This window comes from Ruegeria sp. O6, assembly GCF_056535045.1.
In genome coordinates this window covers 218840-332058 of the sequence record NZ_JBQERM010000002.1, presented here as the reverse complement: position 1 = coordinate 332058, position 113219 = coordinate 218840, and the positions used below count along the sequence as shown (strand labels likewise).

117 protein-coding genes and 1 riboswitch (2 of these 118 running past the window's edge) are annotated in these 113219 nt (G+C 58.1%); of the genes, 54 read left to right on the top strand and 63 right to left on the bottom strand.

Features of this window, described 5'->3' with window-relative positions; translation table 11 throughout:
• From trpA to ACR0DY_RS04970, 6 genes are all read left to right on the top strand, one after another.
• Window positions 1–77, top strand: the 3' end of a protein-coding gene (gene trpA, locus ACR0DY_RS04995) for a tryptophan synthase subunit alpha (RefSeq protein ID WP_480518752.1). It extends 715 nt beyond the left edge of the window; 77 of the gene's 792 nt are visible here — the last part of the coding sequence; its start codon lies beyond the left edge, outside the window; its stop codon occupies window positions 75–77.
• 145 nt (window positions 78–222) lie between these two features.
• Window positions 223–1389, top strand: coding sequence for an alpha-hydroxy acid oxidase (locus ACR0DY_RS04990; RefSeq protein ID WP_480546307.1), 1167 nt, complete (start codon window positions 223–225; stop codon window positions 1387–1389).
• Window positions 1390–1637: 248 nt separating this feature from the next.
• Window positions 1638–2285: a 50S ribosomal protein L25/general stress protein Ctc gene (locus ACR0DY_RS04985; RefSeq protein ID WP_267366092.1), complete on the top strand. Its 648-nt coding sequence runs from the start codon at window positions 1638–1640 to the stop codon at window positions 2283–2285.
• Window positions 2286–2427: 142 nt separating this feature from the next.
• Window positions 2428–3108 (top strand): aminoacyl-tRNA hydrolase, encoded by a 681-nt coding sequence (gene pth / locus ACR0DY_RS04980; RefSeq protein ID WP_480546339.1) that lies wholly within the window; start codon window positions 2428–2430, stop codon window positions 3106–3108.
• Between the two features lie 83 nt (window positions 3109–3191).
• Window positions 3192–4355: a serine hydrolase domain-containing protein gene (locus tag ACR0DY_RS04975; RefSeq protein ID WP_480507079.1), complete on the top strand. Its 1164-nt coding sequence runs from the start codon at window positions 3192–3194 to the stop codon at window positions 4353–4355.
• Between the two features lie 9 nt (window positions 4356–4364).
• The gene (locus tag ACR0DY_RS04970) at window positions 4365–4739 is read left to right on the top strand and encodes a DUF2237 family protein (RefSeq protein WP_480488252.1); all 375 of its coding nucleotides are present in this window, start codon (window positions 4365–4367) and stop codon (window positions 4737–4739) included.
• Between the two features lie 27 nt (window positions 4740–4766).
• Here ACR0DY_RS04970 and ACR0DY_RS04965 read toward each other — a convergent pair whose 3' ends face one another.
• From ACR0DY_RS04965 to rpsA, 6 genes are all read right to left on the bottom strand, one after another.
• Window positions 4767–6422 (bottom strand): Ig-like domain-containing protein, encoded by a 1656-nt coding sequence (locus ACR0DY_RS04965; protein WP_480546305.1) that lies wholly within the window; start codon window positions 6420–6422, stop codon window positions 4767–4769.
• A 689-nt stretch (window positions 6423–7111) separates the two neighbouring features.
• Entirely contained in the window at window positions 7112–8359 is a 1248-nt protein-coding gene (gene trpB / locus ACR0DY_RS04960) for a tryptophan synthase subunit beta (RefSeq protein ID WP_267365446.1), read from the bottom strand.
• Window positions 8360–8457: 98 nt separating this feature from the next.
• Window positions 8458–9102, bottom strand: a complete 645-nt coding sequence (locus ACR0DY_RS04955; protein WP_480484014.1) for a phosphoribosylanthranilate isomerase — start codon at window positions 9100–9102, stop codon at window positions 8458–8460.
• A gap of 5 nt (window positions 9103–9107) precedes the next feature.
• Window positions 9108–9458, bottom strand: a complete 351-nt coding sequence (locus tag ACR0DY_RS04950) for a LapA family protein (protein ID WP_267365457.1) — start codon at window positions 9456–9458, stop codon at window positions 9108–9110.
• Window positions 9459–9465: 7 nt separating this feature from the next.
• A complete protein-coding gene (gene ihfB / locus ACR0DY_RS04945; RefSeq protein ID WP_480897886.1) occupies window positions 9466–9750 on the bottom strand; it encodes an integration host factor subunit beta in 285 nt (94 codons plus the stop codon).
• A gap of 270 nt (window positions 9751–10020) precedes the next feature.
• The gene (gene rpsA, locus ACR0DY_RS04940) at window positions 10021–11697 is read right to left on the bottom strand and encodes a 30S ribosomal protein S1 (protein WP_480484015.1); all 1677 of its coding nucleotides are present in this window, start codon (window positions 11695–11697) and stop codon (window positions 10021–10023) included.
• A gap of 631 nt (window positions 11698–12328) precedes the next feature.
• Between rpsA and ACR0DY_RS04935 the strand changes: the two genes are divergently transcribed.
• The gene (locus ACR0DY_RS04935) at window positions 12329–12805 is read left to right on the top strand and encodes a YHS domain-containing (seleno)protein (protein WP_480484016.1); all 477 of its coding nucleotides are present in this window, start codon (window positions 12329–12331) and stop codon (window positions 12803–12805) included.
• Window positions 12806–12829: 24 nt separating this feature from the next.
• On the opposite strand, the gene cmk is transcribed toward ACR0DY_RS04935, so the two are convergent.
• The 10 genes from cmk to miaB all read right to left on the bottom strand — a co-directional run bounded on the left by cmk (window position 12830) and on the right by miaB (window position 23312).
• Complete coding sequence (cmk, locus tag ACR0DY_RS04930; protein WP_480546303.1) at window positions 12830–13447, bottom strand: (d)CMP kinase; 618 nt, start codon at window positions 13445–13447, stop codon at window positions 12830–12832.
• The gene (gene aroA, locus ACR0DY_RS04925; protein WP_267365452.1) at window positions 13444–14790 is read right to left on the bottom strand and encodes a 3-phosphoshikimate 1-carboxyvinyltransferase; all 1347 of its coding nucleotides are present in this window, start codon (window positions 14788–14790) and stop codon (window positions 13444–13446) included. Before aroA ends, cmk begins: the two co-directional genes overlap by 4 nt.
• Window positions 14791–14858: 68 nt before the next feature.
• On the bottom strand, window positions 14859–15569 hold the full coding sequence (trmB, locus tag ACR0DY_RS04920) for a tRNA (guanosine(46)-N7)-methyltransferase TrmB (protein WP_480484019.1): 711 nt from the start codon (window positions 15567–15569) through the stop codon (window positions 14859–14861).
• Window positions 15570–15665: 96 nt separating this feature from the next.
• Window positions 15666–16847, bottom strand: coding sequence for a methionine adenosyltransferase (gene metK, locus ACR0DY_RS04915; protein WP_480484020.1), 1182 nt, complete (start codon window positions 16845–16847; stop codon window positions 15666–15668).
• A 5-nt stretch (window positions 16848–16852) separates the two neighbouring features.
• Window positions 16853–16901, bottom strand: a riboswitch (SAM-SAH riboswitch).
• A 30-nt stretch (window positions 16902–16931) separates the two neighbouring features.
• Window positions 16932–18446 carry an apolipoprotein N-acyltransferase gene (gene lnt / locus ACR0DY_RS04910; protein WP_480546301.1) on the bottom strand — a complete coding sequence of 505 codons (1515 nt, stop codon included), beginning with the start codon at window positions 18444–18446 and terminating at the stop codon, window positions 16932–16934.
• Window positions 18443–19330, bottom strand: a complete 888-nt coding sequence (locus ACR0DY_RS04905; RefSeq protein WP_267366995.1) for a hemolysin family protein — start codon at window positions 19328–19330, stop codon at window positions 18443–18445. Before ACR0DY_RS04905 ends, lnt begins: the two co-directional genes overlap by 4 nt.
• A 35-nt stretch (window positions 19331–19365) precedes the next feature.
• Complete coding sequence (gene ybeY / locus ACR0DY_RS04900; protein WP_480488262.1) at window positions 19366–19860, bottom strand: rRNA maturation RNase YbeY; 495 nt, start codon at window positions 19858–19860, stop codon at window positions 19366–19368.
• Window positions 19861–19896: 36 nt separating this feature from the next.
• On the bottom strand, window positions 19897–20919 hold the full coding sequence (locus ACR0DY_RS04895) for a PhoH family protein (RefSeq protein WP_480507088.1): 1023 nt from the start codon (window positions 20917–20919) through the stop codon (window positions 19897–19899).
• A 136-nt stretch (window positions 20920–21055) separates the two neighbouring features.
• Entirely contained in the window at window positions 21056–21820 is a 765-nt protein-coding gene (locus ACR0DY_RS04890; protein ID WP_480484024.1) for an outer membrane protein, read from the bottom strand.
• A 172-nt stretch (window positions 21821–21992) separates the two neighbouring features.
• Entirely contained in the window at window positions 21993–23312 is a 1320-nt protein-coding gene (gene miaB / locus ACR0DY_RS04885) for a tRNA (N6-isopentenyl adenosine(37)-C2)-methylthiotransferase MiaB (protein WP_480484025.1), read from the bottom strand.
• A 122-nt stretch (window positions 23313–23434) separates the two neighbouring features.
• Between miaB and ACR0DY_RS04880 the strand changes: the two genes are divergently transcribed.
• The gene (locus tag ACR0DY_RS04880; protein WP_480538624.1) at window positions 23435–24298 is read left to right on the top strand and encodes a hypothetical protein; all 864 of its coding nucleotides are present in this window, start codon (window positions 23435–23437) and stop codon (window positions 24296–24298) included.
• Between the two features lie 6 nt (window positions 24299–24304).
• On the opposite strand, the gene ACR0DY_RS04875 is transcribed toward ACR0DY_RS04880, so the two are convergent.
• Window positions 24305–25102, bottom strand: coding sequence for a phytanoyl-CoA dioxygenase family protein (locus ACR0DY_RS04875; protein ID WP_480488270.1), 798 nt, complete (start codon window positions 25100–25102; stop codon window positions 24305–24307).
• Between the two features lie 83 nt (window positions 25103–25185).
• Between ACR0DY_RS04875 and ACR0DY_RS04870 the strand changes: the two genes are divergently transcribed.
• A complete protein-coding gene (locus ACR0DY_RS04870; protein ID WP_480897883.1) occupies window positions 25186–26109 on the top strand; it encodes a LysR family transcriptional regulator in 924 nt (307 codons plus the stop codon).
• On the opposite strand, the gene irrA is transcribed toward ACR0DY_RS04870, so the two are convergent.
• Window positions 26087–26503: an iron response transcriptional regulator IrrA gene (irrA, locus tag ACR0DY_RS04865; protein WP_480484074.1), complete on the bottom strand. Its 417-nt coding sequence runs from the start codon at window positions 26501–26503 to the stop codon at window positions 26087–26089. The two genes, ACR0DY_RS04870 and irrA, sit on opposite strands and share 23 nt — an antisense overlap.
• Before the next feature lie 188 nt (window positions 26504–26691).
• Between irrA and fabA the strand changes: the two genes are divergently transcribed.
• The 4 genes from fabA to ACR0DY_RS04845 are packed head-to-tail and all read left to right on the top strand — an operon-like array spanning window position 26692 to window position 29497.
• Complete coding sequence (gene fabA, locus ACR0DY_RS04860) at window positions 26692–27201, top strand: bifunctional 3-hydroxydecanoyl-ACP dehydratase/trans-2-decenoyl-ACP isomerase (RefSeq protein WP_209505371.1); 510 nt, start codon at window positions 26692–26694, stop codon at window positions 27199–27201.
• 31 nt (window positions 27202–27232) lie between these two features.
• Window positions 27233–28462, top strand: coding sequence for a beta-ketoacyl-ACP synthase I (gene fabB, locus ACR0DY_RS04855; protein ID WP_480546299.1), 1230 nt, complete (start codon window positions 27233–27235; stop codon window positions 28460–28462).
• A gap of 5 nt (window positions 28463–28467) precedes the next feature.
• Window positions 28468–29259: an enoyl-ACP reductase FabI gene (locus ACR0DY_RS04850; RefSeq protein ID WP_267366101.1), complete on the top strand. Its 792-nt coding sequence runs from the start codon at window positions 28468–28470 to the stop codon at window positions 29257–29259.
• A gap of 58 nt (window positions 29260–29317) precedes the next feature.
• On the top strand, window positions 29318–29497 hold the full coding sequence (locus ACR0DY_RS04845) for a hypothetical protein (RefSeq protein ID WP_267366102.1): 180 nt from the start codon (window positions 29318–29320) through the stop codon (window positions 29495–29497).
• A 33-nt stretch (window positions 29498–29530) separates the two neighbouring features.
• Here ACR0DY_RS04845 and ACR0DY_RS04840 read toward each other — a convergent pair whose 3' ends face one another.
• Window positions 29531–29959 (bottom strand): FKBP-type peptidyl-prolyl cis-trans isomerase, encoded by a 429-nt coding sequence (locus ACR0DY_RS04840; protein ID WP_480546297.1) that lies wholly within the window; start codon window positions 29957–29959, stop codon window positions 29531–29533.
• Between the two features lie 126 nt (window positions 29960–30085).
• Here ACR0DY_RS04840 and ACR0DY_RS04835 point away from each other — a divergent pair, with 126 nt between their 5' ends.
• The 9 genes from ACR0DY_RS04835 to ACR0DY_RS04795 all read left to right on the top strand — a co-directional run bounded on the left by ACR0DY_RS04835 (window position 30086) and on the right by ACR0DY_RS04795 (window position 38269).
• A complete protein-coding gene (locus ACR0DY_RS04835) occupies window positions 30086–30772 on the top strand; it encodes a haloacid dehalogenase type II (protein WP_480546295.1) in 687 nt (228 codons plus the stop codon).
• Window positions 30772–31602 (top strand): alpha/beta fold hydrolase, encoded by an 831-nt coding sequence (locus tag ACR0DY_RS04830; RefSeq protein ID WP_480546293.1) that lies wholly within the window; start codon window positions 30772–30774, stop codon window positions 31600–31602. The genes ACR0DY_RS04835 and ACR0DY_RS04830 overlap by 1 nt, the downstream gene beginning before the upstream one ends.
• Window positions 31599–32573, top strand: coding sequence for a threonine ammonia-lyase (locus tag ACR0DY_RS04825; protein ID WP_480484033.1), 975 nt, complete (start codon window positions 31599–31601; stop codon window positions 32571–32573). The genes ACR0DY_RS04830 and ACR0DY_RS04825 overlap by 4 nt, the downstream gene beginning before the upstream one ends.
• A gap of 60 nt (window positions 32574–32633) precedes the next feature.
• On the top strand, window positions 32634–33422 hold the full coding sequence (gene pcaD / locus ACR0DY_RS04820) for a 3-oxoadipate enol-lactonase (protein WP_480484034.1): 789 nt from the start codon (window positions 32634–32636) through the stop codon (window positions 33420–33422).
• Window positions 33423–33434: 12 nt separating this feature from the next.
• Window positions 33435–34151 (top strand): alpha/beta fold hydrolase, encoded by a 717-nt coding sequence (locus ACR0DY_RS04815; RefSeq protein ID WP_480546291.1) that lies wholly within the window; start codon window positions 33435–33437, stop codon window positions 34149–34151.
• 86 nt (window positions 34152–34237) lie between these two features.
• A complete protein-coding gene (locus tag ACR0DY_RS04810) occupies window positions 34238–35437 on the top strand; it encodes a TCR/Tet family MFS transporter (RefSeq protein ID WP_480546289.1) in 1200 nt (399 codons plus the stop codon).
• An 82-nt stretch (window positions 35438–35519) separates the two neighbouring features.
• Entirely contained in the window at window positions 35520–36614 is a 1095-nt protein-coding gene (locus tag ACR0DY_RS04805) for a Zn-dependent alcohol dehydrogenase (RefSeq protein WP_480546287.1), read from the top strand.
• A gap of 23 nt (window positions 36615–36637) precedes the next feature.
• Window positions 36638–37870 (top strand): mandelate racemase/muconate lactonizing enzyme family protein, encoded by a 1233-nt coding sequence (locus ACR0DY_RS04800; RefSeq protein WP_480546285.1) that lies wholly within the window; start codon window positions 36638–36640, stop codon window positions 37868–37870.
• 111 nt (window positions 37871–37981) lie between these two features.
• The gene (locus ACR0DY_RS04795; RefSeq protein ID WP_480546283.1) at window positions 37982–38269 is read left to right on the top strand and encodes an ArsR/SmtB family transcription factor; all 288 of its coding nucleotides are present in this window, start codon (window positions 37982–37984) and stop codon (window positions 38267–38269) included.
• A 6-nt stretch (window positions 38270–38275) separates the two neighbouring features.
• On the opposite strand, the gene ACR0DY_RS04790 is transcribed toward ACR0DY_RS04795, so the two are convergent.
• Window positions 38276–41329, bottom strand: coding sequence for a cyclic nucleotide-binding domain-containing protein (locus ACR0DY_RS04790; RefSeq protein WP_480546281.1), 3054 nt, complete (start codon window positions 41327–41329; stop codon window positions 38276–38278).
• Between the two features lie 187 nt (window positions 41330–41516).
• Here ACR0DY_RS04790 and ACR0DY_RS04785 point away from each other — a divergent pair, with 187 nt between their 5' ends.
• Window positions 41517–41879 carry a DUF3307 domain-containing protein gene (locus tag ACR0DY_RS04785; RefSeq protein WP_480484076.1) on the top strand — a complete coding sequence of 121 codons (363 nt, stop codon included), beginning with the start codon at window positions 41517–41519 and terminating at the stop codon, window positions 41877–41879.
• A 121-nt stretch (window positions 41880–42000) separates the two neighbouring features.
• Here the strand turns inward: ACR0DY_RS04785 and ACR0DY_RS04780 are convergent, their stop codons facing one another.
• The 6 genes from ACR0DY_RS04780 to ACR0DY_RS04755 form a co-directional block, all read right to left on the bottom strand.
• On the bottom strand, window positions 42001–43305 hold the full coding sequence (locus ACR0DY_RS04780; RefSeq protein ID WP_480897880.1) for an NAD(P)/FAD-dependent oxidoreductase: 1305 nt from the start codon (window positions 43303–43305) through the stop codon (window positions 42001–42003).
• Window positions 43302–43976: a TetR/AcrR family transcriptional regulator gene (locus ACR0DY_RS04775; protein ID WP_480484041.1), complete on the bottom strand. Its 675-nt coding sequence runs from the start codon at window positions 43974–43976 to the stop codon at window positions 43302–43304. The genes ACR0DY_RS04780 and ACR0DY_RS04775 overlap by 4 nt, the downstream gene beginning before the upstream one ends.
• Window positions 43977–45515, bottom strand: a complete 1539-nt coding sequence (locus ACR0DY_RS04770; protein WP_480484042.1) for a trimethylamine methyltransferase family protein — start codon at window positions 45513–45515, stop codon at window positions 43977–43979.
• A gap of 2 nt (window positions 45516–45517) precedes the next feature.
• Window positions 45518–47920 (bottom strand): GcvT family protein, encoded by a 2403-nt coding sequence (locus ACR0DY_RS04765; RefSeq protein ID WP_480897878.1) that lies wholly within the window; start codon window positions 47918–47920, stop codon window positions 45518–45520.
• 110 nt (window positions 47921–48030) lie between these two features.
• Complete coding sequence (locus ACR0DY_RS04760; RefSeq protein ID WP_480897876.1) at window positions 48031–48660, bottom strand: glutathione S-transferase family protein; 630 nt, start codon at window positions 48658–48660, stop codon at window positions 48031–48033.
• Between the two features lie 19 nt (window positions 48661–48679).
• Window positions 48680–49177, bottom strand: a complete 498-nt coding sequence (locus ACR0DY_RS04755) for a class I SAM-dependent methyltransferase (protein WP_480897874.1) — start codon at window positions 49175–49177, stop codon at window positions 48680–48682.
• 233 nt (window positions 49178–49410) lie between these two features.
• Between ACR0DY_RS04755 and ACR0DY_RS04750 the strand changes: the two genes are divergently transcribed.
• Genes ACR0DY_RS04750 through ACR0DY_RS04730 form a run of 5 tightly spaced genes read left to right on the top strand, consistent with a single transcriptional unit; the run spans window position 49411 to window position 56635 of the window.
• Complete coding sequence (locus ACR0DY_RS04750) at window positions 49411–51183, top strand: ABC transporter ATP-binding protein (protein ID WP_480897872.1); 1773 nt, start codon at window positions 49411–49413, stop codon at window positions 51181–51183.
• A complete protein-coding gene (locus tag ACR0DY_RS04745; RefSeq protein WP_480484047.1) occupies window positions 51176–53089 on the top strand; it encodes an ABC transporter substrate-binding protein in 1914 nt (637 codons plus the stop codon). The genes ACR0DY_RS04750 and ACR0DY_RS04745 overlap by 8 nt, the downstream gene beginning before the upstream one ends.
• Window positions 53090–53103: 14 nt before the next feature.
• Entirely contained in the window at window positions 53104–54132 is a 1029-nt protein-coding gene (locus ACR0DY_RS04740) for an ABC transporter permease (protein ID WP_480484048.1), read from the top strand.
• The gene (locus ACR0DY_RS04735; protein WP_480484049.1) at window positions 54129–55283 is read left to right on the top strand and encodes an ABC transporter permease; all 1155 of its coding nucleotides are present in this window, start codon (window positions 54129–54131) and stop codon (window positions 55281–55283) included. The genes ACR0DY_RS04740 and ACR0DY_RS04735 overlap by 4 nt, the downstream gene beginning before the upstream one ends.
• Window positions 55280–56635, top strand: coding sequence for a CoA transferase (locus ACR0DY_RS04730; protein ID WP_480484050.1), 1356 nt, complete (start codon window positions 55280–55282; stop codon window positions 56633–56635). The genes ACR0DY_RS04735 and ACR0DY_RS04730 overlap by 4 nt, the downstream gene beginning before the upstream one ends.
• A 58-nt stretch (window positions 56636–56693) precedes the next feature.
• Here the strand turns inward: ACR0DY_RS04730 and ACR0DY_RS04725 are convergent, their stop codons facing one another.
• Window positions 56694–59087 carry a mechanosensitive ion channel domain-containing protein gene (locus tag ACR0DY_RS04725; protein ID WP_480826781.1) on the bottom strand — a complete coding sequence of 798 codons (2394 nt, stop codon included), beginning with the start codon at window positions 59085–59087 and terminating at the stop codon, window positions 56694–56696.
• 378 nt (window positions 59088–59465) lie between these two features.
• Here ACR0DY_RS04725 and ACR0DY_RS04720 point away from each other — a divergent pair, with 378 nt between their 5' ends.
• From ACR0DY_RS04720 to ACR0DY_RS04690, 7 genes are read left to right on the top strand one after another with little or no spacing between them, the layout of a single operon-like run.
• A complete protein-coding gene (locus ACR0DY_RS04720) occupies window positions 59466–60680 on the top strand; it encodes a glycosyltransferase family protein (protein WP_480507114.1) in 1215 nt (404 codons plus the stop codon).
• Window positions 60677–61924, top strand: a complete 1248-nt coding sequence (locus ACR0DY_RS04715; protein WP_480546276.1) for a glycosyltransferase family 4 protein — start codon at window positions 60677–60679, stop codon at window positions 61922–61924. Before ACR0DY_RS04720 ends, ACR0DY_RS04715 begins: the two co-directional genes overlap by 4 nt.
• On the top strand, window positions 61924–63000 hold the full coding sequence (locus ACR0DY_RS04710) for a glycosyltransferase family 4 protein (RefSeq protein WP_480484053.1): 1077 nt from the start codon (window positions 61924–61926) through the stop codon (window positions 62998–63000). The genes ACR0DY_RS04715 and ACR0DY_RS04710 overlap by 1 nt, the downstream gene beginning before the upstream one ends.
• Window positions 62997–63581: a histidine phosphatase family protein gene (locus ACR0DY_RS04705; RefSeq protein WP_480546274.1), complete on the top strand. Its 585-nt coding sequence runs from the start codon at window positions 62997–62999 to the stop codon at window positions 63579–63581. Before ACR0DY_RS04710 ends, ACR0DY_RS04705 begins: the two co-directional genes overlap by 4 nt.
• On the top strand, window positions 63578–64720 hold the full coding sequence (locus ACR0DY_RS04700; protein WP_480488314.1) for a glycosyltransferase family protein: 1143 nt from the start codon (window positions 63578–63580) through the stop codon (window positions 64718–64720). The genes ACR0DY_RS04705 and ACR0DY_RS04700 overlap by 4 nt, the downstream gene beginning before the upstream one ends.
• A complete protein-coding gene (locus tag ACR0DY_RS04695; RefSeq protein ID WP_480546272.1) occupies window positions 64717–65472 on the top strand; it encodes a polysaccharide deacetylase family protein in 756 nt (251 codons plus the stop codon). Before ACR0DY_RS04700 ends, ACR0DY_RS04695 begins: the two co-directional genes overlap by 4 nt.
• Window positions 65473–65482: 10 nt before the next feature.
• Window positions 65483–65959, top strand: coding sequence for a class I SAM-dependent methyltransferase (locus ACR0DY_RS04690; RefSeq protein ID WP_267365789.1), 477 nt, complete (start codon window positions 65483–65485; stop codon window positions 65957–65959).
• On the opposite strand, the gene ACR0DY_RS04685 is transcribed toward ACR0DY_RS04690, so the two are convergent.
• Window positions 65960–67102, bottom strand: a complete 1143-nt coding sequence (locus ACR0DY_RS04685; RefSeq protein WP_480897869.1) for an alpha-D-ribose 1-methylphosphonate 5-triphosphate diphosphatase — start codon at window positions 67100–67102, stop codon at window positions 65960–65962. It abuts the gene before it with no gap.
• 52 nt (window positions 67103–67154) lie between these two features.
• Between ACR0DY_RS04685 and ACR0DY_RS04680 the strand changes: the two genes are divergently transcribed.
• Window positions 67155–67838: a DUF1045 domain-containing protein gene (locus tag ACR0DY_RS04680; RefSeq protein WP_209598252.1), complete on the top strand. Its 684-nt coding sequence runs from the start codon at window positions 67155–67157 to the stop codon at window positions 67836–67838.
• Here the strand turns inward: ACR0DY_RS04680 and phnN are convergent.
• The 8 genes from phnN to phnG are packed head-to-tail and all read right to left on the bottom strand — an operon-like array spanning window position 67820 to window position 73416.
• Window positions 67820–68368, bottom strand: a complete 549-nt coding sequence (gene phnN, locus ACR0DY_RS04675) for a phosphonate metabolism protein/1,5-bisphosphokinase (PRPP-forming) PhnN (RefSeq protein WP_480484059.1) — start codon at window positions 68366–68368, stop codon at window positions 67820–67822. The genes ACR0DY_RS04680 and phnN overlap by 19 nt on opposite strands.
• Window positions 68365–69048, bottom strand: coding sequence for a phosphonate C-P lyase system protein PhnL (phnL, locus tag ACR0DY_RS04670; protein WP_480484060.1), 684 nt, complete (start codon window positions 69046–69048; stop codon window positions 68365–68367). Before phnL ends, phnN begins: the two co-directional genes overlap by 4 nt.
• 22 nt (window positions 69049–69070) lie before the next feature.
• On the bottom strand, window positions 69071–69841 hold the full coding sequence (gene phnK, locus ACR0DY_RS04665; RefSeq protein ID WP_267365779.1) for a phosphonate C-P lyase system protein PhnK: 771 nt from the start codon (window positions 69839–69841) through the stop codon (window positions 69071–69073).
• Complete coding sequence (locus ACR0DY_RS04660) at window positions 69838–70698, bottom strand: alpha-D-ribose 1-methylphosphonate 5-phosphate C-P-lyase PhnJ (protein WP_480546268.1); 861 nt, start codon at window positions 70696–70698, stop codon at window positions 69838–69840. The genes phnK and ACR0DY_RS04660 overlap by 4 nt, the downstream gene beginning before the upstream one ends.
• Complete coding sequence (locus ACR0DY_RS04655) at window positions 70695–71291, bottom strand: HAD family hydrolase (RefSeq protein WP_480484063.1); 597 nt, start codon at window positions 71289–71291, stop codon at window positions 70695–70697. Before ACR0DY_RS04655 ends, ACR0DY_RS04660 begins: the two co-directional genes overlap by 4 nt.
• On the bottom strand, window positions 71288–72379 hold the full coding sequence (locus ACR0DY_RS04650) for a carbon-phosphorus lyase complex subunit (protein WP_480538658.1): 1092 nt from the start codon (window positions 72377–72379) through the stop codon (window positions 71288–71290). The genes ACR0DY_RS04655 and ACR0DY_RS04650 overlap by 4 nt, the downstream gene beginning before the upstream one ends.
• A gap of 3 nt (window positions 72380–72382) precedes the next feature.
• Entirely contained in the window at window positions 72383–72958 is a 576-nt protein-coding gene (gene phnH / locus ACR0DY_RS04645) for a phosphonate C-P lyase system protein PhnH (RefSeq protein WP_480488331.1), read from the bottom strand.
• Entirely contained in the window at window positions 72958–73416 is a 459-nt protein-coding gene (gene phnG, locus ACR0DY_RS04640; protein ID WP_480507124.1) for a phosphonate C-P lyase system protein PhnG, read from the bottom strand. Before phnG ends, phnH begins: the two co-directional genes overlap by 1 nt.
• 103 nt (window positions 73417–73519) lie before the next feature.
• On the opposite strand from phnG, the gene phnF reads away from it, so the two are divergent.
• The gene (phnF, locus tag ACR0DY_RS04635) at window positions 73520–74230 is read left to right on the top strand and encodes a phosphonate metabolism transcriptional regulator PhnF (RefSeq protein WP_480546266.1); all 711 of its coding nucleotides are present in this window, start codon (window positions 73520–73522) and stop codon (window positions 74228–74230) included.
• Window positions 74231–74429: 199 nt separating this feature from the next.
• On the opposite strand, the gene phnE (ACR0DY_RS04630) is transcribed toward phnF, so the two are convergent.
• The 4 genes from phnE (ACR0DY_RS04630) to phnC form a co-directional block, all read right to left on the bottom strand.
• Window positions 74430–75797 carry a phosphonate ABC transporter, permease protein PhnE gene (phnE, locus tag ACR0DY_RS04630; protein WP_480897866.1) on the bottom strand — a complete coding sequence of 456 codons (1368 nt, stop codon included), beginning with the start codon at window positions 75795–75797 and terminating at the stop codon, window positions 74430–74432.
• Window positions 75794–76675 carry a phosphonate ABC transporter, permease protein PhnE gene (phnE, locus tag ACR0DY_RS04625; RefSeq protein WP_480484069.1) on the bottom strand — a complete coding sequence of 294 codons (882 nt, stop codon included), beginning with the start codon at window positions 76673–76675 and terminating at the stop codon, window positions 75794–75796. Before phnE (ACR0DY_RS04625) ends, phnE (ACR0DY_RS04630) begins: the two co-directional genes overlap by 4 nt.
• Window positions 76676–76741: 66 nt before the next feature.
• Window positions 76742–77644, bottom strand: a complete 903-nt coding sequence (gene phnD, locus ACR0DY_RS04620; RefSeq protein ID WP_480484070.1) for a phosphonate ABC transporter substrate-binding protein — start codon at window positions 77642–77644, stop codon at window positions 76742–76744.
• A gap of 67 nt (window positions 77645–77711) precedes the next feature.
• Window positions 77712–78533: a phosphonate ABC transporter ATP-binding protein gene (phnC, locus tag ACR0DY_RS04615; RefSeq protein WP_267365713.1), complete on the bottom strand. Its 822-nt coding sequence runs from the start codon at window positions 78531–78533 to the stop codon at window positions 77712–77714.
• Between the two features lie 163 nt (window positions 78534–78696).
• Between phnC and rpe the strand changes: the two genes are divergently transcribed.
• Complete coding sequence (rpe, locus tag ACR0DY_RS04610) at window positions 78697–79386, top strand: ribulose-phosphate 3-epimerase (protein ID WP_209598264.1); 690 nt, start codon at window positions 78697–78699, stop codon at window positions 79384–79386.
• A 250-nt stretch (window positions 79387–79636) separates the two neighbouring features.
• Here the strand turns inward: rpe and tuf are convergent, their stop codons facing one another.
• The 3 genes from tuf to ACR0DY_RS04595 form a co-directional block, all read right to left on the bottom strand.
• Entirely contained in the window at window positions 79637–80812 is a 1176-nt protein-coding gene (tuf, locus tag ACR0DY_RS04605; RefSeq protein WP_480897864.1) for an elongation factor Tu, read from the bottom strand.
• Between the two features lie 132 nt (window positions 80813–80944).
• Window positions 80945–81514, bottom strand: a complete 570-nt coding sequence (locus tag ACR0DY_RS04600; protein ID WP_480483738.1) for a hypothetical protein — start codon at window positions 81512–81514, stop codon at window positions 80945–80947.
• 96 nt (window positions 81515–81610) lie between these two features.
• The gene (locus ACR0DY_RS04595; RefSeq protein ID WP_480483739.1) at window positions 81611–83959 is read right to left on the bottom strand and encodes a DNA topoisomerase IV subunit A; all 2349 of its coding nucleotides are present in this window, start codon (window positions 83957–83959) and stop codon (window positions 81611–81613) included.
• 201 nt (window positions 83960–84160) lie between these two features.
• Between ACR0DY_RS04595 and ACR0DY_RS04590 the strand changes: the two genes are divergently transcribed.
• The 6 genes from ACR0DY_RS04590 (at window position 84161) to ACR0DY_RS04565 (ending at window position 88426) form a co-directional block, all read left to right on the top strand.
• Window positions 84161–84790, top strand: a complete 630-nt coding sequence (locus ACR0DY_RS04590) for an SH3 domain-containing protein (RefSeq protein WP_480546210.1) — start codon at window positions 84161–84163, stop codon at window positions 84788–84790.
• 69 nt (window positions 84791–84859) lie between these two features.
• The gene (locus ACR0DY_RS04585) at window positions 84860–85687 is read left to right on the top strand and encodes an SDR family NAD(P)-dependent oxidoreductase (protein WP_480546209.1); all 828 of its coding nucleotides are present in this window, start codon (window positions 84860–84862) and stop codon (window positions 85685–85687) included.
• 76 nt (window positions 85688–85763) lie between these two features.
• On the top strand, window positions 85764–85967 hold the full coding sequence (locus ACR0DY_RS04580) for a twin transmembrane helix small protein (protein WP_209506337.1): 204 nt from the start codon (window positions 85764–85766) through the stop codon (window positions 85965–85967).
• Window positions 85967–86539, top strand: coding sequence for a cob(I)yrinic acid a,c-diamide adenosyltransferase (locus ACR0DY_RS04575; protein WP_480483742.1), 573 nt, complete (start codon window positions 85967–85969; stop codon window positions 86537–86539). The genes ACR0DY_RS04580 and ACR0DY_RS04575 overlap by 1 nt, the downstream gene beginning before the upstream one ends.
• 199 nt (window positions 86540–86738) lie before the next feature.
• Window positions 86739–87497 (top strand): electron transfer flavoprotein subunit beta/FixA family protein, encoded by a 759-nt coding sequence (locus ACR0DY_RS04570; protein ID WP_209506332.1) that lies wholly within the window; start codon window positions 86739–86741, stop codon window positions 87495–87497.
• Entirely contained in the window at window positions 87497–88426 is a 930-nt protein-coding gene (locus ACR0DY_RS04565; RefSeq protein WP_480483743.1) for an electron transfer flavoprotein subunit alpha/FixB family protein, read from the top strand. The genes ACR0DY_RS04570 and ACR0DY_RS04565 overlap by 1 nt, the downstream gene beginning before the upstream one ends.
• A 59-nt stretch (window positions 88427–88485) precedes the next feature.
• On the opposite strand, the gene ACR0DY_RS04560 is transcribed toward ACR0DY_RS04565, so the two are convergent.
• Window positions 88486–89289 (bottom strand): DUF6473 family protein, encoded by an 804-nt coding sequence (locus ACR0DY_RS04560; protein ID WP_480897861.1) that lies wholly within the window; start codon window positions 89287–89289, stop codon window positions 88486–88488.
• A gap of 165 nt (window positions 89290–89454) precedes the next feature.
• On the opposite strand from ACR0DY_RS04560, the gene ACR0DY_RS04555 reads away from it, so the two are divergent.
• On the top strand, window positions 89455–90330 hold the full coding sequence (locus tag ACR0DY_RS04555; RefSeq protein WP_209506328.1) for a 3-hydroxybutyryl-CoA dehydrogenase: 876 nt from the start codon (window positions 89455–89457) through the stop codon (window positions 90328–90330).
• A gap of 47 nt (window positions 90331–90377) precedes the next feature.
• Here the strand turns inward: ACR0DY_RS04555 and ACR0DY_RS04550 are convergent, their stop codons facing one another.
• The 7 genes from ACR0DY_RS04550 to ACR0DY_RS04520 are packed head-to-tail and all read right to left on the bottom strand — an operon-like array spanning window position 90378 to window position 95799.
• The gene (locus tag ACR0DY_RS04550) at window positions 90378–91277 is read right to left on the bottom strand and encodes a lysophospholipid acyltransferase family protein (RefSeq protein WP_480870915.1); all 900 of its coding nucleotides are present in this window, start codon (window positions 91275–91277) and stop codon (window positions 90378–90380) included.
• A 40-nt stretch (window positions 91278–91317) separates the two neighbouring features.
• The gene (locus ACR0DY_RS04545; protein WP_209506323.1) at window positions 91318–91587 is read right to left on the bottom strand and encodes an HPr family phosphocarrier protein; all 270 of its coding nucleotides are present in this window, start codon (window positions 91585–91587) and stop codon (window positions 91318–91320) included.
• A 16-nt stretch (window positions 91588–91603) separates the two neighbouring features.
• Complete coding sequence (locus ACR0DY_RS04540; protein WP_267364203.1) at window positions 91604–91996, bottom strand: PTS sugar transporter subunit IIA; 393 nt, start codon at window positions 91994–91996, stop codon at window positions 91604–91606.
• Window positions 91993–92874: an RNase adapter RapZ gene (gene rapZ, locus ACR0DY_RS04535; protein WP_480897860.1), complete on the bottom strand. Its 882-nt coding sequence runs from the start codon at window positions 92872–92874 to the stop codon at window positions 91993–91995. The genes ACR0DY_RS04540 and rapZ overlap by 4 nt, the downstream gene beginning before the upstream one ends.
• Complete coding sequence (locus tag ACR0DY_RS04530) at window positions 92871–93341, bottom strand: HPr kinase/phosphorylase (RefSeq protein WP_480483747.1); 471 nt, start codon at window positions 93339–93341, stop codon at window positions 92871–92873. The genes rapZ and ACR0DY_RS04530 overlap by 4 nt, the downstream gene beginning before the upstream one ends.
• A 3-nt stretch (window positions 93342–93344) precedes the next feature.
• Complete coding sequence (locus ACR0DY_RS04525; RefSeq protein ID WP_480483748.1) at window positions 93345–95063, bottom strand: ATP-binding protein; 1719 nt, start codon at window positions 95061–95063, stop codon at window positions 93345–93347.
• A 31-nt stretch (window positions 95064–95094) separates the two neighbouring features.
• Complete coding sequence (locus tag ACR0DY_RS04520) at window positions 95095–95799, bottom strand: response regulator transcription factor (RefSeq protein ID WP_267364197.1); 705 nt, start codon at window positions 95797–95799, stop codon at window positions 95095–95097.
• A 345-nt stretch (window positions 95800–96144) separates the two neighbouring features.
• On the opposite strand from ACR0DY_RS04520, the gene ACR0DY_RS04515 reads away from it, so the two are divergent.
• The 3 genes from ACR0DY_RS04515 to ACR0DY_RS04505 all read left to right on the top strand — a co-directional run bounded on the left by ACR0DY_RS04515 (window position 96145) and on the right by ACR0DY_RS04505 (window position 98989).
• Window positions 96145–97743 (top strand): phosphoenolpyruvate carboxykinase, encoded by a 1599-nt coding sequence (locus ACR0DY_RS04515; RefSeq protein WP_480897858.1) that lies wholly within the window; start codon window positions 96145–96147, stop codon window positions 97741–97743.
• A gap of 280 nt (window positions 97744–98023) precedes the next feature.
• Window positions 98024–98410, top strand: a complete 387-nt coding sequence (locus ACR0DY_RS04510) for a hypothetical protein (RefSeq protein ID WP_480483750.1) — start codon at window positions 98024–98026, stop codon at window positions 98408–98410.
• A gap of 33 nt (window positions 98411–98443) precedes the next feature.
• Window positions 98444–98989 (top strand): hypothetical protein, encoded by a 546-nt coding sequence (locus ACR0DY_RS04505; RefSeq protein ID WP_267364195.1) that lies wholly within the window; start codon window positions 98444–98446, stop codon window positions 98987–98989.
• Window positions 98990–98993: 4 nt separating this feature from the next.
• Here ACR0DY_RS04505 and ACR0DY_RS04500 read toward each other — a convergent pair whose 3' ends face one another.
• A complete protein-coding gene (locus ACR0DY_RS04500) occupies window positions 98994–99758 on the bottom strand; it encodes a sulfite exporter TauE/SafE family protein (RefSeq protein ID WP_480483751.1) in 765 nt (254 codons plus the stop codon).
• Window positions 99759–99902: 144 nt separating this feature from the next.
• Between ACR0DY_RS04500 and ACR0DY_RS04495 the strand changes: the two genes are divergently transcribed.
• The 3 genes from ACR0DY_RS04495 (at window position 99903) to ACR0DY_RS04485 (ending at window position 102834) form a co-directional block, all read left to right on the top strand.
• On the top strand, window positions 99903–101594 hold the full coding sequence (locus ACR0DY_RS04495; RefSeq protein WP_480483752.1) for an acyl-CoA dehydrogenase family protein: 1692 nt from the start codon (window positions 99903–99905) through the stop codon (window positions 101592–101594).
• Between the two features lie 252 nt (window positions 101595–101846).
• Window positions 101847–102401, top strand: a complete 555-nt coding sequence (locus ACR0DY_RS04490) for a hypothetical protein (RefSeq protein WP_480546207.1) — start codon at window positions 101847–101849, stop codon at window positions 102399–102401.
• Between the two features lie 40 nt (window positions 102402–102441).
• Window positions 102442–102834, top strand: coding sequence for an META domain-containing protein (locus ACR0DY_RS04485; RefSeq protein WP_480507408.1), 393 nt, complete (start codon window positions 102442–102444; stop codon window positions 102832–102834).
• Here the strand turns inward: ACR0DY_RS04485 and recO are convergent.
• Window positions 102818–103543, bottom strand: coding sequence for a DNA repair protein RecO (gene recO, locus ACR0DY_RS04480; protein WP_267366372.1), 726 nt, complete (start codon window positions 103541–103543; stop codon window positions 102818–102820). The genes ACR0DY_RS04485 and recO overlap by 17 nt on opposite strands.
• A gap of 289 nt (window positions 103544–103832) precedes the next feature.
• Here recO and ACR0DY_RS04475 point away from each other — a divergent pair, with 289 nt between their 5' ends.
• Window positions 103833–104345, top strand: coding sequence for a hypothetical protein (locus tag ACR0DY_RS04475; protein ID WP_480546206.1), 513 nt, complete (start codon window positions 103833–103835; stop codon window positions 104343–104345).
• A gap of 119 nt (window positions 104346–104464) precedes the next feature.
• On the opposite strand, the gene ACR0DY_RS04470 is transcribed toward ACR0DY_RS04475, so the two are convergent.
• Together ACR0DY_RS04470 and era are read right to left on the bottom strand one after the other, a co-directional pair.
• Complete coding sequence (locus tag ACR0DY_RS04470; RefSeq protein ID WP_480546205.1) at window positions 104465–104794, bottom strand: DUF1491 family protein; 330 nt, start codon at window positions 104792–104794, stop codon at window positions 104465–104467.
• Window positions 104791–105699: a GTPase Era gene (gene era / locus ACR0DY_RS04465; protein WP_480473866.1), complete on the bottom strand. Its 909-nt coding sequence runs from the start codon at window positions 105697–105699 to the stop codon at window positions 104791–104793. The genes ACR0DY_RS04470 and era overlap by 4 nt, the downstream gene beginning before the upstream one ends.
• 160 nt (window positions 105700–105859) lie before the next feature.
• Here era and ACR0DY_RS04460 point away from each other — a divergent pair, with 160 nt between their 5' ends.
• Window positions 105860–107242 (top strand): multicopper oxidase family protein, encoded by a 1383-nt coding sequence (locus ACR0DY_RS04460; RefSeq protein ID WP_480483756.1) that lies wholly within the window; start codon window positions 105860–105862, stop codon window positions 107240–107242.
• Between the two features lie 51 nt (window positions 107243–107293).
• Here the strand turns inward: ACR0DY_RS04460 and ACR0DY_RS04455 are convergent, their stop codons facing one another.
• From ACR0DY_RS04455 to acpS, 4 genes are all read right to left on the bottom strand, one after another.
• On the bottom strand, window positions 107294–107770 hold the full coding sequence (locus ACR0DY_RS04455) for a hypothetical protein (RefSeq protein WP_480483757.1): 477 nt from the start codon (window positions 107768–107770) through the stop codon (window positions 107294–107296).
• A 154-nt stretch (window positions 107771–107924) separates the two neighbouring features.
• Window positions 107925–108602 carry a ribonuclease III gene (gene rnc / locus ACR0DY_RS04450; RefSeq protein WP_267366113.1) on the bottom strand — a complete coding sequence of 226 codons (678 nt, stop codon included), beginning with the start codon at window positions 108600–108602 and terminating at the stop codon, window positions 107925–107927.
• The gene (gene lepB / locus ACR0DY_RS04445) at window positions 108599–109438 is read right to left on the bottom strand and encodes a signal peptidase I (RefSeq protein ID WP_267366112.1); all 840 of its coding nucleotides are present in this window, start codon (window positions 109436–109438) and stop codon (window positions 108599–108601) included. Before lepB ends, rnc begins: the two co-directional genes overlap by 4 nt.
• A 62-nt stretch (window positions 109439–109500) precedes the next feature.
• On the bottom strand, window positions 109501–109920 hold the full coding sequence (gene acpS / locus ACR0DY_RS04440; RefSeq protein WP_209506227.1) for a holo-ACP synthase: 420 nt from the start codon (window positions 109918–109920) through the stop codon (window positions 109501–109503).
• Between the two features lie 127 nt (window positions 109921–110047).
• Here acpS and ACR0DY_RS04435 point away from each other — a divergent pair, with 127 nt between their 5' ends.
• The gene (locus ACR0DY_RS04435; protein ID WP_480546202.1) at window positions 110048–110896 is read left to right on the top strand and encodes a CE1 family esterase; all 849 of its coding nucleotides are present in this window, start codon (window positions 110048–110050) and stop codon (window positions 110894–110896) included.
• A gap of 75 nt (window positions 110897–110971) precedes the next feature.
• Here ACR0DY_RS04435 and ACR0DY_RS04430 read toward each other — a convergent pair whose 3' ends face one another.
• The 4 genes in view from ACR0DY_RS04430 to ACR0DY_RS04415 are tightly spaced (each overlapping or abutting the next) and all read right to left on the bottom strand, a layout consistent with a single transcriptional unit that may run on beyond the window.
• Window positions 110972–111445, bottom strand: a complete 474-nt coding sequence (locus ACR0DY_RS04430) for a hypothetical protein (RefSeq protein ID WP_480546201.1) — start codon at window positions 111443–111445, stop codon at window positions 110972–110974.
• The gene (locus tag ACR0DY_RS04425) at window positions 111442–112068 is read right to left on the bottom strand and encodes a LysE family translocator (RefSeq protein WP_480546200.1); all 627 of its coding nucleotides are present in this window, start codon (window positions 112066–112068) and stop codon (window positions 111442–111444) included. The genes ACR0DY_RS04430 and ACR0DY_RS04425 overlap by 4 nt, the downstream gene beginning before the upstream one ends.
• A complete protein-coding gene (locus ACR0DY_RS04420) occupies window positions 112065–112811 on the bottom strand; it encodes a pyridoxine 5'-phosphate synthase (protein ID WP_480473876.1) in 747 nt (248 codons plus the stop codon). Before ACR0DY_RS04420 ends, ACR0DY_RS04425 begins: the two co-directional genes overlap by 4 nt.
• Window positions 112811–113219 carry the 3' portion of a DUF2062 domain-containing protein gene (locus ACR0DY_RS04415; RefSeq protein ID WP_480897855.1) on the bottom strand. Its footprint extends 284 nt past the window's final position, so 409 of the gene's 693 nt are visible here — the last part of the coding sequence; its start codon lies off the right edge, out of view — the gene reads right to left on this strand; the stop codon is at window positions 112811–112813. Before ACR0DY_RS04415 ends, ACR0DY_RS04420 begins: the two co-directional genes overlap by 1 nt.

The window sequence follows — 113219 nt, the reverse complement described above, 5'->3', positions numbered from 1 at the left end:
AGATCGGCGCAGGTAAACCTGTGGCCGACGTGCTGACCTTTGTGAAATCTCTTTCGGATGGCGCGCACAGCGCCTGATTTCGCAGCCAACATGCGAGAATGATGACCCGTCGCGGATACCGCGGCGGGTTTTTTGTGACCCTTCACTGTGACGTCAAGACATTGCAGCCTTGGGAATGAATTGGTAAGGAAAACTAACCAAAGTGAGCGGAGCCCTGTTTTCATGCCTGTGATCACCAATATCGAAGACCTCAAACGCATATATGAACGCCGCGTGCCTCGTATGTTCTATGACTACGCCGAAAGCGGCAGCTGGACAGAACAGACCTTTCGCGACAACAGCACCGACTTCGAAAAAATTCGCCTGCGCCAAAGGGTTGCGGTCGACATGTCCGGTCGGTCGACAACTTCGCAAATGATTGGCGAAGACGTTTCAATGCCCGTGGCGCTTGCCCCGGTCGGGTTGACGGGGATGCAACATGCAGACGGAGAGATGAAGGCCGCCAAAGCCGCCGAGGAATTTGGTGTACCCTTTACGCTGTCCACCATGTCCATCAACTCGATCGAAGATGTGGCCGGGTATACCGACAAGCCATTCTGGTTCCAGCTTTATACAATGAAAGACACGGACTACATCAACCGCCTGATCCAGCGGGCAAAAGATGCCAGATGTTCCGCACTGGTAATCACGCTCGACCTGCAAATTCTGGGCCAACGGCACAAGGACCTGAAAAACGGTCTGTCGGCCCCGCCCAAACTGACGGCAAAAACCATCGCCAACCTGATGACCAAATGGGTATGGGGCATTGAAATGCTGCGGGCCCAGCGGCGCGAGTTCGGCAACATCGTGGGGCATGTGCATGGTATTTCGGACGCATCGTCATTGGGGGCCTGGACCGCAGAACAGTTCGACCCCAGCCTTGACTGGTCCAAGGTTGAAAAACTGATGGAGCAATGGGGCGGGAAAGTGATCCTCAAGGGCATCCTTGATGCGGAGGACGCAAGGATGGCCGCCAAGCTGGGTGCCGATGCAATTGTCGTGTCAAACCATGGTGGGCGTCAGCTTGACGGCGCGCTAAGCTCAATTCGTGTCCTGCCCGAGATCATGGATGCGGTCGGTGGCGATATCGAGGTGCATCTGGACAGCGGCATCCGGTCCGGGCAAGACGTGCTCAAAGCCTTGGCGCTTGGGGCCAAAGGGACCTATGTTGGCCGCGCGTTTGTGTATGGTCTGGGTGCCATGGGTCAGAAAGGTGTCACCACGGCGCTTGAGCTGATCCAGAGGGAGCTTGATACGACAATGGCGCTTTGTGGTGAGAAAAATGTGGCTGCGTTGGGGCGTCACAATCTGCTGATACCTGAAAACTTCGGGGGCCGCTGGCAAGCGTAACCGGTCAATCAGGGGGCTCTGCCCCCGACGCCCGTTCCGGGCGCCTCCCCCGGGATATTTTTGGCCAGATGAAGCTGGGGATCCTTCAATCGTCCACCCGATAAATACTCCAGGACAGGCGATAGAACCCAGCCGAACGGCATGGCAAGAAATACCTCTTTCCAAATCGGGTGAATCAAGCTAAGGACGCGGCTTCACGCGGGTATACAGCCTTGGAGGATGCCCGCCCTAACATTGGAGAATATATCATGGCTGGTGAGATTCCTGATCTCGTAGCTCTGGAACGGACGGGGACAGGCAAGGGCGCCGCTCGTCAAGCACGCCGCGACGGCATGGTTCCGGGCATCGTATTTGGTGGCGACAAAGAACCGTTGCCAATCCAGATCCCGTTCAACGTCTTGTTCAAGCGCCTGAAAGCGGGCCGGTTCAAGTCGACCTTGTGGAACCTGAAAGTTGAAGGCCACGATGACGTCCGCGTCATCTGCCGCGACGTTCAGCGTGATGTCGTCAAAGACCTGCCGACCCATCTGGACCTGATGCGCCTGCGCCGGACCACCAAGATCGCGTTGTTCATCCCCGTTGAGTTCATCAATGAAGGTGCGGCCCCTGGCATCAAAAAGGGTGGCGTTCTGACCGTTGTCCGCCCGGAAGTCGAACTGATGTGCACCGCCGGTGACATTCCTGAAAAGATCACCGTTGATCTGACCGGTCTGAACATCAATGACGTCGTGACCATTTCGTCGGTTGAACTGCCTGAGGGCACCAAACCAACCATCGACCGTGACTTTGTGATTGCCAACATCTCGGCGCCGACTGGTCTGTCCACCAGCGACGACGATGAAGATGGTGAAGTCGCAGCCGATGAAGTCGAAGTTGTCGGAAAAGAAGAAGAATAAGTCTGGAACAATGTTTCCGACTTTGAAGCGGGGCTCGGGTGAGCCCCGTTTTTTTTGCGGGTCCAATAATCAGGCCTGACTGGATTTCCTGACGATTTCCGGGCATGAAATGGCTTTGGAGCTACAGAGGCAAAACGGAAACATGAAGCTGTTTGTTGGATTGGGAAACCCGGGCCAGAAATATGCCCGGAACCGGCACAATATCGGGTTCATGGCCCTGGACCGGATCGCAGAAGATCACGGTTTTGGTCCCTGGAAATCGAAGTTTCAGGCCGAGATTTCGGAAGGTCGGCTTGGCACCGAGAAAGTCCTGCTGTTGAAACCGCAAACCTACATGAACCGATCGGGTCAATCCGTGGGTGAGGCGATGCGGTTTTACAAGCTCGAATCCACCGACGTTGTTGTATTTCATGACGAATTGGACCTTGCCCCGGGCAAGTTGCGCGTCAAGGCAGGGGGCGGGCACGCCGGGCATAACGGTCTGCGCTCGATCCATGAGCATATCGGGGCGGCCTATGACCGTGTACGCCTTGGGATCGGACATCCGGGCCGCAAGGAAATGGTTTCGGGGTACGTGCTCAGTGATTTTGCGAAATCCGAAACCAGCTGGCTGGACGACGTTCTTCGGGGTGTTTCGGACGGGGCTGCTTATCTGGCTCAGGACGAGGGCGGCAAGTTCATGAATGCAGTTGCATTGCGCACTGCCCCGTCGCGATCATCAAAGACCGACGCACCAAAAGCCGACACACCTTCAACGCCCGCACCCGACACCGAGGATGACGACCGATCTGCCATGCAGAAGCTTTTGGACAAATTCAGGTAGCACCCCGGCCTCTTTCCGTTACGTAGAGGTTGCGGAATGTGATCTCCCGCGTTCCAATACCGCTCAACTAGGGAGGCAATGCGATGAAATCCATCTTGAAGTGGGTGCTGCGCATCGTACTGGCGCTGGTTCTGGCCGCCACTGCCGTCGGGCTGTGGAAGCGCGAAGAATTGCAGCGCCTTTTGGCCGTGAACTCGTTATTTTCGGAAGAGAAGATCGTTCACAATTTCTCGCACATGGACGAGGCTTTTCTGACCGTGAACCTGCCGCGTGGCGACGCGCCAACCTGGGACCTGCCTTATGGCGAAGGGTTCGAGCTGCCGGAGGGAACCGACAGTTGGATCGATGAACGCGCGGTCACGTCGTTGCTGGTTATGCAGAACGGCAAAGTCAGGTTCGAGGAATATTATCTTGGCACCGGGCCGGATGACCGGAGGATTTCCTGGTCGGTCGCCAAAAGCTATCTTTCGGCGCTTTTCGGTATCCTGCTGCAAGAGGGGGCAATCGGGTCGTTGGATGACCCGGTCGTCAAATATGCGCCAAAACTGAAAGACAGCGCGTATGAAACCGCGTCGATCCGCAACGTGCTGAACATGGCAAGCGGCGTGACGTTTGATGAAGATTACCTCGACCCAAATTCCGACATCAATCGGATGGGGCGTGTGGTTGCCCTGGGTGGTGAGCTGGACGATTTCGCAGCCTCGCTGCAAGACAGCTTTGCGACGCCGGGTGAAACCTGGCAATACGTGTCGATCGACACCCATGTTCTGGGCATGGTTATACGCGGTGCGACCGGGCGGAACGTGGCGGACCTTCTGACGGAAAAGATCCTTCAACCTTTGGGGCTGGAGCGGGACGGATACTACATCACTGATGGTGCAGGGGTCGCTTTTGTTTTGGGGGGCCTTAACTTTACCACACGTGATTTCGCCCGGTTCGGACAAATGATCCTGCAGGACGGCATCGCGAATGGAAAACAACTGGTTCCTGCCGAATGGATTTTCGAAGCCACCCAACCCAGCGCACCGACCGCACAAGGAGAGATCGGGTACGGGTATCAATGGTGGATTCCCCGCGGCGCGCATGAAGGAGAGTTTCTGGCCCGTGGCGTCTATGGGCAATACATCTATTTCAACCAGCCCAGGGGTGTTCTGATTGTGTCCACCGGTGCAGACAGGCTGTTCCGTGAGCCGGGTGTAAATGACCTGAACATCGAAATGTTCCGCAAGATTGCGGAAAGTCTGTAAGATGTCTTTATGCAGAAACAAGACAGTATCAATGTACTGGGTGGCGTTCTGGCCCCTTGCTCTCGCGACCCTTTGACAGGGTTTTTCCGGGATGGCGCCTGCAATACCTGCCCCGAGGATCAGGGCAGTCATACCGTCTGCGCCGTGATGACGGCCGAGTTTCTGGCATTCTCAAAATATGTCGGCAATGATCTGAGCACGGCACGACCCGAATTCGACTTTCCAGGCCTTCACCCCGGCGACAGCTGGTGTTTATGCGCCAGCCGGTTTTTGCAAGCTCATGACGAAGGATGTGCACCGCAGGTTCATCTGGAGGCGACACATCAACGCGCGCTTGAGATCGTACCACTCGACATTTTGCTTCAAAATAAGGCAAAGACCTGAAGGCCCCATAAGGGGCGCACGGCTGATTCAGAATGCCATTTGCCAGATCAGGCTGACACTGTAGTTTTCAAAACCACTTTCGCCGATACCGTCGTAGAACAGGTTTGCAGCCAGAAGGCTGTCGTTTTCCAGCCGATAGTCAAAACCCAGATCAGCGCGAGCGCGGGCGGTATCCCCTATCGGTGTCACGCCAGGAACAGTGCCTGTGCCAGATGTTGTGCTCCAGATACCAGACAAACCACCGGTCAACATCATCTGACCACGCGACACCTGGATTGGATGACTGAAATCCATACCCAACCGTGCAGTGGTCAGGCTGAAATCCTGCTGTGGGATCAGGTTGCCCAGACTATCGGTATAAGCCTCCTGATCGTCGCTGGCATAGCTAACATCCAGCAACGGCAAAAGTGTCAGGTTACCGCGCTTGAACTCTCCGGTTACGCGCGACTGGATCAGCCAGCGTTCACTATCGAAACTGTCGGTATAGGTGCCCAGTGGAGAAATGTCGTTATCAGCCTGACCGTACAGAACACGCCCTTCGAAAAACACTGGCTGGCTGGGCAGTTTTGCGACGACATAAGGTCCGACCAGCCACCCTGTGCCATCCACGCTGGCCGGGCCGTTTTCGGTTTCGGCATAGTCGATCTGCAACATGGCGCCGATCAGAAGGTTCGAGTTCACCCAGCCATGCGCCCCCACCACGGCCAAGGCATAAGAACTGTCGTAATCGTTTTGCGAGCTCCAGTTCCCGGACAGATTGAACCAGACCGGGTGGGTTGGGTCACTTGCAAATTTCAGATACCCCGATCCTTGCGTCACCGACGAGTCCAGCGCACCTGATCCCGATTGCTGAAGAAACTGCGTCAGCTCTGGCTGATTGGTCACGAGGCTGTTGGCCCGGGCATTTTGAAAGGCCTGCACCAGTCGCTGTGTGTCCGTCACCCCCTGTTGTGTGCTGACCCTGTTGGACGCAAGGTTCAGGTTCCCGGCGGCATCAGAAAAAACGCCTGCAGGAATAAACAGCTCAACTGTACCGTTACTTTGCGCAGTCAACGTTGCGACATAATTGGTTCCGGACCCAGTCAGGCTGGCGGACGCATTGGTGACCGACAAGTCGCCCACCGTGAAATCTGTGCTGGGTTCACTAAGTGTGATCACCGCTTGGAACGTACCGTTGCCGATTGTTGTCAGTGCACCGATTGAGGCCGTCGGCTGCGTCGTGTCTGCCAGCGTCCGCGTGTTGATAATCTGGGTATTCGTGACACCCGACAGCGCGATCTCATAAAGGTAAAGCGGCCCGCCAACGGTTTCACGCGCGGTGAACATGACCCCAAGATAGCCATCAGTGGCGTAAGTTGAGTCCGCTCCGTTCTGGCTGAGTATCGTCGCGCCAATATATCCCAGATTGGCCAATCCTGCTGACGTTATCGAAGGTTGAGTCAAAACACCATTGTTGAAATAGAACGATCCTCCCGGGCCTTCTCCCGAGCCGCCCAACGACATGAACGCTGTCGCAGTGCCTTGTAGATTGGAAAAGAAAATCTGCCCGCCGTTGGGTGTTGCGACTGTCTGGGACGGAAACGAGGGGTTGCCAAACGCCAGACCCTCTTTGACGCTTCCCATCAAAAGCGCGGAAACCAGAAGACCCAGGCACGACAGCCTCGTAATTGCGGACCAAACCATATTACCTCCTACAACACCGCGTGGGTGCCAAACACCAGAGTGCCCGGGGTTAAAATCGCATCCCAAGCAGCGTCATCCTTGCCCCATCTTCGCAGAGACATCCCCAGAACCGACCGCAAATCGCCGGTTAATGAGAAGTTAATTCAATTGGAAGACGCTGTATAGAACGCGGCAGGAATCAACTGGGGCGTGCGGAACACGTCGTGTTGTTGGAACAAGCGGGTTTTGACCTGGACCAACTCTCAAACGGCTTGAAACACCCAATATTTACAGTGTCGTCGCGCGGAGAAGGAAACCTGAGGCAGGCTGCGCTGGAAAATCACCTGCAAAGACAGAAAGGACATAGTCACTGACAGTCCAGCAATTTTGCAACAGTACGGCACCGCTTGCTACACTGATCTCCAATTGGAAACCTTCGGGCGCAGGTTGAACGGAGTAATATCGCTTGTGGACGATTCTTTGACCGGGCTCCGTCGGGTTCAAAAAGATCGCCTGCGAGGGCCAACATACGGTGACCAAACCGGATGCCACACCACGGCAGGAACAACAATCCGTCTGCGCCCGTTAAAACACCAATTAGATCCGAAGGCCATTTCGGAGCAGCATTACAATCAAGGGTGGACCGAAGGGTGTTCCGGCAGCTTGATTGGTCGAGATTGTAAACCGGGGCATGTGGCCCCGGTGTGAAATCAACCGGCCGTGCGGCCTTCGGTGTCAGACATGTCGAAGTTCAGGTATTTTGCGACGGTCTGAACATCCTTGTCACCGCGTCCACACATGTTCATGCAGATCAGGTGGTCCTTGGGCAACTCGGGCGCGATCTTCATGACATGCGCCAGAGCGTGGCTGGGTTCCAGCGCCGGAATGATACCCTCAGTGGCACAGCAGAGCTGGAATGCCTCAAGCGCTTCCTTGTCGGTAATCGAGACGTAAGTCGCGCGACCAACCTCATGCAACCAGGAATGTTCGGGCCCGATACCCGGATAGTCCAGACCGGCCGAAATCGAATAGCCTTCCAGAATCTGCCCGTCATCATCCTGCAGCAGATAGGTGCGGTTGCCATGCAGAACGCCCGGACGACCGCCTGTCAGCGAGGCGCAATGCTCCATCTTTTCATTTACACCTTTACCGCCGGCCTCGACACCGATGATATTGACGTCCTTGTCATCAAGGAAAGGATAGAACAGACCCATCGCGTTCGAGCCGCCGCCGATTGCCGCAATGATCGTGTCGGGCAGACGGCCTTCGGCCTTCATCATCTGCTCTTTCGCTTCCTTGCCAATGATCGACTGGAAATCACGCACCATCGCCGGGTATGGGTGCGGACCGGCCACTGTGCCGATGCAGTAGAACGTATCGCGCACATTGGTCACCCAGTCACGCAGCGCGTCATTCATCGCGTCCTTCAGCGTACCGCGACCCGAGGTCACAGGGATCACCTCGGCCCCCAGCAGGCGCATACGAAACACGTTCGGGGCCTGACGTTGCACGTCATGGGCACCCATATAGACGATGCATTTCAAACCAAATTTCGCGCAGACCGTGGCTGTGGCCACACCGTGCTGCCCTGCCCCGGTCTCGGCAATGATCCGGGTCTTGCCCATGCGTCGCGCCAGAATGATCTGGCCCAGCACGTTGTTGATCTTGTGTGCGCCGGTGTGGTTCAGCTCATCACGTTTCAGATAGATCTTCGCCCCGCCCAGATGCTCGGTCAGGCGTTCCGCGAAATACAGAGGTGAGGGGCGGCCCACATAGTTGGCCCACAGATCATCCATCTCGGCCCAGAAGGTCGGATCATCCTTGGCTTTGTTGTATTCCTCTTCCAGTGACAGGATCAGCGGCATCAGCGTTTCGCTGACAAAACGCCCGCCGAATATGCCAAAGCGCCCTTGCTCGTCAGGGCCGGACATGAAGGAATTGAAAAGATCGTTGGCCATGGGTGTCTCCCTCGTCGTACCTGACTTTCATAGGTGGTCGTCGCGGGATTTGCCATGGCAAAACGCACCATGTCGCCCCCTGGCAGCGGCAAACAAAATCAGCGTGTCGCGTCGATAAATGCCTGTATCAGTCCAGCGTCCTTTACGCCCGGCGCGCTTTCAACACCCGACGCCACATCGACTTGCCGCGCACCCGTCATGCGGATCGCCTCAGCGACATTGTCTGGGTTCAGACCACCGGACAACATCCACGGCCTGCGCCAATATTTTCGACCTGCCAGCAGCCGCCAGTCAAAAGGAAGACCGTTGCCGCCGGGAAGTTCCGAATTCTTCGGCGGCTTTGCATCGATCAGAAGCTGGTCTGCAACTTCGGAATACAGATCAATCGCAGCCAAATCCTCGGCCTCGGCAACACCGATCGCCTTGATGACGGGCAGGCCATAGCGCTGCTTGATCTCTGCCACACGCTCGGGGCTCTCTCCGCCGTGAAGCTGCAACATATCCAGCGGAACCCCCGCGACAATCTCATCAAGCTGCGCGTCCGAGAAATTCACGGCCAGAGCGACCTTGGCGACGCCGACTGGTACTTCGGCGGCCAACGCCGCGGCTTGCGGTATCGGTGCGTAACGGGGCGATTTGGGAAAAAAGTTGAACCCGACATAGCGCGCACCGGCTGCAACGGCTGCGCGCACATGTTCTGAGGCGGTCAAACCGCAGATTTTAACGGACACATCGGTAGACATAAGCCTCAGCTGGCCTCGTCAAGCAGGGCCAGAACATCATCCTTACCCTCGTTCTGCTTTTTCTTGAGCTTCTTGACCTCGCGTTCAAGCTTGCGGACCTCGCCCTTTTTCACGGTCGCATCGCGGCGGTGTTTGTGTTCCCGCAGCCATTCCCACATGAAACCGATGATCAAACCGGCGACAACACCGCCCAGAACGACCAGAAAAAGTGGTAAAGAGGTACTGACGTTAAAGCCCAGAAGCTCGGCCAGAGCATCGGGCATCAGTTTCAGTTCTACAGACTGAACATTTGCCAAGGAAACGGAAATCAGAACGATCCCGAGAGTCCCAAGAAAAGCATATCGAAGGTAACGCATCATGAGGTCAGGCTTTACCGTTCAAACGATCCCTGAGCAACTTACCAGTTCTGAAAAATGGTACACATTTTTCTTCGACCTGAACGGTTTCACCGGTACGGGGGTTGCGCCCAACGCGGGCATCCCGCTTTTTCACCGAAAAGGCACCAAAGCCACGCAGTTCGACCCGGTCGCCGCGCGCCATGGCATCGGTGACTTCTTCGAACACGGTGTTCACAATCCGCTCGACATCACGCTGATAGAGATGCGGGTTTTCGTCAGCGATTTTCTGAATCAGTTCTGAACGGATCATTCGTGATACCCTCCCAGGCAGCCGGTGTGACAGGTCTACTGTTTTGACAGTATAGGAAAAAACCCAGAACGGGGGAACGGATACTCTGCGTGTTGAGGCTTTATTTTGCCATATTCTCACGCGAAATTTTGCCCGACAGGCCGATTTACACACTTCAAGCGCGAACATTATCGAGTTTAAGCAACGTGTTTGGAACATGTTGATTCGCAACAAAAACGGCCCCGCACTTCCATGCGAGGCCGTAAATCATGCTTGGGATGCGCCCCGGGCTTAGTCGCCCGACTTCAGCGCTGCGCCCAGAATGTCGCCCAGCGACGCGCCCGAGTCGGAAGAACCGTACTGTTCCACGGCTTCTTTCTCTTCTGCGATCTCGCGTGCCTTGATCGACAGACCCAGACGACGGGTCTTGCTGTCGACGTTGGTTACGCGGACATCAACCTTGTCACCGACCGAGAAACGCTCGGGGCGCTGTTCGGAACGGTCACGCGACAGGTCGGAACGACGGATGAACGACTTCATGCCTTCGTACTCGACCTCGATGCCGCCATCTTCGATTGCAGTCACTTCGACAGTGATGACCGAGCCACGCTTCACGCCGCCAACGGCTTCTGCGAACTTGTCACCGCCCAGAGCTTTGATCGACAATGAGATACGCTCTTTCTCGACATCCACTTCCGAGACAACGGCCGAAACCATGTCGCCTTTGCGGTAGTTCTGGATCGCATCTTCGCCACGCTCGTCCCAGGACAGGTCCGACAGGTGAACCATGCCGTCGATGTCTCCTTCGAGGCCGATGAACAGACCGAATTCGGTGATGTTCTTGACTTCGCCTTCGACTTCGGTGCCCTCGGGGTGGGTTTCTGCAAACACTTCCCATGGGTTGCGCTGAGTCTGCTTCAGGCCCAGAGACACGCGGCGCTTGGCACCGTCGATTTCCAGAACCATGACGTCGACTTCCTGGCTGGTCGAGACGATCTTGCCGGGGTGGACGTTTTTCTTGGTCCAGGACATCTCGGACACGTGCACCAGACCTTCGACACCGGCTTCCAGTTCGACGAATGCGCCGTAGTCGGTGATGTTGGTGACGCGACCCTGATGAACCGAGCCCAGAGGGTACTTGGCAGCAACCAGATCCCACGGATCTTCCTGAAGCTGCTTCATGCCCAGGCTGATGCGGTGGGTGTCTTTGTTGATCTTGATGACCTGAACCTTGATGGTTTCACCGATCGTCAGGATCTCGGACGGGTGGTTCACACGACGCCATGCCATGTCAGTGACGTGCAGCAGGCCATCTACGCCGCCCAGGTCAACGAATGCGCCGTATTCGGTGATGTTCTTGACCACGCCCTCGACGTTCTGACCTTCGGTCAGGTTGCCGATGACTTCGGCGCGCTGTTCGGCACGCGATTCTTCCAGGATTGCGCGGCGCGACACAACGATGTTGCCACGGCGGCGGTCCATTTTCAGAATCTGGAACGGCTGCTTCAGACCCATCAGCGGGCCTGCGTCGCGTACGGGGCGTACGTCAACCTGCGAACCGGGCAGGAATGCAACTGCGCCACCCAGATCGACGGTGAAGCCACCTTTGACGCGGCCAAAGATCGCACCATCGACACGCTGGTCGTCGGCATATGCTTTTTCCAGGCGGTCCCATGCCTCTTCGCGGCGGGCCATCTCGCGCGAGATGACGGCTTCGCCACGGGCGTTTTCTGCGGCACGCAGGTAAACTTCGACCTCGTCGCCGACAGCGATTTCAGGTGCTTCGCCGGGATTTGCAAATTCTTTCAGATCAACGCGGCCTTCCATTTTATAGCCGACGTCGATGATGGCTTGACCGGCTTCAATCGCCAGAATCTTGCCTTTGACAACAGAACCCTCTTCGGGCGTGTCCATTTCGAAGCTTTCATTCAGGAGGGCTTCGAATTCCTCCATGGATGCGTTAGCCATGTGGCGTTCATTTCCTTTACAGTACGTTTTTGCTGGCCGAGCGGTTGTCTCCGCCGGTCTTGTTTCATGATGCCGTCTGGCGTGACCCGGTGCGCGCCTGAGCAAACAAACACAAAGGGCCGAGGTAACCCGGCCCTGCTCAGAAACGTCATCCGGACGTTGACCGCCCTTGTATCGACAGCGCGCGTATAGGCTGAATCTTGAACCGGTGCAAGTGCAAAGCCTGTGGTGCGCGGCAGCGCGCGCAGGAACTCCTGCCTAACGCTGATCCCCCCGAGCGTCATAGCAACCTGAACAATAGCGGGTTCTGACTGAACAAGTCTGCATGGTCCGCGGCAGGTTCTTGTCAGAAGGAATCCTGGTACCGGGAACCGAACCACGCGGCTTAGCCTCAGCTTGCAACGCAAAGGTGATATGTCTCAACGTTCCGCGCGTCACCCAGCGCCCGGCTTCCTACGTCTCGGGATGGATGGTGGGAATTTGGAGATTGAACGCTAGCCATTCGCCTGTTTGTACGATCTGCAAGATTTGGTGACGTATCTGAGATTAAACGTTCCGTATCCTTTCCCTAACTTAGCTTTATCGGTCGACAAAGCGGTCGACCCGAAACCAGAACCAAAGGGAAAATATCATGAAATCTCTCATCTTTGCCGCTATGGCAACTGCAATTGCCCTGTCCACCCCAGCCTTTGCCGCTGACGAAATCAACGTGTCCAACGGCCTTTCAGCCGCCGGTGCGCCGCTGGCTGCGCATGGGGTTGATCTGGTTGCACTGGTTAATGATGGCAACCCGGTCGAAGGCTTCGCCACTCATTCGTCAACTTATGACGGAGCCTCCTATTATTTCACGTCGGCCGCGAACCGTGAAGCGTTCGAGGCAAACCCTGCTGCATACCTGCCGCAGCATGGTGGCTTCTGTTCATTCGGCGTATCGGTCGGCAAGAAGTTTGACGGTGACCCGGATCAATACCTTGTCGCAGACGGAAAATTGTTTCTGTTCCTGAACGCGGAAACCCGGGCAGCCTTTTTGAAGGACGTTGTCACCACCGCAAAAACGGCGGATGACCAATGGGCGAATATCAAAAGCGTCGCCGTGGGCGAGCTGTAAGACCTGACCCGTTTGCCCGCGGCGTTAACGCGTCGCGGGCAGTTTTGCGTTGATCACCTCAAGGGCTTTGGCCAACGCCGCCTCGATACTCAGATCGGTGGTGTCCAACTGCACGGCATCTTCAGCGGGTTTCATCGGAGCTGTGCTACGCTCAGCATCCCGCGCGTCGCGTTCTCTGACATCCGCCAGAACCTGTTCACGGGTTACGTCAGCGCCTTTTGCACTAAGCTCCAGAAAACGACGCTCGGCGCGCACTTCTGCACTGGCTGTTACAAACAGCTTCACTTCGGCATTCGGACAAATCACCGTGCCGATATCACGACCGTCCAGAACGGCCCCACCTGCCCTGCGGGAAAAAGCGCGCTGAAAATCTACCAAGGCAGCGCGAACCTCTGGAAGAACAGCCACTTTGGAAGCTGCCTGCGCAACGTCGGCGGTGCGCAGGTCGCCCTTCTCAAGCTCCTCTGCAGTCAGAGACTGCGCGGCTTCAATCGCGCTTTCCCCCTCAAGCGTACGCCTTCCGACAGCGCGATACAGCAAACCCGTGTCCAGATGAGCAAACCCGAAATGCGCCGCCACGGCCTTTGATATCGTGCCCTTGCCCGCAGCCGCTGGTCCGTCAATGGCAACAGTGAAACTCACGTGCGCTCTACCTTTGCACCCAGCGACTCCATCAGTGGTTCAAAGATCGGGAACGACGTCGCGATCGGGCCGCCGTCATCCACACTCACGGGGCTCTGTGCACCCATACCCATCACCATGAACGACATGGCGATGCGGTGATCCAGAAAGCTTTCGCAGGTGCCTCCACCCGGAACGTTGCCGATGCCCAGCCCTTCAACCGACCACCAATCGTCACCTTCGGCAACAGTCACCCCGTTGGCGCGCAGGCCACGGGCCATGGCGTCAATCCGGTCGCTTTCCTTCACGCGCAGCTCTTTCACGCCACCCATCATCGTTGTGCCTGTGGCATTTGCAGCCACTACCGACAGAACCGGGTATTCATCGATCATTGAGGCGGCACGCTCGGAAGGAACGTCGATGCCTTTCATGTTGGGCGAGTATTTGGCGCGCAAATCGGCGACTGGTTCGCCTCCCTCTTCGCGTTCGTTTTCATAGGTCAGATCAGCGCCCATCTCGCGCAAGGTCGTAAAGAGGCCCGCGCGTGTGGGGTTCAAACCGATCCCAGGCACCAAAACATCGGATCCAGGTGTGATCAACGCCGCGCAAACCGGAAAAGCCGCACTGGACGGATCGCGCGGTACAGCGATGACCTGCGGCTTCAGTTCCGGGCGACCGGTCAAAGTGATAACTCGGCCCTCGTCGGTATCCTCGACGGTGATCTCGGCACCAAATCCAGCCAGCATCCGTTCGGAATGGTCACGCGTGGCCTCTTTCTCGATCACAACGGTCTTTCCGGGAGCATTCAGACCCGCCAGCAGAACGGCAGATTTCACCTGCGCCGACGGCACAGGAACTTCGTATCGCACAGGGGTCGGGTCCGCCGCGCCAACGATGGTCATCGGCAAGCGCCCGCCGGACCGCCCAACCGATTCTGCCCCAAACAGGGCCAGAGGGTCTGTAACACGCGCCATGGGGCGTTTGTTCAGGCTGGCATCACCAGTAAATGTCGCAGTGATCGGAGAGGTCGCCATCGCCCCCATGATCAGCCGCACACCGGTTCCCGAGTTGCCACAGTCGATCACCTGACCCGGTTCGGCGAAGCCACCGACACCCACGCCGTGCACTGTCCATTCCCCGTTTCCGTGATCTGTGACCTCGGCACCGAAGGCACGCATCGCCTTGGCGGTATCCAGAACGTCTTCGCCCTCCAGCAAGCCCGAAATCCGGGTTTCACCCACGGCCATTGCGCCAAGGATCAGCGACCGGTGCGAAATCGACTTATCGCCGGGCACCTCTGCCATGCCGGTCAGCGGGCCGCAGGGATGCGAGGTCATCGGGATGGGCGTGCCGTGTCCGGACATGAGGGCTCCTTTTGCGCTATCAGTGCTCAAGCCGATTAGCGAATTGACGCCCGTTGGTCCAGCGGCAATCAGCCTTTGCGTCGGAAGGTCAGGTAGTGAGGTGTCCGACCCTCGCGTAGCGCCTTCTGCTCGTATCGCGTAGAGATCCAGTCGTTCCACGGTTCGCGCCAGTCCGAAGGGCGTTCGGCCAGCCATTCAAACCCGGCGCGCGGAACCTCTTCCAATGTCTGACGCACGTAATCGGGAATGTCAGTAGCAACCCGGAAGATCGCCCCGGGTTTCAGCACCTTTGCGAATGGCTCAAGATGTTCCTGGGTTACAAACCGACGGCGATGATGCCGCGTTTTGGGCCATGGATCGGGATAGAGAAGGAACGCGCGCGAAATGCTGACCTCTGGCAGCACGTCGAACAGATCACGCGCATCTCCGGGGTGCACGGCGAGGTTTTCAACACCTGCCTGACGGATTTTGCCCAGCAGCATGGCAACACCGTTGATGTAAGGCTCGGCCCCGATGATGCCAATGTCAGGATTGTTTTGCGCCTGGTGCACCAGATGCTCACCACCGCCAAAGCCGACTTCCAACCAGACCGGCTTACCGCCGAACAGGCCATCCAGGTCCAGCGGCTTGCGTTCAGGGTTAATGTCCCAGTCCACAGCGCCGGGTGACAATTCAGCCAGATCTTCGTTCAGATAGGTCTTTTGACTGGGCTTTAGGGTCTTGCCCTTGAAACGGCCATAAAAGTTTCTGCGCGGGCGTTGTGGGGTCTCGGTGCTCATGGCGGTGGCCATACTGCGCAGCGGAGTACGTTGCAAGAGCGTGCACCGCCCCAAAGAAAAAGCGCGCCCCTGAAGGCGCGCTTTGGATTTTTCAGATCAAACTGCTGATTTCAGTGCGTCGACCAGATCAGTGCGTTCCCAGCTAAAACCGCCATCCGCATCCGGTTCGCGACCAAAGTGCCCGTAAGCCGCTGTACGCTGGTAGATCGGCTTGTTCAGCTGAAGGTGCTGACGAATACCGCGGGGTGTCAGATCCATGATCTGGCCAACTGCTTTTTCGATCGCCGCATCTGCAACCTGACCCGTGCCATGCGTGTCTGCATAGATCGACAGCGGCTTCGATACGCCAATGGCATAGCTCAACTGAATGGTGCAGCGCTCGGCCATACCGGCGGCTACGACGTTTTTCGCCAGGTAGCGCGCGGCATAGGCCGCCGAACGGTCAACCTTGGTCGGATCTTTGCCCGAGAAAGCACCGCCACCATGCGGGGCCGCGCCACCATAGGTATCCACGATGATCTTACGACCGGTCAGACCCGCGTCGCCATCCGGTCCGCCAATAACGAATTTGCCGGTCGGGTTGACGTGCCATTCGGTATCAGCCGACAGCCAGCCTTCGGGCAGAGTTTCACGGATATAGGGTTCAACGATGGCGCGGATGTCATCCGACGTCAGCGCCTCATCCAGATGCTGCGTCGACAGAACGATCGAGCTGACGCCGACTGGTTTGCCGTCTTGATAAACGACGGACAACTGAGATTTCGCATCCGGCCCCAGTGCAGGCTCGGTGCCATTCTTGCGCACTTCGGCCAGACGCCGCAGGATTGCGTGCGAATACTGGATCGGCGCAGGCATAAGCGCAGGCGTTTCTGTTGTGGCAAAGCCAAACATGATGCCCTGGTCGCCAGCGCCTTCGTCCTTGTTGTCCGCGGCATCCACGCCCTGCGCGATATGGGCGGATTGTTCGTGCAGAAGGTTCGTCACCTCGACTGTTTCGTGGTGGAACTTGTCCTGCTCATATCCGATGTCTTTCACGCACTCGCGCGCAATTTCGTCGATGCGGCTCATGTAGTCATGCAGTTTGTCCTTGTCCGACAGACCAACTTCGCCACCGATAACGATGCGGTTGGTCGTGGCAAAGGTTTCGCAGGCCACGCGCGCCTCAGGCTCTTCGTTTAGAAATGCATCAAGGACAGCATCCGAGATACGGTCACAGACCTTATCCGGGTGCCCTTCAGAAACGGATTCCGAAGTAAAAGTATAGTTCTGTCGGGACATAAATGTGCTCCATTAAGGTTTCTCCGCCACGCCAGGAAGCCGTTGTGGCAGACCACAGACGCATACGCTTGCCCAAAGTTGGGGTCAATCTCTAATTGCCCGGTTGCCGCGAGTACCAAACAGCGCCATCGCCAGAATAAACAGTAAGACAACAACGATCGGACTGTCCCCGATACGTGCATAAGTCGTGCGACGGTGTGGTTGCGGCAACGCGGCGTCCACATATCCTGCCTCACCCAGAGCCAACGACGCAGTCACCCGACCCAATGGGTCAATTATGGCCGATACACCGGAATTGGCCGAACGTATCATCGGCAAGCCCTGCTCAATTGCCCTCATCCGGGCTTGCACCAGGTGTTGAAACGGTCCCGACCGCGTACCAAACCACGCGTCATTTGTGATCTGCAATAAGAAGTCAGCCCGGCCCGGCGCACCATTCACATCTTGCGGGAAAATGGCTTCGTAGCAAATCAGGGGCAATGCGCTTCCAAGCTTGCCGAGGTCCAACAGGGCGGGGCCCGGCCCCGCGCTGAACCCGTGCCCGGTTGTGGCTGCCAAGCCACTGACCCCGAAACGCCCCATCAGGTCACCCAAGGGGACGTATTCACCGAAAGGCGCCAGATGGTGTTTGTCATACAACCCTGCCTGACGCCCGGTTTCATCCAGATAGACCAGCGAGTTGAAGATTCTCGGGCCTTCTGCGCGCTGAATCCCCAATATCACCGGCACACCCTGCGCGGCATCCGCAACAGTTGACAGAAACGGTTGTGCGCTACCTAACCAAGCTGGAACTGCGGTCTCGGGCCAGACAATCAGGTCGGGTCTGGGAAAGGCTGCGGTATATTCAACCTGACGCGCGAAAAACAAAGGCGCATATGCCGGATCCCATTTTTGGTGCTGAGGGGCATTCGGCTGGACCACGCGAACCAGATGTGAACCGTCCTGAACGACGGGTCGCGTCAACCCGTAGGCAATCGCCATCGCTGCCATCACGCCGGTACAACCCAGGGTCCGCACCAAACCGTTCAAGGGTTTATCCTGCACCAATGCCGCGCCAATTGGTAACGTTGCGGCAAAGGTCAGCGCGTTCAACCCATATGGCCCAACCAGAGACAGCACCTGAGCCACCGGTGTATCCACCCAGATCTGCGCGACGCCAGCCCATGGAAAGCCGGTCATCACATATCCACGCGCCACCTCTGCCAGGGACAAGACTGCAACCAGTAATATGCCCTGACGAATGGGCGTGGCACCAATATTGCGCGACAGGCCAAAGGCGGCAGCCCAGAACAAGGCCAGTCCGCCCGCCAAGAATACTAACGCAAACGGGGCCATCCAGGCATGTCGTTCAGCATCCACCTGAAACGGCTCAATGATCCAGCCAAGGGCATGGGCAAAATAGCCGGTCGCGAAGGCCCAGCCGACCCATGCCGCCCGGCCTCGGGTTTCGCTGGCAAGGAAAATCGGCACAATCAGGACCAGAGCCAAAACGGTTGCGCCCCAATACAGATGAGGCGCCTGACCAAACGCGCCTGCCCCGCCAAGGGTGGCAGCGACCAACAATCTCAACGATAATGGCCAGCCCCTTACTGGGGTCATGCAGCAACGTCCGGCAGCATGACGCGCAGCCGTTTGATTCGGCGTGGATCGGCTTCGATCACTTCGAATTCCGGGCCCTCTGGGTGAATGACAACCTCACCCCGCGCCGGAACGCGGCCGGAGAGCATAAAGACAAGCCCGCCCAGAGTATCGATTTCCTCTTCGTCGACGTCTTCATGACTGGTCAGAGACCGGCCAATCTCGGCCTCGAAATCTTCGAGCGGCACACGTGCCTGTACCACATAGCATCCGGGCTTTTCCTGCACCCAAAGCTGGTCTTCATCCGCATCGTGCTCGTCAGCGATTTCACCCACGACCTGCTCGATCAGGTCTTCGATCGTCAGCAGACCATCAACGCCGCCATATTCATCAATCACCAATGCCATGTGACGCCGCTCGGTTTGCATCTTGGTCAACAAGACGCCGATTGGCATGGATGGCGGCACGAACAATAGCGTCCGCAGCATAGAGGTCAGATCAAACTTTTTACCCCCACCGTTGAAACCGTGGGTCAGAGCAAAATCCTTGAGGTGAACAAAACCAAGCGGTGTATCCAAGGTTCCCTCATAGACTGGAATCCTCGACATACCACTGCTTCGGAAAACGTCCGCCAGTTCATCTTTTGTGATCGTCGAAGGTACCGAGACGATTTCAGCGGTAGGGATGGCAACATCCTCAACGCGCATCCGGCGCAGGTTAATCATCCCGCGTGGCTGCGCCACAGCCGCGTTTTGCCCGTTCACCGTCTGGTCCGGTTGAGTATCATCGCTCGAAAACACTTCGAGGATTCGAGAAAACAGACCGGTTTTCTCTTCCGTTTCAGTACTGCTGTCCTGAGGTTGCGCGCTTTGCGCCGCCCTAGAACTGCCTTCTATTTCGCCCATTACCTTGTTCCAACTGATCGGGTCTTGAACCCACATTATACCTTATATGGGTCATCAATACCCAATTTGCCAAGTATCTTGACCTCAATCTCTTCCATCAAGGTGGCATCGGGGTCACGAATGTGATCATAACCCAGCAAATGCAACGTTCCGTGAACAAGCAAATGGGTCACATGGTCACTCATTGCCTTGTTGGCCTCGGCCGCCTCGCGGGCACAAGTGTCATAGGAAATCGCAACATCGCCCAGAACAATCTCGCCGGTAAAGTCCGGCTCTGGCAGGCGTGGTGATTGCCCTGGCTCGTCCGGAGCTAGGTCTTCCGCAGGCCAGCTCAGCACATTGGTGGGCGTCGGTTTGCCGCGAAATTCTGCGTTCAGTTCCGAAATCCGCGCATCGTTGCACCCCAGAATACTGACTTCGCACAGCTCCGGGGCCAAACCGCAATGGGTCAGAACGGCGTTAATCGCCTTTTGTGACAAGACCTCAAGATCTTGCCACCTTTCGTCCTCGAAAATGAGATCCAGGGTCATCTTACCGCGCAACAGCCTCGTTAGCGGGCTATGTGTTCACGTGGTTTCACGGCCCGCATCGGCCTCATACGCCTCGATGATCGCAGCGACAAGCGGGTGACGCACCACGTCTTTCGAAGTGAAGTAGTTGAAGCTGATATTCGGGATCGTTTTCAACAACCTCTCAGCGTCCGCCAGGCCCGATTGAACGCCACGCGGCAAATCGACCTGTGACCGGTCGCCAGTTATGACCATGCGGCTTCCTTCGCCCAGACGGGTCAGGAACATCTTCATCTGCATCGTGGTGGCGTTTTGCGCTTCATCCAGAACCACAAATGCGTTGGCCAGCGTACGACCGCGCATAAAGGCCAGCGGAGCGATTTCGATTCGTTTCTCTTCGATCAGCTTGGCCAACTGTTTTCCGGGCAGAAAATCGTTCAGCGCGTCATAAAGCGGCTGCATGTAAGGGTCGACCTTGTCCTTCATGTCGCCTGGCAGATAGCCCAGTTTCTCGCCCGCCTCGACCGCCGGACGGCTCAGGATGATTCGGTCCACATGTCCGCCGATGAACATCGAAACACCGACCGCCACCGCCAGATAGGTCTTACCCGTCCCCGCCGGGCCAATTCCAAAGGCCAGCTCATTCTTGAACAGTGACTGGACATAGGCTTTCTGGGCGTCGGTGCGCGGCTCAACCAGCTTCTTGCGGGTCTTGATCTCGACAGAACCGCCCTTGAACATCTCAAGCTGATCGCCATCGCGGCTTCCAGTTCCCTGCTCCGAAACACCCATCCGCAACTCGCGATCGACGTCTGCGGCCTCAACCTCGCGCCCACCTTCAAGCCGTGTATACAGCGATTGAAGCACTTCAACCGCCTGTTTCTGAGCATCATCATCGCCCATAACAACCAACTGATTGCCGCGACGTACAATCTGGACCGAAAGCTTGGTTTCGATCTCGGCCAGATTGCGGTCATATTCACCGCACAGGTCAATCAGCAATCGGTTGTCTGGAAATTCTACGAACGCCTCGTGTTGGGGCATTTCATCTTGCGGTGGGGTCAGGGCACCGATGGCCAATCCGCTCTCCTGTCTTGGCTGTTCACTCCGAGCGTAGACAACAAATCTTGGTAGGCGCAAGCCACAGTTTCAAAAATAAACGCTGAGATGTCATAACAGCCGATTTAACGGTGATCGGTTGCCGATTGGGCGAACATCAGAAGGTATAGTTCAGCCCGAATCTCAAACCGCTGTATTTTGGTGTGGACTTTGTGGAAAAGCCAGAACTGAACTGGACGTTTTTTGATTGGAATTGGACATATTCATATTCGCCCGTAATCGACCAGTTGTCGGACAACTTGTGCTCGGCCCCTATGCTTGCCGAATAACCGTTCCGCCGATCTGACGCCGAGAAATTCTGAACCGTCGGGCCCAATGCCAAGCTGTTGGTTGTTTCCACATCGCCCCATAGATATCCGACACTGAAGAAATACAGAATTCGTCCGCTGCGGTTTGTCAGACCATTACGAAATCGGAATGCCAGAACATCCGAAATCTCTGTTCCGCCTTGCACATTGACGCCGCCGATCCGCCTGCTGACAGTGTCGTCCAGGGAACCGAACTCATACCCGACTTCAAAGCCATAGACATAGTCGCGCCCACCGGTAGCAGGTAAAATACCACGCCACCCCCCCCGGAGCCCCCCGTATGTCCCCGACAAGTCCTGATCACCGATATCAAACTGCCTGCTGGGCGTTGTCAGGCCAAACCGATCGTCCCCGCCAGAGCCATAACCGCCGGTAAGTCCCAGGTAAAAAGCGCGGACATCGCTGCTGAATCTTTTCGGGCTGACCACTTCCGGATCGCTTATGTCACCTTTCAAATCACCGGCAATGGATGCGCCGGCAATCAGTGTAACAGCGGCAGTTAACGTCAGTGTTCTCAACCTGCTCAGGCTCCCAAAGCTCTTGATAGTCGACACTCGTACCTCCCTCATCCCGTTTTCCGGGACCGGCATATCGCCGATTTGTAGACGCAGATCCTTGCGCCCAAAAAACCATGGCTCCTCTCGGAGCATAGTTCCAAGCAATAAATCAAGGGTAAATTTTGGAAACAAACACCAACTATGGTGTCCGGGAGGTGTTTACACCGACCTACAACAACTCACCGGCCAGAGAATTCGCCCCGGACTCAGTGATCCGGACTTCTCTCAAGTCACCCGTGGCGATCTCTGGTCCTTTTACGTGCACCGAATGCAAATATTCGGACTTTCCAACCATCTGCCCGGACAAGCGACCCGGTTTTTCGAAAAGAACGCGGACAGTGCGTCTAACCATACCGTCCTGAATCTCTCGCTGATGGCGCGTGATCAAGGCCTGAAGCCGCTGCAACCGTTCATCTGCCGCAGCCGGATCAACCTGCGACCGTTCAGCTGCCGGGGTTCCTGGACGTGTGGAGTATTTGAAGGAATAGGCATAGCCGTATTTGACCTCTTCGACCAAATCCATCGTGGCCTGAAAATCATCTTCGGTCTCTTCTGGGAAACCAACAATGAAGTCCCCCGACATCACGATATCTGGACGCGCCGCACGAATGCGTTCGACCAGCCGCAGATAGCTTTCTGCCGTATGGCTACGGTTCATCCGCTTGAGGATACGGTCCGAACCCGACTGAACCGGCAGGTGCAGATAAGGCATCAGCTTGTCACAGGTGCCATGCGCCTCGATCAGATCGTCGGCCATGTCGTTTGGGTGCGAGGTGGTAAAGCGGATGCGTTCCAGCCCGTCGACCTTGTTCAGTTCCCAGATCAAGCCGGCAAGCGTCATGTCACCATTCGCCCCGGCACCGTGATAGGCGTTGACGTTTTGGCCCAGCAACGTGATCTCGCGTACCCCGCGTTCGACCAGATCATGGGCTTCGCGGATGATGCGATCGGCTGGGCGGCTGACTTCAGCACCGCGTGTATAAGGAACCACGCAGAAGGCGCAGAATTTATCGCAGCCCTCCTGAACAGTCAAAAACGCCGTCGGTCCGCGCTTGGCCTTGGGGCGGTTTTTCAATTTTTCGAACTTGTCTTCTTCGGGGAAATCCGTGTCCAGCGCCTTTTCGCCCGCTCGGGTCTTTGCCTCCATCTCGGGCAGGCGGTGATAGCTTTGCGGACCTACCACCAGATCAACCAAAGGCTGGCGGCGCATGATCTCTTCGCCTTCCGCCTGAGCAACACAGCCCGCCACGCCGATTTTCAGATCAGGCTTCTCGGCCTTCAGACCCTTGAAGCGCCCCAGTTCGGAATACACTTTTTCTGCCGCTTTCTCGCGGATGTGGCACGTGTTCAGCAGGATCATATCCGCATCTTCGGGGGTCTGGGTTTCAACGTAGCCCTGCCCGCCCAGCGCCTCGGACATGCGTTCACTGTCATAGACATTCATCTGACAGCCATAGGTCTTGATAAACAGCTTCTTCGGTTCGGACATGAGACGGGCCTTTGCATTCGCTGGACCGGCGTCGTCTATATGCTTCGAACGCCGCTTGCAATGCGGGCGCAATTACCCGAATTTGGCGGAACTTTCCAGCAAGACAAAACTGAAAACAGCCGATGCAATACGATTCCCTCGACCATTTCCTGAAAGCCGGGCAACCCGCAATGGCGCAAGGCCCCGTTGCGATGGTCTTTGCCGAGGATGAGGTCGAGTTGGAAAGTACTCTGCATCACCATCTGAAACTAGGGTTCAAATCCGTTATCGCCTTCATGCCTCAGGAGTTCCGACTGGAGCCCGCGTTGACCGACCGGGTGCATCGGGTCACCTTGAAGTGCGTTCCCCGAACGGTGGTTTTCGATACCCTGAACAGAATAATTCAGGCCGCGCCCGGCATCTGGATGTACTACTGCTACAACGCCGAATACCTGTTCTTTCCGTTTTGCGAAACGCGCAGCATTGCTGAGATGTTGGCCTTTCACAGCGAAGAACGCCGCAACGCGATGCTGAGCTACGTCATCGACCTTTATGCCGAGGATCTGACCGCTTTTCCCAACGGTGTCGCCCCCGAACAGGCTTTGTTCGACAAAACGGGTTACTATGCCCAATCACGCCGCGACCCTGACGGCCAAACGCTGGACCGGCAGGTTGACCTGTCAGGTGGCTTGCGCTGGCGGTTCGAGGATCACATTCCCTATGAACGCCGTCGCATCGACCGCATCGCCCTGTTCAAGGCGCAAAAGGGCCTGATCCTGAAATCCGACCACACGTTCAATGAGCCGGAATACAATACCTATTCCTGCCCTTGGCATCACAACATGACCGCAGCTATTTGTTCCTTCCGCGCTGCGAAGGCGCTCAAAACAAATGCCGGGTCGACTTTTGACATTCCAAATTTTAGCTGGCGCAACTCCGTGCCTTTTGAATGGCACTCGCGGCAGCTGCTGGATCTGGGTCTGATCGAATCAGGCCAATGGTTCTGAAGCGCCTCAGCGCTCAAACAGGACCGGAAACCAGTCTTCACGAAGACGCTGCCCCGGTGTCATGCCATGGCCGGGAAAAGGTGGAGAGGTTCTGCCTGGACGCTCTACATACCGTGCGTCATCGCCGACCAGCCGGAGAGAAAAGGCGCGGCGACGGCTATCCGAGTGGTTACCCCGCGCACCGTGAAGGGTGCGATAATTGAAGGCAACGGCGTCACCGGGGTCCATTTCGAATTCAACGACTTTCATGCCCTCGGCATCCGGGTCCGGCACGGGGATGTACTGCCCTTCATCGGGGAAAAAACCTTCCTCGGAAACCCAGCGGGTTGGCAGCACCTCTTTCTCCCACCGGTGAGAGCCTGCGACACAGCGCAACGTCGCCTGCCTGACCGGATCCAGCGGAGACCAGAAGCTGATGGTTTGCTGACCTTCAACGAAGTAATATGGGCCATCCTGATGCCAGGGCGTGGCCATGGATGTCCCGGGTTCTTTTACCAATACGTGGTCGTGAAACACCTGCACGCTTTTCGACTGCATCAGGTCCGCTGCGACCTCGGCCGCGGGCGAGTTTTCGATCGCCTCGCGGAACTGTGGAATGCGGGTCCAGTTGCAGTAATCGTCAAAGAACAGACCCGTTTGACCCTCTTTCTTGTTTTCTGATGCATACGGGCCAGGCTCTGCCATATTCGCGGCCACACCCTTCCGCAGTTGATCCACATAGTCTGCAAACAGCCCTTTGATCAGAACGACGCCATCATCCTGATACGTTGTGATCATCTCTTGGGTAACAAGCGGGTGAGGCATCCGGGTCTCCATTCGTTTTTCAATCTTTTGCGTAGAAGGAGTGTTCTGTTCAAATCATATCTTTCGAAGTTATAATTAATTTCATGTTATACATTTCACTGCGTCAGTACGAATATGTTTGCGCGGTCGGGCGCCACGGCAGCCTGTCAGCAGCCGCACAATACCTGAATGTTTCACAACCAGCACTGTCCACGGCCCTGACGCGTGTCGAAGCACATTTGGGATACCCGCTGTTTATCCGCCGCCGAGGTTCGGCCATGGCGCTGACACCTCAGGGGCGAAAATTCATCGATCTGGCCGAGACCCTGCTGAAAGACGCAGCCCAAATCGAGTCATCTGAAACTCCGTCGCCGGGCACGACACATCTAAGACTGGGGTGTTTTACGGACCTCGCGCCCTTCCTGCTGGCACCCGCCCTGCACCATTTGCGCGATGCTTTTCCAAACATCGCTATCACTTATTTTGCCGCCTCCTTCGAAGGGCTGTTGAACAGATTGATTGATGGCCAGATCGATGTTGCAATCACTTACGAGCTGACAATGGACGCGGGGTTTACACGAGCAAAACTGTTCGACAGTCGGCCAAAGGCCCTTATGCCCCCGGATCATCCGTTGGCGACAGCGGGCACAGTCTCGCTGGCTGACTTGGCCGCTCATCCGTTGATCCTGTCGACAGAAGGCTGGTCGGCACAACACATCCTCAGCCTCTTTCGGCGCAACGGTCTGCACCCGACTGTCGCGCATAGGGCGGCATCGATTGAGATTCAGCGCAGTCTTGCCGCCCATGGCGAAGGGATCGGGATCAGCTATACCAGCCCGCTCAACCCGGTCAGTTATGACAATAAACGTCTTGTCAGTGTTCCGATCAGCGATCAGGACGCAACTGAGTCCGTTGTTCTTGCGCGCCACGGAACAGGGCCAGCTGACGCGACCATTGATCAGGTTGAACGTTTGTTGTTGGCGAGTTTGAAAGGCGGTATTGGCGCTACTTTTTGCGCAGGCGAATGACAACGTCGACCGAGGCAATCTCGACCCCCTCGGGCGCTTCAGGCAGGCGTTGGATCACCAATTGGTCAGACGGCGCATCACTAAGGCGCGCCTCGTCTTCCCAATAAAAATGAGGGTGGTCATGCGTGTTCGTGTCGAAATAGCTTTTTGACCCGTCCACAGTAATTTCCTGCAGAACACCAGCGTCGCAAAACGCGCGCAGGGTATTGTATACCGTCGCCAGTGACACAGCGTCACCATTCTCCTTGGCCGATTCAAACAGGCTCTCGGCGGTGACGTGACGATGGCGGCCATCGCCCACCAGAAGCTCAGCCAACGCCACACGCTGACGCGTCGGACGCAGGCCGGCGTTCACCAGCCAACCCGTTGCTATTTCGCCGCTCTGCGGTGTCATTGATCCAATACCCATAGTCACTTCCATTATATATAGGAGCGCATGGTTGGCAATTTCAAATGAAATTCATTCGCAAAGAACGCGGCATACACAACATGATGTAGCCGCTGCTCTTGCAGGACCTTGCAAACGGGTGCTAGACGAGGCCAGATATAACGAACGGACCCACGGCAGGAGAGGCGGCAAGAATGGCCCAGTTCCCAAGCAGTTTTGACAAAGACGATCTGCTGAAATGCGCCCGCGGCGAATTATTTGGCCCCGGCAATGCACAATTGCCCGCCCCGCCAATGCTGATGATGGACCGGATTACCGACATCTCGGAAGACGGTGGCCTGCACGGTAAGGGCCATGTGCTGGCCGAGTTCGATATCACCCCTGACCTTTGGTTCTTTGACTGCCATTTTCCCGGCAACCCAATTATGCCGGGCTGCCTGGGCCTTGACGGTCTATGGCAGCTGACCGGTTTCAACCTGGGTTGGCGTGGCTGGCAAGGGCGCGGCATGGCTGTCGGCGTGGGCGAAGTGAAACTGACCGGTATGGTTCGTCCCGACCGCAAGATGCTAACGTATAAAATCGATTTCAAAAAAGCGATTCAGACACGTCGCCTGACCATGGGTGTGGCAGATGGAATCGTCGAAGCCGATGGCGAGATGATCTATGATGTCAAAGATATGAAGGTCGTTCTGTCCGAGGCCTGAGCCTGACCGACCCGAAATAAGGAGTGCGCACATGCGTCGAGTAGTCGTCACCGGTCTGGGGGTAGTGTCTTCGATCGGGAATAATGCCCAAGAGGTTCTGGCCTCGCTTAAAGCTGGTAAATCCGGGATCGAAGCCAGCGAACAGATGGTGGAACACGGGTTTCGCAGTCAGATCGCGGGTACGCTCAAGATTGACGTGGCTGAACACGTGGACAAACGTACCCTGCGATTCATGGGTCCCGGGGCCGCCTATGCACATATCGCCATGAGCCAGGCGATTGCCGATTCCGGGCTGACCGAAGACCAGATCGTTAATCCCCGCACCGGACTGGTTGCGGGCTCTGGCGGCCCGTCGACAAGCGCGATGCTGACGGCGCATCAGACCGTTCTGAAGACAGGCGCGACCAAGCGGATCGGTCCGTTCGCAGTGCCGAAATGCATGTGCTCGACAATCTCGGCAAACCTGGCGACCGCATTCAAGATCAAGGGTATCAACTATTCGATCACCTCGGCCTGCTCGACCTCGCTACATTGCATCGGCAACGCGGCCGAACAGATCATGCTGGGCAAGCAGGACGTCATGTTCGCTGGCGGCGGCGAGGAACTGGACTGGACACTTTCGTGCCTGTTCGATGCAATGGGCGCGATGTCGTCAAAATATAACGACGTGCCCGAGAAAGCCTCGCGCGCGTTTGACGAAAACCGTGACGGGTTTGTGATTTCCGGTGGCGGCGGCATCCTCGTTCTGGAGGAGTTGGAGCACGCTCTGGCCCGCGGCGCAAAGATTTATGCCGAAGTCACCGGCTATGCTGCTACCTCGGATGGCCACGACATGGTGGCCCCTTCGGGTGAAGGCGGCGAGCGCGCAATGCGGCTGGCGCTGGACACACTGCCCGAAGGTCGCAAAGTTGGCTATATCAACGCACATGGGACCTCGACACCTGTCGGTGACGTGGGTGAAGTAGAGGCTGTGCGCCGAATCTTCGGTGAAGGTAACGTGCCACCGATTTCTTCGACCAAATCGATGACTGGCCACGCGCAAGGCGCGGCAGGAGCGCTTGAGGCGATCTTCTGCCTGCTCATGCTGGACAATGATTTTATTACGCCGTCGATCAATGTCGACACACTCGCCCAAGGCATCTTGCCCGGTGAAATTGCAACTGAAGTGGTTGAAAACGCAGGACTGGACAGTGTCATGACCAACAGCTTCGGCTTTGGCGGCACCAACGGGTCCATGATTCTGTCTAAGTATAACGGGTGAAAGTGATGTCGGATCTTCTCAAAGGTAAGCGCGGACTGATCATGGGCGTGGCCAATGACCGCTCAATCGCGTGGGGCATTGCCAAGGCCATGCACGAGGCAGGCGCAGAACTGGCCTTCACCTATCAGGGCGAGGCGTTCGGCAAACGGCTGGAACCTCTCGCTCAAAGCCTTGGCAGCGATTTCATGGTGGATGCCGATGTGACCGACGACGAGTCACTGGACCGTGCCTTTGGTGAGCTGGCTCAGCGTTGGCCCACCATCGACTTTGTTGTTCATGCCATTGCGTATTCGGATAAATCCGAGCTGACAGGCCGGTTTCTGAATACCACGCGGGCGAACTTCAAACACTCGATGGACGTGTCGGCCTATTCTTTCATCGAGGTAGCACGCCGCGCCTATCCGATGATGAAGGACAATGGGGGCTCGCTGCTGACGCTGACTTATCAGGGATCAAACCGGGTGGTACCGAACTACAACGTCATGGGTGTTGCCAAGGCGGCGCTGGAATCGGCGACCCGTTATCTGGCCAATGACCTTGGCCCGGATGGTATCCGCGTGAACGCAATCTCACCGGGACCGATGAAAACCCTTGCCGGTGCCGCCATTGGCGGGGCGCGCAGGACATATAAGTTCTGCGATCAGAATGCGCCGATGCGTTCGAATGCCACTCTGGAAGCTGTTGGCGGGACCGCAGTTTACCTGACATCTGATGCGGGAGCCTGCACGTCTGGCGAAATCATCCGCGTTGATGGGGGTTTCCACGTACTGGGCATGCCGCAACCCGATTTCATGTGACCATATCTTTCCCTGCCGCCGCCAAGATTTCACCATCTTTGGGCGGCAGGACTTCGGTATGAGCAAGCTAGATCAAATCATTGCAAACAACGCACGATCAGTGCAAAGCCGGAAAAAGTCCGGTTTCCTCAGCCAGCGGGCCAGAGTGCTGCTGCTCGCGCTGACATCATTGCTGCTGGTGTTTGTCTTTTTCACCCAGCCACAGGTGCGCGCAGCTGTTGAAGCTTTGATCGGCTGAAGCCCGGGCGGGCGTTCCAACCCGAACTATGTCTCAATTGATCGAGACGACTTCAATCTCAAACACCAGATCCTGACCGGCCAACGGATGGTTTCCATCCAGGGTCACAATCGCTTCGTTGGCGTCCACAACTGTCACAGGTACGGCCTGACCGTCTGGTGTCTGCATCTGCAGTTGAGTGCCCGGATCCAGCGGAATATCCTCGGGAATACCCTCGCGGGGGATTTCCTGACGCATCGCAGGGTTGATCGGGCCGTAGGCGTCGGTACAGGCAATCTCGACCCGTTTCTTGTCACCTGCGGACAAACCGGGCATGGCACTGTCCAGACCGGGAATGATCTGGCCCGATCCTACCACGAACTCCAACGGATCGCGCCCATCCGAACTGTCAAAGACTTTGCCATCCAACAATGTCCCTGTGTAATGGATGCGAACCGTGTCACCTTGCTTGATTTCGGTCATAGTGGCCTCCGGCCGTTTTTAGGGGTTAAGCGGCCAACCCTAGAGATTGACACAAAGTTGTAAACCCTTGGCCCTTCCCCCCCCTTTCGCGTTGTGCCAACCTGCGCGCAATCAAAGGAGGGTCATATGGCAATCACGATCTGCGTGTTCGACGCCTACGGAACGCTGTTTGATGTTGCGGCCGCCGCCCGGCAGGCAGCAGGCGAGCCGGGGTTCGAAGCCCTGAAAGACAAATGGCCCGAGGTCGCGGGGCATTGGCGCCTGAAGCAATTGCAATACACATGGCTGCGTGCTGTGGCGGATGCCCATGCGGATTTTTGGGATGTCACGCAGGACGGGCTGGACTGGGCGCTGGAAGCTGCCGGCCTCCAGGGCAACCCAGAATTGCGCCAACGCCTGCTGGATCTTTATTGGGAGTTACAGGCCTATCCCGAAGTTCCTGTCATGCTGAAAGCCCTCAAGGATGGCGGGATGCAGACTGCCATCCTGTCCAACGGATCACCGCCCATGCTGGACGGTGCTGTTCAATCCGCCGGGATCGGCGATGTGCTGGATGACGTGCTGTCGGTCGAAAGCGTTGGGGTCTTCAAGCCCCATTCCCGTGTCTATGATCTGGTTCAGAACAGGTTTGACTGCGCCCGCAACGAGGTCTTGTTCGTCAGTTCAAACGGCTGGGATGCCGCAGGGGCCAGCGGTTATGGTTTTGTCACCGCCTGGGTCAATCGGATTGGGGAACCAATGGACCGGCTGCCGTGGACGCCAGCGCATGTACTGTCTGACTTGACCACCATTCCCAAACTGGCTGGTCTTTGATGCCGGACTTCACGACTTCGGACGGCAAGCGCATCTATTTCGAAGACCATGGATCGGGCACGCCGCTTTTGTGTCTGGCCGGATTGACCAGAAACAGCCGGGATTTCTCGTATTTTGCACCACATGCCACTGAGCCGCGCATGATTGCTATGGATTACAGGGGGCGCGGTCGCTCGGACTACGACCCCGATTTCATGAATTACAACGTCTTTCGTGAATCCCATGACGCGATTGAACTGCTGGATATTCTGGGCATCGAAAAAGCGGTCATTCTGGGCACCTCGCGGGGCGGGCTGATTGCCATGGCGTTGGCGGCAAGCCACCCCGAACGTTTGGCCGGTGTGATTCTGAACGATGTGGGGCCGGTCATCGAGACGTCAGGCATCGCCAAGATCATGGCCTACGTGGGCGCACAACCCGCCGCGAAAACCTATGACGAAGCTGCTGCTGCCCTGAAACATATGATGGAGCCGCAATTCCCCGGAGTTCCGCTGGAGATCTGGCGCAAACAGGCCGAAATTCAATACGAACAACAAAGGGACGGGCTGGCGCTGCGCTATGATCCGGCCCTGCGCAAGGCGCTTCTGGAACAGGCCGCGAGCGGTGCTATACCCGACTATTGGTTGTTTTTTGAAGCGCTGCGCAATATTCCATGCGGCGCGATCAGGGGCGCAAACTCGGACGTTCTGAGCGCAGAAACACTGGCTAAGATGCACCGGCGGCATCCCGGTCTGATCTCGGCCGAAGTACCGGATCGCGGGCATGTTCCATTCCTGAATGAGCCGCAATCTCTGGATGTCATCAAAAAGGTATTGAAGAACGCTGCATGAGCACATTTGAAATGATCGAAGCCGCGGCCATACGGCTTAAAGGACATGTCCGCGAGACACCAATTCTGTCGTCGCCATTTCTAGACGCGATCGCCGGGCGCCGGATTTGGGTCAAGCCGGAATGCCTGCAACATACGGGCAGTTTCAAGTTTCGGGGAGCTTGGTCTGCCATATCCGCGCTGGATGAAGACACACGCCAGCGCGGCGTGATTGCATATTCTTCGGGCAATCACGCACAAGGCGTTGCGATGGCGGCGGCGAAACACGGTATTGCTTCGGTCATTGTCATGCCGTCGGACGCGCCACACCTGAAAATCGAAAACACCCGCGCGCTTGGAGGTGAGGTCGTTCTTTTCGACCGTGCAAACGAAAGCCGTGAAGAGATCGGGGAGACCATCGCCGCCGAACGCGGGCTGACTCTGATCCGGCCATATGACGAACCTCAGGTGATTGCCGGGCAAGGTACCACCGGCTTGGAAATCGCCAGACAGGCCGCGGAACTTGGGTTATCTCAGGCGGATGTTCTGGTCTGTTGCGGCGGTGGCGGCCTCACCTCTGGCATTGCACTGGCATTGGAAAAACACGCCCCCGACCTAAGGGCACGCCCGTGCGAACCGGAAGGGTTCGATGACGTCAAACGATCACTGGCGACAGGACGGATTCAGAACAACAACGCGGCATCAGGCAATATTTGCGATGCCATCCTGACACCGCAACCCGGCGACATCACCTTTCCCATCCTAAACCGTCTTTGCGGGCCCGGTATTTCGGTGACCGAAGAAGAGGCCCTGCGGGCCATGGCACTTGCTTTCCTGCGCCTCAAGATCGTGCTGGAGCCCGGCGGCGCAGTCGCATTGGCCTCGGCCCTGTTCCGGGGCGACGAGATTGAGGGCGACGACGTGATCGTGGTCACATCGGGTGGTAACGTCGATCCGGATGTTTTTGCCAGGGCGTTGGAATTCCTGACCTGACAGGCATCCCAAACCTGTGCAAGTTGCACCTGGAACGCCGGGGCTGCAAGGACCTGAGTCATGATGATCGCTGATCTGGGCGACGTGAAACTGAATTACCGTGTCGATGGTGCGGCGGACGGCGCGCCACTGGTTTTTGCCAACTCATTGGGAACAAACCTGCACATATGGGACGCAGTGTTACCGCACCTGCCCAAAGGGTTGCGTATCATCCGGTATGACAAACGCGGGCATGGGCAATCCTCGGTTCCACCGGCGCCTTATTCTATGGGCGCCCTGATCCGCGATGCCGAGTCGCTGCTGGATCACCTGAAGGTTCGCGACTGCGTTTTTGTCGGCCTGTCCATTGGCGGGATGATCGCACAGGGGCTGGCCGTCAAACGTATGGATCAGATACGTGCGCAGGTTCTGTCGAACACCGCTGCCAAAATCGCCACTCCCGCAGTCTGGCAGGATCGGATCGACGCTGTGCGTCGCGGCGGGATTGAAGCGGTGGCAGACGCCCCGATGGAACGCTGGTTTTCCCGTGATTTCCGCGCAGCGCAAAACCACCTGCCATGGCGCGATATGATGATCAGCCAACCGCTTGACGGATATCTGGGCTGTTGCGCTGCCGTCGCCGGGACCGACTTCTATACACCCACAAGCGGCCTGCGCCTTCCCACGCTTGGCATCGCTGGAAGCGAGGACGGCTCGACCCCGCCCGATCTGGTGCGCGAAACTGTCGACCTGATCCCCGGATCGCGGTTCGAACTGATCCGCAGAGCTGGCCATTTGCCCTGCGTCGAGAAACCCGCAGAATACGCAGCAATCCTGACCCGGTTTCTGACCGATATCGGGCATATCTGAAGGAGAACAGCGATGGCGTCTTTCCTGTTGGTCCACGGCTCCTGCCACGGAGCCTGGTGCTGGCGCGACCTGATCCCCGCGCTGGAAGCTTTGGGACATTCGGCCCGGGCCATCGACTTGCCCAGCCATGGTGCAGATCCAACGCCGGTGTCCGAGGTGACGCTGGAAAATTGCCGCGATGCCGTTCTGAACGCCTGTACGCCCGATACGATTGTCGTGGGTCACTCGTGGGGCGGGTATCCGATCAGCGCCGCCGCCGAAGCTCGACCGGACGCCATGCGCGCCCTGATCTTTCTGTGCGCCTACGTGCCTCACGATGGCCTTTCGCTGGCAGAAATGCGCAGACGCGGCCCGCAGCAGACAATTGCCCACGCGATTGACAAATCGTCTGACGGGCTGTCTTACACCGTGTCGGTAGATGCCATCCCAAAGCTGTTCTACCACGATTGCCCGGACGATATCCTGCCTTACGCCTATGCGCGCCTGTGCCCACAGGCCATTCGCCCCCAGGAAACACCACTGCCGGTCGGCACGAATTTCAACGAAGTGCCCAAGGCCTATATCCGCACCACAGATGACCGAACGATCCCCGCGGAATATCAGGCGGACATGTGCGCGTTTATCCCGAAGGACCTGCGACGAACCATCGACAGTTCGCATTCTCCGTTTTTCTCGCATCCACAGGAACTGGCCGGATTGCTGAGCGAATTGGCAAGCAAATTTGAGTGATGCGGCGGACTGCACGCAAAACTCTGTCTTCCCACATTCGGTGACTGTGCCTAGGGTGCCACGAACAGATCACCAGCCCGAGTTCCATGCGCCTGCCATCACTCTTCATCCTCAGCATCGTCATGATCGACGCAATGGGCATTGGTCTGGTTATGCCGATCATGCCGCAACTGATTGTTGATGTGCAGGGCAGTTCGCTTGCCAATGCGGCGATCTGGGGTGGAGTGCTGAGTACCGCTTTTGCGGCGATGCAATTCATCTTTGGTCCAATCCTTGGAAACCTGTCCGACGCCTATGGCCGCAGAACTGTGCTGCTGCTGTCGCTGTTCGTCATGGCGCTTGATTATATGGTTATGGCAGTGGCGGGCAGTATCTGGCTGTTGCTGGCCGGTCGTATTGTCGGCGGTATAACCGCAGCCACACATTCCACCGCTGCCGCGTTCATGGCGGATATCTCCGATCCCAAGGACAAGGCCGCGAACTTTGGCCTGTTGGGCGCGGCCTTTGGCGTGGGTTTTGTCCTCGGCCCGGTGATCGGCGGATTGCTCAGCGAATATGGAACCCGTGCCCCGTTCTGGGCTGCGGCAGGACTGGTGGCACTGATCTTTGCCGTAGGCTGTTTCGTGATGCCTGAAACCGTAACCGACAAGACCCGGCGCGCCTTCAACTTGCGCCGCGCCAACCCGGTGAATTCGCTGCGCGCCATTGCTGCACTGCCCGGTATCCGACCTATGCTGTGGGTCTACTTTCTGTATTCGGTCTCAATCTACGTCTACCCCGCTATCTGGTCCTTTTTCACCACCGAGCGGTTCGGCTGGCCCCCTCAGATGATCGGCCTGTCACTGGGCGTCTATGGGATCGGCATGGCCGTTGTGCAAGGCGGTCTGATCCGCCCCGCAATCCGATTGTGCGGCGAGCGGGGTGCCATTATCTACGGGATGGGTTTTGAAATCCTCAGTTTCGCAATTCTGGCCTTTCTGACCAACGGGTTCATTGCACTTTTGTTCATCCCAATCACTGCAATCGGGGCAATCACCACACCAGCACTTCAGGCAATGATGTCCAAAGCGACACCGGATTCGCAGCAAGGAGAGTTGCAGGGTGTATTGTCCGCGCTCCACGCGCTTTCGATGGTCATTTCGCCCTTGGTCATGACCAGCGTATTTGCGCAATTCATTCGCCCTGACACACCGCTGTACTTGCCGGGTGCTCCGTTCCTGCTGGCGCTGGCGCTGATGCTGGCCGGGTTTGTGTTGTTTCGCCGGTCCCCGCCTGTCGTGGCTTAACAACGACACACACATGACGGTTTCTGCCTTGCGATCAATCCTATCCCACGCCACCGTGGGCCCAACGGAAGTGAGGGAAAACATGCAAACAATCAAAGCCGCAGTCTGCCGGGCATTCGGCGAACCCTTGGTTATCGAAGAGGTTCAGCTGGCACCCCCCGGCACGGGCGAGGTCGAAGTGACGCTGGATGCAGTAGCCATCTGCCATTCGGACATATCCTATGCCGAAGGTGCCTGGGGCGGCTTTCTGCCCGCCGTTTACGGCCACGAAGCCGCAGGCGTGATCTCCGCAGTTGGAGAGGCCGCCGGTGACTTCAGGATTGGCGAGCCTGTGGTTGTAACGCTGATCCGCGCGTGCGGGTCCTGCCCCACCTGTGCCGGAGGGCACCCGACAAATTGCGAAACACCGTACGACACCGTCAAAGGCCCGCTAAAAACGGCTGACGGTAGTCCTCTGGAACAGGCCATGGCCTGCGGCGCTTTTGCCGAAAAGGTCGTGGTGAGCCATCGGCAAATCGTCAGGATCCCCGAAAACCTGCCCAAAGACCTGGCTAGCCTTCTGTCTTGCGGGGTAATCACCGGGGTTGGTGCTGCGGTAAACGCGGCCAATTTGCGTCCGGGTCAGGATGTCGTGGTCATCGGCGCGGGTGGTGTTGGCCTGAACGCCATTCAGGGCGCACGGATCGCCGGTGCACGACGGATCGTGGCCGTCGACATGACAGAAGAAAAACTGGAAATCGCAAAGGAATTCGGCGCGACCCATGGCGTATTGGCCAGCCTGAAAGAGCCCTGGAAAGCAGCGTTCAAAGCCCTTGGCGGGCGCGGGGCCGATGCGGTTCTGATTACGGTCGGCGCAATCGCCGCCTATGATCAGGCCCCGCGCTATCTTGGCCGCGGCGGCAAGGCCATCATGATCGGAATGCCGCATTCGGGCGGCATGGCCAGCTATGAACCGGTTGTTCTGGCAGCCCTGGGGCAGGGTGTTGTCGGCTCGAAAATGGGTGATGTGGTTATTCAGCGGGACATCCCATGGATGATTGACCTTTATGAGCAGGGTCGGTTGAAACTGGACGAGTTGATCTCGGGCCGCTGGTCGCTGGACCAGATCAACGAGGCCATTGCCGATACCAAAACCGGATCTGCCAAGCGCAACGTGATCCTGTTCGACAGAACCTGATCCCCCGGCTCGGAGGAACTGAGATGAAACTGCAGGATCTCGACATCATCGTCACCGCCCCACCCGCTCCGGGTTGGGGGGGGCGATACTGGATATTGGTTAAACTGACGACTGACACCGGCATCACCGGTTGGGGCGAATGCTATGCCTCGTCCGTCGGACCCGAGGCGATGCGCCACGTCATTCGGGATGTGTTCGAACGGCACATGCTGGGCGAGAACCCCGAAAACATCGAACTTATGTTCCGTCGCGCCTATTCCAGCGGTTTCACGCAGCGCCCCGACCTGACGGTGATGGGCGCATTCTCGGGGTTAGAGACCGCCTGCTGGGATATTCTGGGCAAGGATCGCGACCGCCCGGTTTATGCGCTGTTGGGCGGCAAGGTGAACGAACGAATTCGCTCCTATACTTACCTCTACCCTTTGCCGCATCACAATCTGACCGACTTCTGGACCTCTCCCGAACAAGCGGGTGAAACAGCTGCCGAAATGGTGCGGCGCGGCTATACCGCGGTGAAATTCGACCCGGCAGGCCCCTATACGATCCGTGGCGGCCACATGCCCGCGATGAGTGACATTTCCATGTCCGTCGCCTTTTGTAAGGCAATTCGCGATGCGGTGGGGGACAAGGCCGACCTGCTGTTTGGCACACACGGTCAGTTCAACACGGCTGGAGCCATCCGGTTGGGGCAGGCGCTGGAACCATACCAGCCCCTATGGTTCGAAGAACCCACGCCACCTGATATGATCGAGGACATGGCCCGTGTCGCCCGCAACGTCCGTATCCCCATCGCCACCGGAGAACGCATGACAACCAAGGCTGAGTTCGGAGCCGTTCTGCGCGCCGGGGCTGCGGAAATCCTGCAACCGGCGCTGGGGCGAGCCGGCGGAATCTGGGAGATGAAGAAAGTCGCCGCCATAGCAGAGATATTTAATGCTCAGATGGCGCCACATCTTTATGCAGGACCGGTCGAATGGGCCGCCAATGTCCACCTGGCCGCGTCGATCCCGAACCTGCTGCTGCTGGAAACCATTGAAACACCGTTCCACAATCAGCTGATCAAAGGGTCCATTCAGGTAGAGGACGGCTTTGTGATCGCTCCGACCGGTCCAGGACTTGGGATCGATGTCGACGAAGACCTGGCCCGCGCGCACCCGTATGAAGGTCGTGGTTTGCATCTGCAAATGCAGGAGGAGCCCTGCGATTACGTTAACGGCAATGCTTTTCAGGGCGGTGCCCCTGCAACCGAGGGGTGACAACATAGACGTGTTTGAGGCATATTAACCCAAGATTAACGGAACAACGGTCAAAATGTGACACTCCTAGAAACCGAACCTCAGGCACACACCTCGGACACACCATCTGAAATGAAAGAAAATGCAGCCCGCGCGGCTGCATTTCTCAAGACACTGGCGCATGAAGGGCGCCTGATGATCCTGTGCCACCTCGGGAGTGGTGAGAAATCGGTAGGCCAGCTTGAGGATTTGCTTCAATTGCGGCAAGCCGCCGTCAGCCAAATGTTGGCCCGTCTGCGGGAGGAAGGATTTGTCACCACCCGAAGAGATGGCAAAACGATCTATTATTCGCTGCGCGATGGGAATGCAGCGCAGATGATCGGTCTGCTGTACGATCTGTTTTGCGAACCTGCCAACTGATCGCTCCTAATTGGACACGTAACCGGCGATCACCTGCATCAGCTTGAACGCGGTTGCCGCATCGTTTTCCACAACGGCCAGGAACTCTTCCTCACCGATCCGAAGACAGGATAGGTTTGTTTCGGCCACCATGCTCAGCGCGCGTGGTTCTTTGCGGATCAGACCAAGCTCACCCACCAATGCGCCCGGCCCCACGGTGGTGATCAACTGGTCGGGGCCATCTTCCTGCGGCAGGTACAAGCCGGCTTCACCCTCCAGCACCACATACGCGCCGTCGGTCGGCTGATCATCTTTCAGGAAAACCACCTGACCGGGCTTGGCATCGAACCATTGTGCGCCAAAAGCCAGAAGGCGCAATTGCCGCCGGTCCAGCCCCGAAAACAAGGGGGTCTGCTCCAGCGCGCGAAGTTTCCGCGCCAGGTCTGCTGAAGATGCGCTGTCCTTTCCCACGTCTACCGGTCCTCCGTCCGAGACGACACGACCTTGCCGGATTTCCACGAACATGTCGAATACGTCCGGGTTTTCGAACTGGTCATTGAGGTAGAACACCGTGGCATCCGGCAACAACTCGCGCAGCTTCTTGTAGACCGACACCTGCGTTTTCATGTCGTAACTGGCCAATGCCTGCTCCAGGATCAGGATATCTGGCTTCTTGATTGTCGCGCGGGTAAACGCCAGCGGTTCGGCAAAGACCGCCGGAAGGCCCTGCCCACCCAAAGCAACCGGAATGTCATAAATCAGCTCGACCACCAAGGGGCGTGCACCGTTCTCCTCCAACACGTCCACAATGACCTTGCGGGCCTCATCCGATCGCGCGCCACCAATCTGGCTGACCTTGCCGAACAGCGCGTTTTCCATGACCGTCAATCCAGGCGCGAAATCTTCCGGGTCCAGCGGAACAAAAGCGTCCTTGAGACTTTCCAACAGCTTGTCCGAATGACTCTGCCTCAGTTCCAGAATGCGGTCCTTCAGCTCATCCGTGAACGCCGGGCCAATCTGTTCAGCCGAGACGACGAAAGGCACGGCCAACATACTGGCCAGCTGTTCGTCATCCAGCCCTGACGTTCCCTCTTGGCGGGTCTGTTCAACCAGCTCCACAGCTGCCTCATAGGTCTTTGCATCAAGACCCAGCTTGCGGAACAACGGATGGTCGGTTCCGTCGAACCCGAAGATCTGGCGCAGCATCTCGATCACGTCACGCGTCAGGGCGATCAACGTCTCATCCAGTCCCAACTCTCGCAACTGCATGAGGAAAACCTTCTGCCGGGCAAGCAAAGCCTGCGTCACCGGCACGCGAGGCGTCGCAAAAAGCAGGTTTTCTGCAACAGGCAGCGCCGGGTTGTAAGCATTCCGGTCGAAAATCAGCGCCTGCTGCTCAAGACCCGCGTCATGGACCGCCTGCCGCACAAGCGGGCGCAGCTCGACCAGTTTCTTTGCCAGTTCGCAGTGTTCGGTCGCAACAAAGCTCTGTTCAGCACCACGCCGGAACAGGGCAGCCCCGGACCCCATTCCATCAATCAGTTGCAACCACCAATCGCGCAACGCCGTCGCGTCTTCAAACCCGGCCAGCGCCGGGTCAAGCCATTCCACCCTAAACGGATCCATGCTGTTTCCAGCCCGCAAGGTCTCGGCAAAATCTGGGTCATCTGTGGATTCAGCCAAGGGTTTGAACCGCATCGGCATCATCACGTTGTCACCCAACGTTCCCTGAAACATGACCGGGCGGGATGTGGCATACCCGATACGTGCGGCCACCACGCCCTGATGCAGGTCTGCCAGGTTCAGATCCCCCACCTGAACCGTGCCGGCAGCGGGCAAAATCTCGCGAGTCAGTAACTCCCCCATGGCGCGACGGTCCTCTTCGCTGGGTGCGGCGATACCAATCGTTTTGCCGCCGGGGAAAGTCAGATTCAGATCATCCAGCACCTGATTGCCGTCCATGTCGCGAACCGAGACGTGCTTTAGTGCTATATCGCCGCTGAGGTGGGGGCGCTCTGCTGGTTCGCCCTCGAACAGCGCTTCGTCCTTCAGTCCAGCCGGATCGAAACGGTCAACGACGATATCCCAGCGCAACGACATGTCCTGAGTTTGGTTGTAATAGGTCAGCAGCTCTTTCCAGGGTGAGCTCAGATCCTTGTACGCCGCCAGCGCCGCAACCAACGCCCCCAAAGAAACCGAGCCCTGCAACACCAGAAGGCCACCGATCAGGTAGAACATGAATGGTGTCAGCTGCGAGATGAAGTTGTTTATGAATTTCATAAAGAACTTCTTCTGGTAAATATCAAAGCGGATCGCAAAAAGCCGCCCCAATTGATCGGAGATCATAGCCCGGCGATAGCGCCAGCCGCCATTGCTGCGGAGGGTTGACGCACCTGCCGCGTTTTCGCCGATCTGGGCAGCCAACGCCCGAACTTCCTGAATACGTTTCTTGTTCAACAGGTTGATCTGACGCTGCAATTTAGGGATTAACCAGGCCTGCACCGGGATCAGGGCGACAGCGGCCAGCCCGAACCAAAAGCTTTGCAAGAACAGGAAAGAAAGGATGGTAATCATCTGACCGGCTTGCAGAACCGGCTGGCTGATCGCATCGCCCATCAGCCCACCCATCGGTTCGCTCTCAGCTGTGATCATCGAGACCATTTCGCCCTGGCTGACCCGTTCGAAATAGGGTTGCGGAAAAAGAAGCGCGCGGCTGACCAGCTGATACCGAAACCGTCGCAGCATGCGTTCGCTCAGCACACCCTTCATGGTGTTGATGCGCATTTTCATCAGCCCGTGCGCCAACACGGCAACAAGGAAAACAAAGCACAAGATGATCAGGAAATTCGTCTGTGAAAGCGTATAGCCCCAGACATCCACTTCGGCCGTTGTCGAACCGATTGCGTCGTTGATGATACGCTTGGGCAACTCCAGCGTAAGATAGAGCAGCGGAAACAACGTCGCCGTCACAGCCAGCAGGATCAGCTGATCGCGTTTGGAGTATTTCCAGATAAAGCGGAAAATCGTGCGTTCTATGGAACCTGCCCCTACTGCTGGCTGATAACGCGGCCCGGATGCCACGCACCCGGATTCAACGGTTTGAATTTACTGCCATACTGACACGTTATGCAAATTTTTTCCCACCCGAGAATTTTCTTTATCTTATGTGAACTAGTTCATTTACGCATGGCCGTGTTATTGCCTAAAGTCAGTTTAGAACGATATCGGGAGGGTTCTTTTGACTGCCAGTATTGGCGCGGTGTTACTTATGCTTTGCCTTTTTCAGGTCAAGCACATGTTCGCTGACTACTACCTCCAGACACCGAAAATGCTCTCTGGCCGAGGCGAGTATTTTCACTTGGGACGCGCGCAGCACGCAGCAGTACATGTTGCGGGCTCTGTCATCGTGTTTGCCGCGTTTGGCGCTCCGGTATTGTTCATCCTGATTGTCGGACTGCTTGAATGGGTCATTCATTTCAATATCGATTTCTTGAAAGCTAGCTATTCAGACAAGAAACAGCTTGAGCCGACGCAGGCCGCGTTCTGGCGTGCGGCTGGGTTAGACCAGTGCCTGCACAACCTGACCTATGTGGCGATGGTCTGGGCCTGGGTGACTTTCACGGCAACGTAGCTCGTATCAGGATATGCCGTCCGATGCGCAGCCCGGAAGCTATGCGCCTATCCCTCGGCCGGTCATAGCGAGGCAAGCTGTTAACCTGCCCCACTCGACTTTGATCGATGCCAAAACCCGACTAGCCCAGAACCGAAAAACTGCTTTCCTCATTGATCGGGCGCTTGCGTGAGTAAAAGCCCACGTCGATGGTCCGTTTAATATAAGGCAGTTCGAATTGCAGCGGTTCCGCGTCGTGATCCGCTCCGCCTTCGCAATATGCGATCAGGGCTGCCATCATCTTACCCGCAATCGGTGCATTCTTATACTGGTTCCCGCTGGATCCGCAGGCCATGTAAAACCCCGGCAGGTTGGATTTGTCATAGATCGGAATCCAGTCGGTTGAGGCATCGTAAAGGTCAACCACACCACGCGTTTTCGATGGGATGCCAAGGGAAGGCACGCGCTGCGCATATCGCATGGCCTGTGTGGTCCATTGATCCGTGAATTCGCGGTTGTAGGTGACGTCATCCTCGCACCATTGATGCGGATCACACTCCGGATCCTCTGATCCCACAAGGATGTGATTGCCGTGTTCCGGGCGGCAATAGCAGGCAATGTCGCTGTCCGAGACGATGGTTCCGTCGTTTTCAAAGTCGAACCCTTCCGGGGCAGGGACATGTACGACCTCTTGCCGCAGGGGGCGGGTTTTGATGGTCATGTCATCCAGAACGCCTGCCATCCCATTGATGATAGCCGAGCCCGGCCCGGCCACGTTCACGACAACCCTTGCGCGTATTTCTTCGCCTGAGGCAAGTTTTACACCGGAAACACGTCCATCCTCGGTCAGGATCTCGGTTACTTCGGCACTGGTGCGAACCTCGGCTCCGTGCTGTTTGGCAGCATCCATCAGGTTTTGCGCCGACAAGGCCGGGTCGGTGACATACCCCGCCTGAGGCCAGTACACTCCACCCGACATCTTTCGCCCGTTGGGCTGGCCGAAATCCGGGTCATCCATGCGGCGTGCCGGGGCAAAGCTGTCCAGCGAATAAACCGGCAGGCGTTCAACCACTTTATCCCCCGACCATTCTTCGAACGGGCAATCCAGTTCTGATGAATTGCGCATGTGCTTTTCCAGCATCCCGTTCGCCTCGGTCTTCATAACCAGGCAGCCGGTTTCCCTGAACTGAGCCAGATTGGCCCCCTCCGCCAGTCCAAGATAGTCAGCCCAGTCGCGCCAGTAATGATAGCCTTCCCAGGCAAACGCCGTTCCATCGAAGGTGGAATAATGCATCCGGATGATCGCGCAGGACCCGGCGGTTGAACCGTGTCCAACCTGTGTGTTGCGATCCAGAGACAGGGTTTTCCAACCCGCCTTGGACATTTCGAACGCGATGGCCGCGCCGATCACGCCGGTACCAATGATGATTGCGTCTGGTTGACTCATGTCGGGTCTCCTTTCCAGTAGCGCCGGGAATATGCGCTGAATTCTTCAACTTCTTCGGGTTTCGGTTCGACGCCCGTGAAGGCGTATAGGTAATGCGGCACCATCGAGATCCGCGTCTCGAAGGGTTCGTTCAATTGTGCCAGATCATATCCGATCTGCATGTAATACAGCACGCGCGCACGCGTTTCGGACTCGATCTCGGAATAGCCGTATCTGGCGAACATCGCGTGCAAAGCCTCAAGCCGCCGTGTGTCTGACTGGTCCAGCGCACGGCGAACTTTGCCCGATTTACGCGCCCAGTCGCGCACGGCAAAGTCCAACGCGGTGTCAAACAAATCCGTATTGACCACACAACGATGCACGTTGCAGACCGCGCCCGTTATCGTGTCGGCTGGTGCTTCGGCCTGTTTTACAAGCGCAACCGTATTGGTCGCCTGCCACCGCGCCAGCAGTGCATCCAAAAGTTCCTGTCTGGACTTGAAGTACCAGTAGAAGGATGAACGTGACACGGCCATCCGCTCGGCCAGGTTAAGAACCTTGATCTGGTCCACCCCGTCCGAAATCAGCACGTCCATCGCCACATTCAGCCAGTCGTCGCGGGTGACCTTGATATTGCCGATCAGGGGCTCGGCCTCGGGATCATCGCGGTGAAGGATAGGTTTGTTGTTCATTCAACTCTCCGGTGGCGCCCCGCCCTCTGCGGTGCGGCGTGCGATAAAGTCCTGCAAGGCACCAAAACGATCATTGTCTATGGCGGGGGCCTTGAAATCGTTCAGGATACCCTGCCAAACCCCCGTTGCACGTTGGTTGGCATCCGTCGATCCTCGCTCGGTCCATGTGCCGAAATTGGCGTAGTCATGGACATGCGGTTGATAGAACTCGGTGGTGTAGCGCTCCATCGTCTGGGGGCAGGCAAAGAAATGACCGCCGGGCGCGACCTCACTTAAAGCGGTGTCAAAGCCAATCTCGGCAGGCCCCGCCTGCGCGCCTGCGCAAAGCTCGGCCACCATGTTCAGCACCTCGGCATCACAGACCAGCTTTTCGAAGGATACGGTCAATCCCCCTTCCAGCCAGCCCGCTGAATGAATGATCACAGTCGCGCCGGCCATCAGGCAACCCCAAAGGCCAAACTGGTTTTCATTCGCCGCCTGTACGTCGTTGCTGTTTGACGCCGACCCTGCCGCCGACCGCCAGGGCAGGCCAAGGTGACGCGCCAACTGGCCTGCGGCCAGTGACGCCTGAAAATGCGAGGGCGTCCCGAATGCAGGCGCGCCGGATTTCATGTCCACATTGCTGGTGAACGTGCCATAACAGACCGGAGCGCCCGGTCTGGCCAGCTGCGTCAAGGTCAGCGCGGCAAGCGCCTCGGCATGGGACAGGGTGATTGCCCCGGCCACGGTGATCGGCGCCATCGCCCCCATCAGAGTGAACGGAGTGATGATCGACATCTGACCGTGGCGCGCAAAGTCGATCAGCCCTTGCGCCATGGGAATATCCAACGTGCGCGGGCTGTTTGTGTTGATGATCGTGTAACAATGCGCATTGCCCCGAAACTCATCATCCGACAGACCGCGCGCCGTGGACAGCATCTCAAAGCAATCCATGACCTGCGGCATGCCGCGCGAGAAGAGGAACGGAAACTTGTCGGTCAGTTCCATCTGCGCCTGTGTCGTGAAGTAGTGGCGCAAATGCGTCGGTACATCCTGCGGTTCAACCTGAGGCGAGATCATCTGGAACACATCGAAATGATGGGTGAGCTTCAGAAACTCCAGATAATCCTGACCCGTCGCCGGGCGACGGCCACGTTCCAGATCGGTTGCGTTCGGTGCGCCTGCCCCTGGTTGAAAAACCAGCGATCCCAGTTCCAGAGTAAAATCCCGATGCCGTGAACCGGCGCGACAAGCGATAGATTTGGGGGCCGAGGAAACAGCAGCCTCAACCATCTCGCGCCCGATAAAGACCATTTCACTGTCTTCATCCATGCGCGCACCACCCTGCTTGAACAGCTTGCGTGCCTCGGGAAGCAAGGTCTTTACACCCAACTCCTCGAGCGTACGCAACGCTGTCTCGTGCATGTTCGCGATCTGGTCAGCCGGGAACACCTCCATCAAAGGGAAAGGGTTCCTGAGCTGGCGATAGTTCACGTCGCGGCTGGGCTGCGGGGCAGCCTCGCCCCCTCGCCTTCGGCGTCGTCGGTCCGGAGCCGTCATGATCAGCCCCGCATCGCTTTGCCCTGAGGGTCGTAAGGCGACGGTGCAATTACCCGCGCCGGACATTCCACACCCACCACATGGACAGACAGTTCCGTACCCGGGTCCACCTTGTCACGGTCAATCAAGGCCATCGCCAACGACTTGCCGGTATAGTGCCCGTAACCGCCTGAGGTCACAAAACCCACGCGTTCACCATTGGCCCAGACCGGCTCATACCCGCTGGCATCGGCGTCCAACGCATCGATTTCCAGTGTCACCTGCACCTGCACCGGGCCATTGCCATCCCGTTCGGCCAGAGCGGCCTTCTTGCCGATGAAATCCTTGTCCCAGTCGATCCAGCGATCCATGCCGGTCATGCCGGGTGTGTAAGCCTGCGTGAACTCTGCCGACCAGATGCCAAAGCTTTTCTCAAGCCGGGTTGATAGCATCGCATTGAAACCGCACTCGCGGATACCCTCTTCTGCACCGGCTTCCAGCAAAATGCGGCGCAGCTTGATGTGATCGCCATAGCGGCAGTTGATTTCATACCCTTTTTCGCCGGTCACCGACATACGAGCCACGCGGGCACGGACGAGACCGATGTCGAAATCACCGCAGCCCATGAATTTCAGACCCGAGATATCCTGTTCGGCCAATTTTTCGACCACCGCCTGCGATTTTGGTCCGACCACGGCGAACCCGCAATACTCCTCTCCCAGGTCGCGGACAGTGACCCCATCCGTCATATGATCGTTGAACCATCGCATATGCCAGGCGCGCAGGTAATAGCTGCCCATGATCCACCAGGTGCCATCGCCCCAGTTCAACACGGTCAGATCGCCTTTGAGCCGCCCGTCCTCGCCCAGCATCGGCGCCAGTTTGGCACGACCCGGGGCGGGCAGTTTCGATGCCATAACGTTATCCAGCCACGCTTTGGCATTTGGGCCCGAAACCTCAAAGCGGGAAAAACCCGTGATATCCATCAGGCCCACGCCCTCACGGATGGTCCTGCATTCAGCGGCCACGATGTCGTGCGCGTTCGAACGTTTGAGCGTTGGCGTTTCCTCGAACCCTTTGAGCGCGAAATACAGCGGCACCTCCAGATCCCAGCTGACACCCCATTTGCATCCGGCCTCGGTCATCGAGTCATGCGCCGGAGCCATCTTCAACGGGCGACCCGCAGGCAATTGTTCGTTCGGGTAGGTCATCACGAAGCGGCGCGAATAGAACTGGCCAGTGGTTTCACGGATATACCGCTTGTTCTGTGCGAAATCCCCATAGCGCGCCACATCCATCGGCCAGGCATCCGCTTCGGGCTCGCCATGGATCATCCATTCGGCCAGTGTTTTCCCAACGCCACCACCTTGCAGGAACCCCGCCATGACCGCACAGGCCGTCCAATACCCTCGTTTGCCCGGAACCGGACCAACCAGCGGGTTACCATCCGGCGAGAACGTGAACGCACCATTGACCCATGTCTTGATGCCCACGTTCTGGATCGACGGATACCGCTCAAAGCCCAATGTCAGCTCGTTCTCGATCCGGTCAAGCTGTTCCTGAAACAGTTCCTCGCCATAGTTCCACGGCGCGCCATCCATCGCCCAGTGTTCGTGATCGACCTCGTAGATCCCCACCAGAACGCCCTTCTGGTCCTGCCGCATATAGGTGAATCCTTCGAGGTCCACGGTCATCGGCATCTCGAAGTCCGCCTGCGCCACTTCGGGCACCGTGTCCGTGATCAGATAGTGGTGCTTCAACGGTGAAACTGGCAGCTCTACCCCTGCCATGCGCCCAACCTGCTTGGCCCAGAGCCCGGCCGCGTTGACCACATGTTCACAGGTGATCGTGCCCTTATCGGTCACCACCTGCCAGCCATCCGCCGTCTGGATCAATTCCTCGACCTTGGTTTCCTCATAATATTCGGCACCACGTTTCCTGGCCGCAGTAGCATAAGCCTGAACAGTACCTGTTGTATCGATATACCCCTCGCGATCCGCCCACATCGCGCCCAAAACACCGTCGGTTGACATGATCGGGCAGCGTCTCTGTGCCTCTTGCGGGGTCAGCAACTCGCAGTCGTCAATACCGATGGACTGGAAGATGCGGTAATTGGCCTGCAACCACTCCCAGCGTTCAGGCGTACCGGCCAAAGTCAGGCCACCGGTCATATGCAAACCGATATTCTGGCCCGATTCTTTTTCGATCTCACTCAGCAGGTCGATTGTGTAGGCCTGTAACGAGGCCATATTTGGATCCGCGTTCAGGGCATGGATGCCGCCCGCCGCGTGCCAAGACGATCCCGAAGCCAGCCGCCGCCTTTCCAGCATGACCACATCCGACCAGCCGAATTTGGCCAGATGATACAGAACCGAGGCACCAACGACGCCCCCTCCAATGACCACTACGCGATATTGGGATTTCATCCCGACCTCCCTGAACAGAATCTTGGAAGACGCTAGTAGCACTGTTCAGTTCTGTCTAGACATTTCTGTACAGTGCGGAATGAGAGAACTCTACCTATTGCTTTGCAAACCTAAAGCTGCGCGCTTGGGCGGGCTTTCACGCTTTCAAACCAGACCTGCGTGTTCGTATTGCCGTCCGGTATCCGCATCTTTATGACGCGCGCGAAATCGACAAAAACAAAAGTGGATATATCCGCCAGAGTGAATACATCGCTAGCGACATACGCGCTTTGCATCAGCCGCGCCTCCAGCAGCTCGAAAAACGACGCAACCCGCTCGCGCCCACGTAGCGCCAGCTCAGGGATCTGCGCATGGTTAACAGGGCCGGGAATAGCACGGTCTTTGAACGCCGGGTGGCTGTTGCGCAAAGCCTCAGCGATGGGCGCACCGCCCTGCTGCTCGGCAATTGCGTTCCACATCAAGACCAACCCTTTTTCATCAGCGGTACGGCCCATCAAGGGCGGTTCGGGGAAACGCGCTTCAAGATACGCGGCAATGCCAAGATTTTCGGTCAAGACTGCTCCGTCATCCGTCACCAGAACCGGGATTGTGGCCCGGGGGTTCACCGCACGAAACTCCGCGCTCAACTGCGCACCCTCTGCAATCGAGATTTCGTGCGTTTCGATGTCCAACCCCTTTTCCGCGATGAACATGCGGGCACGGCGCGGGTTTGGGGCCGTAGAGCAATCGTAGAATATCATGCGGGCCCCTTCTCTCTGATCAGCGCCGATAGATGAAACAGCGCCCTTCGACGGCACAATCGGGCAACGGCATTTCCTCCAGCCGCTCGAAATACATCCGGTCGCTTGATACCATTAATCCACCCGGTGCCAGCAAGGGCTCTATCAACGGGGAAACAAGCCGAGCAAAGATGTCGTTCTTTTCGCGATTATGCCCTCCAAGGTCTGCATGGATCAGGCTTGCCGTCGGTCCAAACCTGTCGACCGCCGCTGGCAGCGTCTCGCGCACATCTCCCAAGATCACCCGATCCTCGGGCGGGGTTGAATCGGGGTGAGAAGCCACCGCGCGTTCGAACACAAAGACAGGGCGTCCATCGATATGCTGCACAAGATGATGATAGGTGCGCCCATTGCCCAGACCCAGTTCAAACACCGGACCTGCCATGCCTGCCGTTTGCGCAATCGCGTGATCCAGACAGGCGCGCTGTGACACCATTCGATCGATAAACAAGTCCAGACGGCTTTGATTCTTGGACACCGGTAAATATCTCCTTGATACCAATCGAAAGCATAGATGCCCCCGACGCCGCCTTAGATGACAAATTCTCAAGACTTTGTGTAGCGACGAAGCCCAAAGTTTCACATTTTCGCGACATTTCAGCCCAAGAACGGGTTTGACTAGACAGGCGGAACCGCGCGACACTGGCGAAAAAATCACGGGGAGTTGAAACGACCGATGTCACCAAGCGGCCAAACGGTTGGAAAGCCTGCATGAGCGCGTTGTTGTGCGTCAGAGACCTCAGCATCGGCTTTGGTGCGGGAAGTTCCGTGGTCGCGGATGTGAACTTTGATGTCAAACCAGGGGAAACCTTGGCGCTGGTCGGTGAATCGGGATCGGGTAAAACCATCACGTGCCGGGCCGTCTTGCGGATTCTGCCGCGAACGGCCCAGATACGCAGCGGCACGATAACTTTGAATGATTCCAAGGGCACATGTAACCTGACAGCGGTCACCGAACGGGAAATGCGCGGCATTCGTGGCAATCGCGTTTCGATGATCTTTCAGGAACCAATGCGATCACTGTCACCTCTGCACAAGATTGGGAATCAGGTCAGTGAAGTCCTGTGGCTGCATCGTGGGCTTTCCGAGTCTGAAGCGCGAAAAAAGGTCCTGACGCAGTTCGAGCGCGTGGGTTTTCCAGATCCGCAGCGCGCCTATGACTCCTACCCGTTCGAGCTGTCGGGCGGAATGCGCCAACGCGCCATGATTGCGATGGCCATGGTATCCAAACCCGAGTTGCTGATCGCGGACGAGCCAACCACCGCGCTGGATGTGACCACTCAGGCTCAGGTTCTGGGGCTGATCAAGGAATTGCAGCGCGAGACTGGCATGGCGCTTATTCTGGTGACCCATGATCTGGGCGTGGTTGCCAACATGGCCGAACAGGTTGTGGTCATGCACAAGGGCCGCATCATGGAGGCTGGCCCGGCCGCACCAATCCTGACCTCCCCGGCGCATCCATATACCAAACAACTGTTTGATGCTGCGCCGGAAATTCCAGATCAGGCTGCTGTGGGCATACCGATGCCGGACGACGATCTGATCCTTCAGATGAAGGGCGTCTCAAAGACCTACACGATGCGGTCCAGCAAAGGGTGGCAGGCCGACAAGGAAATCTATGCGTGCAAAGGGGTCGATCTGAATTTGGCACGCGGCAAGACGCTGGCCATTGTCGGTGAAAGCGGATCAGGTAAAACAACAGCCGCGCGGATCGCATTGGGTGCGGAACTGCCCGATCCCGGTGGAGAAGTCCTGTTTCGCACCGTGCCGAATGCCGATCCTATCACAGTGCACAACATGACCCGCGCCCAGCGCACGGCGTTTCAGCGCAATGCGCAGATGGTGTTTCAGGATCCCTACAGCTCGCTCAGCCCGCGGATGCGCATTCAGGACGCGATGACCGAGCCGTTGGAAATTCACCGTATCGGAACAACGGCCGAGCAGCGCGACAAGGCCGCCGAGATGTTGCAGCGCGTCGGCCTGACAGCCGACATGCTGAAACGCTATCCACACGCCTTTTCGGGGGGGCAGCGACAACGTCTGTCGATAGCCCGCGCCATGATGCTCGACCCGCAGCTCATCGTGTGTGACGAACCCACCTCGGCGCTGGACGTATCGGTACAAGAGCAGATTCTGACCCTGTTGGAAAATCTACAGGACAGCCTGAACCTGTCCTATCTGTTCATCTCGCACGATCTGGCTGTGGTCGCGCGGATCGCCGACGAAGTTGCCGTGATGCGTCGCGGCCTGATCGTCGAGCAAGCACCACCCGAAACTCTTTTCTACAATCCGCGCCACCCCTACACCAAAGCGCTGATTGCCGCTCAACCCGAACCCGACATCAATCGCCCGATCGACCTGCAAGTGGTTTCCTTGGGCGCCGGCGCGCCGGACAGTTGGGATGAAGCCTTTCGTTTCTCGGACACCGTGATACCCTCATTGGTGGAATTGGAACCGGGCCATAAGGTACGTTGCCATGTTTAAGACCACTCGCCCCCTGATCCTGGCCGCTTCGCTGGCGCTCATCGGGATGCTGCCCGCCACGGCCGAGACGATCCCGACGCCGCAGGAAAGCGCGTTCTGGAACGCGGAAGTAGAAGCGGGCAATCTGCCACCCGTTCAGGAGCGCCTGCCAGCGGACCCGCTGATTGTAGATCTGGCAGCAAAGGGTCGCGAGTTCGGCAAACAGGGCGGCACCCTGCGCACCATGATCACGCGGTCCAAAGATATCCGCCAGATGGTTGTCTATGGCTATGCCCGGCTGGTCGGTTTTGACCAGAACTATGAGATTATCCCCGATTTGCTGGCGTCGTTTGAAAACGAAGACGGCCGCAAGTTCACCCTGAAACTGCGCGAAGGGCACAAATGGTCAGACGGTTCTCCGTTTACGTCGGAAGATTTCCGCTATTGGTGGGAAGACGTTGCCAACAACAAATTGCTCAGCCCGTCAGGCCCGCCGGATTTTCTGATAGTCGAAGGCAAATCACCCACCGTTACCTTCCCGGATGAAACCACAGTGATTTTCGAATGGGAGGACCCTAACCCGGGTTTTCTACAATCGCTGGCTCAGGCAAGACCGCCCTTTATCTATCGTCCCGCAGCGTTCCTGAAACGATATCACGAGAAATATGCCGACCCCGAGGAACTTGCCTTTCTGGTCGACGATGCCCGCGTCAAAAGCTGGGCCGCGCTGCACAACAAGCTCGACAACCTGTACAAGTTCGACAATCACGAATTGCCCACGTTGCAACCTTGGCTGAACGCAAGTTCCGGCAAGAAAATCCGCCACAATTTCGTACGTAACCCCTATTACCACCGTATCGACAGCAAAGGGGTTCAGCTGCCCTATATCGATGTGGTCGAGATGGAGATCGTTGCCCCCGGTCTGGTTGCCGCCAAAACCAATGCAGGGGAAAGCGACCTGCAAGGCCGGGGTCTGGATTTCCGCGACGCTTCGATCCTGAAAAAAGGCGAAGCGCAAGGCGGCTACAAGACATTGCTGTGGAAAACCGGCGTTGCATCGCAAATCGCGATCTATCCGAACCTCAATTTCGAGGATGACGTCTGGCGCGATGTGCTGCGTGACGTCCGTGTACGGCGCGCCCTGTCCCTTGCCATCGACCGCGAGACAATCAACCAGGCTTTGTATTTCAAGCTAGCGCATCCCGGCGCAATGTCGGTTCTGCCGGCCTCGCCCTTTTATGATGAGAAGAATGCCACCGCATGGGCCGGTTACGATGTCGGCCAGGCCAATGCGTTGTTGGATGAGGTCGGCCTGACCAAGCGCGACAAGAACGGTATTCGCCTGCTACCGGACGGGCGCCCTATGGAGCTGGTGATCGAAACCGCTGGCGAGCGGCAAGAGGTTGAAAACGCCCTTCAGATCGTTACTGACACCTGGCGCGAGATCGGGGTCAAGCTGGTCATGCGCCCATTGGATCGCGATATCCTTCGCAACCGGGTGTTTGCAGGTAACTCGATGGCATCGGTCTGGTATGGATGGGATGACGGTATCCCGCAGGCGCACACGTCCCCGGCGTACCTGGCACCGACCGATCAGGTCTTCCTGGCCTGGCCAAAATGGGGCCAGTTTTATCAGACAGGTGGTGAAGCCGGGGAAGCCCCCGACATGCCCGAGGCAGAACGCCTGATGCAACTGGCCCATGACTGGGAGGTCGCAACTACCGATGACGAACGCAAGGAAGTCTGGACTGAGATGCTGAGAATCCACGCCGACCAGCTTTTTGCCATCGGTATCCTGAACGGAGCACCCCAACCGATTGTCGTGTCGAACCGTCTGCGCAATGTGCCGGAACAGGCCATGTGGGCATGGGAGCCCGGTGCGCATTTCGGCGTTCACCGCCCGGACGAGTTCTTTTTCGCCGACTAAGCAGGAGCAGCTAAATGGTCATGCTGCGCTATGCGGTGTATCGCTTTTTCACGATGCTGCTGACATTGTTGGTAGTCTCGGTCTTGATTTTCATAATCATCAACCTGCCGCCCGGTGATTACCTGAGCAACCAGATTGCCGAACTTCAGGCTTCGGGCCAGTCAGCAGGTGTCGCCAAGGCCGAGTTTCTGCGCGCCGAGTACGCTCTGGATCGCCCCATGTGGGAACAGTACCTGATCTGGGTGGGCTTCTGGCCGGGACCGCACGGATTTTCCGGTCTGATCCAAGGCAATTACGGCTGGTCATTTGAATTTGACCGGCCTGTATCTGAAATTGTGGGCGACACGCTTTGGCTGACGGTCGTCGTCAATCTGGCCGCCATCCTGTTTGTATATGCCGTTGCCCTTCCATTAGGTGTTATTGCAGCGGCGCGATCACGGACATGGATTGATTATACCTCGGCCTTTGTGGGTTATCTGGGGTTGGCGACCCCAAACTTCCTGCTGGCCCTGATCCTGTTCTACTACGGGCATCGGTATTTCAACCTGCCTATCGGCGGCCTGATGGACCCGCAATTCGAAGGTCAGCCGCTGAGTTGGGACAAGATGAAATCCATTCTCATCCACCTGATCGTTCCGACTTTTGTTATCGGAACCTCGGGCGCATCGGCTATGATGCAGCGCCTGCGGGCAAATATGCTCGATGAACTGGGTAAGCCTTATGTGGAAACAGCCATTGCCAAGGGTATGGCCCCATCGCGGATGCTGGCGAAATATCCGTTGCGCGTGGCATTCAACCCGTTCGTTGCGGATATCGGTAACCTTCTGCCATCTATGGTGTCGGGATCGGTTCTGGTGTCAGTCGTTCTGGGCTTGCAAACCATCGGGCCGACTTTGCTGACAGCACTGAAAACGCAGGACCAATTCCTGTCCGCGTTTATCCTGATGTTTGTCGCGCTGCTGACGCTTATCGGCACGATGATCTCGGATATTCTGCTGGTGATGCTGGATCCCCGCATACGATATGAGGGGCGCGAAGCATGACCGATACTCCTGACAACCGCTACGTCGATGACGCGCCGTTTGATCCGCAGGCGTCGATACAGCAACTGGAACGCGCCGATCTGGATGCCCCCAACTGGGTGTTGGTCTGGCGCAAGTTCCGCACGCATAAGCTGGGTCTGATCTCGGGCATTTTCCTGCTAATGTGCTACCTGATGCTCCCATTTGCCGGTTTCATCGCGCCGTATGGCCCGAATGACCGGAACGGAGAGCATCTGTATGCGCCACCGCAATCTGTGAACTGGTTTTACGAAGGCGCCTTTATTGGCCCTCATGTTTTTCCAATCGTCGCCGAGGCGGATCTGGAAACCTTCCAGTGGAAGTTCGTCCCTGACACTGACGACCCGCGCCCGATCCGGTTCTTCTGTGAAGGGTCCGAATATCGACTTGCGGGTCTTATCAAGACAGACAGGCATCTTTTCTGCGCGCCGGATGGTGCCACCTTGTTCCTCTGGGGGTCCGACAGGCTGGGTCGCGATATCTTCAGCCGCATCCTCTATGGGGCGCAGCTGTCGCTGACCGTGGGGCTGATCGGTATTTCGGTGTCATTCTTTCTGGGTATCCTGTTCGGTTCGATGGCGGGTTATTTCGGGGGGCGCATTGACTGGGTCATCAACCGGGTCATCGAAATCCTGCGTTCACTGCCGGAACTGCCGCTGTGGCTGGCACTGTCTGCCGCCGTGCCATCGAACTGGAGCCCGGTTGCCGTATTCTTCATCATTTCGATCATCCTCGGCATCCTCGACTGGCCCGGGCTGGCGCGTTCGGTCCGTGCCAAGTTCCTGTCACTGCGCGAGGAAGAATACGTACGCGCCGCAGAAATGATGGGCGCAAGCTCGGGCCGGGTGATCCGTAAGCACTTGTTGCCGAATTTCATGTCTCATTTGATTGCATCAGCCACCCTGTCGATCCCGGCAATGATCCTTGGGGAAACCGCGCTGAGCTTTCTTGGCCTGGGCCTTCGTGCACCAGCGGTCAGTTGGGGTGTGATGCTGAATGACGCGCAGAACCTCGCATCGATCGAGATCTACCCCTGGACGGCAATCCCGATGCTGCCGATTATCGTGATCGTACTGGCCTTTAACTTTCTAGGTGACGGATTGCGCGACAGTCTGGACCCGTATCAGCAATGAGCCTTCTTGCCACCCTTCCCGCCGCCGACCGATATCGCAGGATCGGCACTGGCGCTCTGCCAAGTGCTTTTGCCGTTTCCGAACTGGCGACGGCCAGCTTTGCAGCCGTTGGGCAGGAAATGGCCCGGCTTTTGCAGGCGCTGAACCTGACCCAGAAAGCCCCCGAGATCGCCGTCGACCATCGGCTGGCATCGTTGTGGTTCGGCTATTCCTTCAAGCCCGACGGCTGGGAAATGCCAAACCTGTGGGATTCGGTCGCGGGGGATTACAGGGCGTCAGATGGCTGGATCAGGCTGCACACCAACCTGCCGCGCCATCGCGCGGCAGCGATGAAGGTTCTTGGCACCCCGCCAGAGCGTGAAGCTGTGACAAAAGCCGTCAGAACCCGGGCCATATCCGATTTGGAAACCGATATTGTGGCCGAAGGCGGTGTGGCCGCTGCCATGCGCAGCCGGACCGAGTGGCTTGAACATCCGCAGGGCCGCGCTGTATCGCGCGATCCGTTGATTGGTTGGCAAGGCCCCCGGTACGTCAAGCTACGCGAGAGGCCGCAGGCAACCCCTGCAAGACCTCTTGCCGGGTTGCGGGTTCTTGACCTGACGCGCGTTCTGGCAGGTCCGGTATCGACACGCACATTGGCCGGTTTCGGGGCCGAGGTTTTGCGGATCGATCCGCCCGGTTGGGACGAACCCGGCGTGATCCCTGACATTTCACTAGGCAAACACTGTGCTTATCTCGATCTGAAATCGACCAACGACATGGAAAGGCTGCAAGAACTTCTGCCCCAAGCGGATGTATTCGTTCATGGGTACCGGCCCGGCGCTTTGGACGCACTTGGCCTGACCCGCGCCAAGCGCGATGAACTGGCACCGAACAGGGTCGAGGTGACGCTGAATGCCTATGGCTGGCAAGGCCCCTGGTCGACCCGGCGCGGGTTTGACAGTCTTGTCCAGATGAGCGCGGGAATTGCGCATGCGGGCATGGAGTGGGCTGACGCCGACAAACCGACGCCATTGCCGGTTCAGGCTTTGGACCACGCAACCGGCTACCTGATGGCAGCCGCCGTCCTTTCCGCATTGGCCGAGGCCGCGTCGGGCAATTCCATCATGCATGCGCATCTGTCCCTTGCCCGCACCGCCGAGCTTTTGGCGGTTCTCGGCAAAGACGACGTCGAGGCAGAGACCATTATTCCGACGCCCACGGATTACTCCCCTGCGACAGAGGTTTCGGGCTGGGGACCAGGGCACCGCCTCAGATCAGCCCTCAGTCTCGGTGAAACTGTGCTGCAATGGGATTTACCGGCGTCGAAACTGGGCACATCTGACCCGGTCTGGCCCTTCGTTTCCAACTGACCTCACGCTTTCGGGGGCACCTCATCCGAGACTCAACACAAGGCGGCGGCGGGACTCTCTACCGGTCGTCGCCATCCGGCCCGATATCGTCCAGATAGTCCTCGTCAATTGCGGCCTGAACAGCCCCTGTCACGGCCTCACGCTGTTTTTGCGTCAGGTCTTCCGCCTCTTTGCCATCTGCCAATCTTACAGTGACCTCGCGATGCGCAAACTTGATCCCCTCTCGCGCGAACAGCTCGCGAATGTCCTGATAGACCTTTTTGCGAACCAGCCACTGGTCGCCGGGTTTCGTCATGAACTTGACCCGGATGATCATCGCTGAATCCTGCATCTCGATCACGCCCTGTGACTTCAGCGGTTGGATGAAATTGTCTCCGATTACGGGATCGGCCAACAACTCCTGACCCAGTTTCTTGATCAATTTACGAACCTTCTCGACATCGGTGTCATAGGTCACGCGCAGCGGCAGCTTCATGATCACCCAATCGCGCGAATAGTTGGTCAGCACTTTGATCTCGCCAAAGGGAATGGTGTTCAGCGCACCCAGATGGTGACGCAGTTGCATGGACCTGACCGAGATTTTCTCGACCGTCCCTTTCACATCCCCAATGTCGATATATTCCCCTTTCCGGAACGCATCATCCAGCAGGAAGAATGCGCCGGAAAAAATGTCGCGCACCAGCGTTTGCGACCCGAAACCCACGGCCAGACCAACCACACCGGCACCCGCAAACAACGGGCTGACATTGATACCCAGTTCCATCAGGACAATTAGTACGATCGTGACCACGACAACAGCCAGAATTGCGCCCCGGAAAAGTGGCAACAACGTTGCCAGACGGCTTTGCCCGCCTTCCCCGCCTTCGTCGCCCAGTTCAACCTCGGTGCCATCGTCGGATTCTTCAGCGATCTTGCTGTCGATCCAGATCCGAAAGAAATGAAACAGGATGTACCCGATAAACAGGACGACCATCACATCCAGCGCACGTTCTACCGGCAGATCCTCGCTCCAGTCCGCGTTCGGGTACCATATCACGACAAGCGCATAAGCCCCGAGCACGAAAGCCAGAATTCCGGCTACCCGGCGGGCCAGGTCTTCATAAGTCAGAAGATGCTGCTTCGGCTGTTCAGCCTCGGGTATATCCGCCGTCCCGACGCCTTCATCCGCTGCGGCAGCTTCCTCGTTTATTTCGCTAATCATGCGCGAGCGGTCGAAATATCGCTCCAGCAGATAGTTCATTGCACCATAGGCTACGACCACGGACATGAAGATCAGATAGCTGCTTGCAATCAGCGGCAGCGGTGTCGGATGCTCCAGCGCAAGATCAACAGCCAGACGGAACCAGCTGAAAACGACATAGATGATCAATGCCGGTGCCCAGCCAAAAGACACAAACCGCAGCAGCCATGACACCTGATCGGATGCCCGCCCGCCCCGGATCGCGTTCGAGATGGCACGGGCGTTGAACAGGATCATCAGTATATTGCCCAGCGCGCCCAGCATCGTCAGACTGCCATACACCATGGCGTAGACGTTGTAATTCAGTCCAAAATCAGCGACCCAGGTGGAAAACAGGACGACCGAAATATCATAGGTCGCCAGCACGGACGCCCAGATGTACAGCCTGCGCGCATTCTTGTCCGAAAAGGGCGGTAATCGATATTGGCTCAGATAAGGCGACAGGACCATGCGCCACAGGTCCGACACCGTGCGCGACAGGAAAAAAGCCGTAAAGATGGCGGTGATCGTGAACTGGACCGAGATATCCTCGGCCTCGCCAAAGATCAGATATCCGACGATCAAAGCCATGATCATTGCAAAGACCGTAGCACCGATCCCCATCAGGAACCGGAACAGCAGGAACGGCATCTTTTCCCGATAGCCCTGTGGTTCGTCCTTGATCCGCGCCACCACCCAGCGGCGCGCGAACCGTTTCCCGTAAATCTCGATCGACAGCCACCGCCCAAGTAACAGGAACAGGATATTCCAGCCTAACACCTCGACATAGGTCTGGATACGGCCATCTGGGCTGGTCTGGCGCAGGATGTACTGTACTTCAAAAATAGAATAGGGCAGCGCCTCGAGACGGGAATTCATCGACTCGCGGAATTTCGAGAACCGCTCTTGCGCCTTCATCAGCTGCGAACCGTCACCCATCGGGTTGCTCGAATCGCTGTCTGCGCCCTCCGAACCTGCATCCTTTCCGCCTGCCGTTGTCACAACCTGACCGGCACTGTCGATGACAATGACACTTGCGCCCGCATCGCTGGCCGCGCGGATTGCAGCGGCCAGATCACTTTCCTTGTCGGCCTCGGACGAACTGCCCGACCCTGAAGGATATCCGGGAATCAAGGATGACTGCGCCAATGCACCATTAGGAACGCCCAGAACAATGGCCCACAACGCAAAGAACAATACGGCCAGAAAATCATTTTTCATCGGGTCTTGCATCCAGTTTTCCTGATGTTGGTCAGATTACAGAAGCATTTCAGGCAGTTCAAACACTCGCATCAAACCGTCTCGATATCGTGTTAGGACGTGTTCTTGGCGCACTCTGATGAGCGCAGGTGTTTTCAATCTTTCAATAATTGAATATGACCAAGCAAAGGTTTCTGGTCGGCCTCGATTGTCTTCATCGTTCTCATTAGGCGATCTTGTCTGGCGGTGGTGCGATATGTCGCGAAACAGTCAATACGCTGTTGCCAAATCGCAATGCTTGAAACATTTGCAAGTGCGCAAATCCGCCTTTGGCAAGCGTGGGATTGAAATATACAGTAACGCTTGCGAACGCGCGGATTTCGCTCTGGGATCAAGAAGACGGGCAACACTATGAGCCTTGGCACAACCAATTCTAAACCGGACCGCGCGCCGCGTATCCTGTTTTACAGCCACGACACGTTCGGTCTGGGGCATTTGCGCCGGTCCCGCGCCTTGGCTGCGGCAATCACGCAGGCGGACCCAAGCGCCTCGGCGCTGATCCTGACAGGTTCGCCCGTGGCAGGCCGTTTTACCTTTCCCCGCCGCGTTGACCATGTGCGCCTGCCCGGTGTGACCAAGCGCGCGGACGGATCGTATGCCGCGCGTACAATCGGAATGGGGATCGACGAAGTAACCGAATTGCGCGCGGGATTGATCCAGACTGCGGTTCAGCAATTCGACCCCGATGTGTTGGTCGTCGACAAGGAACCGACAGGGTTCCGGGGTGAGCTGGTGCCGACACTGAAATACCTTGAACGCCATTGCGGAACGAAACTGGTTCTGGGTCTGCGTGATGTGCTGGACGAACCCGAAGTACTGGCTGCCGAGTGGGCGCGCAAAGAAGCCATCGAAGCGACCGAGCGGTTCTATCATGAGATTTGGGTTTATGGATCACAGTCGATCTATGACCCGACGCAAGGCTTGCCGCTAAGCGCGTCAGCGCGATCCCGCATTCACTGGACGGGATATCTGCGCCGAGATCTCGGCCCGGTCGGGGAACCGCCTCAGCAACCCTATATCCTGATCACACCCGGCGGCGGGGGCGATGGCAAGGCGTTGGTCAACCTCGTCTTGTCCGCCTACGAGAAAGACCCAGACCTGTCGCCGCGTGCCGTGCTGGTCTATGGCCCATTCCTGTCGGGTGAATTGAGGAATGAATTCGAAGCACGGGTTGCCGCATTGAATGGTCGTGTAACCGCGGTTGGATTTGAATCGCAGATCGAAACGCTGTTTGCCGGGGCCGAAGGCGTGGTCTGCATGGGCGGCTACAACACGTTTTGCGAGGTCCTGTCCTTCGACAAACGGGCCGTCATCGTTCCACGCACCACACCCCGTCTGGAACAGTGGATACGGGCCTCACGCGCAGAAGAGCTGGGGCTGGTCAAGATGCTGGACGAACAACGCGACAGCCTGACACCCGACGCAATGATCCGTGCCATCCGCAACCTGCCGCACCAATCTGTGCCGTCGCAGGCCATCCAAAGCGGATTGCTGGATGGTTTGGACTATGTCACCGACCGCATTGACAGCCTGCTGACACGGGAACAGAAACGAGCCACTGGATGAACTCGGCCGCTCCCAATCTGGCGGTTGTGGTCAAAGGCTGGCCGCGACTGTCCGAAACATTTATCGCGCAGGAACTTGTTGCCTTGCAGGAAGCCGGACACCGATTTGACATCTGGTCTCTGCGCCATCCAACCGACACCAAACGTCACCCTTTGCACGACCGTTTCTCGGGGCAGGTTCGCTATCTGCCAGAATACCTGCATGAAGAGCCACAGCGGGTGTGGGCGGCCCGCGCTGCCGCCCAAGTCCTGCCCGGCTATGCCGAAGCCTACAAGATCTGGCGGCACGACCTGCGCCGCGACCCGACGCCGAACCGCATCCGCCGGTTCGGGCAAGCATGTGTTCTGGCCGCCGAGTTACCCGCCCAGACGCAGGGGCTCTATGCCCATTTCATGCACACTCCCTCGTCGGTCGCCCGATATGCGGCCATCATGCGCGGTCTGCCATGGAGCTTTTCCGCCCATGCCAAGGATATCTGGACCTCACCGGATTGGGAAAAGCGTGAAAAGCTGCAGGCCGCAACGTATGGGGCCGCTTTCGGGGCCACCTGCACGGCAATCGGCGCGGAACACCTGCGCAGCCTCGCTGATGACCCCAACCGCGTGGAGCTTATCTATCACGGTCTGGACCTGTCGCGCTTCCCCGAACCGCCAAAACGCAGGATACGCGCCGCTGGCGATCCGTTTCACATGATTTCCGTTGGACGACTGGTTGAAAAGAAGGGCTTTGACCGTCTTATTGCGGCCTTCACACTGCTGCCGGAAAACCTGAACTGGCATTGGACCCACATTGGCGGCGGGGGTCTTGGGGACACTCTGCACACACAGGCGCGCGCTGCTGGTATCTCGAACCGCATCACCTGGAGGGGGGCCTGCGATCAGCCGGAGGTGATCGAAGCCATGCGCAGGGCCGACCTGTTTGTCCTGCCCAGCCGTATTGCTGCGGACGGGGATCGTGACGGATTGCCGAACGTGTTGATGGAGGCCGCGTCCCAGCTATTGCCGATCCTGTCGACACCGGTTTCGGCAATCCCGGAATTCATCCAATCCGGAACGCATGGCGTATTGTCTGATGACGACCCGGCTGCATTGGCTTCGGCCATTTCAGCTCTGGCCGCTGATCCGGAAACGGCAGCAACTATGGCGCGTGCAGCCTATGACCGTCTGATTGCAGATTTTCGAATGGACCCTGGTATTGCACGGCTGTCGGCACGGCTGAAAACCCTGAGCATGGAAGACGCGTAATGGCGCGGGTTGCGTTTTATGCGCCAATGAAATCCCCCGGCAGCCAGAAACCCTCGGGCGACCGCGAAATGGCGCGAAACCTGATGCTCGCCTTGGCGGCGCAAGGGGATAAGGTCGAACTGGCCTCGGACCTACGCATCTATGACAAGAACGGGGACCGGGACCTACAGCGAACCCTTGTTCGCGCGGCTGAGATTGAAGCACAGCGGCTGAACGCCGAGTTGCCCTTTGATACTGATCTTTGGGTGACTTATCACAATTACTACAAAGCACCCGACCTGCTGGGCCCCAAGATCTGCCAGGCGCGCGGCATTCCGTATGTGCAATTGGAAAGCACGCGCGCATCAAGCAGGCTGAACGGACCGTGGGCCGATTTCGCCCAAGCGGCGCATCAGGCGTGTGATGCAGCGGATATCATTTTCTACCACACTGCCAATGACCTGATTACGTTGGAACGGGACCGTTTTGGCAAGCAGGCACTGGTTGAATTGCCGCCATTTCTGCTTGAAACCGTGTTGCCTGTGGCTACGGCCGGGGACGGCCCCATGCTTACTGTCGGAATGATGCGGCATGGGGACAAGCTGGCGTCCTACCGGATTTTGGCCGAAGCCCTTTCGCACCTGACATGTGACTGGAACCTGAACATCGCGGGGGACGGACCGGCGCGGCCGGATGTTGAAGCGTTGATGGTGCCGTTCGGAAGCCGGGTGCACTTTCTGGGCCAGCTCGACCGGGCGGACTTACAGAAAATCTACCAACACGCATCCCTGCTTGTCTGGCCCGGCGTGAACGAAGCCTATGGGATGGTCTATCTCGAGGCGCAGGCGACAGGCCTGCCCGTGATCGCACAGGACCGCCCCGGCGTTCGGGATGTGCTGGCACCTGCGGTTTACCCATCGGTTGATGCTGGGGCCAGAGGGCTTGCCGATCACATGCAAAACCTGTTGGAGGATACTGCGCAGCGCCACGCGCTTGGGGCGAATGCGCGCAGCTATGTGGCCCGGCGTCATCTTATGCCTCAGGCGACCGAGCGATTGTGGGCGCATCTACGGCCCTTGTTGAAGGATGTATCATGACCCGTCTTGCACTGCTTCGCCACGGGCATACCCACTGGAACCGCGCAGGGCGCATTCAGGGGCGCAGTGATATTCCACTGGATGACGACGCGCGGTCTGAACTGGCCGGGTATCGCTTGCCTGACCCATGGGCCGCCGCTGATATCTGGTCCAGCCCGTTGCTGCGCGCCAGTGAAACGGCGCGGATCGTGTCTGGGCGCGCAACGAAAACCTCGGACGCGCTGATTGAAATGAATTGGGGCGACTGGGAGGGGCTTCGAGGTGTCGACCTGATCGCCGATGAAACCAGCGGGTATCGCCATATCGAAGACTGGAGCTGGGAATTTCGCCCGCCTCACGGTGAAAGCCCTGCCGAGGTTTGGACCAGGCTGCGCCCCTGGGTGTCCGGACTGCGACAGGATACAGTCGCGGTCTGCCATATTGGCATCATGCGGGTCATTCTCGCCCAGGCGTGGGGTTGGGATTTTGATAGTCCCGCCCCCTTCAAGATCAAGCGCAATCGGCTGTATATCGTTGATATGGACACAATGACCGCAGACCCGGACCCCGTTCGCCTGATCAAACATGGGCCGATGCCATGAAGGTGATGATCGTTGTCACGCACCTTTTGGGAACAGGGCATCTAAGCCGGGCCCTGACGTTGGGCCGGGCGTTCCGGGATGACGGCCACCAAGTCATGGTCGTCTCGGGCGGGATGCCTGCGCCTCAACTGGACAGCAGCGGGCTAACCCTGTTCGGTTTGCCGCCACTCAGATCAGATGGAACCAATTTCACCCGGCTTCTGACTGAAAGCGGCGTCGAGGCTGACGCGGATTATCAGCGCGCGCGTGTGACAGCCATGGTGCAGGCGGTAAACAGCTTTCAGCCGCAAATCCTGGTAACCGAGCTTTACCCCTTTGGTCGCCGGTCGCTGGCAGCGGAGTTCGACGCGGCCCTGAATGCGGCACGGGTCCTGCCTCGGCCTCCGATCATCCTGGGATCGATCCGGGATATTCTGGCCCCGCCTTCCAAACCTGCCAAGGCCCAGCGGACAGAAGATATCGTCACCCGCTTTTTTGACGGCATTCTTGTTCACTCGACCGAAAGTGTCACACCGCTTTCGGTCAGTTGGCCGGTGTCTGACCGATTGGCGGAACGGTTGCATTATACCGGCTTTGTTGCGCCGGAACTGCCTCAACCGCATCCTGATGCCGTTGGGCAGGGCGAAATCCTTGTCAGTGCCGGCGGCGGTTCTGTGGGGCAACCGATCTTTCGCGCGGCCATCGAGGCCGCCCGCCAGATGCCCAACAGGTGCTGGCGCCTGCTGGTCGGCGGGACGGATGCCAAGGCGAGAATAGCCGAGCTGTCCCAAATGGCTGATGGAACCTCGGCAATTCTGGAACCCGTGCGCCCGGATTTTCGCCAGATGCTGCCCCATGCGGCTGCATCGGTCAGCATGTGCGGCTACAACACCGCCATGGATATTCTGCAAAGCGGAACACCCGCTGTTTTTGTCCCATTCGATGATGGCAAAGAGGTTGAACAGGGGCTGCGAGGGCAAAGCCTTTCGAGTTTGCCAGCCATCGAGGTGCTTCTCAGCCGAACCCTGAGCGGGCAAGCGATGGCGCAGGCCGTAGAACGCGTCATTTCAGATGGACCCCGCGCACAGCAAGATTTCGGATTTGATGGCGCGGCCCAAACCGTAGAGATCGCAAAACACCTGCTGGAATGGCGTACATGAACCCGGATTGGTACCCACTTGAGATCGAACTGACCCATTGGCATGCAGCGAGCCTGACGTTGCCGCTGTGGTGGCGAGACGATGACGCGATCGACCTGACACCACAGTTGGACCGGCTGTCCGATCTGGCCGCGCAGTTGGGCCTGCCGGTACATCTGGCCGTCATTCCCCACGCGGCAACCCCTGCGCTGGCCGACTATGTTACGCGCGGCGAAACTCTCATCCCTGTGGTCCACGGGTGGTCCCACAAGAACCATGCGCCCGCCAGTGAGAAGAAAGCCGAGTTTCGCCTCAACCGTCCGTTGGACGAGGTTGTTGCCGATGCCGCGGCAGGACTGTCACGCCTTGACGCCTTGTTCGGCAAAACCGTGCGGCCGATGTTTGTCCCTCCGTGGAACCGCATTGCACCAGAAGTCATCGAACATCTTCCGTCACTGGGATACCGCATTCTTTCTACGGCAACGCCCCGCAGAACGAAAATGGCGGCTGCGGGGCTTGAGCAGGTCAACACACATCTTGACCCGATTGGCTGGCGGGGTTCACGCGGTCTGATCTCTCCGGACCACCTGATCGCTCAGACAGTTAACCTCCTGCGGGACAGGCGCGAAGGCCGCGCAGACAACGCCGAGCCGTTTGGAGTATTGACCCATCACCTGGTCCATGATCAGGACATCTGGGCCTTTACCGAGGCGTTGTTGAAACATCTGCTGGACGGTCCTGCCACACTCTGGGTCGCACCGAAGAACGAATAAGGACATCGTCATGAGCCGACTGGATTCCATGCTGCGCCGACTGACGGCCCAACGTGACGGGCTGAACTGGGCAGCCGAACAGATCAGTGACCAAACTGGCGATGTGCTGGATATGGGGCTAGGCAATGGCCGCACCTATGACCACCTGCGAGAGATCCTGCCGAACCGACGGATCTGGGTGATGGATCGTGTGCTGCAATGCCACCCTGACAGCACCCCACCAGCCGAAGATTTCCTGCAAGGCGAAGCTGAACCCATGCTGCGGAAACTGATGGCCGAGGGGCACAAGATCGCGTTGGCGCATTATGATTTCGGACGTGGCATCAAACACGAAGATGTGGCCGAGGCCGCACGCCTCAGCCCGTTGATCGCGCAGGTCATGCGGCCCGGAGGGTTGTTGATATCCGGCCAGCCCCTTGTCGGCTTCAACCAGATCAAAGGGCCCGAGACGATCGCACCGGACCGTTACCTGTTCTATACGGCCTGATTACGCCACACGGCGACCTCGCGCCCAAACCGAGTTGAGGGCTGGCACACCTGCGCGCATCCGGAAACGGATAACATCGGCGCGGGCATTGGCGCGCAACTCGCCACGATCCTCAAGCCCGGCGGCCTGCGCCGGGGCCAATGTGACGGTCTTCATTCCACGCGCCATATCGCCCCACATTTCACCCAGCATGACCGCAGACAATAACAAGGCCGACGGCACGTAATCCGAGGACATCACGTCCAGGTGCCCAAGCTCGGCCAATTCGCTGGCCGCAACATTACCGGAATGAGAGCCACCGCGAACAACGTTTGGCGCGCCCATCATGACCTTGATACCGTGATCATGACACGCTCGCGCAGCTTCCACCGTTGTGGGGAACTCAGCCAGCCGAATGCCGTGACCTGCCGAGATCTTCACCTGATCTTCGGTCGTATCGTCATGACTGGCAAGCACGGCCCCAAATCGGCGCGCGGCCTTGACGGTTTCGACCTCGTGCACATCACCGTTGCGATCCCGTAGGCTTTTCAGCTGAGCCACATGCTGAAAGAACGTATCATCGTCCATGGCATATTTGCCCTTCAGAAAGGATTCCAGCTTGCCCATGTCGCGAAACTGACGCTGGCCGGGGGTGTGATCCATGATGGACACAAGGCCAACCCTGTCCTCGGGTCCAAACTCGTCCAGTTCTTCGATCAGTGTCTCGGAACACACCTCTGCCCGCAAATGCAGGAAATGGCTGATCTTGAGCGCATCCTGCTCGCGCAGATCCCACAACTCCCGCGACAGGCCGCGGGCATATTTTCCGTACCGTCCTGCACCGGAGGGGATTGAACCTACCCGCATCGCATCGAACACACTTGTGATCCCCACGCTGGCCAGTTCCGCGTCATGGGCCAGAATGGCGGCAGCATGGGGCCAATGCACGTTGGGGCGCGGCTGAATATGGCGTTCAAGATTATCCGTGTGCAACTCGACAAGACCGGGGCTGACATAGTCGCCTTCGCAATCTATCGCACCAGCGGGAACTGCACGCCCGGTGTCGATTTCGATGATAGTGTCACCTGCTATTCGAACACAACCGATCACGGTTTCATTCGGCAACACAAGCGTGGCATTGGCAAGGATCAAGTCTTCTGTCATCTGAACTTTACGCAATCTGAGGTATTGGAAGGCCACTTAATAGGAGGCCAATGTGACATTCACGCGATACGCGATCTATTTTGCGCCACCCGCCGGGGTGGCCTGGACGGAATTTGCAACCAGCTGGCTGGGCTGGGACATGGCAAAGGGAACGCAGGTCGCGCATCCGATCATGGGTGGCATCGACATAGCGACCATCACTGAGGTGCCGCGCAAATACGGGCTGCACGCGACCCTGAAACCGCCGTTCCGGTTGCGCGACGGCCTGACCTTTGACGCATTGCATCAGGCGTGCATTGCGCTGGCTGCAACTCGGCAGCCCATCACACTCGACGGTCTGGAAATTACCCGTCTTGGACGTTTTCTGGCCCTGTGCCCGCTGGGTGAAACGCAGGCGCTGAATGCGTTGGCCGCGGCCTGTGTTCGCGATCTCGACCGGTTTCGCGCACCTGCCACTCAGGCCGAACTGACGCGCCGCCGCGCCGCGGGACTGACCCCCGAGCAGGACGCTAATCTGACCCAATGGGGCTATCCCCACGTGCTGGACGCGTTTCGATTTCACATCACGCTCAGCGGTAAACTGGACAAACCAACCCTCAGGGCAACCCAAGAAGCACTGCACACCCATCTGAGCCCCTTGCTGCCGCAACCTTTCCAGATCACTGATCTTGCCCTGATGGGCGAGGCGGAAGAAGGGCGGTTTCACCTGATCCATCGCTACGCGCTTTCCGGTTGAAGGCGGCGCAGGATTTCGGCAACCGTGTCTTCCAGCGCGCCGGAATTGTCAATTTGGATGACCCGGTTCAGACCATCCGGCAACGCCACTTTGGCGCGACACAACCGCCGCGCCTGCTCGTCTGCGCTTTCCCGTCCCCGAGCGGACAGGCGCCGCGCCAAAACTCCGACATCTGCCGTCAGAGAGATCACAATCAGATCTCCAAACACCTTCTGCGCCTGCAAAAGAATCCCGCGGGAAAGATTGACCAGAACCGCAATCGCCCCCTGACGCTGTCGCAAAATCTCGTCCGGGATACCGTAGAACAGTCCGTGCGCAGGCCAGCTGAGGGCAAAAGCGCCTGCCTGTTCCATCTGCTGGAATTCTGCAACCGAAACCCGGTCAAAATCCTCGCCTTCTTCGCCTGCGGGGCGGGTGATCACCCTTCGCACCCGCCGGACGCCAGGCACCTGTGCCTCCAACGCTTCCATGACGCTGTCTTTGCCAACGCCCGAGGGGCCAACAATCGCTATGACAGGGGCAAGTGTCATGCCGCCAGTCCCGGCGTGAAGTCAGCGACATTGACTTCGCGGTCACAGACGCGCTCACGGGCATCGAGGTCGTGGAATATCCCGACAATCGCCGCGCCACGTCCTTTTGCCTCTTCAATCAGCGACAACACGGTTTCGCGGTTCTGCACATCCAGACTTGCCGTCGGTTCGTCCAGCAACATCGCCGGGTAGTCATGCGCAAAGCCACGCGCAATGTTCACCCGCTGCTGTTCGCCGCCCGAAAAGGTTGTGGGGCTCAGGGTCCACAAGCGCTCAGGAATGTTCAGCCGCTTCAGTAACTCGGCGGATTTCTCCAGCGCCTCAATTCTGTCGCAACCCACGGCCAGCAAAGGCTCTGCCACAACGTCCAGTGTCGGCACCCGCGGCACGACCCGCAGGAATTGACTGACATAGCCCAGCGTTTCCCGGCGGAGGGTCAAGATCTGGCGCGGCTCGGCTTTTGCCACGTCCAGACCTCCAACCAGCACCTGACCAGAGGCCACCAGGTAGTTGCCATAAATCACGCGCATCAGCGTGGACTTGCCCGCACCAGACGCCCCGGTCAAAGCAACGCACTCACCCGGTTCAACCCTCAACGACGCGCCTTCCATCACCGGGATAACAGCACCGCCCTGATTGTGCAGGGTAAAGCTTTTGCTCACATTGATCAGTTCAATCATTGCTTCACCTTTTCCCAAATACTCAAACCTGCAGAACGCTGGACACTAGCAGTTGCGTATAGGCGTGTTGGGGATCATCCAGCACCTGATCGGTCAGCCCGGCCTCAACCACATGACCATCCTTCATCACCATCAACCGGTCGGCCAACAGGCGCACCACAGCAAGATCATGGGTCACGATGATCGCGCTCAGCCCCATTTCACGCACCAAGCCGCGCAAGAGGTCCAGTAATCGCGCCTGAACCGAGACATCCAGCCCCCCGGTCGGTTCGTCCATGAACACCAGTCGCGGGCCAGTCACCAGATTGCGGGCGATCTGCAAACGTTGCTGCATCCCGCCCGAAAACGCGGTGGGCCGGTCATCAACGCGCGCCGCCTCGATCTCGACCCGGCCCAGCCAGTCAATGGCCTTGTCTCGGATGTCACCATAGTGGCGCTCGCCCACGGCCATCAGCCGTTCACCAATATTGCCTCCGGCACTAACTGACATCCGCAGGCCGTCACGTGCATGCTGATGCACAAAGGCCCAGTCGGTACGGCTCAACATCCGGCGTTCGGGCTCCGACATGGTCACCGTATCCACCGGCCCGTTCGCGCGCGTGTCAAAGATCACCTGCCCCGCATCGGGCACCAGATGACCCGCCAAACAATTCAGCAGGGTCGACTTGCCCGAGCCACTTTCGCCGACAATTCCCATCACCTCACCGGGGTAGAGATCAAAAGTTACATCCGTGCATCCGATCCGCGCACCATAGAGCTTTTCGATGCCGTTGACCTGCAACAGGGGGGTCATGCTGCGTTCTCCTCGGCCAAGCGGCCCACATGGCCGGCCGCGCGGCGCGACCGGCAATAATCAGTGTCCGAACAGACAAACATTCGGTTGCCCGCATCATCCAAAATGACTTCATCCAGATAGCTGTCCTCGGCCCCGCACAGGTCACAGGGATGATCGGCCTTGGTGGCCTCGAACGGGTAATCCTCGAAATCGAGGCTCACGACCCTGGTATGTGGCGGCACTGCGTAGATGCGCTGCTCGCGCCCGGCACCGAACAGCTGGATTGCATCCATTTCAAGCTTCGGGTTGTCGAATTTCGGGATCGGGGACGGGTCCATCACATAGCGGCCAGACACTTTCACCGGATAGGCGTAAGCGGTCGAGATCGCCCCGTGCTGGCTGATATCCTCATATAGCTTCACATGCATCAGCCCATATTCTTCAAGGCTGTGCATCTTGCGTGTCTCGGTCTCACGCGGCTCGAGGAAGCGCAGAGGTTCCGGAATCGGCACCTGATAAACGATAATCTGATCTTCGCGCAGCTTCGCCTCGGGGATGCGGTGGCGGGTCTGGATCACCGTCGCCTTCTCGGTTTCCTCGGTCGTCTCCACACCTGCGGTCTTTTCAAAGAACTTGCGGATCGACACTGCGTTGGTCGTGTCATCCGCACCCTGATCGATGACCTTGAGCGTATCCTCAGGCGTCAGCGTCGCGGCCGAGACCTGCACCCCTCCGGTGCCCCAGCCATAAGGCATCGGCATTTCACGGCTGGCAAAGGGCACCTGATACCCTGGAATAGCCAGGCCCTTCAGGATGGCCCTGCGGATCATCCGTTTGGTTTGTTCGTCCAAATATGCAAAGTTGTACGCGCTCATAGCAGTCCCCGCGCAGTTAAGGCTACTTCAAAGGCCTGAGGGCTGGTAAAATGTATGGCGTCCATGCCAACGGCGCGGGCTCCATCCACGTTTCTTGGGCTATCATCGACAAAGATACAGTTCTGAGGGGAAAGATCGGCCCGGTCGCACATCCGACGGAAAATCTCGGGCTGCGGTTTCAAAAGCTTTTCCTGACCTGACACTACGGTCACGCCAAAGACCTCGCCCAGCTCAGGATGCACACCAACACCAACGGGCCATGTTTCCGCTGACCAGTTGGTGATCGCATGAACCGGGGTGCCCTGTTCTTTCAAACGATGGAGCAATCGCCAAGTTCCCTCGATCTTGTGTGGGACGGTCATGGCATAGCGCTCAACATAAGAACTCAGACGTCGCTGGTCGTCAGCATCTTCCAGTTCAGCAGCCAGATCAGCGAAATCCTCACCGCCATCGGCCCGCAGATTACGTTCGGGGAAATCGATACGAGTGAGAAACTCTGCCACCGCCTCGCGGCTACCCATCTCATCCAGCCATGCCAAATGCGGATCCCACTGGATCAAAACGTTGCCGATATCAAAAACGACAGCCTTCATTCCGCAGCCTCCTTTGACGTGATCCGCGCGTCAGCCTCGCGGCGCAGTTTGCGGACCAGTTCAAGCTCGGACTGGAAATCCACGTAATGCGGCAGCTTGATGTGTTCGAGAAAACCGGTCGCCTGAATGTTGTCCGCGTGGCTCAGAACAAATTCTTCATCCTGCGCAGGCGCGCCCAGATTGTCTTCGCCCAGTTCCTTCCACCGCAGCGCGCGATCAACCAAGGCCATCGCGATGGCTTTTCGTTCGGATTGACCAAAGACCAGACCATAACCGCGCGTGAACTGAGGCGGCTCGGTTTTTGAACCCTTGAACTGGTTCACCGTCTCACACTCGGTCAGTTCGACCTCGCCGATATCTATGGCAAAACCCAACTCGGGGATGTCCATTTCAACAGCAACCTTGCCGATCCGCAATTCACCCACAAACGCGTGGTTGCGTGCGTAACCGCGCTGGGTGGAATAAGCCATGCCCAGCACGAAACCCTCATCCCCGCGTGTCAGCGATTGCAGGCGCAACGGGCGATTGGCGGGGAATTCCATCGGTTCGCGCGTCAGGTCGCCGGGGTTGTCATCACTTGTCGGCTCGTCCTGAATGAGGCCCTCGTCTTTCAGGAATTCAGTGATATGCGGCGTCGGTTCCTGCCGCGCTGAACCTTCCGGAACTTTCGGGACATCACCATCCGCGGCCAGTTTGAAATCCAGCAAACGATGGGTATAGTCGAACGTCGGCCCCAGAACCTGCCCACCGGGTGCATCTTTGAACGTGGCCGAAATCCGACGGTCGCAGGCCATCTCACCTGTTTCGACCGGATTGGAATGGCCAAAACGCGGCAGCGTGGTGCGATAGGCGCGGATCAGAAAGATCGCCTCAATCAGATCGCCCCGCGCCTGCTTTATCGCCAGCGCAGCCAGGTCGGGGTCATATAGCGAGCCTTCCGCCATGACCCGGTTCACTGCAAGGCTTAGCTGTTCGCGGATCTGTGCAAGGCTCAGTTCTGCCACATCGGTCGCGCCCCGGCGTTCTTCGGCCAGCCAGGCGTGGGCGTTCTCGATGGCTTTTTCACCCCCTTTGACAGCAACATACATCGCTTACGCCTCCGACGTGATCTGCGTGCTGCGTGGCAGGGCCGCAACCCTGTTGCCGCAGGTAAAGAAGAAATCGCACCCCAGAGGGTAGAGCATCGCGTTCCCCTGAAGCGCCGGAATATCCGGCAGAGACAGGCGCGCGGTCTTTTTGATGCCGGGGCCGCTCAGAACGGCACCGCTCTGCTCTAGCCGGTCGCATTCCACAATCAGGGTCGCAGAACGATCCGGGTATTCCGGCGTTCCGATGCGATAGGCGTTAAGCGGTCCCAATGCCTCCCACGTGCCAACGGCAAAATCAGCCTTTGCTGCGGATACGAGCGGGGCGCCCGTGTGGAATGTCAGCCAATTGCGGATTGCGGCGGTATCGGTGCCTCCGGCCAGGTGAACCCTGGTCTCGGGGTCGCACAGCGTCAGCAGCAGTGTACCGGCCGCCACGGACAGGGGCGCTGGAGGTTCGCCGCCCGATAGCACACGTATGTCGCCCGGGCATGCCATGACGGTCATCGCAGCGCGGAACGCATGTGCAGCATCGACAGGTGCGTTTTCAAAGCCCCCGGAAAACTGTGTTTGCGCGGCCATCAATCTTCCCCCCGAACAAGCGTGAAAAACTCAACCTTGGTGGCCGCTGCCTTGGCCGCGCGAGTGCTTTTGACCGCCTGCATTTGCTGCTGAAGCGGGTCGAGCAGCCGCGCCTGCACCTCATCCGCTGCCCCGGTCTGCATCATCGCATCAATCAATGCTGCGGCTTCGGCCTTGGGTTTCGATCTACCCTGAACATAACCGTGACCAACAGTTCCATCCTGCAACACCACAGAACAGCGCGTGACCGTCATTTCACCCAGGTTGAACGGCGCTCCGGTGCCGCCGGTGCGACCACGCACCATCACGCTCCCGACCTCGGGGCGGCGCAGCCAGTCAAAGCTCGGGCGGGTCTCAATCCCGTCCCACAAGGTCATCAGGGTGTCGTCAGGTGCACGGGCCAGCAATCCCATCCAATCCCTGCGCGCCCCGTTCGCGATTTCTGTCTGATCTGTCATCAAAGCCTCTTGGCCGGGTTGTCTATATGAACTATACAACTAGACAAATATTAACCTGCGTGTGCGCAACACGCAATCTCCAACTGTGTGAAGATTTGGTGACATGAGCAAAACGCCGATCTGGAAAAGCATTGCCCTGCGCCTGACCTCGGACATTGCCGAAGGGCGGTATCAAACCAGTGACCGCCTGCCGACCGAAGCGCAGCTGGCCGCCCAATACGGTGTCAACCGCCACACAGTGCGGCGCGCGTTGGCTGACATGTCGGAACAAGGTCTGGTTCATGCCCGGCGCGGTGCGGGCGTTTTTGTGGCGGCGCGGCCAACCGACTATCCGATTGGCAAAAGGGTTCGATATCACAAGAACGTCTCGGCCAGCGGCAAGATACCGGGAAAGAAAATCCTGGCCCTGACCACACGTGCGGCAGATGAAGCCGAGGCCGAAGCACTGGGTCTGAGCAAAGGGGACCCGGTGCATGTCTATGACGGGTTATCGCTGGCGGATGGGCAGCCCATAGCCGTTTTTCAAAGCGTCTTCCCGGCAGAACGCTTTCCAAACCTGTTACAGGCGCTGACCGAGACCCAGTCAGTAACAAAAGCCCTGCAACGCAGCGGCATCGCGGACTACACCCGCATCTCGACCCGATTGACCGCGCGCGGCGCGACAGCAACGCAAGCCCTTCATCTGCAACTGACCGAAGGTGCTCCGGTGCTGTTTTCGGTCGGTGTCAACGCGGACCCGGACGGCGCACCCGTCGAATATGGCCGAACCGTCTTTGCTGGTGAGCGTGTCACGCTGACGCTGAACGAAGAGTAAACCACTATCCCTGCCGCTCGATCTCGACCTCCTGCCGGAGGTCTCATCCCGTTGGGCGTGGCGCGAAATCCGGATAAACTGCCTTTGGGCCGACGTTATCCGGCAATCGGATGAACGGTCGTGCAAAAGCTCTGTGACACTTTTTCAAACGGTTGCGCCGCACTGAACCGCGCTGTTTTCTTGTCCTTCCAATCCCGGTTCAGGGCAACAGGAACGGTTTGGGATCGGGTGTGCGCGGCCTGGGCTTTTTACCCGACTCGCCCTGGATCAGACGGCGGCGCAGCCAGCCCGAAAACCAATCCATCAGCATCACCATCAGAATGATCAGGATGATGTAGTAGGCGACCTCTTCCCAGTCTTTCTGCGTGATGATTGCTTGCGTCAGCAGCAAGCCAATACCGCCCCCCGTGATTGCACCGATCACCGTCGCACTGCGGGTGTTGGATTCGAGAAAGTACAAAAGCTGGCTCAGCAAAACAGGCGTGACCTGAGGGATAACGCCGAACCGATACCGTTGCGGGGCGTTCGCACCCGTGGACTGCACACCTTCGATCTGCTTCTGATCCACGTTTTCCAACGCTTCCGAGAATATCTTGCCGAATGTCCCGGTGTCCGTCACCAGAATGGCAAGCCCACCGGTCAACGGGCCGGGGCCAAAGGCGCGGGCCAGAACCACAGTCCAGATCAACGCGTCTACGCCGCGCACAAAATCGAATACACGCCGTATCGCAAAGCGGATGGATGTCATCCGGTTGAAATTGCGCGTCGCAAGGAAGGCCAATGGCAGGGCCACAATCGCCGCGCCAAACGTGCCCAGAAATGCCATCAGCATCGTCTCGAAGATGGCCCACGCCACATCCTGATGGCGCCACATCTTGTTGGTCCAGAAATCATTAAAGATCGCACCCGCCTCGCCCGACGCCGCCAGTCCGGCCAGTTCCGGGAAGGACTTGCCGAAATAAGGGCTGTCCAGCGTGAACCAGAACAATTCCCAACCTGTGAAATAGCGAAACACCTCGGACCGGTTGCGGGTGACAGTCAAACGACCTGCGTCCGTGGTCACAGACAGCCGGTTTTTAGAAACGTTGATCCACTCCGGAACCTCACCCTCCGGCAACTCCGCCTGTACACCGGCCGAACGCGTGGGTGTTGCGCGAATGGTGCCATAGCCGGGAATGTCATATTCCACCGTCTGCGCACCGAAACGCACGACATGGCCCTTTTCAAGGTCGATCACAGTTGTCTCGCCCAGTGCCACCCACTCGGGGGCCTGCCCTTCAGGATATGCCCCCTTGCGCTCACCCTCGATGGCGGCAGAGACTTCACCGGTGCGATTATCCCGGGCGATATGCGTTTTGTAGCTATAGCTGTCAGCCACCAGCGTCTTGCCATTTGCCCAGTTTGCGCGCCCCACAAGGCCCGACACGTCAAAAGCAAAGAAGACATAGACCAGATAGACGAAAACCAGAGCAGGCAACCCGAAGTTCACCAACCTCTTGCGGTTGAACAAGCGATCTGTTTCGGCTTTGAGGTCATCAACAGTCAGATTGGTTGCGAAGGTGCTCATGCCAAAGCTCCTTTTTCCGAGCCGTGGGTCAGGCGGTCGCGCAGGTAGCCTGACAGCTGGTCGACGACCACGATTGTAACGAACAGAAGAATGAAGATGGCTGCGGCTTCGTCATAACGCCCCTGCCCCCAGGACATGGCATTGCGCAGCTCGTAACCCAAACCGCCCGCCCCAACAAATCCAAGAATGGCCGAGGCACGGATGTTGATTTCGAACCGCAGCAGCGCGTAGCTGACATAGTTTGGCCCGACCTGCGGGATCACCCCCAGATACATCCGCTGTGACCAGTTGGCACCGACGGAATGCAGCCCGTCCACCGGTTTCAGCGAGGCGTTCTCGTTCACCTCCGAAAACAGTTTGCCCAATGCGCCAGCAGTGTGAATCGCGATGGCGATCATCGCGGGAACCGGGCCACCGCCCAGAATGAAGATCAGAACCAAAGCAATTACAATCTCGGGAATGGCGCGGCAGATGTCTGATATTCGGCGAAACAGCGGGATCATTGACGGCCACAGCGCCATGCCGCGTGTCGACATCAGGGCGAAAATCGTCCCGACAATTGTGCCGACAAGCGTCGCTGCGGCCGCGATGTTGATTGTCTCGACCAGAGCCGGGAAGAACGAGACCAGATTGGCTGGCATTTCGGCAATCTTTTCCCCCGCCTCGGACAGAACCTCTGTGGGGTAGTCAAGAATACGGTGCCAGCCATCGACAAAGCTGCCGGCATTCCGGTTGTCGGCTGTGCGAAACCCTGCTGCCATCAACGACAGGAACAGGATCAGGAGAATGCCGCCATAGACCCGCTTGCGTCGTGTCATCGCTGTATAGTCGTTGCGGATCTGATCGACGGATAAGGACCCTGCGGTAAGGTCTGTCATGGAATGCTCCTGAAGGGAAAACGGGGTCCGGTACATCACCAGACCCCGATCATTGGATATGCAGTTTTAGTTGGACTTCAGCTTGCGCGCTTCGATGATGACCTCGTAGGCCTCATGCTTGATAGGATCAAAGCTCTTGGCTTCACCCGCAGCCACACCATAGAAACATTCGCGGTCTTTTTCATCCAGCGTGTTCCACAATTCGGTAACCTGAGCCTTGACATCCTCGGGCAGAGCCTTGCGCAGTACAACCGGACCTTCCGGGATCGGTGCCGATTTCCAGATCTCGACCAGATCGTTCATGTCGACCAGACCAGCATCCACAGCACGGCGCAGCGCGCCCGACTGATAGCCGTCTTCCCACTCGCCAAGACCATCAGCCCAGGTCACACCGCCATCAACGTCACCGTTGTTCACCGCGACAATTGTCTGCTCGTGACCGCCGGTGAATTTCACCTCAGCAAAATAGTCACCCGATTCCATGGTTGCTCCGGTGGCCTGGGGAATCTCGATCGACGGGATCAGATAACCCGAGGTCGAATTCGGGTCACCAAAGCCAAAAACCTTGCCCTTCATGTCCTCAAGCGAGGTGATGCCGCTGTCCTTGCGTGCAAAACCAACCGAGTAATAGCCGTAACCGCCATCGGTGTTCACCTTGACCAGTACCGGCTCAACCGCTTCGGGGTCGCTCAGATAGGTTTTGGCATAGCCCGACGCACCCAGCCAGGCGACATCAATCGTGCCGCCCAGCAGCCCCTGTATCACTCCGTTATAGTCGGCAGGGGCAAACAATTTGGTCGGAACGCCCAAAAGTTCTTCGGTGTATTCGCGCAGACACTCGTTTTTGCTCATCCGGTCCTGAGCGTTCTCGCCACCCAGAATGCCGATACGAAACTCGCTGATTTCTTCAGCCATGACCGGTGCGGCCAGTGTTGTGGTTGCGACCAAGGCAGCAATCAGTTTTTTCATCTGTCTCTCTCCAGTTTGATAACCCCGGCCTCTCATCGGGCCGGGCGATGAAAGGGGTTGGGACGGCTCAAATGGTTGCTTCTGCTTCCATCAGCGCCTTTCGCGTGGCGTCGAGCGTTTCGATTTCCGTTGATGTCGCTTCTTCCGAAAAGCTGGCATCGGCACCATAGATCTCGCGAGCAACGCCCGTGGTCAGTTGCTCGGGCAGCCCATCGAACACGATGCGCCCGTCGCGCATACCAACCACGCGGTCGCAATAGCGACGTGCAGTGTCCAGTGTGTGCAGGTTGGCGATGACAGTGCGGCCATCTTCTTCGTGGATGCGGCGCAGCGCCTGCATCACCACCTGTGCGTTCATCGGGTCCAGCGAGGCAATTGGTTCATCCGCCAGAATAATCCTCGGGTCCTGCATCAGAGCCCGCGCAATCGCCACGCGCTGTTGCTGGCCGCCCGACAAGGCCTCGGCCCGTTTCGGAGCGTGTTCCGCAATCCCCAACCGGTCCAGGATGTCGATGGCACGGTGAATTTCATCCATCGGGAACAGGTTGAACATAGCGGCCAGCGTCGAATGACGGTTGAGCGTGCCATGCAGCACGTTCGAAACCACATCCATGCGCGGCACCAGGTTGAACTGTTGGAAAATCATCGCACAATCGGCCTGCCAGGCGCGTTTGTCACGGCCTTTCAGTTGGGTGATGTCCCGGCCTTCAAACAGGATTTCACCTTCGCTGGCATCCGTCAGGCGGTTAATCATCCGCAGCAGGGTGGACTTGCCCGCGCCCGACCGTCCGATGATCCCGATCATGCATGGCTTGTCCACATCCAGCGTCGCGGCATTCACGGCAACATTGTCACCAAAGCGTTTGGTCAGTTTCTTGATACGCAGCACGTGCCACCCCCAATTCATGTTGGCGGACTGCTACAGATGCCGTTCAACGGATATGTGTCAGCGTAGTGAAAGTTTTGTAACGGCACGACACGTGCGGGGGGTATCCATCGCCCCGCCTCACGGGTATACGCATCCGCGACTCTTCAGCTGATACGAGGCCAATATGAGCTTTGACCGCACCATCAAGATCGCGCCGTCCATTCTGTCCGCCGACTTTGCCAATTTCGGGCAAGAAATTCAGGCCATCGAAGCGCAGGGCGCGGATTGGGTCCATGTTGACGTAATGGATGGCCATTTCGTCCCGAACCTGACCTTTGGCCCGCCAGCCGTCAAAGCGTTCCGCCCGCATGTAAAGACGGTCATGGACGTGCACCTGATGATCACGCCGGTCGATCCATACATCCAGGCCTACGCTGATGCAGGCGCCGACATTCTGACCGCGCATGTCGAGGCAGGGGCCCACACCCACCGCACGCTGCAGGCGATCCGCGCCGCGGGCATGAAGGCAGGCGTGGCCCTGAACCCGGGCACCCCGGCTGAGGCGGTCGAACATCTGCTGGACCTCACCGATCTGGTCTGCGTCATGACCGTGAACCCCGGCTTTGGCGGCCAGAAGTTCATCGACATGACTGGCAAGATCCGCAAATTGCGCCAGATGATTGGTGACCGCCCCGTGCATATCGAGATCGACGGCGGTGTTGATCCCCAGACAGCGCCCCTTGTTGCCGCAGCGGGGGCTGATGTGCTGGTGGCCGGGTCTGCCGTGTTCAAAGGCGGATCAGTTGATCGGCCCGAGGTTTACGGCGAGAATATTCGGGCCGTACGGGCCGCAGCTGAAGGCGGGTTGGGCTGATCTGCCAACTCGCGACTGCATAGTTGGCTTTATCCGCAAAACTGAATTTCGTTGAACTCATCGGGCGGGACACACCCCGCCTTGATGTTCTTGTTGCGGCCTTCATTAGGGTCACAGACGCGCCGGGCTGAAGCCCGGCCTACGAGTCGGTCGAAGGCCTTCGATACAATAACTTACAAAAAAGGCCGCCCCTTTATGGAGCGGCCTTCGTTTGTTCACCGATGTGCCGGGCTGAAGCCTGGCCTACGGATTATTCTACGATCTTCGACACGACGCCGGCGCCGACGGTGCGGCCGCCTTCGCGGATGGCGAAGCGCAGGCCCTGCTCCATCGCGATCGGTGCGATCAGTTCAACGCCGAACGACACGTTGTCGCCGGGCATGACCATCTCGGTGCCTTCCGCCAGGGTCACGGTGCCGGTCACGTCAGTGGTCCGGAAGTAGAACTGAGGACGGTAGTTCGCGAAGAACGGCGTGTGACGGCCGCCTTCTTCCTTGGTCAGGATGTAGGCTTCGGCTTCGAACTTGGTGTGCGGTGTCACCGAACCCGGCTTACACAGAACCTGGCCACGCTCAACGCCGTCACGGTCCACACCACGCAGCAGGGCGCCGATGTTGTCGCCCGCTTCACCGCGGTCCAGCAGCTTGCGGAACATTTCAACGCCGGTGCAGGTGGTTTTCGCGGTGTCACGGATGCCGACGATTTCGATCTCGTCGCCAACGTTGATCACGCCACGCTCGACACGGCCGGTCACAACGGTACCACGGCCCGAGATCGAGAACACGTCTTCGATCGGCATCAGGAACGGCTGGTCAACAGCACGCTCAGGGGTGTCGATGTAGTCATCAACAGCCGCCATCAGCTCGCGGATCTTGTTCTCGCCGATTTCAGGGTCACGGCCTTCCATCGCGGCCAGAGCCGAACCTGCGATGATCGGAATATCGTCGCCGGGGTATTCATACGAAGACAGCAGCTCGCGGATTTCCATTTCCACCAGTTCCAGCAGCTCTTCGTCGTCAACCTGGTCAACTTTGTTCATGAACACGACCATCTTCGGGATGCCAACCTGGCGGCCCAGCAGGATGTGCTCGCGGGTCTGCGGCATCGGGCCGTCTGCAGCGTTCACAACCAGGATCGCGCCGTCCATCTGAGCGGCACCGGTGATCATGTTCTTGACGTAGTCGGCGTGGCCGGGGCAGTCGACATGTGCATAGTGGCGCGCGTCGGTCTCGTATTCCACGTGCGCGGTCGAGATGGTGATGCCGCGGGCTTTCTCTTCCGGCGCGCCGTCAATCTGGTCATACGCCTTGAAGTCACCGAAATACTTGGTGATCGCTGCGGTCAGCGTCGTCTTGCCGTGGTCAACATGCCCAATCGTGCCGATGTTGACGTGCGGTTTTGTACGCTCAAACTTTTCCTTTGCCATTCCTCAGGCGCCCTTTTGCGATTTGGGGGACCCTTGGTCCCAGGTTACTATCTGCGCGCGCGAGATATTTGGTTCAAAGGGGAAAATCAAGCACATCCTGAGGGAAATGCGCTTATCCCGCCGGATTTTGCGTCAGCTATCGGAATCCGGCAGTTCGATCAGGTCAGGCCGCTTGTCGAACCAGCCATTCTCTTTGTGTTCCTCAGCCAGCCATTCTTCGATTTCGTCAGCGACTTTCAACGATAGTCCGCTCAACTGCTCTTCCTTGGTTCTGACCCGCCCTGAACCAATAAGGGCTGTTTCTTTCGTAGTATCTTCAAGAACAGTGAACTGTTTTTGCTTAGCCAAGAATTTCTTCGTGTCGTAGTCATAAACATTAACGAGTACGATCGCTGCACTTCTTGGATTGTAAACAACGATACCCGGCGGCCCCAACATATAGCCTTCAAGGCTTATACCAATAATGTAACGCTGTGAGCCCTCATACCGCCCTAATCGAATGTCGATGGCTTGCTCCAAAGCGTCTGTCCATTCTTGCGGAGTAGCATCCCTGGAAATCGGCCCCTGTTTAGCGTTGTCTGCAAACGAAACTATCTTCACGAGGCGAAATTCCCCCAGTGACTCGGGCGGTTCATAAACCTGTGTCTGGGTGCAAGCGCCCATCAGGGCCAATCCGGTGATCAGGGTCAGAATGCGCAACATATCTCGTCTCGATAGGCCTGTTTTTCTTTGGTCTAGCGCACCGATACGGGTTGTGCCAAGCCGTATCGGTGGATTTCTACCGCAACCGGGGCCGGATCACGAAAACTTATAGTCCCGCGGGAAACCATAGGGCGCTTTTTTCCCTACGCTGGCGCGCTTGGACAGCCATTGGGACATATCTGCCTCATGCCGGGTCTTGTCGCCCCCCATGGACCATTTCAGGCCTTCCTCCCAGTTGAAGGTTGTGATGTCAGACAGACCGCCATCCAGCTCCAGCGTTCCCTGTCGCCCGCGTGCCATATTGTATTTTTGCAGGCGCACACCCTTGCCGCGGGTCATTTCGGGCAATTCCTCGGTCGGGAAGACAAGGAACTTGCCGTTCTGCGACACGATTGCAACGTGGTCGCCCTCGACCGGTTTGCAGATCACTGCTGTTTCGTCGTCCTTGACGTTCAGCACCTGCTTGCCGTTTCGCGTCTGGGCCAGCACGTCATCTTCGGGCACCATAAACCCGTTGCCCGCATCCGAAGCCACCAGCAGCTTGCGCCCCGGCTTGTGAATCAGGATATCGATGATCCGAGCCTCGTTCGGCAAGTCGACCATCAGGCGCAGGGGTTCGCCCATACCCCGCCCGCCGGGCAGGTTGGCCGCGCTGACTGTATAGAACCGCCCGTTCGAAGCGAAGACCAGCAACCGGTCGGTCGTTTCCGCATGGAAAATAAAGCGCGGCCCGTCGCCATCCTTGAACTTCAATTCACGGGTCAGGTCGATATGACCGGTCATGGCGCGAATCCAACCCATCTGAGAGCAGACGACCGTGATCGGTTCGCGGTCGATCATCGCCTCAAGCGGCACTTCTTCGACCTCGCCCGCTTCGGCGAACCGCGTGCGGCGTGCGCCGCCTTCGTAATCTTTGCCGAAGGTCTTTTTCGTCTCTTTCAACTGCTCGGCAATCCTGGCCCATTGCAGGCCTTCGTCGGCCAGCAGGTCTTCGAGGTTGGCACGTTCCAGCATCAACTCATCGCGTTCTCGAACCAGCTCCATCTCTTCCAGACGGCGCAGGCTGCGCAGGCGCATGTTGAGGATCGCGTCAACCTGAACCTCGGACAACTCGCCCTCGCCCGGTCTGGGTGAGACATAGTCGGCCTCGCTGGTGGCGCGGATGTGGTCGATCCCCCAATCCTCGCGCATCAGCGCGGCCTTGGGGTCATCGTCATAGCGGATGATGTCGATCACACGGTCGAGGTTCAGGAAGGCAACGATAAAGCCCTCCAACACTTCCAGCCGGTGGTCGATCTTGGCCATGCGGTGGCGCGAGCGGCGGATCAGCACCTCTTGCCGGTGATCAAGGAAAGCGCGCAGCACTTCCTTCATCGAGCAGACTTTGGGCGTCACCCCGTCGATCAGTACGTTCATGTTCAGGCTGAACCGCACCTCGAGGTCCGAGTTGCGATAAAGCATGCCCATCAGCACCTCGGGGTCCACATTCTTGGAGCGCGGCTCGAGGATCAGGCGGATGTCATCGGCGGATTCGTCCCGCACATCGGCAAGGATCGGGATTTTCTTGGTCTGGATCAGTTCGGCGATCTTCTCGATCAGCTTGGACTTCTGAACCTGATAGGGAATCTCGGTGACGATGATCTGCCATTGGCCGCGCCCCAGATCCTCAACCTCGTACTTGCAGCGCAGCCGGAACGAACCGCGCCCGGTGCGATAGGCTTGCGCGATATTCTCGGGTGGCTCGACAATCACGCCACCGGTCGGGAAGTCAGGGCCGGGCACGTAGTTCAGCAACGTGTCGTCGCGCGCGTCCGGTGTCTTGATCAGATGCAGACAGGCGTCGCAGAGTTCCGAGATGTTGTGCGGCGGGATATTCGTCGCCATCCCCACCGCGATACCACTTGCACCATTGGCCAGCAGATTCGGGAACTGTGCGGGCAGCACGACCGGTTCGGTCAGCGTGCCATCATAGTTGTCGCGGAAATCAACGGCGTCTTCGTTCAACCCTTCCAGCAGCGCTTCGGCCACGATGGTCATCCGCGCCTCGGTATAGCGCGAGGCTGCCGGGTTATCGCCGTCGATATTGCCAAAGTTCCCCTGCCCGTCGACCAGCGGATAGCGGACGTTGAAATCCTGTGCCAGACGCGCCATCGCGTCATAGATCGCGGCGTCGCCATGCGGGTGATAGTTGCCCATCACGTCGCCGGAAATCTTGGCAGACTTCCGGAAACCTCCGGTTGCACTGAGTCGCAACTCTCTCATCGCATAGAGGATTCGGCGGTGAACCGGCTTCAACCCGTCCCGCGCATCGGGCAGCGCCCGGTGCATGATGGTGGACAGCGCATAAGTCAGATACCGCTCACCAATCGCGCGGCGCAGCGGTTCCGCCACCTCGCCCCCACCTGTGGGGGCCTGCATGTTGGGGTCATCGATCGTATCGTTCATATATGATGTGATACGACGCAAGTGCGCCTTGGTAAAGCGAGCAGCACATAAATTGCTGGGGAAAAGTCGTGCTTTTTGCAACAGGGGGAGACACCGTGTTGTTTTCCCCCATTTTTCGACTCGTCACCCAATATATGCTAAGATTTCATCAATTGATTTGCTGCCTTTTGTTGATGTTACGATTGCCTTGGGGGATGCGCCATGACGCGCCTGATACTTGTTACCTTTGCCGCGCTCGGCTGGACCTTTTACGTGATGAGCGGTGGCCCTGATTTTGAACCGCGCGGCGTGCGCCCTGCCAAACCGGGACGCGTGGCCGTAGTGGCAGAACCGGTTGCCCCGGTCGTTGAGCCTGCACCTGTCGAAGATTTGGTCACCCGTGCCGCAGTCAAACCCGCTCTGGTGGTTCCACCTGTTGCCGAGGCGGTAACCCAATTGGGTGAGACCGAAACAAAGGCCCTCCTCTCGCAGGTCGCGGCTGGCCTGAAAGCCAATCCCTCGCTGTTTCAAGACGAAAGCGTGACCCTGACCCTGGCATCACTGGAACAGGGTGTGACCGCACTGGAGCAGGTGGTCACCGACGCCGAGTTGCCCACAGTCGAACTGCCCACGCCTGCCGAGGCCCAGACCGACATCCGCGAGATTTCGGGCACCCGGGTCAATCTGCGCGATGGCCCCGGCACGATCTATCCCATCATTGGCAAGGCCGCGCTTGGCCAACAGGTCGAGGTCCTGAGCGATTCCGGCACCGGCTGGCTGCGCCTGCGCGTGTTGCCCGCGCAACAGGTTGGGTGGATTTCAGCATCACTTGTCCGGAAAACATCAAACTGACGCCCGGACGTCATTGCCCTGCCGCAAACCCCACCCTAGCTTTTGGCGGGGTTCAGCTTCGGAAGGCACATGCAGAAATCGATTCTTATTACGGGATGCTCGTCGGGCATTGGGCTGGACGCAGCACACGGAATGCGTGCGCGAGGCTGGCGTGTGTTTGCATCCTGCCGACAGCAGCGCGACTGTGACCGCCTGCGCGCGCAGGGGTTTGAAAGCCCAAGAATCGACTATACCGACCGCGACAGCATTTCCTCGGGATTGTCATATGTACTTGAGGCAACGGGCGGAACTTTGGACGCGCTGTTCAACAACGGTGCGCACGGGCTGCCCGGTGCGGTTGAAGACGTCCCGACAGACGCTCTGCGTCATATCTTTGAAACCAATGTCTTTGGATGGCACGAGCTGACCAGACAGGTTATTCCCGTCATGCGCGAGCAGGGCCACGGCCGGATCGTGCAATGTTCCTCGGTCCTTGGTCTTGTCGCCTTCCCCTGGCGCGGTGCATATGTCGCCACCAAATACGCCATCGAAGGGCTGACCGACACCTTGCGGCTGGAGCTGCGGGATACAAACATTCAGGTCGTTTTGATCGAGCCCGGCCCGATCACCTCAAAGCTCAGGGAAAAGGCAATCCCGGTGTTCGAAAAATACATCGACTGGGAGAACTCGGCCCTGCGGGAAAAATACGAAGGTTCGCTGCTGAAGCGACTATACGAAAACAGCGCGCCCGACCGGTTCGAACTGCCCGCCTCTGCTGTCACCGACAAGCTGGCCCATGCGGTCGAGGCGCGCCGCCCCAAACCACGCTACTATGTGACCACCCCGACATATGTCGCAGGGGTTCTGCGCCGGATTCTGCCCACAAAAGCCACGGATCGCATCCTTTCGGATATCTGAGACGTTATTTCCCGTTCGCTTTTCGTCACCTTGACGCTAGATGGGGATAATCGAAAAAACCGGACGGTGACTTTAAATGGACCCTTTAATGGTCATTCTGCTTCTGGCCATGGCGGCGGTTGTCGTTGTGTTAGCCCTGGGCATCGCGAATTTCGGCAAAAGCGGCATGGAAGCAGCTAAGAAAAGCAACAAGATGATGCGCCTGCGTATCCTCTTTCAGTTCATCGCCGTTATTTTGATCGTGCTATACGTCTATCTACGCGGGCAAGGGGTACAGTAATGGTTGTGCTCAACAAAATCTACACGCGCACCGGCGACGATGGCAAAACCGCTCTGGGCAATGGCGAGCGTGTGGCAAAGTATTCGGGCCGCGTTGCCGCCTACGGAACAGTGGACGAGCTGAATTCTTTTGTTGGCGTGGCCCGTACCGAGGCCGAAGGCAAAGTCGATGCCGCCTTGTCGCGGATTCAGAACGACCTGTTTGATCTTGGCGCGGATTTCTGCCGCCCTGAAATGGAGAAGGATGCCGAAGCGGACTATCCACCGCTGCGAATCGTATCCGCTCAGATCGACCGGCTGGAAGCCGAAATTGACATCATGAACGAAACACTGGAACCGCTGCGCAGCTTCATCTTGCCGGGCGGTTCGCGGCTGGCCGCGCATTTGCACGTGTGCCGCACCGTATCGCGTCGCGCCGAGCGGTTGGCGGTCGAGTTGACGAATATGGAACCGGTTAACGATGTGGCCGTCAAATATCTCAACCGGCTAAGTGACTGGTTTTTCGTCGCGGCCCGGTGCGCAAATAACGATGGCAAGGACGACGTGCTGTGGGTTCCCGGCGCAAACCGCTGAATATTTCCCTGAAAATAAGCGCAATGCGGGCAACAATCTTGCGTGCCTCAAGGTAAAAAACTGCAAAACGCGACGTCCCGACGCGACGACGTGACGATTTTGCTCTGTTTTGCGGGTGCAGCAGACGTTATCAAGTCCGACGAGAGCATTGGTGGAGTCGCCTTCGCGGCTTGCCGTTTTTTGAGGAGAAAGCGCTACAATGAAGGTACTGGTACCTGTCAAACGCGTGATTGACTACAATGTGAAGGTCCGCGTGAAAGCGGACGGTAGCGGTGTTGATCTCGCCAATGTCAAAATGTCGATGAACCCGTTCGACGAGATTGCGGTTGAAGAGGCCATTCGCCTGAAAGAGGCTGGTAAGGCAGACGAAGTTGTTGCCGTTTCGATTGGTGTGAAGCAGGCGCAAGAGACGCTGCGGACCGCTCTGGCCATGGGGGCTGATCGGGCGATCCTTGTTGTTGCGACGGATGATGTGCACACCGATATCGAGCCGCTGGCAGTTGCCAAGATCCTGGCCAAGGTGGTCGAGGAAGAGCAGCCCGGCATCGTTCTGGCGGGCAAGCAGGCGATCGACAACGACATGAACGCCACCGGTCAGATGCTGTCGGCCCTGTTGGGCTGGTCGCAGGGCACCTTTGCCTCGGAACTGGATATCGAAGGCGACAGTGCCAAGATCACCCGCGAGGTGGATGGCGGGTTGCAGACCATCAGCGTCAAGATGCCGACCATCGTGACCGTTGACCTGCGCCTGAACGAGCCGCGCTATGCGTCGCTGCCCAACATCATGAAGGCGAAGAAAAAGCCGCTGGATGAGAAAACCGCCGCCGATTACGGCGTCGACGTCACGCCGCGCCTGGAAATCGTCAAGACCGAAGAACCGCCGGCACGTGCCGCAGGTATCATCGTTGGCTCGGTGGATGAGCTGGTTTCGAAACTCAAAGAAGTGGGGGCTGTGTAATGGCTGTACTTCTGCTTGCCGAAGTCAACAATGGCGAACTGGCGCTGGACGCCACTGCCAAGGCAGTAAACGCTGCCAAGGTGCTGGGTGACGTGACCGTTCTGGCCGCAGGTGGCTCGGCCGCCGCTGCCGGCGAGGCTGCCGCTAAGATCGACGGCGTGTCCAAGGTGCTGGTTGCCGAAGACGCATCGCTGGGTCATCGCCTGGCGGAATCGACCGCCGCGCTGATCGTGGGTCTGGCCGATGGGTACGAGCATATCGTGGCCCCCGCGACCACCGACGCCAAGAACGTGATGCCGCGCGTCGCAGCCCTGCTGGACGTGATGGTGATCTCGGATGCCTCGGGCGTGGTCGATGGCTCGACGTTTGAGCGCCCGATCTATGCGGGCAACGCGATCCAGACCGTGAAGTCGAACGACGCCAAGAAGGTCGTCACCATCCGCACAGCGTCCTTCGATGCGGCGGGGACCGGCGGCTCGGCTGCGGTCGAGACCATCTCGGTCGGCGACAATCCCGGCCTGTCGTCGTGGGTCGAAGACAAGGTGGCTGCAAGCGACCGTCCGGAACTGACCTCGGCAGGCGTTGTTGTCTCGGGCGGCCGTGGTGTCGGCTCGCAAGACGACTTCAAGCTGATCGAAGCTCTGGCTGACAAGCTGGGTGCAGCGGTTGGCGCATCGCGCGCCGCTGTGGACTCGGGCTATGCCCCGAACGACTGGCAAGTGGGTCAGACCGGCAAGGTTGTTGCCCCCGATCTTTATGTCGCCGTCGGCATCTCGGGCGCAATCCAGCACCTTGCGGGCATGAAGGATTCAAAGGTCATCGTTGCGATCAACAAGGACGAAGAAGCGCCGATCTTCCAGGTCGCCGACTTCGGACTGGTCGCCGACCTGTTCCAGGCGGTCCCGGAACTGACCGAAAAGCTCGGCTGAACGCAGCCCGGGGCCTTAGCCCCACAATCACCAAAGGCTCGCCAACCGGCGGGCCTTTTTTAATTCAATTCTCTCAAAGCCGCCTCAAGCTTCAAAGCAATCTCCCTGTGCGCGGAGGGGCCGAGCATATGCTCGGCCACAGGCTGTTGCAGCGTCCCGAACAACACGTCCTCGATCTCGTCTGACAAGGAGGACACACTGACCGTGCATTCCACGACATCGGCACACAACGGTCGAACCTGTTCGATCATGTCAGCATCGGGCAAGACAAGGTCGCGATGCCGATCCTCCTGTCGCTGTATGTGCAGCCAGAGAAGAACAACCCGTGGCTTGATCCGTCGCACCAGCTCGGATGTGTTGCGCAACCAAGTCTCTCGCAACTCCTGCGCCACAACCTCAAAACGCGCGTCCTTTATGGCCCGCAACCTTTCCAGCAAATGCCTGACAAAGTGGATTTCCGTGAAATCGACCTCAGGATAAAGGCCCTGCAAGTCGCACGAGGGTTCAAGAAACCGATCATTCCGACGCGAATGCACGCGATAAAACCTGTTCGACTGGTACGGCACGTCCAGCACTTGCAGCACACAAAGGTCTGATCCGTTGACAAGATTTAAGACCCCCGGATCAGCAAGCAACGCATCAGCCCCACAAAAAAGACTGCCAAAATTGATACAAGGTTGCGGCAATCTTTTGGCAAGCAATGCCGGGTACGGATATTCCACGAACCGGCCAAACGTCTCTTCTCCACCCAGACAGGCCACATAAGGCGTCTCAAGATTTCCGTGCGGCGACCGAAACCACAGATTTGATCCTGCATATTGGCACGTGGCCTCTGTGCCGTTGCTTACACGATGAAAGCTCATACCAAGCCCCCCAAATTTTTCACCCAATTGCCAATTTGCGGCCTTAGGTATTGAGAATCTCCTAATGCGCGCATTTGAAGCAAAATTGACCGGTTCGATCCCCTTGCCGCCCGCCCCGGTCTGCCGATACTGTCCCGGTATCCTCCAGGGCAAAGGCAGCTGAACATGGAAGTTAAATCAGTCGGGGTGATTGGCGCGGGTCAGATGGGCAACGGCATTGCCCATGTTCTGGCTTTGGCGGAATACGATGTCTTGCTGAATGATGTCAGTCAGGATGCGTTGAACAGCGCAATGGCCACGATCGAAGGCAACATGGCGCGTCAGGCATCACGTGGCAAGATCACTGACGATGCGATGCAGGCGGCCCTGAAGCGTATTACAACCACCCTTGAATTGCCGCAGCTGGGACAGACCGATCTGGTGATCGAAGCCGCGACCGAGCGGGAAACAGTCAAACAGGCCATTTTCGAAGATCTGCAACCGCACCTCCTGCCGCATACGATCCTGACGTCGAATACGTCGTCCATTTCCATCACGCGTCTGGCCAGTCGTACGGACCGGCCTGAACGTTTCATGGGTTTTCACTTCATGAACCCGGTTCCGATCATGCAATTGGTGGAACTGATCCGCGGTATCGCAACGGATGAGGAAACCTTCAAAGCCTGCAAGGCGGTCGTGGACCGGTTGGGCAAAACGGCCGCCAGCGCCGAAGATTTCCCGGCTTTCATCGTTAACCGCATCCTGATGCCGATGATCAACGAAGCCGTTTATACGCTGTATGAAGGTGTCGGAAGCGTCCAATCCATCGACCAATCGATGAAGCTGGGTGCGAATCACCCCATGGGGCCGTTGGAACTGGCGGATTTCATCGGGCTGGACACATGTCTTGCCATCATGAACGTCTTGCATGATGGTCTGGCTGATACAAAGTATCGCCCCTGCCCGCTATTGACCAAATATGTCGAGGCCGGATGGCTGGGGCGCAAGACGCAACGCGGTTTCTATGACTATCGCGGCGAGGTGCCGGTTCCGACACGTTAAGTAAACCGCCCGTGCCCGGTACGGTATCGGTTAGATGAAAACACGGGTCAGGACTTGCCTGACTTGCCCAGCGACAATGTATGGTTTCTGAGCCAGGTCATGAAACCACGCGGGTCTTTCTCCAACTGTTCCATATCTTGATCCGAGATCGGATCGCCAATGACCGGCGATTGCGGTTTTTTGCACGAGCGGACGATTTCATGCAGCAACAAGCCTTGCCGCAGGATCGGCGACAGCTTGTTGGCGATCTGGTACCAGCGCGAGTTGCTGCCGGGAAAGAAAATCGGCACCACACGCGCGCCTGAACGGCGGATCATTTTTGCGGTGAACACATTCCACTCGCGCTCGACCGCAGGGCCAAACCAGTCATCCGAAGACATGACGACACCGGACGGGAACAGCGCCACGACACCGCCGTCTTTCAGATGGTCCATCGCCTTGCCACGCATTTCCAGCATCTTGGCCTGCGCTTCGGGGTCATGCGGAAACGGAACCGGGATCATGAAAGACGTCGCGGCCTCATCAAGACCCGTCAGGACCGAGCGGGTCAGAATGCGATAATCACTGCGGATCCGCCCTATCAACTCGGCCAGAATCATACCGTCCACCATTCCGTGAGGGTGGTTGGCAACGACAACGACGGGGCCGGTTTTTGGAATACGGGCAATCTGTTCTTGCGGTGTGGTCAGGTCAATCCCCATCACCTCAAGCGCACCGCCCCAGAACCGCTGTCCCCGGTAAAATTCATTCTTTTTCTCGAATTTGTTGACCATCCGCAAAATGGTCAGCTTGCCCGTGCACCATTCGATGGCGCGAATGGCCGTCGAAGTCCAGGCATCGTCGAACGAGTTCGCATAGGTCAGAGTTCTACGGTCGTAGATCTCGCCCTGATCTGCGGTCCCATCCACCACCGGGCGTGTCTTGGTCTCGTGCGTCGTTTCCGCCAATTCCTGGTCTTCCCGTTCTTCCTGTCCCGGCAAGGGCAGCTTAGAACCCCTCTCCGAACTTGTCGTTCACAAGCGCTTCCAGAGCTTCTGCCAATGCTTCAGCATCCGGTCCGGAGGTCTCGACGTCAATAGTTGTTCCGCGTGATGCTGCCAACATCAAAAGGCCCATAATACTGTCGCCTGACGCAGAAATTCCGTCCTTCGACACCTCGGCATGCGCGTCGAAACCTTCCACAACCTCGACCAGCTTCGCCGATGCGCGGGCATGCAGACCTTTTTCATTGATAATTTTCAGGCTTCGGGTGGTCATATTCATCAATCCGGTTTTAGTCCAATGTCACATTTTGCGCATTGATGTATTTCCGTCCAGCTTCCATTGCCTGACGGACAGCATCACCAACGGGTAAGTGGCGGCTTTTGGCCAATTTAATGAGCATTGGCAGGTTTGCCCCATACAATATCCGCCGATCCTGAGGGGCGCAGGCCCGCAGGCTGAGATTTGAAGGGCTGCCGCCGAACAGGTCGGTTACAACGACAACACCGTCGCCCATATCGACTGCGTCAGCCGCACGACAGATTTCCGCCTGTTTTTCATCCCTGTCGTGGTCAGGTTCGATCGCAATGGCCACAAGGCCGGGCTGCGGCCCGACCACATGCTGTGTGGCGGCCAGGTATTCCTGGGCCAAACCGCCATGCGCAACGATCACAATTCCGATCAATCCGACCTCACATTCAACGACCGACGTTCCATCTCGCGATGCCTAATTGCCACCTGCTGCCCATCCTCTGCAAGGGCCTTTGCAACGGCTTCTGCCATTGCGACGGATCTGTGTTGCCCACCCGTGCATCCGAAAGCCACCGACAGATGTGCTTTTCCTTCGGCCCGAAAGGCCGGCAGCAACAAGGTAAGCAAATCCATCACCCATCCAAGAAAGGGTTCGTAATTCTTATCCGATTGGACATAGCGCGCAACGTCCGAGTGTCGCCCATCCGCCGCCCGCAACTCGGGGCGCCAATAGGGGTTCGCCAGAAACCGGCAATCAAAGACCATGTCCAGCCCACGCGGAAGGCCCCGCTTGTACGAAAACGACTCGATTGAAACTGCCAGATGTCGCCCCCCCTGGGGCGCAAACCAGTTTTCAACTTCTTCCCGTAACTGGTGCACGTTCAGTTGGCTTGTATCGATCAGGGTATCTGCAATCTCGCGTATGGGGGCCAGCAGCTCTTTTTCGCGCTGAACACCGGTCTCAGGGCTGGCATCTTTGGCGACGGGATGCCGCCTGCGGGTTTCCGAAAACCGGCGCACCAATACGTCATCACTGCAATCCAGATACAGAACGGTCAAATCCACCCGCGCCATGCGGCCCAGGCTTTCGGCCAGTTCGATAAACCCGATTGTCGAGAAATCGCGATTTCGGGCGTCAATGCCAAGCGCCATTGGGCGGTCGCTGTCCGCGCTGTCCAGCAGGCGCAGCAGCAGGCCCATCGGCAGATTGTCGATGGCCTCAAAACCCAAGTCTTCCAGTACATGAATGGCTGTGGATCTTCCGGCCCCTGATGGGCCTGTTACCAGCACGATCCGCCGTTGCTCTGTCATTTGTTCGGCCATTCCGGGTGTACACGCCCATTCTTCAGAAGCTGCATCAACGCTGCGGCCAAGTTGGGCACGCCCGCCCCGCGAAGCAAGGGAACAGTTTGCCCCAGCAGCACGATTGTCGCCTCGGCAGGTAACCTTTGTGGCTCGTTTTGATCCAGATCCACAACATAGTCCAAGGGGACCGGTCCGAATACATCCGCTTTGATCAAACCAATGTGACGGGCCTCGATCAAACCCTGTATCTGCGGCACGGCGGCGGCAATGACCTGATGGTCCTGCCTTGACAGGTCGACCCGATCATCCGCGACCAGACCCGCCCCATAGGCCATCATCTGCAATGCTAGAGCCGATTTTCCCGCGCCCGAAGCACCGACAATCAACAGCCCGCGCCCGGCCACTGTTACGCATGAAGCGTGAACACAAGCGCTGTCCCGGTCTTTGGCGTCTGACAGAGAACCTGCTTGCATGAGTTAAACAGGTAACCCCACTACAAAGCGTGCCCCTAGCGGGTCTGATGTAATATCCGCTTCGGTCGGGCGGATATTCTCAGCCCAGATTACGCCGCCATGGGCTTCGACAATCTGTTTCGAGATGGCCAGACCAAGCCCCGAATTGTTACCGAAGTGCTCTGCCGGGCGTTGCGAATAGAAACGCTTGAACACTTTGGTCAAGGCCTGTTCCGGAATACCCGGCCCGGTGTCTTCGACCACGACAAGAACACGGTTGTCTCGCTGACGTACCCAGACGCGGATGGCATCACTTTCTTCACAGAAGGAAATGGCATTGGTGATCAGATTGACGAACACCTGCGCCAGCCGTGCCTCAAGCCCGTTGATGACAATCGGTTCGGATGGCAGATCGGTGATATAGTCGATCCCCTTGGACCGCGCGTCTTCACCCAGATATTGACCGATATTGCCAATCAGCTTGAGCAGATCAAAGGGTTGTTCTTCTTCCTTAACCAGTTCCGCATCAAGACGTGACGCGTTCGAGATGTCGCTGACCAGCCGGTCCAGGCGCCGAACGTCATGTTCGATTACACCCAGCAGCTTGTCGCGCTGATCTTCGCGCTTGACCATGCGAAGCGTGCCAACAGCGGATTGCAGGCTGGCCAAGGGGTTCTTGATTTCATGGGCGACATCAGCGGCGAACTGTTCGTTTGCGTCGATCCGATTATACAGAGCAGTCACCATGCCCCGCAGAGCGCGGCTGAGGCGACCGATTTCATCCGGACGGGCGCTAAGATCAGGTATGCGAATGCGCCCCGGATTGACCCCTGTGCCCCGATCCTTACCCATTTCCGCCGCTGCGGCCAGGTCTGCCAACGGGTTGGCGATGGTCGAAGCCAGCACAAGGCTCAGGCCCACCGAAACCAGCAAAGCCACCACGAACATTTGCAGAATGCGCTCCTGCTCACGGCGGGCCAGTGCGTCGATCTCACCGGCGGGGCCTGTGATGGCAACTGCTCCGGCAGGGGTATCCTCGTAAAGAATCGGAGCAGCGGCTACGATCACGGTCTCACCTGCGGCGTCCTGAACTGCCTGAACCTGCCTTTGACCTGCCAGCGCCTGTGGGATAATTCCCTGCACCCGCTGTGCCAGAGTCGGTGCCTCGACCTCGGTCGACCAGTTGAGAAGGTTCGACACACCGATCCAGACCGCGTTCAACGTGTCGCTGATCACCGTGCTGCCGGTTTGCAGCTCGGAATTGGTTTGCAGAAGAACCGGCATGGCCGACACTTGCGGGGCACCGCGTGTCCAGCCAATCAGGGTGCCACTGGCGTCATAGACAAAGACTTCCCCGCCTTCAGGAAGTGTCAAACCTGACAGCGTATCTCTGACGTCGAGGTTGCCAGCATCCTGCGCGGTGTGCTGCGCACCCTGGCGCAGCTGGGTTTCAAAGACGTTGCTGACCAGCTGCGCATCGCCAAGCAGATTGCGCGCCGTCTGCTGAACCGTCTCTTTCCGCGAATCGTCCAGATACAGCAATCCTGTAACCAGGATCACCAGCGCGATCAGGTTGAAGGTGATGATCTTGCGCGCCAAAGGCGAGCCTCGCAGAGAAAACAGGTTTCTCTGGGACCGCTTTTCCCTCAGTTCCGCTGACTCGGTATCGTCGGGAATGACCCAGTCATCCCCGAGTACGACGTCACCGTCACGTAGTTCGCTGGCTGCTTCGGTGTCGCGCACGAGAGCCCATTACCCCTTGCTGGCGTGGCGCCTATTCTTCGTTGTACCGATAACCGATACCATAAAGGGTTTCGATCGCCGAAAACTCGGGATCAGCCGCGCGCATCTTCTTGCGCAGACGCTTGATGTGGCTGTCGATCGTCCGGTCATCCACATAAACCTGATCATCATAGGCCACATCCATCAGCTGGTCGCGGCTTTTGACGAAACCCGGACGCTGGGCAAGTGCCTGAAGAAGCAGGAATTCGGTCACGGTCAGGGATACATCATTCCCTTTCCAGCTGACCGCATGGCGCAGCGGGTCCATCCGCAAGTCGCCGCGTTCCATAACCTTTGTGTCGTTGCTATTGGCCGCAATCGCGTCGCCGCTTGTTGCTTCTTGCCGACGCAGCAGAGCGCGGATGCGCTCAACCAGCAACCGTTGCGAGAAGGGCTTTTTCACATAGTCATCCGCGCCCATGCGCAGACCCAGAACCTCGTCGATTTCATCATCTTTCGAGGTCAGAAAAATCACCGGCATCTGCGTTTTCTGACGCAGCCGTTGCAGCAGATCCATGCCATCCATTCGCGGCATCTTTATATCGAGTACGGCCATATCAGGCAGCTTTTTGTTGAACGCATCCAACGCGGCCTGGCCATCATTATAAGTTTCAACCTCGAAACCTTCGGCTTCGAGTGTCATGGATACAGACGTCAGAATGTTTCTATCGTCATCCACAAGTGCAATCTTTGACATCGGGCTCACCCCTATTCCTGCTCACTCGCGCAATAATTCGCTTATTTGTAAGGCATTGTTGGCGGTTTTAAGACGCCGAATCAATCCGTAACTGCGAATCGTGCCTTTGTTGCGGCAGGTCTGCGGCAAATTTGCCTTTATGCCCGCAAAAATATGCCCGGTTCTCGGTCATTGAATTTGTGATGGCGCTAAACCCGAACTTGGTTGCGCTAACTGCGTCAAACCCGCCTGTTCATGTCCTGAACGACCGTGGTAAGACGCGCCCAACCGCCGGTTTTCCCGGTACACTGCCCCAAAGGCGCCTCAGGGCCCAAAGCCCCCGCGCCGCCACAGGAGAAGATACACATGACATCTGGACGGGTTAACCCGCAATTCCGCCTCGAGGATCAGGGCATCGAGGGTCTGGGCAATGTCTATTATAACTTCATGGAACCGGCGCTGATCGAAGAAGCGCTGAAGCGCGGCGAAGGTACACTTGGGAATGGCGGTGCCTTTCTGGTCACCACTGGCAAGTTCACCGGTCGCTCGCCCAAGGACAAGCACGTCGTCAAAACCAGCAGCGTGGCTGACACTATCTGGTGGGAAAACAATGCCGAGATGACCCCAGAGGGATTTGACGCCCTCTACCAAGACATGCTGGCCCATATGAAAGGCCGCGACTATTTCGTGCAGGATCTCGTCGGTGGTGCCGATCCGACCTACGCGATCAACGTGCGCATGGTGACCGAGCTTGCCTGGCACAACCTGTTCATCCGTCACCTGCTACGCCGCCCGGATCGCGAGGATCTGGATGAGTTCACCGCGGACTTCACCATCATCAACTGCCCCAGCTTTCAGGCTGACCCGGCCAAACATAACTGCCGCGGCGAGACGGTTATTGCGCTGAACTTCGACCGCAAGCTGATTCTGATCGGCGGCACCGAATATGCGGGTGAGAACAAGAAATCCGTCTTTACCCTGCTGAACTACATGCTGCCGGAAAAAGGCGTGATGCCGATGCACTGCTCGGCCAACCATGCTGTCGGAAACGCGGTCGATACCGCCGTGTTCTTTGGTCTGTCCGGCACCGGAAAAACAACCCTATCCGCTGATCCTTCGCGCACGCTGATCGGAGATGACGAGCACGGCTGGTCAGATCGGGGCACCTTCAACTTCGAAGGCGGCTGCTATGCCAAGACCATCAACCTGAACGCCGAAGCCGAGCCGGAAATTTATGCGACCACCTCGAAATTCGGCACCGTGATCGAAAACATGGTCTTTGACCCCGAGACCAAGGAACTGGATTTCGACGACGACTCGCTGACCGCGAACATGCGTTGCGCCTATCCGCTTGAATATATCTCGAACGCCTCGAAAAGCGCGCTGGGTGGGCATCCGAAGAACATCATCATGCTGACCTGCGATGCCTTTGGGGTTCTGCCGCCGATCGCGCGGCTGACGCCTGCACAGGCAATGTATCACTTCCTGTCGGGCTTCACCTCAAAGGTGGCCGGGACCGAGCGTGGCGTAACCGAACCGCAGCCCACCTTCTCGACCTGCTTTGGTGCGCCGTTCATGCCGCGTCGCCCGGAAGTCTACGGAAACCTGCTGCGCGACAAGATCGCCCAGCACGGCGCGACCTGCTGGCTGGTCAATACAGGCTGGACCGGTGGCGCCTATGGTGTCGGCAGCCGGATGCCGATCAAGGCCACCCGCGCCCTGCTGACCGCAGCGCTGGATGGTTCACTGCGCGACGCCGAATTCCGCAAGGACGCCAATTTCGGCTTTGACGTTCCCGTCTCTGTCCCGGGCGTCCCCGAAGTTCTGCTTGACCCGCGTCGGACCTGGGATGATCAGGCCGCATTCGACAAGCAGGCCGAGAAACTGGTGCAGATGTTTGCCGAGAACTTTGAGCAGTATCTGCCGTTCATTGACGACGACATCAAAGCCGTCGCAATCGGATAAACGAAAAAGGGGCCGTCAGGCCCCTTTCTTTTTGCCGATCCGTAGCTTTTTTGCTGTCCGCCGAATACTCATCTTATAGTTGTATGTCGTTAAAAGCACATACAAGTGCGTTGTTTCAAAGTGCGATCTGCGCTAGGCATATTTACTGTTGAGACGAAAAAGCCCGGCACATTCGCGCCGGGCACTGACTGAAAGGACTTTATGGAAGCTCATATGCGCACACTCACAACGCTGGATTGAGCAACCTAATCAGGCTTCTAGTCTAAGTAAACGGGGATGAGTGTCAACATGGGACTGGCTGGTTGGTATTGCTATCAGTGTGGTTCAAATGGTCGCGGACATGCGGCGGTTGGCACAGAAAACTACAGGTAACACCATGACGGAAATCTCGAAACTCACCGAACTACGCAAATTGATGCAAAGCATGGAGCGGACGCTTGGGCTGGAAAAACTATCTCCGGTTGAGCGCGACATCTATTACGCCGCGGAAGAGCTTTCAAAATCCACTCAGGAAGTGCGTACGTTCGGTTTGATCGAGCATACTTTGGTCCAAAGCATTTCACGCCCAACTTTTTTCCGCGCGCTGAAATCGCTGGTCGAAAAAGGCTATCTTTCGCAAAGCGGCAGCGCCAATCGCGGGCGGTACATCGTTCATGCCCCCAGATGACGCGCCCCGTGCGCGCACGGTGATGTGATCGCAATGCGCGGCTGGGCGACTGACACCCTTGCGGCTTCACTGGCTTATGTGCTGGCGTCGATACTGACCTTCGCCGTGCTTATGCCAATGCAGAACGTGTTTTTTCCGGAATACCCAAGCCGGGCGAGCCTGCTGTTTTTGCCACATGGCGTGCGGGTTCTGTCGGCCTGGCTGCTGGGGTGGCGCGCGGTATTTGCGTTGCTGCCGGGTGTGTTCATCGTCTTTGCTTATCTGGCGGGAACGGATGTTTTCCTGCCCACCCGCCTGCTGGCAATTGCTGTCGCGGTTCTGACAGTTCCTGCGGTTTTCTATCTGCTCAAGGCTGTCGGATGGGACCTGTTCCCCAACCCGAACCGCAAACCCTGCTGGATTTGCGTTATGGGCGTGGGCATAGCCACATCCATTCTGGTCTCTGGCCTGACCAATCTGGTCTTTGGCAGTGCAACGGTTGAGTACATCGCCTTCCTGATCGGCGACATCTCGGGCCTGTTCTTTCTGATGCTGGGTCTGTATTTCGCGTTCCGATTTGCAGACAGGCGACCGGGCTAGCGCCTTAGCCCATCAGGCCACGCCGCAGCAGGTTCAATCCCGCCACCAGTAAAACGAACAGCGTGGCCTTGCGAAAGCTGGCCTGATCGATGCGATCCTGCAGTTTCAAACCAACCCACATGCCAAGCATGGCGGGAAAGATCAGTATTACTGAAAACGGAACCGTTTGCACCCGCAGAAAACCGGACCAGACATGCGCGGCCAGTAACATGACCGCCCCCAATCCATAGATGACGCCCTGAATTCGGATCTGCTCGGCCTTCGGGGTATTCAAAGCCGTCAGATAAGCAACTGTGGGAGGACCCCAGATGCCCGACATGCCACCCACGAACCCGGCGACGCCGCCAACAATAGCCTCAACACCGGTTGATGGATGATGTAGCACCAGCCTGACGCCCAGAACCTGCACAAGGGCGAAGAAGGACACGAATGCACCGATCAGCAGCAGGAAGACCGAGCCGGGCACCAGCGTAACCAGCTGTGCGCTCAGCACCAGAAAAATACCGCCAACGACCAGGAACACCCGAAATCGTCGAATAGAGCTGAGTGCGGCGCTGGCGCCCCCGCGAAAAGCCTGAACGCCGTTGGTGACAAGGGTCGGCAGAATAAGCCCTGCCAGGGTCAGATCCGGTGGCAGAAACGAATTCAGGCCAGATACAAACACCATGGGCATGGCAAATCCAACCATGCCCTTGACCCATCCGGCGGCAAAGGCGACGGCGATGGCAAGTAACAGCTCTTGCGGCGACAGAAGGGAAAACAGGTCCATGCCTTCTAGATATCATCTGGATTTTCTTCTGCATTGCAAAAATGATAAGGTAATTTTTGAACTTTCCAGCAGCAAATTGAGTATTTTTGTTGCGCTGCACGTGCAGCATGATATGACCAGACGACCGAGGAAAGGACGCGATTCATGGCCCATGACGGACAGGATATGACCCAAATGACAACTGATGCAGTTTTGCCCGATCTTCTGGATTTAACGCGGGCCGCCGTGCCTGCGGTGGACGCCGTTTTTGAAAAAGCCCGCGCATCCGTGCGTGGCATGGTGACTGCTGAGGGCCGGGTTTCTGGCGCATTGATCGAAGCAAATCAGACCGCCGCGCATGGTCTGGCCTGGCTGGCGACATATTCGCAGTCGCTGCAACAGATGCAGCGCTGGGCAGAAGCGCTGCAAGCCGATGGTAAATTTGGCGAGATCGAGCAGTTGCTGCACCAGATAGCCTTTGGCGAATATCTGCATCAGGTCGCGGGCGGTATTCCGATGAACCAGGGCGAGGTGGTGCGTCTTCAGGATATGGGTCTTGGCTGGGACGCGCTGTCGGGCTTTCAATCGACCGAAGTACAGACCCTGATGGCACGGGCCAATTCTCAGGCCGCACGTAGCCGTCTGGTTGCGCTGATGCAGGATCAGGCCGGAGCTACGATGTTCGGCGCGTCCGGTCTGGATGAAGAGCTTGAGATGATCCGGGACCAGTTCCGCCGCTACGCGCAGGAAAAGGTCGAACCAAACGCGCATGACTGGCACCTGAAGGATGAACTGATTCCGCTGGAAATCATTGAAGAACTGGCGGAAATGGGCGTTTTTGGTCTGACCATCCCCGAGGAGTTCGGTGGGTTTGGCCTGTCCAAAGCGTCGATGTGCGTGGTGTCCGAGGAACTGTCGCGTGGCTATATCGGCGTGGGTTCGCTGGGTACCCGATCCGAGATTGCGGCCGAGTTGATCATCGCGGGCGGCACCGACGCGCAAAAGGCACAGTGGTTGCCAAAGATCGCCAGTGCCGAGATCCTGCCGACCGCCGTTTTCACGGAACCTAACACCGGTTCAGACCTTGGCAGCCTGCGCACGCGCGCGGTCAAGGATGAGAATGGCGATTACAAGATCACCGGCAACAAGACCTGGATCACCCACGCCGCGCGAACCCATGTGATGACCCTGCTGGCGCGGACCAACCCCGACAGCACCGACCACCGCGGCCTGTCCATGTTCCTGGCGGAAAAGACACCGGGCACTGACGAGAACCCCTTCCCGACCCCCGGCATGACCGGTGGCGAGATCGAGGTTCTGGGCTATCGCGGCATGAAGGAATACGAGCTGGGTTTTGACGGCTTCCACGTCAAGGGTGAGAACCTGCTGGGCGGAGAAGAAGGCAAAGGTTTCAAACAGTTGATGGAAACCTTCGAAAGTGCGCGCATCCAGACCGCCGCCCGGGCCATCGGTGTGGCACAGTGTGCGCTGGACATCGCCATGCAATATGCGATCGACCGCAAGCAGTTCGGAAAATCTCTGATCAACTTCCCGCGCGTGTCCGGCAAGCTGGCGATGATGGCGGTCGAGATCATGATCGCGCGTCAGCTGACCTATTTCAGCGCATGGGAAAAAGATCACGGCCAGCGCTGTGACCTTGAGGCCGGTATGGCCAAGCTGCTTGGTGCGCGTGTGGCCTGGGCTGCGGCGGATAACGGGTTGCAGATTCATGGCGGCAACGGCTTCGCGCTGGAATACAAGATCAGCCGCGTTCTGTGTGACGCGCGTATCCTTAACATTTTCGAAGGGGCGGCCGAAATTCAGGCACAGGTCATCGCACGACGTCTGCTCGGGTGACCCATTTCGGCAGTCCTGTTTCCCCGACTGGCCCGGCGCTTGCGCCGGGTCTTTTTCCTGATTTGTACAATCTGTACGCGGTCCGAACCGTGCAGAGTACGTTTTGTACAATACATACCATTGCCCCTCGCGGCCCGCGTAACGGTCATATCTGACCTGCGTGTTTCAAAACTTCCCCCTTTGATCCCGCCCTTTTCACCGGTACAGCATCAACCGGACACGAGGCGTCGAAATTAACTTTTGGAATACCGCATGACCCGACCTTTCCTTGCCATTTGGGCCGTTCTTGCGGCTCTTGCTCTGGCGGCTTGCACCACGTCTCAGCCGACGGTGAGCCGGAGTGATGTGGACGCGCTGGCGCAGTCGATCCAGGCGCTTGGGCCCAATGTCGATCCGACCGAGGCACAGCAAGCGGCCACGATTGCCTATGCCTATTCGCAGCAGCTGAAGCAGGACTGGAACGTCACCGACCCGGCGATCATCCACAATGCCAAGGTCATCAACGGGTTCCGCGAAAAGGGTCTGTGCAATGACTGGGCCGAAGCGATGACCAAACGCTTGCGGCAGGAAAATTTCCGGACGCTGGACCTGAACTGGGCCACGTCGCCTCCAACCCCGTTTCGCATCATCCACCATTCGGCATCGATCAGCGCCAAGGGGGACACGATGTATGACGGTATCATCCTCGACCCCTGGCGCAACAGCGGTGTCTTGTTCTGGGCGCCGGTGCGCGAGGATACACGATACAACTGGGCACCCCGGCTGGAAGTGCGCGAGCGGCTTCTGAACGGGTCTTTGCCCTACTGACCCGGTTCCGCAGTTACGGCTGATACGCTAGAACCCTGCCATGACACGCCTGATCCTGACCCTGCCTTTGATGGCCCTGTTTCAATGCGACAGGGATGAATCCGTTGCCGCCTATGGCGCAGCAGACCGGACATGGGCGCTGCAGGAAATCGACGGACAGCCCTTTGCCGCCAGCGCCCTGCTGCGGTTCCCAGAAGAGGGCAGGATCACCGGAAATGCCCCCTGCAATAGTTATGACGGCACGCTGAACGCGCCCTACCCGTGGTTCGAAATTCAGGACCTGAGAGCAACGCGGGCCGCCTGCGCCGGGCTTGAGGCCGAAGGGGTCTATTTCGCCGCCCTTTTGGCCATGACCCAATCCGAAGTGTCGGGCGATGTGCTGATCCTGCGCAATGAGGACGGGCACGAGATGGTGTTCACAGCCGCCGAGTGACCTGATCCACGAACCGCGCGCGCGCCTCGGGCAGTGGGTTATGCCCCAGCGCAGGGGCGACGCGGTGGTTCAGGAAATACCCGGTTGTGCGCAAAGCCTCGGCAATCTCGGCATCCGGCGCGGTGCCTTCGCCCCGCAGGCAGGGCGGCAGCGGCAACAGCTTGTCTGCCCATTCCCCCGCCCCTTTGACACTGACGGCGCGCCCGGTCTTGGGCGACACATAGACCAGCCCCTCGGTCGTGCCGGTCGCGGCGCAGGCGGTCAGATCAAGGCCAAAGCCAAGCTCGTCCAGCAGCGCCAGTTCCCATCGCAGGTAGGCCAGCGGCCAGATCTCATCCTGTCCCAGCAGGTCCATCAACCGCTCGGTCCGGGTATAGAGCGCCGGGTGCGCTTCCCGTTCGGGCAGGCAGAAGGACAAAAGCGACACGACGGCGTTCAGCCCGGACAGGGCCAGCCGCCCGGAAAACGCCGCCGCCGCGCGCGAGCGCAGAGGTTCGACCTGAAAGGTGCCGATATGTTCCTCCAGCCGCGCACGCCACAGCACATCCAGCTGCGCGCCGGGTTGCAGGATCGGTGCGATCTTGCGGCTGGTCCCGCCCCGCACCACACCAGCATGACGCCCGTGGGATTCGGTAAAGACCTCGATAATCGCTGAGGTTTCGCCGTGGCGGCGAGAGGTCAGTAGGATGCCGTGATCGCGCCAGTCCAATTCGGGGTCCTGTCGGTGAATGAGTTGTGGTGTTCCCAGAAAATCGTGAAGGGGTCCGTTCTGCAATGGTTTTGCGCATCAAACGCGGAAAGATACGTGAATCGCCTGGTCCGACGGCAGGGGACTAGTGGTTTAAGTGGGACAAAGCTGCCGTCAGGCCAATTTCCAATTGTTAGCCTGAAGAAACCGTCATAGCGTTCGTAAAATCACGGAATGACAATTGTACGCTTCGCTAGACTTACTCAAGTAGGCGAAGCTAAGTTAACTAAAACACTGATGGAGATTTGCGATGCCGGTCGAAGGCTATACGCGCATTATCGCGGACAACGTTATTTGGGACCAGGCGCAGTCTAATGCGGTTATCTCCGACGGAAAATACACATTGTTGCAAAGGGTCCGTGCAATCGAACCCGGGGTCGTCGAGGCGAGATACGCGCTCGTAGTAACCGGCGACGCTTTCTATCGTTGGGAAATGTACTTCAATGAGGAGATGCTTCAGCGTTGGGATGCACCAGGTGGCGACATAGGAGAGGTCACAGTCGTATTTGAAGCGAGAACGGATGGTGGAAGTCTCGACCCAGACTTCAACATCGAAAGATATGCAATCAGAACCTGTGGTCAGCAGGGCGTTCAGAAGGCAAAGGGCACATTTTTTGTGCGAGTATACTCGCGGAATGAAGGTTCCTTCGACTATCCGGTCGCCAACTATGAATGGGATTGTTACAGAAAATACACCATCAAAAATGGACAGCACAGCAACACACGGCGCTGTGAGATGAATAGCGACAACGTTCTGTATTAACGACAAGCTTGGAGTATATTTGCGTTCTCACTCCGGCGCTTTGTTAGCTCGCCATTCGATATGTTTGGGCTGAGCGGCATTGGTCAAGTTGGGCTCAAAGCCGACATGCGTCTGGCCCGCTACTCCAGCCCCTCTTCGCCCAGCAGGTGTCGGCCTTGCCGGTCTTCGACCTCAATCACCCAGAGGTCGGGGTCAAAGCTGCGCTGGCGCTGGATGGCGTGATCCACGTCACGCTCGGGGCCAGAGGAAAGTTCGACCCATGTGCGTTCGCCGCTCATCAGATCAAAGCTGCGCTGAAAGGCGGTGGCCTGCCCGTCGAGCGTGTTGAGCTTGACCAGAACCGCGCCCGCGGTGTCGTCGCCATGGGCCACGACAAAGGCGGGGATTTCCTGAAACCGGAGCCGCGCCAGATAGGCGTGAACCCAGAAATCGGCGGTCAGGCGGGTCATGCGTTGCCGTCTTTGAAATCCAGACCCATTTCCGAATAGCGCTCGGATTCCTCAAGCCAGTTGGGCCGGACTTTCACTTGCAGGAACAGGTGGATCTTGCGGTCGAGGAACTCTTCCAGTTCCGCCCGCGCGGCCTGACTGACGGCCTTGATCGTCTCGCCCTTCTTGCCCAGAACGATGCCCTTGTGGCCGTCGCGCATGACATAGATGACCTGATCGATTCTGGCCGAGCCGTCCTTGCGTTCTTCCCAGTTTTCGGTCTCGACCGTCAGTTGGTAGGGCAGTTCCTGATGCAGGCGCAGGGTCAGCTTCTCGCGCGTCATTTCAGCCGCGATCATGCGCAGGGGCAGATCGGCGATCTGGTCTTCGGGGTAAAGCCACGGCCCCTCGGGCAATTCGCCCGCCAGCCATTTGCGCAGGTCGTCGACGCCGTGGCCTTTTTCGGCCGAGATCATGAAGGTTTCGGCAAAAGGGTAGCGCGCGTTCAGGTCGCTGGTCAGCGCCAGCAGTTTCTCGGACGGCACCTTGTCGATCTTGTTGATGGCCAGCGCGATGGTGCGGCCCTGCCCGATCTCGGCCAGCCCTTCGAGGATGCGTTCGACCCCTTCGGTGATGCCGCGATGCGCCTCGACCATCAGCACGACGATATCGGCATCGGCGGCCCCGCCCCAGGCGGCAGCGACCATGGCACGGTCCAGACGGCGGCGCGGTTTGAACAGGCCGGGCGTGTCGACAAAGACCAGTTGCGCATCGCCTTCCATCGCGACGCCCCGGATACGGGCGCGGGTGGTCTGCACCTTATGGGTCACGATCGAGACCTTGGCCCCGACCATGCGGTTCAGGAGGGTGGATTTGCCTGCGTTGGGCTCTCCGATCAGGGCGATAAATCCGGCGCGTGTGGTCATGTGTCTGGCAATCCTGTCTGCAACTGCGCCCCCCTATAGCAGAAAGGGGCGGCGGGCCAGAGGGATTTGTCGCATTGCGGCCCTGCGTCTGCGGTGGCAGGACAGGCTCAGATGCCCAGCCAGTTCCAGCCCGGCAGCAAATCCTTTCGGTGAGGTTGTCATGAAACGTCGCGAGTTTCTTCTTGGAAGCGGTGCCGCCGCTGGCGCGTTTGGGTTGGGCGGATGGTCGCTGGCAGCAGGTGATGCAGCACAGGAACTGGTGCTGCAACCCGCCAGTTACCGGCTGCGCGAAGGGCTGACCACAGGGATGGTCAGCCTGTCGCCCGATGCGCCACCGCCGGTTCTGTATGGGCGGCAGGGCGAGCCTATGCGGCTGAGCGTGCGCAACACCTTGCCGGATTACACTTCGATGCACTGGCACGGGTTGCGTATTCGAAACGAGATGGACGGGGTGCCCTACCTAACCCAGATGCCCATCGGCGAGGGCGAAAGTTTCGCCTATGAGTTCACGCCACCGGATGCGGGGACCTACTGGTATCACCCCCATTGCATGACGATGGAGCAGATGGCGCGCGGGCTGACCGGCGTGATGGTGATTGCCGAGCCGGAAGAGCCGGGGTTCGACAGCGAACAGGTGATCAATCTGCGGGATTTCCGTCTGGACGAGGATGACGCGTTCCTGCCTGCCTATACGGCGCGGGGTGCGGCGCGGGCGGGCACGTTTGGCACGGTGCAGACCGCCAACTGGCAGAGCACGGCGGTCTATGAGCACGCGGCAGGCAGTCTGGTGCGGCTGCGGGTGGTCAACACGGACACGACCCGCATCTATAAGCTGCATCCCGAGGGGGCCGAGACCCGGATCATCGCCTGGGACGGGCATCCGGTCGAGATCGACCTGCCGGTGCCAACGGCGGACGAACCGCTGTTGCTGGGCCCCGGTCAACGGGTGGATATTGCCGTCCGGATGCCCGAGGGCGAAGGGCAGTCGGCGGAGCTGATGGCCAAGTTTCCCGGCCAGCCGCACCGCGCCATGGCGCGCTTGCGGGCGACTGGCACATCAGCGGCGCGTGATCTGAGAGAGCTGCGCCCGTTGCGTGCAAATCCCGTTGCGCGCCCCGATCCGGACCGTGCGGAATTGCATGAGTTCGTCTTTGGCTGGACCCCCGAAGGCGGTGCCCCGAATGACGGGTTCTGCGGCACGCTGGGGTATAGTTTCTGGTCGATCAACCGCAAACCCTGGCCGGGTGATGCAGCGCAGGGCACCGGGCCGCTGGCGGTTCTGGAACAGGGCAATAGTTATGTCCTGCGATTGCGCAACGAGTCGCCCAACCTGCATCCGATCCACCTGCACGGGCTGGCCTTCGTGCCGCTGCGATCCAACCTGCGCACCCTGCCACCGCTGATGACCGACACGATGCTGCTGTTGAAGGATGAGGTGGCGGATATCGCACTGGTGGCGGACAACCCTGGCGACTGGGCGTTTCACTGCCATGTGATCGAACATCAGAAAACCGGGCTGACCGGGTTCATCCGGGTGGAGTGATAAATGAAAGCCGTCGGCCCGACACCGGACCGACGGATAGAACGGATCAGATCACGGGTGACGGCGCAGGATGGGGTTCAGCACGGCAACAAACACGATGCCGTACAAAACGTGGCCGATCAGCGCGACCCATGTGATCCCGACGAAGTTCAGGAACGGCGGCAGACCGGCAAAGGTCGTGACACCTCCGATTGCAAACACCCACAGACCGAATCCATAGATTGCCGAGGCCGCCAACATGTGGACCGGACCCAGTACCTTGACCCAGATTGGCTGGAAAATAAGGAACCAACCCAAAGGATAGGCAATCAGGCCGACAATGTAGAAATGCACGAAGAAGCCCAGAAAAGCGTTGCTGGGCAAACCCAGACTGGACAGCAAACTCTGCGCCAGACCTTCGGGTGACAGGTTGGCCCAGCCGATCCCCGGACTGACAACTTGCCCCCAGAAATCGAAGGCCATGGTTGCCACAAACCCGGCAATGAACAGGAAGCCGATATTGACGAGCGAGAGTTTTGCACGTTGCATTGGATTGCCCTTATACGTTGTTTCCCGAGTGCTTTGACCTGCCGCAGTCTGACGGGTGCCAAAACGACTGATACCCAGATACAGGTCGTCTGTCGTGGCTTCTATAGGCTTCAAGTTAGATTGAAGTTTGTGACAGGCCGAGCTTCAACAGGGATCAGCCGACCCGCTCCAGCAACGCCTTGGCCGCCGCCTGTTCGGCCTGGCGCTTGGAGCCTGCGGTGGCCTGTGCCTCGGTTCCGTCCTGAAGGCGGGCGGCGATTGTGAAGACGGGGGCGTGATCGGGGCCGCTGCGTTTAACCTCGACATAGCTGGGTGGTTTCTGGCCGCGCGCCTGTGCCCATTCCTGAAGCGCTGTTTTGGCGTCGCGGGCGTCAGCCTCGACCTTGTGGATGCGGTCGCCCCAGAGGGCGAGGATGACATCGCGGGCGGCTTCGAACCCGGCGTCGCGGTAGATGGCGGCAATCACCGCCTCCATCGCGTCGCCCAGCAACGCCTGTTTGCGGCGCCCCCCCGAGAGCATCTCGGACCGGCCGAGTTTCAAGACCGCGCCCAGATCGATCTGGCGGGCCACATCTGCGCAGGCTTCTTTGCGGACCAGCGCGTTGAACCGGGGCGCAAGCTGGCCTTCGGAGGCTTTCTTGTCGGCCTCAAGCAGCGCGGTGGCCATGACAAGGCCCAGCACCCGGTCGCCCAGAAATTCAAGCCGCTGATTGTCCGGGCGTGTCGACGATGAGACCGAGCCGTGGGTCAGCGCACGCACCAGCAGCTCGGGGTCGGCAAATTCATACCCCAAACGCTGCTGGAACGCCTTTATTTCGGCTGAGAGCTTCAATTGACCGCCTTGAAGAACCGATCCCCGCGCCAGGTCCAGAAGAACAGCATGGACCGGCCGGCGGACGAGAACATAATCCGGTCGGCACGGCCGATCAGGTTTTCGTAGGGCACATAGCCAACCCCGCCAGCGGATTGCGGCAGGCGGCTGTCAGCCGAGTTGTCGCGGTTGTCGCCCATGAAGAAATAGTGGCCTTCGGGCACGGTATAGATGCCGGTATTGTCCGACCCCTGATTGCCGATATTCAGCACGTCATAGGTGACGCCGTTGGGCAGGGTTTCAATCAGGCGCGACTTTTCACAGGCGCCGCCAACGCCAACGGGGCCGTTTTCGCAGCGGGGGCGCAGGCGTTGCGGGCCCTGCGGTTCGGCGATTTCGGTGAATATGCCGTCAGGCTGTTGCGGAACCGGTGTGCCGTTGAGGATGATCTGCCCCTCGCGAACCTGAATGCGGTCGCCCGGCAGGCCGATCAGGCGTTTGATATAATCGCGCCCGCTGACCGGGTGGCGGAAGACGATGACGTCGCCGCGCACGGGATCGCCGCCCCAGATGCGGCTTCCGTCGTCGCCCTGCATCCAGCCACAGAGATCTTCGGCGTCGATGTTCAGACCGACACTGGGAATGATCAGGCTGGGGCATGAGGCGTAGGAATAGCCGTAGGCCATCTTGTTGACGAAGAGGAAATCGCCGATCAGCAGCGTCTGTTTCATCGAACCGGAAGGAATCCAGAACGGTTGAAAGAAGAGGGTCCGGAACACGCCCGCGATCAGCAGGGCATAGACGATGGTCTTGATCGTTTCCCAGACGCCGCTTCCGGTTTTGGCTTCGTCGGCCATACTGCTCTCTCCAGTTCTCTGTGCTTGGCTTCGCTGCTACATGCGGGGGGGATGGGGTCAAGTCAAGGCTGTGTGACGTGATCTTGCAGAGGACGCGCCTCGATCACGACAAAGGCCTGTGCCCAGGGGTGGTCATCGGTCAGGGTGACGTGGATGATCGCCTCGTGCCCAGCGGGTGTCAGTTCGTTCAGGCGTTCGGCGGCCCAGCCTGTGACATGCATCACCGGCTGCCCGGTGCGCAGGTTGGTGACGGCCATGTCCTTCCACGAAATGCCCATGCGCAGGCCGGTGCCGAGCGCCTTGGAACATGCCTCTTTCGCGGCCCAGCGTTTTGCATAAGTGCCTGCGGTATCCGCACGGCGTTCGGCCTTGCGCTGTTCGGTGTCAGTAAAGACACGGTTGCGGAACCGGTCGCCGAACCGGTCGAGCGTGCCCTGAATGCGGTCGATATTTGCAAGGTCTGTGCCGATGCCGAGGATCATGTGGCTCTCATTTCTCTGGTCGGGCCAATCAACGGCAATTGATGACCACACGCAAGCGGTTGGTTGCCGCATTCCGTGATATACTTTACCGGAATGTTCAATTTTTACGTTGGTGTGGGGGGACGCAATGTCGAAAATTCCGTTCATGGCAATCGCGGTGGCTGGCATTGTCGTAAGCACCGTTTTACGCGCTTCTGCACAGGATTGCGGAACCGGGGAAACCCCCTGTCAGGTTGGAGAGGTGTCCTATCGGGTGGTTCTGCCGGATGCCGCGCCCAAGCCGCCAGCTGTTATCTATCTGCATGGCTATGGGGCAACGGCGAATTCAGCCGTAAATCTTTCCGGCCTCGCGGCGGCCTTTACCGACCGCGGCATCGCCTTTATCGCGCCGAACGGTCAGGTCGACATTGGAAATCCCAAGGCGCTGGATTGGGGGGTGCATGATGGCTATCGCTGGCCGCGGGATGATCTGGCCGCGCTGGAGCAGATCAAGGAAGACGCCATTGCCCGTTTCGACCTGAACGCAGATCGCATTATGCTGGCGGGGTATTCACGCGGCGGATCACTGGTTTGGGACAAGGCCTGCACGGATCATTCCTTTGCCTTTGCCTATGCCTCGGCATCAGGGGCCTTTTGGGAGCCGATGTGGCGGCGGTGCAGCGGCCCAGTTCACATGCATCATTCCCACGGATTTGCAGACCGGACCGTCCCGCTGGAAGGGCGTTTTGTGACCTTTGGGGACTATGATTTCGAACAGGGTAGCGTTTTGAAATCCATTGAAATTCTGACCAGAACCAATGGATGCGGGCAGATGGCGAACAGCGTTTCAACAGAAGGTGCAACCTGGCGAAAGAAGTGGACCGAGTGTCTGGACGGCTCTGTCACCCTGTCGCTTGGGCCACATGGCCACGGCAGGCAGCCCGGTTGGGGTGATGCCGTGGCGGATTGGTTTCTGGAAATCTCGAGCGCGCCCTAGCGCTTCCACCGGATTTTGCGGAAATCAATTTGCGTGCGTTTGCCAGGTCTGTACCGAAACCGAGGATCAGTTGTGTCAGCTTCTTTCACCGCCAAAAAGCGTTCGTTTTGCCTGTATCGATTGCGATAGCACGGCTCGGCAGATGCCTATAGAAACCGCTGCCCAAAACAGCAGAACACCGTTTCTTAAAGCGAAAGCCGAAAAATCAAATTGGTGCCAATACCTGAAGTGGTAAAACAATGCTGCGAGTTGCATAGCCCATAACACCGCCACTGAAAGACCAACCATGTAGGCTGCGTTGTACCACAATGTGGCGTTTGCGGTTGTTTCAGAAAACCTCTTTGACCATGGATGTGTGAGAACCACTGCTGCCATAAAGCTGGGGGTCACAAGGAAATCGACCGGAAAGAAAAACACACCTTCGAGGCCCAGTTTTTCCCGGGCAAAGCCCGACGAAACCGACAGCAACATACTAACAACGAAACAAACCACGTACCAAACCCGATTAAACAACAAGGTTTTTTGCTCGGATGTCCAAAGGTTGATCACGACAACCGCACCGTCAGGATCTTGTAACTCGCCACGCCAAAGAACCCGGCGAAGGCGAAATCGAACCAGCGGCGGGCGCGGCGGTAGGTGCGGACCATGCGGGCGGATGAGAACAAAAACGCATAGCCGATGAAGATCAGCAGCGATCCTGCGTACAGCATGGCGAAATAGCCCAGCAGCATCGGCAGGCTGGCATCGCTTGGCGCGACGATGGCATAGATCGACCCCCAGCTGAGGATTGCTTTGGGGTTGGTCAGGTGGATGGCGGCACCTTTGGCAAAGATCGTGGGCAGCGTGCCGGTGACCGGTTTGCCCAATGCGACCTCATCATCCGAGGTCATCGCGCGTTTCAGGGCCTTCAGCGCCAGCCAGCCCAGATAGGCCACGCCGACATAGCGGATCACTTCGAACAGCCAGACATTGGCCAGCATGACCGCCGACAGGCCCAGCGCTGCGGCAATGCCCCAGGCGGCCGATCCGGCGCAGATGCCAAGGGCAAAGGCCAGCCCGGCGGTACGGCCTTCGGTCATGGCGGTTCCGGCAATGCCCATCGTGGCCGGGCCCGGAGAGCCCCCTGCCATCAGCCAGGCGAACCAGATGGCGATAAAGCCGGAGGTGATCACGCGCGCGCCTCGTCCATCAGGCGGCGCATCTCCCGAATGGCGGGGGTGAGACCCAGAAAGATCGCCTCACCAATCAGGAAATGCCCGATGTTCAGTTCCATGACCTCGGGGAAAGCGGCAACCGGCTTTACGGAGTCGTATGTCAGGCCATGGCCTGCATGGACCTCGAGCCCCAGTGAATGGGCAAAGGTGGACATCAGGCGCAGCGATTCAAGCTCGCGCGCGGCGGCGTCCATACGTCCTTCGGCATGGGCGTCGCAATAGGCACCGGTGTGCAGTTCGATCACCTCGGCACCGATGCGGTGCGCGGCCTCGATCTGACGCTGATCCGCGGCGATGAAGATCGACACGCGGCACCCGGCCTCGCGCAGGGGGGCGATGAAATGGGCCAGCTTGTTTTCCTCGCGCGCGACTTCGAGCCCGCCTTCGGTGGTGCGTTCCTCGCGCTTTTCGGGAACGATACAGACGGCGTGCGGTTTGTGGCGCAGGGCGATTTTCTGCATCTCTTCGGTGGCGGCCATTTCAAAGTTCAGAGGCACCGACAGAACCTCCATCAGGCCGTCGATATCGGCGTCCGAGATATGGCGGCGGTCTTCGCGCAGATGCGCGGTGATGCCGTCGGCGCCGGCCTCCTCTGCCAGCTTGGCGGCGCGCAGCGGGTCAGGATAGGCCCCGCCGCGCGCGTTGCGCACGGTGGCGACATGATCGATATTCACACCCAGACGCAGACGGCTTTCGGACATCATTTGGTTCCTTTTGCAGATTTTCGCCCCGACCTTAGCGATCTTGGCGCGGGACCGGCAGGTGTTTCTTCGGCCCGGCGTTTGATTTCTTCAAACTTTGCCTTGATCTTGGCGCGGCGGCGCAGCTGGTAGGTCAGGATCAGCGGCAGGCTGAGGTAGTAGCAGATGATGCCCGCCACGATACCGGGAATGATGCCGCCAATCATGTAGGGATAGAAAACGTCATCGTAGAACTGACCCAGCCCGTGCCAGTCGGCCACGCGGTCCGTGAACAGGGCAAGAAGATTGTCCTTGAGGTCGCCGATGGCGTCGGCAAACTTGCCCATCAGCCCCTGCGTGTCGCCTTCTTCATATTCGGTGCCCAGCAGGAAATGCCCGGTTTGCAGGCAGATCACCCCAATCGGGACA

Bases quoted from the DNA above. Each gene is read 5' to 3' on its own strand.
- ACR0DY_RS04990 (WP_480546307.1), top strand. From the start codon at position 223: ATGCCTGTGATCACCAATATCGAAGACCTCAAACGCATATATGAACGC.
- ACR0DY_RS04985 (WP_267366092.1), top strand. From the start codon at position 1,638: ATGGCTGGTGAGATTCCTGATCTCGTAGCTCTGGAACGGACGGGGACA.
- pth (WP_480546339.1), top strand. From the start codon at position 2,428: ATGAAGCTGTTTGTTGGATTGGGAAACCCGGGCCAGAAATATGCCCGG.
- ACR0DY_RS04975 (WP_480507079.1), top strand. From the start codon at position 3,192: ATGAAATCCATCTTGAAGTGGGTGCTGCGCATCGTACTGGCGCTGGTT.
- ACR0DY_RS04970 (WP_480488252.1), top strand. From the start codon at position 4,365: ATGCAGAAACAAGACAGTATCAATGTACTGGGTGGCGTTCTGGCCCCT.
- ACR0DY_RS04965 (WP_480546305.1), bottom strand. From the start codon at position 6,422: ATGGTTTGGTCCGCAATTACGAGGCTGTCGTGCCTGGGTCTTCTGGTT.
- trpB (WP_267365446.1), bottom strand. From the start codon at position 8,359: ATGGCCAACGATCTTTTCAATTCCTTCATGTCCGGCCCTGACGAGCAA.
- ACR0DY_RS04955 (WP_480484014.1), bottom strand. From the start codon at position 9,102: ATGTCTACCGATGTGTCCGTTAAAATCTGCGGTTTGACCGCCTCAGAA.
- ACR0DY_RS04950 (WP_267365457.1), bottom strand. From the start codon at position 9,458: ATGCGTTACCTTCGATATGCTTTTCTTGGGACTCTCGGGATCGTTCTG.
- ihfB (WP_480897886.1), bottom strand. From the start codon at position 9,750: ATGATCCGTTCAGAACTGATTCAGAAAATCGCTGACGAAAACCCGCAT.
- rpsA (WP_480484015.1), bottom strand. From the start codon at position 11,697: ATGGCTAACGCATCCATGGAGGAATTCGAAGCCCTCCTGAATGAAAGC.
- ACR0DY_RS04935 (WP_480484016.1), top strand. From the start codon at position 12,329: ATGAAATCTCTCATCTTTGCCGCTATGGCAACTGCAATTGCCCTGTCC.
- aroA (WP_267365452.1), bottom strand. From the start codon at position 14,790: ATGTCCGGACACGGCACGCCCATCCCGATGACCTCGCATCCCTGCGGC.
- trmB (WP_480484019.1), bottom strand. From the start codon at position 15,569: ATGAGCACCGAGACCCCACAACGCCCGCGCAGAAACTTTTATGGCCGT.
- metK (WP_480484020.1), bottom strand. From the start codon at position 16,847: ATGTCCCGACAGAACTATACTTTTACTTCGGAATCCGTTTCTGAAGGG.
- lnt (WP_480546301.1), bottom strand. From the start codon at position 18,446: ATGACCCCAGTAAGGGGCTGGCCATTATCGTTGAGATTGTTGGTCGCT.
- ACR0DY_RS04905 (WP_267366995.1), bottom strand. From the start codon at position 19,330: ATGGGCGAAATAGAAGGCAGTTCTAGGGCGGCGCAAAGCGCGCAACCT.
- ybeY (WP_480488262.1), bottom strand. From the start codon at position 19,860: ATGACCCTGGATCTCATTTTCGAGGACGAAAGGTGGCAAGATCTTGAG.
- miaB (WP_480484025.1), bottom strand. From the start codon at position 23,312: ATGTCCGAACCGAAGAAGCTGTTTATCAAGACCTATGGCTGTCAGATG.
- ACR0DY_RS04880 (WP_480538624.1), top strand. From the start codon at position 23,435: ATGCAATACGATTCCCTCGACCATTTCCTGAAAGCCGGGCAACCCGCA.
- ACR0DY_RS04875 (WP_480488270.1), bottom strand. From the start codon at position 25,102: ATGCCTCACCCGCTTGTTACCCAAGAGATGATCACAACGTATCAGGAT.
- ACR0DY_RS04870 (WP_480897883.1), top strand. From the start codon at position 25,186: ATGTTATACATTTCACTGCGTCAGTACGAATATGTTTGCGCGGTCGGG.
- irrA (WP_480484074.1), bottom strand. From the start codon at position 26,503: ATGACACCGCAGAGCGGCGAAATAGCAACGGGTTGGCTGGTGAACGCC.
- fabA (WP_209505371.1), top strand. From the start codon at position 26,692: ATGGCCCAGTTCCCAAGCAGTTTTGACAAAGACGATCTGCTGAAATGC.
- fabB (WP_480546299.1), top strand. From the start codon at position 27,233: ATGCGTCGAGTAGTCGTCACCGGTCTGGGGGTAGTGTCTTCGATCGGG.
- ACR0DY_RS04850 (WP_267366101.1), top strand. From the start codon at position 28,468: ATGTCGGATCTTCTCAAAGGTAAGCGCGGACTGATCATGGGCGTGGCC.
- ACR0DY_RS04845 (WP_267366102.1), top strand. From the start codon at position 29,318: ATGAGCAAGCTAGATCAAATCATTGCAAACAACGCACGATCAGTGCAA.
- ACR0DY_RS04840 (WP_480546297.1), bottom strand. From the start codon at position 29,959: ATGACCGAAATCAAGCAAGGTGACACGGTTCGCATCCATTACACAGGG.
- ACR0DY_RS04835 (WP_480546295.1), top strand. From the start codon at position 30,086: ATGGCAATCACGATCTGCGTGTTCGACGCCTACGGAACGCTGTTTGAT.
- ACR0DY_RS04830 (WP_480546293.1), top strand. From the start codon at position 30,772: ATGCCGGACTTCACGACTTCGGACGGCAAGCGCATCTATTTCGAAGAC.
- ACR0DY_RS04825 (WP_480484033.1), top strand. From the start codon at position 31,599: ATGAGCACATTTGAAATGATCGAAGCCGCGGCCATACGGCTTAAAGGA.
- pcaD (WP_480484034.1), top strand. From the start codon at position 32,634: ATGATGATCGCTGATCTGGGCGACGTGAAACTGAATTACCGTGTCGAT.
- ACR0DY_RS04815 (WP_480546291.1), top strand. From the start codon at position 33,435: ATGGCGTCTTTCCTGTTGGTCCACGGCTCCTGCCACGGAGCCTGGTGC.
- ACR0DY_RS04810 (WP_480546289.1), top strand. From the start codon at position 34,238: ATGCGCCTGCCATCACTCTTCATCCTCAGCATCGTCATGATCGACGCA.
- ACR0DY_RS04805 (WP_480546287.1), top strand. From the start codon at position 35,520: ATGCAAACAATCAAAGCCGCAGTCTGCCGGGCATTCGGCGAACCCTTG.
- ACR0DY_RS04800 (WP_480546285.1), top strand. From the start codon at position 36,638: ATGAAACTGCAGGATCTCGACATCATCGTCACCGCCCCACCCGCTCCG.
- ACR0DY_RS04795 (WP_480546283.1), top strand. From the start codon at position 37,982: ATGAAAGAAAATGCAGCCCGCGCGGCTGCATTTCTCAAGACACTGGCG.
- ACR0DY_RS04785 (WP_480484076.1), top strand. From the start codon at position 41,517: ATGCTTTGCCTTTTTCAGGTCAAGCACATGTTCGCTGACTACTACCTC.
- ACR0DY_RS04780 (WP_480897880.1), bottom strand. From the start codon at position 43,305: ATGAGTCAACCAGACGCAATCATCATTGGTACCGGCGTGATCGGCGCG.
- ACR0DY_RS04775 (WP_480484041.1), bottom strand. From the start codon at position 43,976: ATGAACAACAAACCTATCCTTCACCGCGATGATCCCGAGGCCGAGCCC.
- ACR0DY_RS04770 (WP_480484042.1), bottom strand. From the start codon at position 45,515: ATGACGGCTCCGGACCGACGACGCCGAAGGCGAGGGGGCGAGGCTGCC.
- ACR0DY_RS04765 (WP_480897878.1), bottom strand. From the start codon at position 47,920: ATGAAATCCCAATATCGCGTAGTGGTCATTGGAGGGGGCGTCGTTGGT.
- ACR0DY_RS04760 (WP_480897876.1), bottom strand. From the start codon at position 48,660: ATGATATTCTACGATTGCTCTACGGCCCCAAACCCGCGCCGTGCCCGC.
- ACR0DY_RS04750 (WP_480897872.1), top strand. From the start codon at position 49,411: ATGAGCGCGTTGTTGTGCGTCAGAGACCTCAGCATCGGCTTTGGTGCG.
- ACR0DY_RS04745 (WP_480484047.1), top strand. From the start codon at position 51,176: ATGTTTAAGACCACTCGCCCCCTGATCCTGGCCGCTTCGCTGGCGCTC.
- ACR0DY_RS04740 (WP_480484048.1), top strand. From the start codon at position 53,104: ATGGTCATGCTGCGCTATGCGGTGTATCGCTTTTTCACGATGCTGCTG.
- ACR0DY_RS04735 (WP_480484049.1), top strand. From the start codon at position 54,129: ATGACCGATACTCCTGACAACCGCTACGTCGATGACGCGCCGTTTGAT.
- ACR0DY_RS04730 (WP_480484050.1), top strand. From the start codon at position 55,280: ATGAGCCTTCTTGCCACCCTTCCCGCCGCCGACCGATATCGCAGGATC.
- ACR0DY_RS04725 (WP_480826781.1), bottom strand. From the start codon at position 59,087: ATGCAAGACCCGATGAAAAATGATTTTCTGGCCGTATTGTTCTTTGCG.
- ACR0DY_RS04720 (WP_480507114.1), top strand. From the start codon at position 59,466: ATGAGCCTTGGCACAACCAATTCTAAACCGGACCGCGCGCCGCGTATC.
- ACR0DY_RS04715 (WP_480546276.1), top strand. From the start codon at position 60,677: ATGAACTCGGCCGCTCCCAATCTGGCGGTTGTGGTCAAAGGCTGGCCG.
- ACR0DY_RS04710 (WP_480484053.1), top strand. From the start codon at position 61,924: ATGGCGCGGGTTGCGTTTTATGCGCCAATGAAATCCCCCGGCAGCCAG.
- ACR0DY_RS04705 (WP_480546274.1), top strand. From the start codon at position 62,997: ATGACCCGTCTTGCACTGCTTCGCCACGGGCATACCCACTGGAACCGC.
- ACR0DY_RS04700 (WP_480488314.1), top strand. From the start codon at position 63,578: ATGAAGGTGATGATCGTTGTCACGCACCTTTTGGGAACAGGGCATCTA.
- ACR0DY_RS04695 (WP_480546272.1), top strand. From the start codon at position 64,717: ATGAACCCGGATTGGTACCCACTTGAGATCGAACTGACCCATTGGCAT.
- ACR0DY_RS04690 (WP_267365789.1), top strand. From the start codon at position 65,483: ATGAGCCGACTGGATTCCATGCTGCGCCGACTGACGGCCCAACGTGAC.
- ACR0DY_RS04685 (WP_480897869.1), bottom strand. From the start codon at position 67,102: ATGACAGAAGACTTGATCCTTGCCAATGCCACGCTTGTGTTGCCGAAT.
- phnN (WP_480484059.1), bottom strand. From the start codon at position 68,368: ATGACACTTGCCCCTGTCATAGCGATTGTTGGCCCCTCGGGCGTTGGC.
- phnL (WP_480484060.1), bottom strand. From the start codon at position 69,048: ATGATTGAACTGATCAATGTGAGCAAAAGCTTTACCCTGCACAATCAG.
- phnK (WP_267365779.1), bottom strand. From the start codon at position 69,841: ATGACCCCCCTGTTGCAGGTCAACGGCATCGAAAAGCTCTATGGTGCG.
- ACR0DY_RS04660 (WP_480546268.1), bottom strand. From the start codon at position 70,698: ATGAGCGCGTACAACTTTGCATATTTGGACGAACAAACCAAACGGATG.
- ACR0DY_RS04655 (WP_480484063.1), bottom strand. From the start codon at position 71,291: ATGAAGGCTGTCGTTTTTGATATCGGCAACGTTTTGATCCAGTGGGAT.
- ACR0DY_RS04650 (WP_480538658.1), bottom strand. From the start codon at position 72,379: ATGTATGTTGCTGTCAAAGGGGGTGAAAAAGCCATCGAGAACGCCCAC.
- phnH (WP_480488331.1), bottom strand. From the start codon at position 72,958: ATGGCCGCGCAAACACAGTTTTCCGGGGGCTTTGAAAACGCACCTGTC.
- phnG (WP_480507124.1), bottom strand. From the start codon at position 73,416: ATGACAGATCAGACAGAAATCGCGAACGGGGCGCGCAGGGATTGGATG.
- phnF (WP_480546266.1), top strand. From the start codon at position 73,520: ATGAGCAAAACGCCGATCTGGAAAAGCATTGCCCTGCGCCTGACCTCG.
- phnE (WP_480897866.1), bottom strand. From the start codon at position 75,797: ATGAGCACCTTCGCAACCAATCTGACTGTTGATGACCTCAAAGCCGAA.
- phnE (WP_480484069.1), bottom strand. From the start codon at position 76,675: ATGACAGACCTTACCGCAGGGTCCTTATCCGTCGATCAGATCCGCAAC.
- phnD (WP_480484070.1), bottom strand. From the start codon at position 77,644: ATGAAAAAACTGATTGCTGCCTTGGTCGCAACCACAACACTGGCCGCA.
- rpe (WP_209598264.1), top strand. From the start codon at position 78,697: ATGAGCTTTGACCGCACCATCAAGATCGCGCCGTCCATTCTGTCCGCC.
- tuf (WP_480897864.1), bottom strand. From the start codon at position 80,812: ATGGCAAAGGAAAAGTTTGAGCGTACAAAACCGCACGTCAACATCGGC.
- ACR0DY_RS04600 (WP_480483738.1), bottom strand. From the start codon at position 81,514: ATGTTGCGCATTCTGACCCTGATCACCGGATTGGCCCTGATGGGCGCT.
- ACR0DY_RS04595 (WP_480483739.1), bottom strand. From the start codon at position 83,959: ATGAACGATACGATCGATGACCCCAACATGCAGGCCCCCACAGGTGGG.
- ACR0DY_RS04590 (WP_480546210.1), top strand. From the start codon at position 84,161: ATGACGCGCCTGATACTTGTTACCTTTGCCGCGCTCGGCTGGACCTTT.
- ACR0DY_RS04585 (WP_480546209.1), top strand. From the start codon at position 84,860: ATGCAGAAATCGATTCTTATTACGGGATGCTCGTCGGGCATTGGGCTG.
- ACR0DY_RS04580 (WP_209506337.1), top strand. From the start codon at position 85,764: ATGGACCCTTTAATGGTCATTCTGCTTCTGGCCATGGCGGCGGTTGTC.
- ACR0DY_RS04575 (WP_480483742.1), top strand. From the start codon at position 85,967: ATGGTTGTGCTCAACAAAATCTACACGCGCACCGGCGACGATGGCAAA.
- ACR0DY_RS04570 (WP_209506332.1), top strand. From the start codon at position 86,739: ATGAAGGTACTGGTACCTGTCAAACGCGTGATTGACTACAATGTGAAG.
- ACR0DY_RS04565 (WP_480483743.1), top strand. From the start codon at position 87,497: ATGGCTGTACTTCTGCTTGCCGAAGTCAACAATGGCGAACTGGCGCTG.
- ACR0DY_RS04560 (WP_480897861.1), bottom strand. From the start codon at position 89,289: ATGAGCTTTCATCGTGTAAGCAACGGCACAGAGGCCACGTGCCAATAT.
- ACR0DY_RS04555 (WP_209506328.1), top strand. From the start codon at position 89,455: ATGGAAGTTAAATCAGTCGGGGTGATTGGCGCGGGTCAGATGGGCAAC.
- ACR0DY_RS04545 (WP_209506323.1), bottom strand. From the start codon at position 91,587: ATGACCACCCGAAGCCTGAAAATTATCAATGAAAAAGGTCTGCATGCC.
- rapZ (WP_480897860.1), bottom strand. From the start codon at position 92,874: ATGACAGAGCAACGGCGGATCGTGCTGGTAACAGGCCCATCAGGGGCC.
- ACR0DY_RS04530 (WP_480483747.1), bottom strand. From the start codon at position 93,341: ATGCAAGCAGGTTCTCTGTCAGACGCCAAAGACCGGGACAGCGCTTGT.
- ACR0DY_RS04520 (WP_267364197.1), bottom strand. From the start codon at position 95,799: ATGTCAAAGATTGCACTTGTGGATGACGATAGAAACATTCTGACGTCT.
- ACR0DY_RS04515 (WP_480897858.1), top strand. From the start codon at position 96,145: ATGACATCTGGACGGGTTAACCCGCAATTCCGCCTCGAGGATCAGGGC.
- ACR0DY_RS04505 (WP_267364195.1), top strand. From the start codon at position 98,444: ATGCGCGGCTGGGCGACTGACACCCTTGCGGCTTCACTGGCTTATGTG.
- ACR0DY_RS04500 (WP_480483751.1), bottom strand. From the start codon at position 99,758: ATGGACCTGTTTTCCCTTCTGTCGCCGCAAGAGCTGTTACTTGCCATC.
- ACR0DY_RS04495 (WP_480483752.1), top strand. From the start codon at position 99,903: ATGGCCCATGACGGACAGGATATGACCCAAATGACAACTGATGCAGTT.
- ACR0DY_RS04490 (WP_480546207.1), top strand. From the start codon at position 101,847: ATGACCCGACCTTTCCTTGCCATTTGGGCCGTTCTTGCGGCTCTTGCT.
- ACR0DY_RS04485 (WP_480507408.1), top strand. From the start codon at position 102,442: ATGACACGCCTGATCCTGACCCTGCCTTTGATGGCCCTGTTTCAATGC.
- ACR0DY_RS04475 (WP_480546206.1), top strand. From the start codon at position 103,833: ATGCCGGTCGAAGGCTATACGCGCATTATCGCGGACAACGTTATTTGG.
- ACR0DY_RS04470 (WP_480546205.1), bottom strand. From the start codon at position 104,794: ATGACCCGCCTGACCGCCGATTTCTGGGTTCACGCCTATCTGGCGCGG.
- era (WP_480473866.1), bottom strand. From the start codon at position 105,699: ATGACCACACGCGCCGGATTTATCGCCCTGATCGGAGAGCCCAACGCA.
- ACR0DY_RS04460 (WP_480483756.1), top strand. From the start codon at position 105,860: ATGAAACGTCGCGAGTTTCTTCTTGGAAGCGGTGCCGCCGCTGGCGCG.
- ACR0DY_RS04455 (WP_480483757.1), bottom strand. From the start codon at position 107,770: ATGCAACGTGCAAAACTCTCGCTCGTCAATATCGGCTTCCTGTTCATT.
- lepB (WP_267366112.1), bottom strand. From the start codon at position 109,438: ATGGCCGACGAAGCCAAAACCGGAAGCGGCGTCTGGGAAACGATCAAG.
- acpS (WP_209506227.1), bottom strand. From the start codon at position 109,920: ATGATCCTCGGCATCGGCACAGACCTTGCAAATATCGACCGCATTCAG.
- ACR0DY_RS04435 (WP_480546202.1), top strand. From the start codon at position 110,048: ATGTCGAAAATTCCGTTCATGGCAATCGCGGTGGCTGGCATTGTCGTA.
- ACR0DY_RS04420 (WP_480473876.1), bottom strand. From the start codon at position 112,811: ATGTCCGAAAGCCGTCTGCGTCTGGGTGTGAATATCGATCATGTCGCC.